This is a genomic window from Rhodanobacter sp. FW102-FHT14D06 (assembly GCF_043950705.1).
GTDB lineage: Bacteria > Pseudomonadota > Gammaproteobacteria > Xanthomonadales > Rhodanobacteraceae > Rhodanobacter.
The window spans coordinates 3,571,040-3,686,382 of the sequence record NZ_CP170722.1; the positions used below are offsets into that span (position 1 = coordinate 3,571,040).

General features: G+C 64.1%; 101 protein-coding genes, 1 pseudogene and 4 riboswitches (2 of these 106 running past the window's edge). Of the genes and pseudogenes, 69 read left to right on the top strand and 33 right to left on the bottom strand.

Translation table 11 applies throughout. The features are described 5' to 3' along the window. The 4 genes from cysK to ACFCQI_RS16125 all read left to right on the top strand — a co-directional run. Positions 1–360: the final stretch of a cysteine synthase A gene (cysK, locus tag ACFCQI_RS16110; RefSeq protein ID WP_395118389.1), read on the top strand. It extends 579 nt beyond the left edge of the window; only the last 360 of its 939 coding nucleotides appear in the window; the start codon falls outside the window, past its left edge; it ends in the stop codon at positions 358–360. An 80-nt stretch (positions 361–440) separates the two neighbouring features. Further along, positions 441–1,025: a TMEM175 family protein gene (locus ACFCQI_RS16115; RefSeq protein ID WP_395118391.1), complete on the top strand. Its 585-nt coding sequence runs from the start codon at positions 441–443 to the stop codon at positions 1,023–1,025. A 155-nt stretch (positions 1,026–1,180) separates the two neighbouring features. Then, on the top strand, positions 1,181–1,729 hold the full coding sequence (locus tag ACFCQI_RS16120; protein WP_395118393.1) for an isochorismatase family protein: 549 nt from the start codon (positions 1,181–1,183) through the stop codon (positions 1,727–1,729). Beyond that, the gene (locus tag ACFCQI_RS16125) at positions 1,677–2,678 is read left to right on the top strand and encodes a GlxA family transcriptional regulator (RefSeq protein WP_395118395.1); all 1,002 of its coding nucleotides are present in this window, start codon (positions 1,677–1,679) and stop codon (positions 2,676–2,678) included. Before ACFCQI_RS16120 ends, ACFCQI_RS16125 begins: the two co-directional genes overlap by 53 nt. Before the next feature lie 6 nt (positions 2,679–2,684). Here ACFCQI_RS16125 and ACFCQI_RS16130 read toward each other — a convergent pair whose 3' ends face one another. After that, positions 2,685–4,253 (bottom strand): phospholipase D family protein, encoded by a 1,569-nt coding sequence (locus tag ACFCQI_RS16130; RefSeq protein WP_395118397.1) that lies wholly within the window; start codon positions 4,251–4,253, stop codon positions 2,685–2,687. A gap of 142 nt (positions 4,254–4,395) precedes the next feature. After that, a complete protein-coding gene (locus ACFCQI_RS16135) occupies positions 4,396–5,322 on the bottom strand; it encodes a hypothetical protein (RefSeq protein WP_395118399.1) in 927 nt (308 codons plus the stop codon). A 384-nt stretch (positions 5,323–5,706) separates the two neighbouring features. Here ACFCQI_RS16135 and ACFCQI_RS16140 point away from each other — a divergent pair, with 384 nt between their 5' ends. Beyond that, the gene (locus tag ACFCQI_RS16140; RefSeq protein ID WP_395118401.1) at positions 5,707–6,306 is read left to right on the top strand and encodes a hypothetical protein; all 600 of its coding nucleotides are present in this window, start codon (positions 5,707–5,709) and stop codon (positions 6,304–6,306) included. Positions 6,307–6,374: 68 nt separating this feature from the next. Then, entirely contained in the window at positions 6,375–8,078 is a 1,704-nt protein-coding gene (locus ACFCQI_RS16145) for an ATP-dependent endonuclease (RefSeq protein WP_395118403.1), read from the top strand. Positions 8,079–8,200: 122 nt separating this feature from the next. Here ACFCQI_RS16145 and ACFCQI_RS16150 read toward each other — a convergent pair whose 3' ends face one another. From ACFCQI_RS16150 to ACFCQI_RS16160, 3 genes are all read right to left on the bottom strand, one after another. Beyond that, entirely contained in the window at positions 8,201–9,406 is a 1,206-nt protein-coding gene (locus ACFCQI_RS16150) for an acetyl-CoA C-acyltransferase (protein WP_395118405.1), read from the bottom strand. A 104-nt stretch (positions 9,407–9,510) separates the two neighbouring features. Continuing rightward, positions 9,511–11,895 carry a 3-hydroxyacyl-CoA dehydrogenase/enoyl-CoA hydratase family protein gene (locus tag ACFCQI_RS16155; protein WP_395118407.1) on the bottom strand — a complete coding sequence of 795 codons (2,385 nt, stop codon included), beginning with the start codon at positions 11,893–11,895 and terminating at the stop codon, positions 9,511–9,513. Positions 11,896–11,961: 66 nt separating this feature from the next. Beyond that, entirely contained in the window at positions 11,962–12,573 is a 612-nt protein-coding gene (locus ACFCQI_RS16160; RefSeq protein ID WP_395118409.1) for a TetR/AcrR family transcriptional regulator, read from the bottom strand. Between the two features lie 236 nt (positions 12,574–12,809). Between ACFCQI_RS16160 and ndk the strand changes: the two genes are divergently transcribed. The 7 genes from ndk (at position 12,810) to der (ending at position 19,707) form a co-directional block, all read left to right on the top strand. Continuing rightward, positions 12,810–13,235 (top strand): nucleoside-diphosphate kinase, encoded by a 426-nt coding sequence (gene ndk, locus ACFCQI_RS16165; RefSeq protein ID WP_395118411.1) that lies wholly within the window; start codon positions 12,810–12,812, stop codon positions 13,233–13,235. Between the two features lie 139 nt (positions 13,236–13,374). After that, positions 13,375–14,505, top strand: coding sequence for a 23S rRNA (adenine(2503)-C(2))-methyltransferase RlmN (rlmN, locus tag ACFCQI_RS16170; RefSeq protein ID WP_395118413.1), 1,131 nt, complete (start codon positions 13,375–13,377; stop codon positions 14,503–14,505). 22 nt (positions 14,506–14,527) lie between these two features. After that, positions 14,528–15,283 (top strand): type IV pilus biogenesis/stability protein PilW, encoded by a 756-nt coding sequence (gene pilW, locus ACFCQI_RS16175; protein WP_395118415.1) that lies wholly within the window; start codon positions 14,528–14,530, stop codon positions 15,281–15,283. An 83-nt stretch (positions 15,284–15,366) separates the two neighbouring features. Next, entirely contained in the window at positions 15,367–16,281 is a 915-nt protein-coding gene (locus ACFCQI_RS16180) for a helix-turn-helix domain-containing protein (RefSeq protein ID WP_395118417.1), read from the top strand. Between the two features lie 145 nt (positions 16,282–16,426). Then, positions 16,427–17,077 (top strand): YfgM family protein, encoded by a 651-nt coding sequence (locus tag ACFCQI_RS16185; protein ID WP_395118419.1) that lies wholly within the window; start codon positions 16,427–16,429, stop codon positions 17,075–17,077. Positions 17,078–17,085: 8 nt separating this feature from the next. After that, entirely contained in the window at positions 17,086–18,285 is a 1,200-nt protein-coding gene (gene bamB / locus ACFCQI_RS16190) for an outer membrane protein assembly factor BamB (protein WP_395118421.1), read from the top strand. 18 nt (positions 18,286–18,303) lie between these two features. Further along, positions 18,304–19,707: a ribosome biogenesis GTPase Der gene (gene der, locus ACFCQI_RS16195; RefSeq protein WP_395118423.1), complete on the top strand. Its 1,404-nt coding sequence runs from the start codon at positions 18,304–18,306 to the stop codon at positions 19,705–19,707. Between the two features lie 10 nt (positions 19,708–19,717). Here the strand turns inward: der and ACFCQI_RS16200 are convergent, their stop codons facing one another. Beyond that, positions 19,718–20,281, bottom strand: coding sequence for a GNAT family N-acetyltransferase (locus ACFCQI_RS16200; RefSeq protein ID WP_395118425.1), 564 nt, complete (start codon positions 20,279–20,281; stop codon positions 19,718–19,720). A gap of 84 nt (positions 20,282–20,365) precedes the next feature. Here ACFCQI_RS16200 and folD point away from each other — a divergent pair, with 84 nt between their 5' ends. Continuing rightward, positions 20,366–21,235: a bifunctional methylenetetrahydrofolate dehydrogenase/methenyltetrahydrofolate cyclohydrolase FolD gene (gene folD, locus ACFCQI_RS16205; RefSeq protein WP_395118426.1), complete on the top strand. Its 870-nt coding sequence runs from the start codon at positions 20,366–20,368 to the stop codon at positions 21,233–21,235. A gap of 9 nt (positions 21,236–21,244) precedes the next feature. On the opposite strand, the gene ACFCQI_RS16210 is transcribed toward folD, so the two are convergent. Further along, a complete protein-coding gene (locus ACFCQI_RS16210) occupies positions 21,245–22,150 on the bottom strand; it encodes a cation diffusion facilitator family transporter (RefSeq protein WP_395118428.1) in 906 nt (301 codons plus the stop codon). A 246-nt stretch (positions 22,151–22,396) separates the two neighbouring features. Between ACFCQI_RS16210 and guaB the strand changes: the two genes are divergently transcribed. From guaB to tadA, 3 genes are all read left to right on the top strand, one after another. Further along, a complete protein-coding gene (gene guaB / locus ACFCQI_RS16215) occupies positions 22,397–23,854 on the top strand; it encodes an IMP dehydrogenase (protein ID WP_395118430.1) in 1,458 nt (485 codons plus the stop codon). Between the two features lie 265 nt (positions 23,855–24,119). Continuing rightward, positions 24,120–25,697: a glutamine-hydrolyzing GMP synthase gene (gene guaA / locus ACFCQI_RS16220; RefSeq protein WP_395118432.1), complete on the top strand. Its 1,578-nt coding sequence runs from the start codon at positions 24,120–24,122 to the stop codon at positions 25,695–25,697. Positions 25,698–25,833: 136 nt separating this feature from the next. Next, on the top strand, positions 25,834–26,265 hold the full coding sequence (gene tadA / locus ACFCQI_RS16225) for a tRNA adenosine(34) deaminase TadA (protein ID WP_395118434.1): 432 nt from the start codon (positions 25,834–25,836) through the stop codon (positions 26,263–26,265). Here tadA and ACFCQI_RS16230 read toward each other — a convergent pair. Together ACFCQI_RS16230 and ACFCQI_RS16235 are read right to left on the bottom strand one after the other, a co-directional pair. Then, positions 26,262–26,795 (bottom strand): VOC family protein, encoded by a 534-nt coding sequence (locus ACFCQI_RS16230; protein ID WP_395118436.1) that lies wholly within the window; start codon positions 26,793–26,795, stop codon positions 26,262–26,264. The genes tadA and ACFCQI_RS16230 overlap by 4 nt on opposite strands. Positions 26,796–27,642: 847 nt before the next feature. Then, positions 27,643–27,837, bottom strand: coding sequence for a hypothetical protein (locus tag ACFCQI_RS16235; RefSeq protein ID WP_395118438.1), 195 nt, complete (start codon positions 27,835–27,837; stop codon positions 27,643–27,645). A 224-nt stretch (positions 27,838–28,061) separates the two neighbouring features. On the opposite strand from ACFCQI_RS16235, the gene ACFCQI_RS16240 reads away from it, so the two are divergent. Both ACFCQI_RS16240 and ACFCQI_RS16245 read left to right on the top strand, forming a co-directional pair. After that, complete coding sequence (locus tag ACFCQI_RS16240; RefSeq protein ID WP_395118440.1) at positions 28,062–28,538, top strand: hemerythrin domain-containing protein; 477 nt, start codon at positions 28,062–28,064, stop codon at positions 28,536–28,538. Positions 28,539–28,650: 112 nt separating this feature from the next. Next, positions 28,651–29,025, top strand: coding sequence for a response regulator (locus tag ACFCQI_RS16245; RefSeq protein WP_395118442.1), 375 nt, complete (start codon positions 28,651–28,653; stop codon positions 29,023–29,025). Positions 29,026–29,039: 14 nt separating this feature from the next. Here the strand turns inward: ACFCQI_RS16245 and ACFCQI_RS16250 are convergent, their stop codons facing one another. Then, positions 29,040–31,838: a PAS domain S-box protein gene (locus tag ACFCQI_RS16250; RefSeq protein WP_395118444.1), complete on the bottom strand. Its 2,799-nt coding sequence runs from the start codon at positions 31,836–31,838 to the stop codon at positions 29,040–29,042. A gap of 288 nt (positions 31,839–32,126) precedes the next feature. Between ACFCQI_RS16250 and ACFCQI_RS16255 the strand changes: the two genes are divergently transcribed. Continuing rightward, complete coding sequence (locus tag ACFCQI_RS16255) at positions 32,127–33,086, top strand: cation diffusion facilitator family transporter (protein ID WP_395118446.1); 960 nt, start codon at positions 32,127–32,129, stop codon at positions 33,084–33,086. Positions 33,087–33,473: 387 nt separating this feature from the next. Here the strand turns inward: ACFCQI_RS16255 and ACFCQI_RS16260 are convergent, their stop codons facing one another. After that, the gene (locus ACFCQI_RS16260) at positions 33,474–33,677 is read right to left on the bottom strand and encodes a hypothetical protein (protein WP_395118448.1); all 204 of its coding nucleotides are present in this window, start codon (positions 33,675–33,677) and stop codon (positions 33,474–33,476) included. A 271-nt stretch (positions 33,678–33,948) separates the two neighbouring features. Here ACFCQI_RS16260 and ACFCQI_RS16265 point away from each other — a divergent pair, with 271 nt between their 5' ends. After that, positions 33,949–34,737 (top strand): mechanosensitive ion channel family protein, encoded by a 789-nt coding sequence (locus ACFCQI_RS16265; protein WP_395118450.1) that lies wholly within the window; start codon positions 33,949–33,951, stop codon positions 34,735–34,737. 32 nt (positions 34,738–34,769) lie between these two features. Here the strand turns inward: ACFCQI_RS16265 and ACFCQI_RS16270 are convergent, their stop codons facing one another. The 4 genes from ACFCQI_RS16270 to ACFCQI_RS16285 form a co-directional block, all read right to left on the bottom strand. Then, positions 34,770–35,390, bottom strand: coding sequence for an SEC-C domain-containing protein (locus ACFCQI_RS16270; protein ID WP_395118452.1), 621 nt, complete (start codon positions 35,388–35,390; stop codon positions 34,770–34,772). 167 nt (positions 35,391–35,557) lie between these two features. Beyond that, the gene (locus ACFCQI_RS16275; RefSeq protein ID WP_395118454.1) at positions 35,558–35,935 is read right to left on the bottom strand and encodes a DUF2513 domain-containing protein; all 378 of its coding nucleotides are present in this window, start codon (positions 35,933–35,935) and stop codon (positions 35,558–35,560) included. A 117-nt stretch (positions 35,936–36,052) separates the two neighbouring features. Further along, positions 36,053–36,670 (bottom strand): DUF1889 family protein, encoded by a 618-nt coding sequence (locus ACFCQI_RS16280; RefSeq protein WP_395118456.1) that lies wholly within the window; start codon positions 36,668–36,670, stop codon positions 36,053–36,055. 106 nt (positions 36,671–36,776) lie between these two features. Continuing rightward, a complete protein-coding gene (locus tag ACFCQI_RS16285) occupies positions 36,777–37,754 on the bottom strand; it encodes a DNA-binding protein (protein WP_395118458.1) in 978 nt (325 codons plus the stop codon). A 167-nt stretch (positions 37,755–37,921) separates the two neighbouring features. Here ACFCQI_RS16285 and ACFCQI_RS16290 point away from each other — a divergent pair, with 167 nt between their 5' ends. From ACFCQI_RS16290 to ACFCQI_RS16360, 15 genes are all read left to right on the top strand, one after another. After that, a complete protein-coding gene (locus ACFCQI_RS16290; protein ID WP_027485185.1) occupies positions 37,922–39,085 on the top strand; it encodes a site-specific integrase in 1,164 nt (387 codons plus the stop codon). Continuing rightward, positions 39,082–39,390, top strand: coding sequence for a hypothetical protein (locus ACFCQI_RS16295; protein WP_027485186.1), 309 nt, complete (start codon positions 39,082–39,084; stop codon positions 39,388–39,390). The genes ACFCQI_RS16290 and ACFCQI_RS16295 overlap by 4 nt, the downstream gene beginning before the upstream one ends. Before the next feature lie 112 nt (positions 39,391–39,502). Continuing rightward, the gene (locus ACFCQI_RS16300) at positions 39,503–39,832 is read left to right on the top strand and encodes a hypothetical protein (protein WP_027485187.1); all 330 of its coding nucleotides are present in this window, start codon (positions 39,503–39,505) and stop codon (positions 39,830–39,832) included. A 577-nt stretch (positions 39,833–40,409) separates the two neighbouring features. Further along, positions 40,410–42,197: a copper resistance system multicopper oxidase gene (locus ACFCQI_RS16305; protein WP_027485188.1), complete on the top strand. Its 1,788-nt coding sequence runs from the start codon at positions 40,410–40,412 to the stop codon at positions 42,195–42,197. After that, entirely contained in the window at positions 42,194–43,477 is a 1,284-nt protein-coding gene (locus ACFCQI_RS16310; RefSeq protein WP_027485189.1) for a copper resistance protein B, read from the top strand. Before ACFCQI_RS16305 ends, ACFCQI_RS16310 begins: the two co-directional genes overlap by 4 nt. Before the next feature lie 11 nt (positions 43,478–43,488). Continuing rightward, complete coding sequence (locus tag ACFCQI_RS16315; protein WP_027485190.1) at positions 43,489–44,598, top strand: c-type cytochrome; 1,110 nt, start codon at positions 43,489–43,491, stop codon at positions 44,596–44,598. A gap of 26 nt (positions 44,599–44,624) precedes the next feature. After that, positions 44,625–45,152 carry a DUF411 domain-containing protein gene (locus tag ACFCQI_RS16320; protein ID WP_395121386.1) on the top strand — a complete coding sequence of 176 codons (528 nt, stop codon included), beginning with the start codon at positions 44,625–44,627 and terminating at the stop codon, positions 45,150–45,152. Positions 45,153–45,290: 138 nt separating this feature from the next. Continuing rightward, positions 45,291–47,546 carry a heavy metal translocating P-type ATPase gene (locus tag ACFCQI_RS16325; protein ID WP_395121387.1) on the top strand — a complete coding sequence of 752 codons (2,256 nt, stop codon included), beginning with the start codon at positions 45,291–45,293 and terminating at the stop codon, positions 47,544–47,546. 245 nt (positions 47,547–47,791) lie between these two features. After that, complete coding sequence (locus tag ACFCQI_RS16330) at positions 47,792–48,205, top strand: hypothetical protein (RefSeq protein ID WP_027485193.1); 414 nt, start codon at positions 47,792–47,794, stop codon at positions 48,203–48,205. Between the two features lie 82 nt (positions 48,206–48,287). Then, entirely contained in the window at positions 48,288–49,562 is a 1,275-nt protein-coding gene (locus ACFCQI_RS16335) for a TolC family protein (RefSeq protein ID WP_027485194.1), read from the top strand. Positions 49,563–49,573: 11 nt separating this feature from the next. After that, positions 49,574–50,866, top strand: coding sequence for an efflux RND transporter periplasmic adaptor subunit (locus tag ACFCQI_RS16340; RefSeq protein WP_027485195.1), 1,293 nt, complete (start codon positions 49,574–49,576; stop codon positions 50,864–50,866). Continuing rightward, positions 50,863–54,039, top strand: coding sequence for an efflux RND transporter permease subunit (locus tag ACFCQI_RS16345; protein ID WP_027485196.1), 3,177 nt, complete (start codon positions 50,863–50,865; stop codon positions 54,037–54,039). The genes ACFCQI_RS16340 and ACFCQI_RS16345 overlap by 4 nt, the downstream gene beginning before the upstream one ends. A gap of 3 nt (positions 54,040–54,042) precedes the next feature. Then, entirely contained in the window at positions 54,043–54,393 is a 351-nt protein-coding gene (locus ACFCQI_RS16350) for a copper-binding protein (RefSeq protein ID WP_027485197.1), read from the top strand. A 126-nt stretch (positions 54,394–54,519) separates the two neighbouring features. Continuing rightward, the gene (locus ACFCQI_RS16355) at positions 54,520–54,861 is read left to right on the top strand and encodes a hypothetical protein (protein WP_168149676.1); all 342 of its coding nucleotides are present in this window, start codon (positions 54,520–54,522) and stop codon (positions 54,859–54,861) included. Continuing rightward, positions 54,795–55,745, top strand: a complete 951-nt coding sequence (locus tag ACFCQI_RS16360; RefSeq protein WP_231381789.1) for an MFS transporter — start codon at positions 54,795–54,797, stop codon at positions 55,743–55,745. Before ACFCQI_RS16355 ends, ACFCQI_RS16360 begins: the two co-directional genes overlap by 67 nt. Before the next feature lie 265 nt (positions 55,746–56,010). Here the strand turns inward: ACFCQI_RS16360 and ACFCQI_RS16365 are convergent, their stop codons facing one another. Next, positions 56,011–56,409 (bottom strand): MerR family DNA-binding protein, encoded by a 399-nt coding sequence (locus ACFCQI_RS16365; RefSeq protein WP_027485198.1) that lies wholly within the window; start codon positions 56,407–56,409, stop codon positions 56,011–56,013. Positions 56,410–56,449: 40 nt separating this feature from the next. On the opposite strand from ACFCQI_RS16365, the gene ACFCQI_RS16370 reads away from it, so the two are divergent. The 10 genes from ACFCQI_RS16370 to ACFCQI_RS16415 all read left to right on the top strand — a co-directional run bounded on the left by ACFCQI_RS16370 (position 56,450) and on the right by ACFCQI_RS16415 (position 65,413). Further along, positions 56,450–56,806: a mercuric transporter MerT family protein gene (locus ACFCQI_RS16370; RefSeq protein ID WP_027485199.1), complete on the top strand. Its 357-nt coding sequence runs from the start codon at positions 56,450–56,452 to the stop codon at positions 56,804–56,806. Between the two features lie 10 nt (positions 56,807–56,816). Next, positions 56,817–57,104, top strand: a complete 288-nt coding sequence (locus ACFCQI_RS16375; protein ID WP_027485200.1) for a heavy-metal-associated domain-containing protein — start codon at positions 56,817–56,819, stop codon at positions 57,102–57,104. Continuing rightward, entirely contained in the window at positions 57,094–57,309 is a 216-nt protein-coding gene (locus tag ACFCQI_RS16380; protein ID WP_027485201.1) for a GDCCVxC domain-containing (seleno)protein, read from the top strand. The genes ACFCQI_RS16375 and ACFCQI_RS16380 overlap by 11 nt, the downstream gene beginning before the upstream one ends. A gap of 176 nt (positions 57,310–57,485) precedes the next feature. Beyond that, the gene (locus ACFCQI_RS16385) at positions 57,486–57,809 is read left to right on the top strand and encodes a hypothetical protein (RefSeq protein WP_223250752.1); all 324 of its coding nucleotides are present in this window, start codon (positions 57,486–57,488) and stop codon (positions 57,807–57,809) included. A 212-nt stretch (positions 57,810–58,021) separates the two neighbouring features. Next, positions 58,022–59,200 (top strand): TolC family protein, encoded by a 1,179-nt coding sequence (locus ACFCQI_RS16390; protein ID WP_043795569.1) that lies wholly within the window; start codon positions 58,022–58,024, stop codon positions 59,198–59,200. After that, entirely contained in the window at positions 59,197–60,294 is a 1,098-nt protein-coding gene (locus tag ACFCQI_RS16395) for an efflux RND transporter periplasmic adaptor subunit (RefSeq protein WP_027485203.1), read from the top strand. Before ACFCQI_RS16390 ends, ACFCQI_RS16395 begins: the two co-directional genes overlap by 4 nt. Next, positions 60,294–63,428, top strand: a complete 3,135-nt coding sequence (locus ACFCQI_RS16400; protein WP_063107839.1) for an efflux RND transporter permease subunit — start codon at positions 60,294–60,296, stop codon at positions 63,426–63,428. Before ACFCQI_RS16395 ends, ACFCQI_RS16400 begins: the two co-directional genes overlap by 1 nt. Continuing rightward, the gene (locus tag ACFCQI_RS16405) at positions 63,425–63,754 is read left to right on the top strand and encodes a P-II family nitrogen regulator (RefSeq protein WP_027485205.1); all 330 of its coding nucleotides are present in this window, start codon (positions 63,425–63,427) and stop codon (positions 63,752–63,754) included. The genes ACFCQI_RS16400 and ACFCQI_RS16405 overlap by 4 nt, the downstream gene beginning before the upstream one ends. A 133-nt stretch (positions 63,755–63,887) precedes the next feature. Then, on the top strand, positions 63,888–64,508 hold the full coding sequence (locus ACFCQI_RS16410) for a cation transporter (RefSeq protein WP_027485206.1): 621 nt from the start codon (positions 63,888–63,890) through the stop codon (positions 64,506–64,508). Beyond that, on the top strand, positions 64,508–65,413 hold the full coding sequence (locus ACFCQI_RS16415; protein ID WP_043795557.1) for a cation diffusion facilitator family transporter: 906 nt from the start codon (positions 64,508–64,510) through the stop codon (positions 65,411–65,413). Before ACFCQI_RS16410 ends, ACFCQI_RS16415 begins: the two co-directional genes overlap by 1 nt. Positions 65,414–65,624: 211 nt before the next feature. Here the strand turns inward: ACFCQI_RS16415 and ACFCQI_RS16420 are convergent, their stop codons facing one another. From ACFCQI_RS16420 to ACFCQI_RS16435, 4 genes are read right to left on the bottom strand one after another with little or no spacing between them, the layout of a single operon-like run. Then, complete coding sequence (locus ACFCQI_RS16420; RefSeq protein ID WP_027485207.1) at positions 65,625–66,194, bottom strand: phosphatase PAP2 family protein; 570 nt, start codon at positions 66,192–66,194, stop codon at positions 65,625–65,627. Further along, positions 66,191–66,814: a cation transporter gene (locus ACFCQI_RS16425; protein WP_027485208.1), complete on the bottom strand. Its 624-nt coding sequence runs from the start codon at positions 66,812–66,814 to the stop codon at positions 66,191–66,193. The genes ACFCQI_RS16420 and ACFCQI_RS16425 overlap by 4 nt, the downstream gene beginning before the upstream one ends. Positions 66,815–66,826: 12 nt before the next feature. After that, positions 66,827–68,812 (bottom strand): cytochrome c/FTR1 family iron permease, encoded by a 1,986-nt coding sequence (locus ACFCQI_RS16430; RefSeq protein WP_063107818.1) that lies wholly within the window; start codon positions 68,810–68,812, stop codon positions 66,827–66,829. A gap of 43 nt (positions 68,813–68,855) precedes the next feature. Then, a complete protein-coding gene (locus ACFCQI_RS16435) occupies positions 68,856–69,485 on the bottom strand; it encodes a cation transporter (RefSeq protein ID WP_027485210.1) in 630 nt (209 codons plus the stop codon). 65 nt (positions 69,486–69,550) lie between these two features. Here ACFCQI_RS16435 and ACFCQI_RS16440 point away from each other — a divergent pair, with 65 nt between their 5' ends. After that, positions 69,551–69,937 carry a helix-turn-helix domain-containing protein gene (locus ACFCQI_RS16440; protein ID WP_027485211.1) on the top strand — a complete coding sequence of 129 codons (387 nt, stop codon included), beginning with the start codon at positions 69,551–69,553 and terminating at the stop codon, positions 69,935–69,937. Between the two features lie 18 nt (positions 69,938–69,955). Here the strand turns inward: ACFCQI_RS16440 and tnpC are convergent, their stop codons facing one another. Both tnpC and ACFCQI_RS16450 read right to left on the bottom strand, forming a co-directional pair. Continuing rightward, a complete protein-coding gene (tnpC, locus tag ACFCQI_RS16445; protein ID WP_068205447.1) occupies positions 69,956–70,324 on the bottom strand; it encodes a Tn3 family transposase post-transcriptional regulator TnpC in 369 nt (122 codons plus the stop codon). Then, the gene (locus ACFCQI_RS16450; RefSeq protein WP_063107840.1) at positions 70,305–73,325 is read right to left on the bottom strand and encodes a Tn3 family transposase; all 3,021 of its coding nucleotides are present in this window, start codon (positions 73,323–73,325) and stop codon (positions 70,305–70,307) included. The genes tnpC and ACFCQI_RS16450 overlap by 20 nt, the downstream gene beginning before the upstream one ends. 169 nt (positions 73,326–73,494) lie before the next feature. Between ACFCQI_RS16450 and ACFCQI_RS16455 the strand changes: the two genes are divergently transcribed. Both ACFCQI_RS16455 and ACFCQI_RS16460 read left to right on the top strand, forming a co-directional pair. Next, entirely contained in the window at positions 73,495–73,881 is a 387-nt protein-coding gene (locus tag ACFCQI_RS16455; protein ID WP_395118461.1) for a hypothetical protein, read from the top strand. 214 nt (positions 73,882–74,095) lie between these two features. After that, positions 74,096–75,151 (top strand): DNA-binding protein, encoded by a 1,056-nt coding sequence (locus tag ACFCQI_RS16460; protein WP_395118463.1) that lies wholly within the window; start codon positions 74,096–74,098, stop codon positions 75,149–75,151. Between the two features lie 90 nt (positions 75,152–75,241). Here the strand turns inward: ACFCQI_RS16460 and ACFCQI_RS16465 are convergent, their stop codons facing one another. Together ACFCQI_RS16465 and ACFCQI_RS16470 are read right to left on the bottom strand one after the other, a co-directional pair. Then, positions 75,242–75,751, bottom strand: a complete 510-nt coding sequence (locus ACFCQI_RS16465; protein WP_395118465.1) for a dynamin family protein — start codon at positions 75,749–75,751, stop codon at positions 75,242–75,244. A gap of 10 nt (positions 75,752–75,761) precedes the next feature. Beyond that, positions 75,762–76,658, bottom strand: a complete 897-nt coding sequence (locus ACFCQI_RS16470) for a prenyltransferase/squalene oxidase repeat-containing protein (RefSeq protein WP_235644579.1) — start codon at positions 76,656–76,658, stop codon at positions 75,762–75,764. 103 nt (positions 76,659–76,761) lie between these two features. Beyond that, positions 76,762–76,823, bottom strand: a riboswitch (Fluoride riboswitch). Positions 76,824–76,913: 90 nt separating this feature from the next. On the opposite strand from ACFCQI_RS16470, the gene ACFCQI_RS16475 reads away from it, so the two are divergent. The 13 genes and pseudogenes from ACFCQI_RS16475 to bla all read left to right on the top strand — a co-directional run bounded on the left by ACFCQI_RS16475 (position 76,914) and on the right by bla (position 93,691). Then, complete coding sequence (locus ACFCQI_RS16475; RefSeq protein WP_235644578.1) at positions 76,914–77,468, top strand: DUF2127 domain-containing protein; 555 nt, start codon at positions 76,914–76,916, stop codon at positions 77,466–77,468. A gap of 111 nt (positions 77,469–77,579) precedes the next feature. Beyond that, on the top strand, positions 77,580–78,254 hold the full coding sequence (locus tag ACFCQI_RS16480) for a heavy metal response regulator transcription factor (protein ID WP_027489479.1): 675 nt from the start codon (positions 77,580–77,582) through the stop codon (positions 78,252–78,254). A 1-nt stretch (position 78,255) separates the two neighbouring features. Next, positions 78,256–79,692 (top strand): heavy metal sensor histidine kinase, encoded by a 1,437-nt coding sequence (locus tag ACFCQI_RS16485; RefSeq protein WP_235644577.1) that lies wholly within the window; start codon positions 78,256–78,258, stop codon positions 79,690–79,692. Positions 79,693–79,830: 138 nt separating this feature from the next. Beyond that, positions 79,831–81,267, top strand: coding sequence for a TolC family protein (locus ACFCQI_RS16490; protein ID WP_395118467.1), 1,437 nt, complete (start codon positions 79,831–79,833; stop codon positions 81,265–81,267). After that, a complete protein-coding gene (locus ACFCQI_RS16495) occupies positions 81,207–82,334 on the top strand; it encodes a multidrug transporter (RefSeq protein WP_395118469.1) in 1,128 nt (375 codons plus the stop codon). Before ACFCQI_RS16490 ends, ACFCQI_RS16495 begins: the two co-directional genes overlap by 61 nt. Further along, the gene (locus tag ACFCQI_RS16500; RefSeq protein WP_235644574.1) at positions 82,334–85,507 is read left to right on the top strand and encodes an efflux RND transporter permease subunit; all 3,174 of its coding nucleotides are present in this window, start codon (positions 82,334–82,336) and stop codon (positions 85,505–85,507) included. The genes ACFCQI_RS16495 and ACFCQI_RS16500 overlap by 1 nt, the downstream gene beginning before the upstream one ends. After that, a pseudogene (locus ACFCQI_RS16505) lies at positions 85,488–85,823 on the top strand (glycosyltransferase); the annotation flags it as partial. The gene ACFCQI_RS16500 and the pseudogene ACFCQI_RS16505, both read left to right, overlap by 20 nt. Positions 85,824–85,982: 159 nt before the next feature. Further along, positions 85,983–86,052: riboswitch (Fluoride riboswitch) on the top strand. Positions 86,053–86,150: 98 nt separating this feature from the next. After that, positions 86,151–86,594, top strand: a complete 444-nt coding sequence (locus ACFCQI_RS16510; RefSeq protein WP_235644573.1) for a hypothetical protein — start codon at positions 86,151–86,153, stop codon at positions 86,592–86,594. Continuing rightward, a complete protein-coding gene (locus tag ACFCQI_RS16515) occupies positions 86,591–87,205 on the top strand; it encodes a histidine phosphatase family protein (RefSeq protein WP_235644572.1) in 615 nt (204 codons plus the stop codon). Before ACFCQI_RS16510 ends, ACFCQI_RS16515 begins: the two co-directional genes overlap by 4 nt. Before the next feature lie 12 nt (positions 87,206–87,217). Next, complete coding sequence (gene ppa / locus ACFCQI_RS16520; RefSeq protein WP_235644571.1) at positions 87,218–87,754, top strand: inorganic diphosphatase; 537 nt, start codon at positions 87,218–87,220, stop codon at positions 87,752–87,754. Positions 87,755–87,778: 24 nt separating this feature from the next. Then, on the top strand, positions 87,779–91,144 hold the full coding sequence (locus ACFCQI_RS16525; protein ID WP_235644569.1) for a DEAD/DEAH box helicase: 3,366 nt from the start codon (positions 87,779–87,781) through the stop codon (positions 91,142–91,144). Positions 91,145–91,178: 34 nt separating this feature from the next. After that, entirely contained in the window at positions 91,179–92,459 is a 1,281-nt protein-coding gene (eno, locus tag ACFCQI_RS16530; RefSeq protein ID WP_235645197.1) for a phosphopyruvate hydratase, read from the top strand. Between the two features lie 272 nt (positions 92,460–92,731). Beyond that, a complete protein-coding gene (bla, locus tag ACFCQI_RS16535) occupies positions 92,732–93,691 on the top strand; it encodes a subclass B3 metallo-beta-lactamase (RefSeq protein WP_235644568.1) in 960 nt (319 codons plus the stop codon). Between the two features lie 118 nt (positions 93,692–93,809). On the opposite strand, the gene ACFCQI_RS16540 is transcribed toward bla, so the two are convergent. Together ACFCQI_RS16540 and ACFCQI_RS16545 are read right to left on the bottom strand one after the other, a co-directional pair. Further along, positions 93,810–95,366 (bottom strand): hypothetical protein, encoded by a 1,557-nt coding sequence (locus ACFCQI_RS16540; RefSeq protein ID WP_235644567.1) that lies wholly within the window; start codon positions 95,364–95,366, stop codon positions 93,810–93,812. Next, the gene (locus ACFCQI_RS16545; protein ID WP_235644566.1) at positions 95,363–96,919 is read right to left on the bottom strand and encodes a hypothetical protein; all 1,557 of its coding nucleotides are present in this window, start codon (positions 96,917–96,919) and stop codon (positions 95,363–95,365) included. The genes ACFCQI_RS16540 and ACFCQI_RS16545 overlap by 4 nt, the downstream gene beginning before the upstream one ends. Positions 96,920–96,952: 33 nt before the next feature. Then, positions 96,953–97,029: riboswitch (Fluoride riboswitch) on the bottom strand. Between the two features lie 126 nt (positions 97,030–97,155). Next, positions 97,156–97,236: riboswitch (Fluoride riboswitch) on the top strand. 328 nt (positions 97,237–97,564) lie between these two features. Here ACFCQI_RS16545 and ACFCQI_RS16550 point away from each other — a divergent pair. The 6 genes from ACFCQI_RS16550 to ACFCQI_RS16575 are packed head-to-tail and all read left to right on the top strand — an operon-like array spanning position 97,565 to position 102,349. Next, positions 97,565–98,725: an MFS transporter gene (locus ACFCQI_RS16550; protein ID WP_221174195.1), complete on the top strand. Its 1,161-nt coding sequence runs from the start codon at positions 97,565–97,567 to the stop codon at positions 98,723–98,725. 21 nt (positions 98,726–98,746) lie between these two features. After that, a complete protein-coding gene (locus ACFCQI_RS16555; RefSeq protein WP_221174194.1) occupies positions 98,747–99,508 on the top strand; it encodes a COG4280 domain-containing protein in 762 nt (253 codons plus the stop codon). Positions 99,509–99,525: 17 nt separating this feature from the next. Then, positions 99,526–99,735: a hypothetical protein gene (locus ACFCQI_RS16560; protein ID WP_027492550.1), complete on the top strand. Its 210-nt coding sequence runs from the start codon at positions 99,526–99,528 to the stop codon at positions 99,733–99,735. Then, entirely contained in the window at positions 99,732–100,376 is a 645-nt protein-coding gene (locus ACFCQI_RS16565; protein WP_395118471.1) for an undecaprenyl-diphosphatase, read from the top strand. The genes ACFCQI_RS16560 and ACFCQI_RS16565 overlap by 4 nt, the downstream gene beginning before the upstream one ends. 3 nt (positions 100,377–100,379) lie before the next feature. Continuing rightward, a complete protein-coding gene (locus ACFCQI_RS16570) occupies positions 100,380–101,567 on the top strand; it encodes a hypothetical protein (RefSeq protein ID WP_395118473.1) in 1,188 nt (395 codons plus the stop codon). A gap of 29 nt (positions 101,568–101,596) precedes the next feature. Beyond that, positions 101,597–102,349, top strand: coding sequence for a 2,3-bisphosphoglycerate-dependent phosphoglycerate mutase (locus tag ACFCQI_RS16575; protein ID WP_395118475.1), 753 nt, complete (start codon positions 101,597–101,599; stop codon positions 102,347–102,349). 57 nt (positions 102,350–102,406) lie between these two features. Here the strand turns inward: ACFCQI_RS16575 and ACFCQI_RS16580 are convergent, their stop codons facing one another. The 7 genes from ACFCQI_RS16580 to ACFCQI_RS16610 all read right to left on the bottom strand — a co-directional run bounded on the left by ACFCQI_RS16580 (position 102,407) and on the right by ACFCQI_RS16610 (position 114,266). Then, the gene (locus tag ACFCQI_RS16580) at positions 102,407–105,364 is read right to left on the bottom strand and encodes a Tn3 family transposase (RefSeq protein WP_063107834.1); all 2,958 of its coding nucleotides are present in this window, start codon (positions 105,362–105,364) and stop codon (positions 102,407–102,409) included. 148 nt (positions 105,365–105,512) lie between these two features. Further along, positions 105,513–106,286, bottom strand: coding sequence for an isoprenylcysteine carboxylmethyltransferase family protein (locus ACFCQI_RS16585; RefSeq protein ID WP_153022929.1), 774 nt, complete (start codon positions 106,284–106,286; stop codon positions 105,513–105,515). 63 nt (positions 106,287–106,349) lie between these two features. Next, complete coding sequence (locus ACFCQI_RS16590; RefSeq protein ID WP_063107832.1) at positions 106,350–109,511, bottom strand: efflux RND transporter permease subunit; 3,162 nt, start codon at positions 109,509–109,511, stop codon at positions 106,350–106,352. Beyond that, on the bottom strand, positions 109,511–110,578 hold the full coding sequence (locus ACFCQI_RS16595; RefSeq protein WP_082827209.1) for a hypothetical protein: 1,068 nt from the start codon (positions 110,576–110,578) through the stop codon (positions 109,511–109,513). The genes ACFCQI_RS16590 and ACFCQI_RS16595 overlap by 1 nt, the downstream gene beginning before the upstream one ends. Further along, on the bottom strand, positions 110,575–112,008 hold the full coding sequence (locus ACFCQI_RS16600) for a TolC family protein (protein ID WP_082827208.1): 1,434 nt from the start codon (positions 112,006–112,008) through the stop codon (positions 110,575–110,577). The genes ACFCQI_RS16595 and ACFCQI_RS16600 overlap by 4 nt, the downstream gene beginning before the upstream one ends. A gap of 145 nt (positions 112,009–112,153) precedes the next feature. Next, complete coding sequence (locus tag ACFCQI_RS16605) at positions 112,154–113,590, bottom strand: heavy metal sensor histidine kinase (RefSeq protein WP_201029834.1); 1,437 nt, start codon at positions 113,588–113,590, stop codon at positions 112,154–112,156. Between the two features lies 1 nt (position 113,591). Continuing rightward, positions 113,592–114,266 carry a heavy metal response regulator transcription factor gene (locus tag ACFCQI_RS16610; RefSeq protein WP_063107829.1) on the bottom strand — a complete coding sequence of 225 codons (675 nt, stop codon included), beginning with the start codon at positions 114,264–114,266 and terminating at the stop codon, positions 113,592–113,594. A 155-nt stretch (positions 114,267–114,421) separates the two neighbouring features. Here ACFCQI_RS16610 and ACFCQI_RS16615 point away from each other — a divergent pair, with 155 nt between their 5' ends. Then, a protein-coding gene (locus ACFCQI_RS16615; RefSeq protein ID WP_063107828.1) for an MFS transporter crosses the window boundary here: on the top strand, positions 114,422–115,343 show its 5' portion. The gene runs 257 nt beyond the window's last position; 922 of the gene's 1,179 nt are visible here — the first part of the coding sequence; the start codon lies at positions 114,422–114,424; the stop codon falls past the right edge of the window.

Below are 115,343 nucleotides of genomic sequence, written 5' to 3' on the forward strand. Positions count from 1 at the left end.
CAGGTCAAGGTGATTGGCGCGGAGCCGGCCGGCGCCTCGCTGCTCGGCGGCAAGGAGTGGCAGCCGCACAAGATCCAGGGCTGGACGCCGGACTTCGTGCCCGCCGTGCTCAATGCCAAGGTGGTCGACCGGATCGTCACCGTCGACGACGTGGTGGCGCGCGACACCGCGAGGGAACTGGCCCGGCGCGAGGGTATCTTCACCGGGCTGTCCTCCGGCGGCACGCTGGCCGCGGCGCTTGAAGTGGCGAAGGACGCGCCGGCCGGATCGGTCCTGCTCGCGATGCTGCCCGACACCGGCGAACGCTACCTGTCGACCTTCCTGTTCGAGGGCGTCAACGAGGGTTCCGACGAGGTTTGAGCGCGGCTGCATGGCAACCGGGGCTCGCGCCCCGGGGCGCCTCGTCGGATACTCGACTTCGATCGATCCCGGGGGCGACGATGCACAAGAACCGACTCGAGGCGTTCAGCGACGGCGTGCTCGCCATCATCATCACCATCATGGTGCTGGAGATGAAGGTGCCGCACGGCGAGACGCTGGCGGCGCTGCTGCCGATGGCGCCGGTGTTTCTCAGCTACGTGCTGAGCTTCGTCTACGTGGGCATCTACTGGAACAACCACCACCACATGCTGCAACTGGCCGGCCCGGTCAGCGGCGCGGTGTTGTGGGCCAACCTGCATCTGCTGTTCTGGCTGTCGCTGCTGCCGTTCGCCACCGGCTGGATGGGCGAAAACCACTTCGCGCAGGGGCCGACGGCGCTGTACGGCGTGGTGCTGCTGATGGCGGCGCTGGCGTACTGGATGCTGCAACGCGCGCTGATCCGCGCCGAGGGCCGGGCATCCGCGCTGGCCCGCGCCGTCGGCGGCGACTGGAAGGGAAAACTCTCGCCGGTGATCTACGCCAGTGCCATCCTCGTCTCGTTCCGCGCCGCGTGGATCGCGCAACTGCTGTATGGCGTGGCCGCCCTGCTGTGGCTGGTGCCGGACCGGCGCATCGAACGGGTGGCGGGACGGGCGCCGCACTGAGGCGGGTTCTGCCGGCGAGATTGGCCGGCGAGGGTTGGCCGGCAAGTTTGGCCGGAAAGGGTTGGCCGGATCGGTCCGCTCCGGGTCCGGTGCAGGGCTCGTCGAGGACGCAGCGGCTGCCTAGAGTGACGGCTCCCCCATGATGGAGTCGCCCCATGTCCGACACCCCCGCCTTGCTGGTCATCGACGTGCAGCAATCGTTCCTGCAGGCACCGTACTGGCGCGAAGACGACCTGCCGGCGTTCCGCGAGAAGTTGTTGCAGCTGATCGACGGCGCGAGCGCCCGCGGCTGGCCGATCGTGCGCATCCTGCACGAGGAGGCCACCGGTCACTTCAGTGTGGCGTCGGGGCTGGTGCAGCCGATGGCGTGGGTGCCGCAGGTGCACGACACGGTGTTCCGCAAGCAGGTGCACAACGCGTTCACCGGCACCGGCCTGCAGGCATGGCTGCGCGAGCGCGGCATCGGCCGCGTCATCATCAGCGGCATCCGCAGCGAGCAATGCTGCGAGACGACTGCCCGGGTCGCTTCCGATCTCGGCTTCGACGTCGATTACGTCACCGAGGCGACGCTGACCTTTCCGATGGTCCATGCCCGCAGCGGCACTCGCTACGATGCGCAGGACATCAAGCAACGCACGGAACTGGTTCTGGATGGACGCTTTGCCCGCATCCGCACCGTCGATGACGTCCTCGCCGATCACTGAGGTGTGCTTCGTGCTGCCGCCGGACCTGATCCTGCTGGATCTGGCCGGTGCCGCCGACGCCTTTCGCATTGCCGCGGCGATGGGCTTGCCGGTGCGCCTGCGGCTGATGGCGCCGGTGGTGGCGGGTGAGGCGGCACCAACCGCGCTGGGCGTCAGTCTTGCCGGCGTCGAACCGCTGCCGGCGAAGTTGCCCGAGCACGTGCTGATCGTGGTGTGCGGTGCCACCGGCAGCACCGCGCGCCTGTTGTCGTCGGCGGCCGGCAAGGCGCTGGTGGCCTGGTTGCGGCGCCATGTCGTCGCTGGCCGACCGCTGGCCTGCGTCTGTTCCGGCGCGCTGCTGGCGGCGGCCGCCGACCTGCTCGACGGGCGGCGCTGCACCACGCACCACAGCCTGCTCGACGAGCTGCGCCAACTGGCGCCGGCGGCCGAGGTGCTGGACAGCCGCGTGTTCGTCGAAGACGGCGAGGTCTGCACCAGCGCCGGCATCACCGCCGGCATCGACCTCGCGCTGCACCTGATCGCCAGGCTCGGCTCGCCGCGCCTGGCCGTCGCCGTGGCGCGGGAAATGGCCGTCTACATGCGCCGCGCCGCCGGCGACCCGGCGCTGTCGCCGTGGCTGGAAGGGCGCAACCACATGAACATGGCCATCCACCGCGTGCAGGATGCACTGCTCAAGGCGCCCGCGCAGGACTGGCCGCTGGCGCGGCTGGCCGACATCGGCCACCTGAGCGTGCGCAGCCTCACGCGCCACTTCCGCGAAGCCAGCGGCATGTCGGTCAACCGCTACCACGCGCGCCTGCGGCTGGCGCTCGCGCGGCAGGCGCTGGCCAACGGCGACAACGTGGAGCGGGCGGCCGAGTGCGCGGGCCTGGGTTCGGCGCGGCAGCTGCGCCGGTTGTGGGCAGCACATGCCGACGACCGTCCGGCGTCGGTGCGGTCACGCGCTTGAGCGGGCCTAGAGCAGGCTTTCCAGCGGCAGCAGCTTGAGCATCTGCACCTCGACCCGGCGGCCGGTGGTGGCGCCGGGGTCGTGGTCGTAGGTCACCGGCTTGCCGTGTTCCGTGGCCTGCCATTGCATGGCGCCGCCATGCGCCGAGCCGTCCTGCTTCAGGATCACGCGGTAGGCCTGCTCGGGCAGCGTGGCGCTGTCGAAGAACGCGGTGACCGCCGCGGCCAGCAGCGGACAGTCGACGATGATGCCCATCTCGGTGTTGAGCAGCTTCGAGCGCGCGTCCATGTTCATCGAGCCGATGAACACCTTGCGCCGATCCACCACGATGGCCTTGGCATGCAGGCTGACGCCGGAGGAGGTGCCCCCGGTGGTGACCCGTTGCGGCGCACCCGCGGCAGGTCGCAATTCGTACAGCTGCACGCCGCTCTCCAGCAGCGGTCGGCGATAGCGCGAGTAGCCCGAGTAAACGATCGGCTCGTCGTTCGAGGCCAGCGAATTGGTCAGCACCTTGACCGTCACCCCGCGCCTGGCCAACGCATCGAGATAGGCCGTGCCGCGCTCGCCGGGGATGAAGTAGGGCGAGATCAGCAGCAACTCGTGCTGCGTGCCATCCGCCATCGCCTTGATGTCCGGGCCGATGCGCAGCTCGGGCTGGTCCTCGGTCGCCTCGATCTTGGCCGGCTGGTCGGCCACCAGCGTGGCCGGCCCCCAGAACCACTGGCCTTTGCGGTCGGCGGAGGCGCCGTAGGGCAGGGCGTCCAGCGTGGCCTGGGCGTAATCCGATTGCGCGAACGCGCGCGCATCGTGCGCCAGTTCGGTCCGCAGTTTCGCCAGGTCGACATGATCGGCATGCTTGCCATGGAATGCCTTCACCGGATAAGCCGCGTCGCAGTTCCAGTACTCGTCGAAGGCATGCGAGGCCTGTGGCACCACCGGGCCGATCGCGATCAGGTCGAGGTCGCGGAAATGGGTGTCCTCGCCCGCGTCGAAGTATGCATCGCCGATGTTGCGTCCGCCGACGATCGCCACGTTGCCGTCGGCGATGAACGACTTGTTGTGCATGCGCCGGTTCAGCCGGTGCGTGTCGAGCAGGAACTGGGCAGCCTTGGAGAATACCGACGGCTTCTTCGTGGCGAACGGGTTGAACAGGCGCACCTCGATGTTCGGGTGGGTATCCAGCGCATCGAACAGGTCGATCGCCTGGCTGGCGTTGATGTCGTCCACCAGCAGGCGCACGCGCACGCCACGGTCGGCCGCGGCCAGCAGGCGCTGCGCCATCAGTCGCCCGGTCGCGTCGTTGTCGAAGATGTAGTACTGCAGATCCAGCGAATGCTGCGCGTGGTCGGCCAACGCCACGCGGCTCATCAACGCATCGGTGCTGCGGATCAGCAGGCGAAAGCCCGACTGATCCTGGTGTTTGTCCGTCTCGGCATGCACGTAGCGCGCCGCCGGCGTGCCCACGGTCGGCGGCAACGCCTTCGACACCGGCTTGACCACGGGCGCGGGCGGCGAGCAGGCCGCCAGGGCCACGCCGAGCAACACCGCGCCAAGCACTCTGATGAGTCGCCGCATGTTCACCCGCCTTCTGCTGCGTGCCGATCACGGCTTCGCGGCAATCGTCCATCGCCAGCGGCGTACTTTGCGAAGGCGGTCGTGAAATCCATGCGACTGCGGAGCCTCGCCTGACTCGGGTACTCGGGTTTCCGCCTTTCGTTTATCCCCAGCTCGACAACGGCATGGCACCGGGCGCGAACATCCCCTGCGGTCCGAAGTGGAACATGCGGGAGCGGTCGCGTACGTAGTCGTGGCCTTTCTCGGCGAGCACGGACCGGTTCAGTTCTTCGTACCAGCGTTGCACCGTGGTGGCGTCGGTCAGCAGCAGGAAGGTCCAGTCGGGGAACACCACGGTGACGGGTTCGTCGCCGTGCCAGGCGAACTGCGCCTCCGCGCCGTGCTGCACCATGTCGGCGCCGATCAGCTGGTTCAGCGAGCTGCGGATGCGCTCGAACTCCATGTCCGGGAGCAACGGGGTGAAGTTCTTGACGCCGTGGAGTTGGCCTTCATGGCGTCGGTTGTCGGTTTCCTTGCCGCGAACGATCACATCCTTCAGATCGTAGTCGCCGTGGATGTAGACCCAGCCCTTGCCGGCGTGGTCGAGCTGCAGGCAGCCGTAGTGGCGGGATGCGGGGTCGACGTCGACGCGCCAGCGCCACTCGGCCGAGCAGGCGGCGGCGCGGCCCACGCCCCAGGCCGCCCAGCTTTCCGGGCGCTGCGGATCACCCATGGGCGGCATCTTGTTCTCGGCCGCCAAGTATTGCATGCCGTCGTGCCAGGCCTTCATCGCCTTGTCCCGCTTGGTTGGCTTGAAAGCCCCGGGGTGCATGCCCGGGTGCACCACCAGCCCGGCGATGACGTAGTCCTGTTTCACCATGCGCCCCGCCACCGAGCGCATGGGGCCCGGCGGGTTGACGTCGGCGGTCTTGGCTTTCACCAGGGCCGGTTTGGGGTAATAGCCGGGCATGCCGACGTAGCGCAGCGAATCCTCGTTGGTATGTCGCACGAGCAGGATGACCTTGCGCTCCCGCGCCACCATGAGGAACTTCTGCAGGTCGATGCCGCGCATGCCGATGCCGATACCCATGATCGTCGTCCCTGTGTCGTATGGATGGGGGGAGTGTACGAGTTTTGAAACTCGAGATCGGAGCAAAAAGCCCCGGCGACGAGGTTCCGGACTCGGCGCGCAAGGCAATCTTTGCGTCGGTGGAACGATGGAACCCCGGCGTTGGCACTTCTTCGCGCGATGCCGAAACAAAAAAATCCCGCCATCGGCGCTGTCTGCTCAGACGACGATGTCGGGAAGGCCGGCGTCAAGGCTCTTCTGCTTGGTGGCGGGGCCACGACCTCCAACCGCGACGCCGGGCATCCCGACCACGAAAGCGCGAAGCCTTCCGCCTTGCCATGAAACGTGAGCGTCTTCGCACTCCTGCGTTATGCTCGGCCGGTATTCCGGGGGGAATGGATGACCATGAAACGCTGGCCGATGGCTGCCGCCGTCATCTGCATGGCCGCTGCAGGCTGCAGCAGGACCGATGCAGACGCACCGTCAAACACCCGCCGACCGCAGCAGGCCGGCGCGACCAACCCGCTCGCCACCGCCGGCCACCTCGCCGGCATCGAAGCCGCCGGCCTGACCGGCGACCAGCGCGCCATGCAAGGCCACGTCGACGCCATGCACAAGGACATGATGCGCTCCATGCATCTGCCCGACCCGTCACGCCCGATCAACCACGAAGCCGCCCGCACCGCCGTGCGCCCGCTGCAAGGCGTGCAATCCGTAGTCTGGATCGACCGCAGCAACCTGCTGGTGATGGTCGGCGGCAACCAGTACCGCAGCATGGCCACCATCGACCGCATCTGCCTCGCCCTGGAACCACTGGGCGACACACTGGGCGTGGTGGTCAACCTGCAGGACGTGACGGCGACGACGTCGAAAGGTGCGGATACGTTGTCGCGGAATTGCCAGTTGAGGGCAGGGGAGCGGGCGATGTTGCAGCAGAAGCGGCAGGTGGATGTGCTGGATCCGGAGGTTAGGCGGGTGTTTCGGGCGCAGCAAGGCAGGCGATAAGTGGCTCTGATCCGGTTTGCTAGCCGGAGATGAGTTAGAAAAAACAGCAATGCGTAGGGGACTGCCGTATGAAACTGATACACATCTCGATACACAACTTCCGGGGCATCATCGACGCTTCGATGTACTTCCATCCCTATACGCTGGTTGTGGGTGCGAACAATTCCGGGAAGAGCACGATCATTGATTGCATCCGGGCCTTCTACGAGAAAGATGGGTTTAAATTCAAGAAGGAAGCGGATTTCCCGCTCAAGGGTGCGGCGGATCAGGAGTCATGGGTAGAACTGACGTTTGCACTCGCTGACCAAGAACACGATTCCCTGAAGGATGAATACAAGACTGCCGAGAAAACGCTGAAGGTTAGGAAGCTCTTTCAGACCGGCGAGAAACTGCATGACGGCAAGAATGCCGCTGGCTCGATCCTTGGCTACAAGTCTGATGGCACGCTGTCTAATGAACCCTTCTATGGCGCGAAGAATGTTCAGAGCGGCAAGTTTGGCGACCTGATCTACATCCCGGCAATCAGCAAGGTCGATGAACACACCAAACTCAGTGGACCGTCGGCCCTGCGCGACTTGATCACCAACATCATGTCGGATGTCGTGGAAGGGAGCGACGCTTACAAGACCTTGACGGATAGCGTTACCACCTTTGCCGCAAGCGTTCGCACAATCGAAACTGAAGATAAGCGCTCGCTGTCAAACTTCGAAAATGACTTGAATGCTCTGCTTGCACCGTGGCAGACGAATTTCAACCTCAAATTCACCGCGCCTTCCACAGCGGAAATCATTAAATCGCTGCTCGGATGGGACATCCGCGACAACCATCATGAACAGCCGCAAGGCGTTGAGTACTTTGGCTCTGGCTTCCAGCGCCACTTCGTCTATTCACTGATTCAGCTTGGCGCAAAGTACGTGCCACAGAAGGTTGCGAAGAAGGCAAAGGACTTTGTCCCTTCCTTGAATCTAGTGCTCTTTGAAGAGCCTGAGGCATTCCTGCATCCGCCTCAACAGGAAGATCTGGCCCGTAACCTGATCAAGGTAAGTGAGGCAGCTGATTGGCAAATCGTCTGCCCTACCCATTCAGCGCACTTCGTAAGTAGAAATGCCATGCGGATTCCGACCATCATTCGGACACGACGAGCGGAGGGCATCGTCTCCACCTTCCAAATTGACGAGGCGCTATGGAACAACATCGTTGACGCTAATCACGCAATCCAGCATGTTGCAGCGAAATATCCCAACGTACTGAAGACCATGCAGGCTGATGACCTAAAACCTGAGATGGAGTCCGTGAAATTCTTCTTGTGGCTCAATCCTGACCGGGCGGGAATGCTGTTTGCACAACATGTTTTGCTGGTCGAGGGACCAAGCGAGACTGCCTTGATTAACCGGTTGCTGGATGACGGCAAGCTGGCTTTGCCCCAAGGCACGTATGTCCTGGACTGTCTCGGCAAATACAACATTCACCGTTTCATGAATCTACTGAGCGGTCTCGGTGTTGTGCATGCGGTGCTGCACGATGACGACAACAATGCAAACGAGCATCAGGAACTCAATCAGCTGATTGCGGATTCGAAGGACGCCAACTTTACGCACGCGGTCATCACGATACCGAAAGATCTTGAAAACGTGCTCGGCGTTAACTCACCTGGTGCCAGCCACAGAAAGCCTCAGCACTTGTTGTATTGTTATGCCACCAATCAAATTGACAATGCGAAGCTGACCGGGTTCTGCGAGATAGTTCAGTCCTGCTTTGTGCCGCGTACATGAGCGGCAGAGCCACAAACAAGAACGGCGCCGTATTCCTGCGGCGCCGTTCTTGTTTCCAGCCTCTGGATGATCAGCTCTGTTGTTGAAAAGCGATTCCGGCCTTTGCCGGAATGACAAGCTTTTTAGAGCGCCTCGAAAATCCCCGCCGCGCCCATTCCGGTGCCGATGCACATGGTCACCATGCCGTACTTCTGCTTGCGACGGCGCATGCCGTGCACCAGCGTGGCGATGCGCACCGCGCCGGTGGCGCCGAGCGGGTGGCCGAGCGCGATCGCGCCGCCGAGCGGGTTGACCTTGGCCGGGTCGAGCTTGAGGTCGCCCATCACGGCGAGTGCCTGGGCGGCGAAGGCTTCGTTGAGTTCGATCCAGTCGAGCTGATCCTGGGTGATGCCGGTTTGCGCGAGCGCCTTGGGAATCGCTTCCTTCGGGCCGATGCCCATGACTTCGGGCGGCACGCCGGCGACGGAGAAGCCGACGAAGCGGGCAAGCGGCTGCAGGTTGTATTGCTTGATGGCCTTTTCGCTGGCCAACAGCACGGCGCCGGCGCCGTCGGACATCTGGCTGGAGTTGCCGGCGGTGACGGTACCGCCGAACTGGCCGTTGCGGAACACGGTTTTCAACTTGGCCAGCACTTCGGGCGTGGTGCCGGCGCGCGGGCCTTCGTCCTGGTCGATGACGCGGTTGTCGGTGGTGATGCCGCGGCTGGCGAGATCCGGGTAATGGTCATCGAGCTGGAACGGGGTGATCTCGTCCTTGAACTCGCCGGCGGCCTGGGCGGCCAGGGCGCGGCGGTGGCTTTCGACCGAGAACGCGTCCTGCTGCTCGCGGCTGACTTTCCATTGCTTGGCGACGTTCTCGGCGGTGATGCCCATGCCGTAGGCGATGCCGATGTTCTCGTCCTGGAAGATCGCCGGGTTCATGGCGATCTTGTGGCCCATCATCGGCACCATGCTCATGCTCTCGGTGCCGCCGGCGAGCATCAGGTCGTCCAGGCCCAGGCGGATGCGGTCGGCGGCCATCGCCACCGACTGCAGGCCGGAGGAGCAGAAGCGGTTGACGGTGACGCCGGGCACGGTGTGCGGCAGGCCGGCCAGCAGCAGGCCGATGCGCGCCACGTTCATGCCTTGCTCGGCCTCGGGCATGGCGCAGCCGATGATGACGTCGCCGATCTGGTGCGGGTCGATGCCCGGCGCCTGCGCCATCACGGCGCGGATCACGTGGGCGAGCATGTCGTCCGGGCGGGTGTTGCGGAACACGCCGCGCGGCGCCTTGCCGACCGGGGTGCGGGTGGCGGCGACGATGTAGGCGTCCTGGATTTGTTTGGTCATGACGGAACTCCAAAAGGGTGAGAAAAGAGTGGAGAGGAGTGAGAAGTGAAAGAAAGCCTGGGCTTCGACTCTCACTCTTCACTTCCGCGCGCGCAGCGCGCTCACTAGTTCCTCAAAGGTTTGCCGGTGGTCATGGTGTGGGCGATGCGGGCCTGGGTTTTCTCGGTTTTCGCCAGCTCCACGAAGTGCTTGCGTTCCAGTGCCAGCAGCCATTCCTCGTCAACGGTCGAGCCGCGCTCGATCAGGCCGCCGCACAAGGTGTCGGCGATGCGCGAGGCGATGTCGACATCGTGCTCGGAGGCGAAGTAGCCGGCTTGCAGGTTGGCCAGTTGCGCCTTGAAGGTGGCGGTGCCGACGTCGCCGGCGACGATGACCTGGGCAGGCAGGGGCGGGCGGTAGCCGGCCTCGGCCAGCGATAGCGCCACCTTCTTGGCGACGTACAGCAGTTCATAGGCGTTGAACACGACCACGTCGCTGTCGCGCAGCAGGCCCATGTTCTTCGCCTCGATGGCGCTGGGGGAAACCTTGGCCATCGCCACGGTCTCGAACACCTTCTTCAGTTCCTCGAACGGATCGGCCGGATTGGCTTTGGACGCACGCACGGCCAGTTCATGCAGGCCGCCGCCGGCGGGCAGCAGGCCGACGCCGGCCTCGACCAGGCCGATGTAGCTTTCCAGTGCCGCAACCGTCCGGGCGGAATGCATCTGGAATTCGCAGCCGCCACCGAAGGCCATGCCGCGCACGGCGGAAACCACCGGCACCAGGGCGTGCTTGATCGCCATGCTGGTGCGCTGGAAGTTGGCGACCATCTTGCCGAAGTCGTCGAACTTGCCGTCCTTCAGCAGGCCCAGTGCGCCCTTGAGATCCGCGCCGGCGGAGAAGGGCTCGCCGGTCTGCCAGATCACCACCGCCTTGAGCTTTTCCTCGGCCAGCCTGATCGCGTGCTGGATGCCGTCGAGCACGTGGTCGTTGACCGTGTTCATCTTGGTCTTGAACGAGATGATGCCGACGCCGTCGTCGCCCAGCGTCCACAGGCGGATGCCGTCGTTCTCCCACACCGTGCTGCCGGTGTCGAACTTCTCGCCCAGGATCGGATCGGGGAACAACTGGCGCTGGTACACCGGGTGCTGCGAACGCGGCTTGTCGGCGTTGGCGCTGGCCGAATACGAACCGTTCTTGCCGTGCACGCCCGTGCGGCCGTCGGTGACCCAGGCGGGCAGGGGCGCATCGCTCATCGCCTTGCCGGCCTTGATGTCTTCATTGATCCATTCGGCGACCTGCTGCCAGCCCGCGGCCTGCCAGGTCTCGAACGGCCCGAGCTTCCAGCCATAGCCCCAGCGGATGGCGAAATCCACGTCGCGCGCGGTGTCCGCGATGTCGGCCAGGTGATAGGCGGTGTAGTGGAACAGATCGCGGAAAGTGGCCCACAGGAACTGCGCCTGCGGGTCGCTGGAGGCGCGCAGCTTGCCGAACTTCTCGGCGGGGTCCTTGATCGCCAAAATCGCGGCGACTTCATCGGAGGGCCTTTGTTCGGACGGGCGGAAGTCCTGCTTGGCCACATCCAATACTTGGATGTCCTTGCCGACCTTCTTGTAGAAGCCGCCGCCGGTCTTCTGGCCCAACGCACCCTTCTCGATCAGGCCGGCCAGCCACGCCGGCGCCTTGAAGTACCGGTGCCAGGGATCGTCGGGCAGGGTATCGGCCATGGTCTTGATGACGTGGGCCATGGTGTCCAGGCCGACCACGTCGGCGGTGCGGTAGGTGGCGCTCTTGGGGCGACCCACGGCCGGGCCGGTCAGCGCGTCGACGGTGTCGAAGCCGAGCTTGAACTGCTCGGTGTGATGCATGGTGGCGAGCATCGAGAACACGCCGATGCGGTTGCCGATGAAGTTGGGCGTGTCCTTGGCGATCACCACGCCCTTGCCGACGGTGGTGACCAGGAAGGCTTCGAGGCCGTCCAGCACGTTCTGGTCGGTGAGCCGGGTCGGGATCAACTCGACCAGGTGCATGTAGCGCGGCGGATTGAAGAAGTGCACGCCGCAGAAGCGGTGGCGCATTTCCTCCGGCAGCGCCTCGGCCAGCGTGTTGATCGACAGGCCCGAGGTATTGGAGGCGATGATCGCGGTCTTCGACAGGTGGCCGGCGATCTTCTTGTACAGGTCGAGTTTCCAGTCCATGCGCTCGGCAATGGCCTCGATGACCAGGTCGACATCCTTCAGGTGATCGAGATCATCGTCGTAGTTGGCCGGGATGATCGAGGCGGCCAGGGCCTTGTCGGCCAGCGGGGCCGGCGACAGCTTGGCCAGGTTGGCGATCGCCTTCAGCGCGATGCCGCTCTTCGGACCCTCTTTCGCGGGCAGGTCGAACAGCACGGTTTCCACGCCGGCGTTGGTCAGGTGCGCGGCAATCTGCGCGCCCATGACACCGGCGCCCAGCACGGCGGCCTTGCGGATGCGCAAGCCGAGGGTGGGGGAAGATGCAGCGGTCATTGGATTCTCCGATGGTGCGATGGTGGTGACGCGATCAATGGGGCAGGCAGCGCTGGCGGGGCGAGTTCACGGGTGGCTCAGCCCGGCGGCGGCGAAGCGGATCAGGTGCTGGACGGTCTGCTCAAGATGCTCTTGTTCGCTGACGTCGCCCTTGCGCTGGATCATGCCGAAGCCCGACATGGCGTGGGTCAGCGCACCGGTCACGAGGTCGATGCGCCAGTACAGCTCGGCCTTGCCCAGGTGCGGCAGCAGCCGGGCGAATTCGGCGGTGAACTGGCGCATGACGTGGCCGTAGTTCTCCGACAGGAAGCGGCGCAAGTTGTCGTCGTGCTCCGCGAAGGCGCGCGCCAGCACGCGCATGAACAGGGCACCCTTGCCGTCGTGCGACAGCTCCAGCGCCGGGCGGATGTAGGCGGCGAGCACCTGTTCGAGCGTGGCCTCGCCGCCGGCCAGCTTGTGCAGGGCGGCCAGGCGATTGGCATTCAAGGCGTCCAGGCGCCGGCGGAATACCTCCTCGACCAGTTTCTCCTTGGAGCCGAAGTGGTAGTTGACGGCGGCCAGGTTGACCCCGGCGGCCGCGGTAAGCTGGCGCAGCGAGGCGCCATCGAAGCCGCGCTGGGCGAACATTTTTTCCGCGGTGCCGAGGATGCGATCCCGGGTGGAGCTAGTCGAGTTCACGGAAGCGGACGTCCTTTGGCAGCTGACGCGATTCAAACGATCGTTTGAGCATACGGGAAGCGCTTCCCGGGCGTCAAACGAGCGTATGGATCAGGCCTGCGCGATCCTTGCCAATGAGCTAGAATCTGTCAGACTTTAGTGGGCTAAATCCTCATTCCTTGTCGGAATTGGCTACCTTTGCCGGTAGTTGCCCGCTCAATCACTTTTCCCGAAATCCGTCAGCCGGAGCAGATCCCATGGCGCTGGAGCGCACCCTTTCCATCATCAAGCCCGATGCCGTCGCCAAGAACGTCATCGGCGAAATCTACGCCCGTTTCGAAAAGGCCGGCCTGAAAATCGTCGCCGCCCGCATGAAGCAGCTGTCGCGCGCCGAGGCCGAAGGCTTCTATGCCGTACATCGCGAGCGCCCGTTCTTCAAGGCCCTGGTCGAGTTCATGATCTCCGGCCCGGTGATGATCAGCGTGCTGGAGGGCGAAAACGCCGTGCTGGCCCATCGTGACCTGATGGGCGCCACCAACCCGAAGGAAGCTGCGCCGGGCACGATCCGCGCCGACTTCGCCGAGTCGATCGACGCCAACGCCGTGCATGGCTCCGACGCCGTGGAAACCGCCAAGGTGGAGATCGCCTATTTCTTTGCGGCGACGGATGTGGTTTCGCGTTAATTTCGTGCGTTCATCCTTGAACGCGAAGATCAGACAGCGGCCACTCGTGGCCACACAGTAGAAACAAGTGCGTTCGTCCCTGAACGCGAAGATCAAACAGCGGCCATCCGTGGCCGCACTCTTCAATAAGAGCCACTCTTTGAACTCAGTTGTCGCCAGCTCGAACAAGGTCAACCTGCTCGATTTCGATCGCCAGGGTCTGCGTGATTTCTTCACGCAGATCGGCGAGAAGCCGTATCGTGCCGAGCAGGTGATGAAGTGGATCTACCACGACCTGGAAGACAACTTCGAAAACATGACCGACGTGGGCAAGGCGCTGCGCGCCAAGCTCACCGAGGCTTGCTACATCGGCGCACCCAAGACGCTGCTGGACAAGGTCGCCACCGACGGCACGCACAAGTGGCTGCTGGGCATGGATTCGGGCAATGCGATCGAGACGGTCTACATCCCCGAGCCGACCCGCGGCACCTTGTGCGTGTCCTCGCAGATCGGCTGTGCGCTGAACTGCCAGTTCTGCTCCACCGGCGCGCAGGGCTTCAACCGCAACCTGTCCACCGCCGAGATCATCGGCCAGGTGTGGGTGGCGGCGAAGTACCTGGGCAACGTCACCCACCAGAACCGGCGCATCACCAACGTGGTGATGATGGGCATGGGCGAGCCGCTGGCCAATTTCGACAACGTGCTGAAGGCGATGAAGCTGATGCGCGACGACCTGGGCTTCGGCCTGGCATCGAAGCGCGTCACCTTGTCCACTGCCGGCCTGGTGCCGCTGATCGACCAGTTGTCCGATGCCATCGACGTGTCGCTGGCGGTGTCGCTGCACGCGGCCAACGACGAGCTGCGCACCGAACTGATGCCGATCAACAAGCGCTACCCGATCGCCGAGCTGCTGGCGGCCTGCCAGCGCTGGGTCGCGCGCAAGCCGCGCACCTCGATCACCTTCGAATACACCTTGATGAAAGGCGTCAACGACCAGCCCGAGCACGCCCGCCAGCTCATCAAGCTGATGCGCAAGCTGCCCACGTGCAAGGTCAACCTGATTCCGTTCAACCCTTTCCCGGGTACGCAGTTCGCGCGCTCGGACGCGGCTGCGATCCACGATTTCCAGAGTCAGCTGCTCAATGCCGGCGTGCTGACCATGCTGCGCCGAACCCGCGGCGACGACATCGACGCGGCCTGCGGCCAGTTGGCGGGGCAGGTCGCCGACCGTACCCGGCGCAGCGCCGAACTTCGCAAACGGCAGAACCAGGGGGCTTTGCATGCGCTTTGACCGGGTGGTGATTCCCTGCTTGTTGTTCGCCCTGGCCGGCTGCGTCACCACGCATACCAACACCGGTGCGCTGGGCAAGCCGCTGCCGCAGGAGAGCAAGGCCGAGCAGGCCACGGACGCGGCGCGCATCCACACCGAACTGGGCCAGCATTACCTTGCCACCGGCGACCTGCAGACGGCGCTGAGCAAGGTGCAGATGGCGCTCCAGTTCGACCCGAACTACGCTCCCGCCCATACCGTCCTCGCCTACATCGACGCGCGGATCGGCAAGCTGGCCGAAGCGGAGCGGCACTACCGCAAGGCGGTGGCGCTGGAGCCGACCAAGGGTGCCTGGAACAACAACCTCGGCCAGTTCCTGTGTTCGCGGGGCAACTATGCCGAGGGCGAAACCTATTTTCGCAAGGCAGTGGCCGATCCGTTCTACGCCACCCCTTCGGAGGCCCTGGCCAACGCCGGCGTCTGCCAACTGATGGCAGGCGACAAAACCAAGGCAGAAGCGGATTTTCGTGACGCCATCGCGCGAAATCCGCAGAATGGCGAGGCACTCTTCCAGCTCGCAAACCTTCTTTACCAGGGGAAAGATGCGTTTCGCGCAAGGGCATTCCTGCAGCGTTTCGACGCGCTGGGCAAACCGACTGCCGCCGCGCTGAAACTGGGGTACGACATCGAATCAAGCATGGGCAACCCGGAGGGGGCCCGCAATTATCTCAAGCGACTGCGCAGCCAGTTCCCGGACTCGGAACAGGCGCACGCCCTTGACTCCATCGACAACCCATGACGTCCATGCAGCAGTCTCCCATGTTCGACCACGCGCCTGACGGCACCCATTCTTCCCTCGCCCATGGAGCGGGGCAGGGAGCGATGGCCGGTGAATCGGCCCAGCCGAGTTTCGGCAGCCGGCTGCGCGCGGCGCGCGAGGCACGCGGGCTCGATCTCGAGGCCTGCGCCAACGCGCTGCGGTTGCCGGTGCGGGTGTTGCGCAAGCTGGAACTGGATCAGTACGACGGCACCGACTCCAAGGTCTACCTGGGCAGCTACATCGCCAAGTACGGGCGCCACCTGGGCATCAACGACGCCTCCATCCGGCTCGAAGTGGACCGCATCCGCCAGGTCGACGCGCCGCTGGTGACCAGTGGTGGCATCTCCCATTCGCGCTTCCTGTTCGACCGCTACGCCACTGCGGCCACCTACGTGGTGCTGACGCTGGTGATCGCCGTGCCCACGCTCTGGTTCGGCGTGAAAAGCACGCTGGATCGGGACATCACCCATTTGGCCCCGCTGGACGCCGCCCCGGTGGCACAGCAGGAGCAAGCCGGCACCAGCACCCCGGCGATGGTTGCCGCCGACCGCGCCCGCCAGCCGGCGGCGCCGGTGCAGGCCGCGGCCGCCGACACGGCATCAGAGCAGCCGTTGCTGGCCTCGATGGCGCCGTTCCCGAGCCTCGCCAGCGACACTCGTCCGGCCGTGCCTGCGCCGCCGGCAGCGATGGTCGCCGCCGGCAGCGGTGGCCATCAGCTGGAGCTGACGCTCAGCGCGCCGAGCTGGGTCGAGGTGACCCGTGCCGACGGCACGCGTCTCGAATACGGTTTGCTGCCGGCGGGCAGTCACGCCGTCTATCACAGCGACCAGCCGCTGAACGTGAGCATCGGCAACGTCGGCGGCGCCCAGGTCGCGATCGACGGGCAGGCGGTGGGAATGGATGATTTCCGCCGCGCCAACGTCGCGCATTTCCGCGTGCAAGTGCAGGACGGCAAGGCCTCCGCCACTGCCCTCTGATCGGCATCGCCGCCGCTGCCGGCGACCCAATTCGGTTATGCTTGCGCACTGCCCGCCTGCGACCAGGCGGGTCTGATCCACCCATTACCTGTGTTTACGCGCTGGACTGCGCCAAGCGGTGCGCGGCCTATTGAACGGTGATTGCATGGCATTTGAAGAGTACGACAAGTACGAACAGAGCGAGTTGGTACAGAAGTGGCTGCGCGAGAACGGCGTTTCGATCGTTGTCGGTGTTCTTATCGGACTGGTCGGCATCTTCGGATGGCAGCAATGGCGCAACCACCAGGCCCGCAACGAGAGCGCGGCCTCGCAGCTCTACCAGCAGGCCAAGGTGGCGCAGCTGTCGGGCAAGCCCGACGTGGCCGCCCAGTTGACCGACCAGTTGATGAAGGATTACGCCAAATCGCCGTATGCGCTGTTCGCGGTCAGCGACCGCGCCCGCCAGCAAGTGCAGGACAAGCAACTGGACAAGGCCCAGGTCTCGCTGGAGTGGGCCGAAAGCCACACCACCGAAGAGCCGCTGAAGTCGCTGACCCTGGTGCGCATCGCGCGGGTCGAATTGGCGCGCGACCAGGCCCAGGCCTCGCTGGCCACGCTCGACCGCGTGCCGCCCGGCAGCTTCCAGGGCATGGTGCAGGAACTCCGCGGCGATGCGATGGTCAAGCTTGGACGCATGGACGATGCACGCAAGGCCTACCAGGCGGCCATGTCGGCACTGAGCGAGGACGCCCCGCAACGCGGCGCCTTGCAGATGAAACTCGATGACCTGGCCGTGGCCGGGAAGCAGGGTGCATGAAAGTTCACATGATCAAACGCGCCATGCTGGTTTCGCTGGTTTCGCTGCTGACGCTCGCCGGCTGCCACTCCTTCAAGAAGGAGAACGTGCAGCCGCCGACGCCGCTGGCCAAGGATTTCAAGCCGACGGTGCAGGTGACGCGACTGTGGCACGAACGAGTGGGCGACGGCGCGGGCGACAGTGGCGTGCGGCTGCGTCCGACCGTGGTCGATGGCGTGCTCTACGCCGACAGCACCGACGGCAAGCTGGCCGCCTTCGACGCGGCGACCGGCAAGACGCTGTGGTCGAAGAGTTCGCGCACGCACGGCTGGTTCGGCTGGGGCGACAAGAAGCGCAAGGACGCCCAATATGCGGGCGGTCCGGCGGTAGGCGGCGACCTGCTCGCGGTGGGCACGCTGGACGGCCACGTCTACGGCGTCAACGCAAAGGACGGCAGCCCGCGCTGGGAAGCCGAACTCAATACCCAGGTGCTGGCCTCGCCGGTGATCATCGGCAACCAGGTCATCGTGCGCGGCAGCAACGGCCGGGTTTATTCCCTTGACGCGGCCACCGGCGAGCGCCAGTGGGTGAACGACCAGGGCAACGTGCCGCTGCTGAGCGTGCGCGGCAACGGCGGCTTGCTGGTCGCCAACGGCGTGGTGTTCTTCGGCAGCGACGACGGCCTGCTGGTCGCGCTGCGCCTGGACAACGGCAGCAAGCTGTGGGAGCAGCGCCTGGCCAGCGGCGAGGGCCGCACCGAGATCGACCGTCTGAACGATGCCGACGGCGCGATCCTGCTCGACGGCAGCACCCTCTACGGCACCGCCTACCACGGCAACGTGGTGGCCATCGACGGCCCCAGTGGCCGCCCGCTGTGGTCGCATCCGTTCTCCAGCTATACCTCGCTGGCGGTGAAATACAATGCCATCTTCGGCGTCGACGATCAGTCGCGCGTGTGGGCCTTCGACAAGTCCGGCGGCGCCGACATGTGGAAGAACGACGCGCTCCGCTACCGCTGGCTGACCGGGCCGGCCGTGCAGGGCAACTACGTGGTGGTCGGCGATGCCGAAGGCTATGTGCACTGGCTGCAGACCGGCGACGGCGCGTTGGCCGCGCGCGAGCGGCTTTCCAAGAAGGCGATCCGCGCGCAGCCGCTGGTGGTGGGCGATGTCGTGTACGTCCAGGACGTGAAGGGCCACATCGGCGCCTACCGCCTGTCCTCGCCCTGATCGCGGGACGAAGTTTCCATGCTGCCCGTCGTCGCCCTGGTCGGTCGCCCCAATGTCGGCAAATCGACCCTGTTCAACGTGCTCACGCGCAGCCGCGACGCGCTGGTGGCCGACATGCCCGGGGTCACCCGCGATCGCCACTACGGTGCGTGCCATCTGGGTGAGCGCCCGTTTCTCGCGGTCGATACCGGTGGTCTGTCGGGTGTCGAGGAGGCGATCGACGTCCTTACCGCGCGGCAAGTGCGACTGGCGATCGAGGAGGCCCAGGTGCTGGTCTTCGTGGTCGATGCGCGCGACGGCCTGCTGCCGCAGGATCACGTGATCCTTGGCGAGTTGCGCCGCAGCGGCAAGCCGATCATCGCCGCCGTGAACAAGATCGACGGCCTGGATGAACAGGCCGCCCTGGCGGAATTCGCTGCCTTCGGCATGGCCACCACCTTGCCGATTTCCGCTGCGCATGGTCGCGGCACCGACGAGTTGATCCGCGCCGTGCTGCCGCTGTTGCCGCCGGACGAGGATGCCGCGAACGAGCCGGCCACGGAGGACGGCAGTATCCGCGTGGCGATCGTTGGCCGCCCGAACGCCGGCAAGTCCACGCTGATCAACCGCCTGCTGGGCGAAGAACGGCTGATCGTCTCCGACGTCGCGGGCACCACGCGCGACCCGATCCGCGTGCCGCTGGAGCGCGACGGCAAGCGTTACACCCTGATCGACACCGCCGGCATCCGACGCAAGGCGCGGGTCGAGGAGGCGGTGGAGAAGTTCAGCGTGATCAAGACGCTGCAGTCGATCGCCGCCGCCCAGGTGGTGGTGATGATGGTCGACGCGCGCGAGAACCTGGCCGACCAGGACCTTACCCTGATCGGCTACGCCATCGACGAGGGCAGGGCGCTGGTGATCGCGCTCAACAAGTGGGATGGCCTGGACGCCTATCAGCGCGAGGAATGCCTGCGCGCGCTGGATCGTCGGCTGGTGTTCGTCGACTGGGCCAAGCGCGTGCACATATCGGCGCTGCACGGTTCCGGGCTGCGCGAGCTGATGCGCGCGGTGGTGCGCGCGCACGCGTCGGCGACCAGGGAGCTGAGCTCCTCCGACCTGACCCGCACGCTGGAAAAGGCGTACGAAAGCTACCAGCCGCCGCTGGTCAACGGCCATGCGCCGAAGCTGCGCTTTGCGCATCCGGGCGGCACCAATCCGCCGACCATCGTCATCCACGGCACGCGCACCAAGCACATCGCGCCGGCCTACCAGCGCTACCTGGAAAACTTCTTCCGCAAACGCTACAAGCTCGAAGGCACGCCGGTCCGCATTGCCTTCCGCGAGGGCGAAAACCCCTACGCCGGACGCAAGAAGGTGCTGACCAAGGAGCAACAGCACAAGGCCCGCCGCCGGCTCAGCGAACTGATCAAGCGCACGCGCTGATCGTCGACGCTCAGGGAAGATCCGACGGCAGCAGCCCGTACACCGCCGCGTCCCGCGGTTGCCCCTCCACCAGCAAGCGCTGGCGCGCGATCGACTCGAATCGTGCGCCGATGCGCAGCGCCGTGGCGCGGCTGGCTGCGTTGTCCGGCAGCGCCACGATCTCGATGCGGATCAGCCCCAACTGCTCGAACCCGAAGCGCGCGACGCGCTGCGCCGCCGCCGTCGCCAGCCCGCGCCGCTGGCAGCCCTGGCGCATCCAGTAACCGAGATTGGCGCGGCGGTGGATCGGCTCGAACTGGTTGAGCCCCACGCCGCCCAGCAGCGAGCCGTCGGCCGCACTGCGCACCGCGAAGGCGAAATGGTTGCCGGCCTGCCAGCCGTCCTGGCAATGCGCGATCCATGCATGGGCGGCATCGTGGCCGTAGTCGGCGCGACACCACGGCAGCCAGCGCCCGACGCTGTCCACAGAGTCGCGCACGGCATCCACCAGGGCGTCGGCGTCAGCGCGGTTCCAAGGGCGCAACCGCACGCGCGCGTCGCCCAGCTCGATCGTGTATTGCGGGTCGTGTCCCATCAGCCTGCCTGGTTGCCGGCGCGCTGCCGTTTGTGCGCATGTCGTCCAGCCCGGATAATGCATCCTTTACGGCCAGGGATCAGCATGAGCGCACGCATACTCGACGGCAAACGCATCGCCCGGGAACTGCTGGAACAGCTGCACCTGCGCGTGGCCGAACGGGTCGGTCGGGGCCTGCCCGCACCGGGGCTGGCCGTGGTGCTGGTCGGCAGCGACGCGGCCTCGACGGTGTACGTGCGCAACAAGCGCAAGGCCTGCCACCAGGTGGGCTTCCGTTCCTTCGATCACGACCTTCCGGCCGAGACCACGCAGGCCGAGTTGTTCGCGCTGATCGACCGCCTCAACGCCGACCCGCAGGTGCACGGCATCCTGGTGCAGTCGCCGCTGCCGGCACACATCGACGAAGACGCGCTGGTCGACCGCATCGACCCGGACAAGGACGTGGACGGGTTCCAGGCAGTCAACGTGGGGCGGCTGGCGCTGCGCCGGTTCGGCCTGCGGCCGTGCACCCCGCGCGGCGTGATGACCCTGCTCGGCCACACCGATCGGCCGGTGCGCGGGCAGCATGCGGTGGTGGTGGGCGTGTCCAACCACGTCGGCCGGCCGCTGGTGCTGGAGCTGATGATCGCCGGTTGCACCACCACCTCGTGCCATCGCTTCACGCGGGAGCTGGAAAGTTTCGTGCGCCAGGCCGACATCGTGATCGTCGCGGTCGGCAAGCCCGGCCTGGTGCGGGGCGACTGGATCAAGCCCGGCGCGGTGGTGATCGACGTCGGCATCAATCGGCTGGAGGACGGCCGGCTGGTCGGCGACGTGGAGTTCGCCCCGGCCGCCGAGCGCGCCAGCTGGATCACGCCGGTGCCGGGCGGGGTGGGGCCGATGACCGTCGCCACCTTGATGGAGAACACGCTGGAAGCGGCCGAGGCACAGGCTGCCCGCGGCAGCGCCGGCTAGGTCGTTCGCTCAGCTGCGGTGGCCGGTGTCGTGCGCCTCGAGCGAACAGGGCGTCGCGACCACCTGGCCGCTGGCCGCATGGTCGGTCTGGATGGTCGTATGCGTGATCGCGAATCGATCGCGCAACATGGCTTCCAGTTCGCGGCGCACGTCGTGGCAGTCGACGTCGAGCTCGACGAAGACGTGTGCCGACAGCGCCGGCATGCCCGAGGTCACTTCCCACACGTGCAGGTCGTCCACCCGCGTGACCGCGGGCAGGGCGTGCATGGCCTGGCCGATCGCGTCCGGTTCCAGTCCGCGCGGCGCCGCCTCCAGGAAAACCCGGCCGGCATCGCGCACCAGCCCGATGCCGGCCTTGAGCATCAGCGCCGCAACCACCAGCGCCGCCAGGGAATCGAACTGGTTCCACCCCGTCCACCAGACCAGCACGCCGGCCACCGCCGTGGCGATGAATGCATACAGGTCGGTGAGCACGTGCTGGTAACTGCCCTGGATGTTGAGGCTTTCCCGGTTGGCCTTGTGCATCGCCCACACCGCCAGCAGGTTCACGCCGATGCCCGCCACCGCCACGAAGGTGACCAGCAGGCCGTGCACGGCGGGCGGGTGGATCAGCCGGCGCACGGCCTCGACCACGAACCACGCCGAGAGCAACAGCAAGGTCACGCCATTGGCCTGCGCGCTGAGAATTTCCACCCGCTTGAGCCCGAACGTGTAGCTGCCGCGCGCCGGTCGGCTGGCCAGCCGCATCGCCACCAGCGCCAGGGCGATCGCGCCGACGTCGGTCAGCATGTGGCCGGCATCGGAGATCAGCGCCAGCGATTGAGCCAGCATGCCGACCACCACCTCGACGATCATGAAACCCAGCAGCAACAGCAGGGCGATCGTCAGATAACGCCGATCGGCATCACGGGCCACGCCGTGGGCATGCGGATGACCGGCCGCATGGGGATGGGCATGGTCGTGTCCCTGCGCGTGATCGCGAGGGTGATCGTGGGGGTGATCGTGAGAGGAATGGGCGTGCACGGCGGCTCCTGCGAAGGTCGCCAAGATACATGCCGGGTGCGGTGCTATGTCATCACATTGGCCGCGCCGCGCGGGTCCGGCGCTGGCGAGGGCAGTGAAGGGAACGTATAATTCCCTCTTTGCAGCGGGACATTTCGCATGCGCATCCTCGCCGAGGCCCTGACCTACGACGACGTCTACCTGGTTCCGGGCCATTCCATCGTCCTGCCGCGCGACGTGAACACCTCGACGCGCTTCACCCGCGGCCTGCGGCTGAACATCCCGATCGTTTCCGCCGCGATGGATACCGTCACCGAGGCGCGCCTGGCCATCACCATGGCGCAGAACGGCGGCATCGGCATCATCCACAAGAACATGACCGCCGAGCAGCAGGCCGCCGAAGTGCGGCTGGTGAAGAAGTTCGAGGCCGGCGTGATCCGCAGCCCGATCACGGTCGGCCCGGAGACCTCGATCCGCGAGGTGCTGCGGCTCACCCACGCGCACAACATCTCCGGCGTGCCGGTGGTCGAGGGCAATCGCCTGGTCGGCATCGTCACCAGCCGTGACATGCGTTTCGAACGCAAGCCGGACGATCCGGTGCGCAACATCATGACCCGCCAGGACAAGCTGGTCACCGTAAAGGAAGGCGCCAGCCAGGACGAGGTGATGCTGTTGCTGCACAAGCATCGCATCGAGAAAGTGCTGGTGGTCAACGACGACTTCCAGTTGCGCGGCCTGATCACCGTGAAGGACATCCAGAAGGCGCGCGACAACCCGCATGCCGCCAAGGACAGTCACGAGGCGCTGCTGGTGGGTGCTGCCGTCGGCGTGAGCGGCGACACCGAGCAACGCGTGGCGGCGCTGGTCGATGCCGGCGTCGACGTGTTGGTCGTGGATACCGCACACGGCCATTCGCAGGGCGTGATCGACCGGGTGGCCTGGGTCAAGAAGCACTATCCGCAGGTGCAGGTGGTGGCCGGCAACATCGTCACCGGCGAGGCGGCGCGGGCACTGCTCGACGTGGGCGTGGACGCGGTCAAGGTGGGCGTGGGCCCCGGCTCGATCTGCACCACTCGCGTGGTTGCCGGTGTCGGCGTGCCACAGATCACCGCGATCGACCTGGTCGCCACCGCGCTGAAGGACGAGATTCCGCTGATTGCCGATGGTGGCATCCGCTACTCCGGCGACATCCCCAAGGCCCTGGCGGCCGGTGCATCCAGCGTGATGCTGGGCTCGATGTTCGCCGGCACCGAGGAATCCCCGGGCGAGGTCGAGCTGTTCCAGGGCCGCTCGTACAAGAGCTACCGCGGCATGGGCTCGATCGGCGCGATGCAGCTCGGCTCCAAGGATCGCTACTTCCAGGACGAGGCCGACGCCGACAAGCTGGTACCCGAGGGCATCGAGGGCCGCGTGCCGTACCGCGGGCCGCTGCGCAACATCATCCACCAGTTGATCGGCGGCCTGCGCGCGTCGATGGGCTACCTGGGCGCGGCCACCGTCGAGGATGTGCGCAGCAAGGCGCAGTTCGTCAAGGTCACCTCCGCCGGCGTCACCGAAGCGCACCCGCACGATATCCAGATCACCAAGGAAGCGCCGAATTACCGCTTGAACTCGTGATCCGGCCGGGAAGGGTGGTCATTACCATGCCCGCCCCTCCCGCCACACGCCGTACCACACCGCCGTCATCCCGGCGAAAGCCGGGGTCCAGCGCTTTCCCAAGCGTCGCGGCACAAGTCACCGGGTCCCGGCTTTCGCCGGGATGACGGGCATGGGGAATCGTCGCCTCGCGTAGCTTCCTGCTTTCGCCGCGGCGACCGGCATGCAGCTTCCGTCACCCGTCGCACTCGTTGGCCCATCCTTTCCTGATATCCGTCCGCCGCCCATGACCAACATCCACTCCCACAAAATACTCATCCTCGACTTCGGTGCGCAGTACACGCAGTTGATCGCCCGGCGCGTGCGCGAGCTGGGCGTGTATTGCGAGATCTGGGCCTGGGACCACGATCCGGGCGAGATCGCCGCGTTCGGCGCCAAGGGCATCATCCTGTCCGGCGGGCCGGAATCGACCACGCTCCCGGGCGCGCCCAAGGCGCCGCAACAAGTGTTCGATGCGGGCGTGCCGATCCTCGGCATCTGCTACGGCATGCAGACCCTGGCCGCGCAGCTGGGCGGCGCCACCGAGGCGGCCGACCAGCGCGAGTTCGGCCATGCCCAAGTGGACATTGCGGGCACCAGCCGACTGTTCGAGGGCTTCACCGACCACGCGGACGCGCACCGGCTGGACGTGTGGATGAGCCACGGCGACCACGTGTCGCGCGTGCCGCCGGGCTTCGTGGTCACCGGCACCACCGCGCGCATTCCGGCGGCGGTGATGGAGAACCACGACAAGCGCTGGTACGGCGTGCAGTTCCACCCGGAAGTGACCCACACGAAGCAGGGCGGGGCGCTGCTCAAGCGCTTCATCACCGAGATATGCGGTTGCGCCACGCTGTGGACGCCGGCCAACATCATCGACGACCAGATCGCCCGCGTGCGCGAGCAGGTCGGCGACGACCACGTGCTGCTCGGCCTCTCCGGCGGCGTCGATTCCTCGGTGGTGGCCGCGCTGCTGCACAAGGCGATCGGCGCGAGGCTTACCTGCGTGTTCGTCGACACCGGCCTGCTGCGCTGGAAAGAGGGCGACCAGGTGATGGCCACCATGGCCGAGCACATGGGCGTCAAGGTGATCCGCGTCAACGCGGCCGACCGCTACTTCGAGGCACTCGAAGGCGTCTCCGATCCGGAAGCCAAGCGCAAGATCATCGGCGGCCTGTTCGTGGAGATCTTCGACGAGGAGTCGGGCAAGATCACCGCCGACGGCAGCAAGGTGAAGTGGCTGGCGCAGGGCACGATCTACCCCGACGTGATCGAGTCGGCCGGCAGCAAGACCGGCAAGGCCCACGTCATCAAGAGCCACCACAACGTCGGCGGCCTGCCGGCGCACATGAAGCTGAAACTGGTCGAACCGCTGCGCGAGCTGTTCAAGGACGAAGTGCGCCGCATCGGCGTGGAGCTCGGCCTGCCGCGCGAAATGGTCTATCGCCACCCGTTCCCGGGGCCGGGCCTGGGCGTGCGCATCCTCGGCGAGGTGAAGCGCGAATATGCCGAGTTGCTGGCGCGCGCCGACGCGATCTTCATCGAGGAGTTGCGCAAGGCCGACCTGTACGACCGGACCAGCCAGGCGTTCGCGGTGTTCCTGCCGGTGAAGTCGGTGGGCGTGGTCGGCGACGCGCGCGCCTACGAATGGGTGATCGCCTTGCGCGCGGTGGAAACCATCGACTTCATGACCGCTCACTGGGCGCACCTCCCGCACGAGTTTCTTGGCAGGGTTTCAAATAGAATAATCAATGAGTTGCGTGGTGTTTCTCGCGTTGTTTACGACATCAGCGGCAAGCCACCCGCCACGATCGAGTGGGAATAGGCAAATCAATGGCTTGCGTATGTCGGGAAAGGCCAGCTTGGCTCCAATCTTTCCCAGATAAAGTCGACAACTTATTGAGATGAAAGACGAAAAATCGGAAACCTCAAGTGGTTTCTCACCCGCCGATGTGCGCCACATGCAGCGTGCGCTGCAACTGGCCGCGCACGCCCGCGACAGCGAGAACGAGGTGCCGGTGGGGGCAGTGCTGGTGTTGAACGGCGAAGTCGTGGGGCTGGGCTGGAACCGCAACATCACCCTGCACGACCCGACCGCCCACGCCGAGGTGATGGCCATGCGCGCCGCCGGCGAGCAGCTCGCCAACCACCGGTTGTCCGGCGCCACGCTGTACGTGACGCTGGAACCGTGCTCGATGTGCGCGATGGCGCTGATCCACGCACGCATCAGCCGCGTGGTCTACGCCGCCGCCGATCCCAAGACCGGCGCGGCCGGCAGCGTGTTCGATACCTTGATCGACGCGCGGCACAACCATCGCATCGAGGTGGCCGGCGGGCTGTTGGCCGAGGAATCGGCCCGCATGCTGCGCGACTTCTTCCGCGCCAGGCGCTAGTGGCCGCGCGGCGCCGCCGCCACGGTGTCGATATCACCGTAGGCGGTATCCGGCGGCTTGCTGCCGAGCAGCCGTATCCGCATGCCCCAGGGCGCCACGAAGTCCAGCGCCATGCGGCCAGCCCACGGACCGGAAGTCAGCCGGTGTGGTGCGCCACTGACGATGACGCCGCGCTGCCGAAGCCAGGCATCGGTGCGCAGGGTGCCATCTGCGAGGAACTGCAAGGTCTCGCCGGTGGCGGCCGAGCCGCGGGCAGGGGAGTCGCCACGCTCGACGAACAATTCCAGCATCGAACCGCTGCCGCAGGAAAGCAGGCGGGAGCCTGATGCCCCCGCCGCGATTGGCGCGGGGTCGCCAACCGGGCGGCAATTCAGTACGTCGTGGAAAAACGCCGAGGCCTGCCGCAGATCCGGCACGCCGATCCTGGCGTAGTCGCCATCGCCCAGAGTCGCTGCGCGCGCGCCTGCCGGCAGGGTCGCCAGCAGGCCGGCGGCGACGAGCCACAGGAAGAACACGATCTTGTTGTTCATGGCGGGGATTTCCGAAGAACTCGGCAGCCAGATGGTGCCGATCCCCCTCGGCAAAACCCGTGACTGATGACCGGTGTGTTTCCCCGGGCGAACAGTCCGCCAGCCCACCGCTGTCTCTTGCCGGGAACGGTGCGATCACCGCAGCGCCATTGATCCCGGGCCATTCCGGCCTGATTCCCTGGTCACGCCCGGACCGGTGTGCTCGTTGACCGGTCATTGCCTCGTCCACAGGACTCAACACCATGACACGCGACAACAGACAGAAACCGCGGCAGCCATACCAGCACCATCAGCGCGGCGTCTCCGGCCGTGCCAGTCGCGACGCCTCCCGTCAGGACACCGCGAGCATGGGCGGACTGAGTTCCGATGACGGTTACGACTGGTTGCAGCGGGTCGGCCGCACGAGAGCGACCCGGACAATGGGCAGCGCCTGAGGGTTGCCTCTCGCCAACGCCGCAAGGTCGGCGAGGGTGAAGGTCCGCCAGCCACATTGGGCGCCCGGCGCTAGATGCCGTTCTTTCGCGAGCGTGTGCCCGGCACAGAGTCGACCGAGATCGACAAGAGCACGTGCCGATAGCGTGTGGAGGTCGATGCCTCGATGATGTATTCTATATTTTACATAATATACATTATGCGAAATTAAAGATAGCAGGCGACAGCCTCCACGGCAACCGTCCTCCAGCGGCGCATCGACCCTCTCCGCCACTGCCTCGCCAGGTGCCAATCAGCTTCTTCCGGACGTTGGAAGAGCCATCGTCTTCAAAGGACATCGTTCTTGCCTGGTCCAGGTGTTCGACTTGGGCCATGCGCAGTTGTGCGCGTACTCCGTTGTCGGCGATGTTCTCGCTCAATCCGGTTCCGGCGGTTTGGACGGGATGAACGGCGAGACAGGATCGCTGGCCGGAAAGGTTTCCTCCAGTGCCTCGTCCTGGTTCTCGCTTTCCTTCTTCTTGCGTTGCCGCCGCGTTTCGGGAGTCTCCGGTGGCTCCCTGTCGTTCTTGCGCCCGGGATGTTGCCGGTCTTTGCGGTCGTGGGTTGCCATGCCTGCTGCTCGTGTGTGGAGGGAACGATGGCAGCCTGCGTTTTGCCGGGTGAAGCCTCGGTGTGGCCGGCGTGCACGTGCGGTCGCTGGCCCCGCTGCCGATGGCCGGACCAGGCCCGATTCGCTGCGATGGCGTGATGATGGCCGGGCCTTCGCGGGACACCGGATTCACGCCTGGGATGGAATGCTCGCCACTCCCTCCCCCGCCAGAACCGGAGCGCCCCGTGGATGCCATCCAACTGCTGAAAGCCGATCACAAGAAGGTCAAGGAACTGCTCGCCGAGCTTGCGAAAACGACCACCCGCGCCGCGAAGACGCGCAGCGAGCTGCTCGCACAAATCCGCGTCGACCTGGAGGTCCATACCACGATCGAGGAAGAGATCTTCTATCCCGCCTTCAGGAAGGCCGGTACGAAGGACGATGCAAAGATGTACTTCGAGGCGCTGGAGGAGCATCGCGCCGCCGGCGATCTGGTGCTCCCGGACCTGCTCGACACCGACGTCGGCAGCGAGCAGTTCTCCGGCCGCGCCAAGGTGTTGCGCGAACTGGTCGAACACCACGTCAAGGAGGAAGAGGAGGAGATGTTCAAGGAGGCGAAGAAGCTGCTTTCGGCCGCCGAGCTCAAGGCACTGGGCGCACGCATGGAACAGCGCAAGGTCGAACTGGCCAAGCAAGTCGGTGGCTCGCGCGGCAAGGCTTGAACCGCGAACGCAACGGGGAAAGTCGGACACCCCGGACGGCGATCCCAAACCGCCGTCGGCGGCCTACAATGCGACTTTGACGGGCGCCAGGGTCACGGAAATGGAAGCGGAAATGGAAGACTGCAAGCGCGTGCTGGTGGTCGAAGACGACCCCGTGGTGGCCATGGTGATGGAAGACACGCTGCGGGCGATGGGCCTGGAGGTGCTGGTCGACCTCAATCTGGTCGACGCACTCAACGACGTCGAGGCCAGCCGGCTCGATGCGGCGATGATCGACGTGGGCTTGCGCGGCGAGAATGCGTGGCCGGTGATGGCCGCCTTGCAGAAGCGCAACGTCCCGTTTGCGGTGATGTCCGGTGGCGACCTCAGCGGGTTGGCGCAGGAGTTTCCTCGGGTTCGCATGGTGAACAAGCCGGTGTCGGTGGATACGCTGCAGCAGATCGTGCGCGAGCTGCTGGCTTCGCCGCCCGCTTCGGCAGGCGGTTGAACAACCCGACCGGCTCAGTTCGCGTCGTCGCCGTCCGTGACATCGCCCAGCATCCGCCGCAACCGTTCGGCCAGCGCGCTCACCGTGAACGGCTTGGTGATCAGCTCCATGCCGGCGGCGAATCCCTTGCTTGACGCCGTGTCGGCGGCATAGCCGGTCATCAGCAGCACTTTCAGTTCGGGCTGGCGCGCGCGCAGCGTGTCGGCCAGCGAGCGGCCGCTCATGCCCGGCAGGCTGATGTCGGAGATCAGCATGTGCAAGTGGCCGTGCGATTCCAACGCGGCGAGGGCGGCATCGGCGTCCGGCGCCTCCAGCACCGCGTAGCCCAGCTGGTGCAGTACCTCTACCACCACCTGGCGCACCACCTGTTCGTCTTCCACCACCAGCACCACTTCGCCGTTCGACGGGCGCGGGGTGGCCTCGGCCTGATCGTGCCCTGGGCGCGCCAGCTCGACATGGCGCGGCAGATAGAGCTTGATCGAGGTGCCCTCTCCCGCCGCGCTGCGGATGTCGCAATAGCCGTTCGACTGCCGTGCGAAACCATAGACCATCGACAGGCCCAGGCCGGTGCCCCGCCCCGTCGGCTTGGTGGTGAAGAACGGCTCGAAGGCATGCTCCAGCACCTCCGGGGCCATGCCGGTGCCGTTGTCGACGACCTCGATGCAGATGTATTGCCCGCTGTCCGCCTCCAGCCAGTTGCCGCTCTCGATCGAGCCCGCGTCCAGGTTGCTCGAACGGATCAGCAGGTCGCCGCCGTCGGGCATCGCGTCGCGCGCGTTGATGGTCAGGTTCAGCAAGGCGCTTTCCAGCTGGTTCGGATCGCACAGGGTCAACCACAAGTCGTCCGCCAGCTCGAAGCGCAGCGTCACCGCCTCGCCGAGCGTGCGCTGCAGCAGTTCTTCCATCGACGCGATCAACGGGTTGGCCGCCACCGGACGCGGGTCCAGCGGCTGGCGGCGAGAGAAGGCCAGCAGGCGATGCGTCGTCGCCGCAGCGCGATTGGCCGAGTTGAGCGCGCCCTGGACGAAACGCTGCAACGTGGCGGCGTCGCCCGAGCTGGCGTGCAGCTGGATCAGATCCAGTGAACCGATGATGCCTTGCAGCAGGTTGTTGAAGTCGTGGGCCAGGCCGCCGGTGAGCTGGCCGACGGCTTCCATCTTCTGCGCCTGGCGCAGTTGCGCTTCGATCCGGATCTTTTCGCTGAGGTCGCGGATGAATACGTTGGTACGCGATTCGCCGTGCAAGGACAGGCTGCTGACGCTCAGTTCCACCGGGATCGTTTCGCCCACGCGGTTGACCATCTCGCTCTGCCGTGTCGCCCCGCGCCTGGCGCCCCGCGCCGGGCTGGGTTCGAGGTCGGCCAACAGTCGCTCGGGATGACCGGGCGGACCGACCAGGGTCGCCAGCGGCTTGCCGCGGGCCTCCGCGCGCGACCAGCCGAACATTGCCTCGGCCTGCGGGTTCCAGCGCACGATGCGGCCGGCGCCATCGAGCTGGGCAAAACCGTCCAGCGCGGAGTCGATGATGCCGCGTGCCAGTTGGTCGCTCTCGGCCAGCGCCGTCTCGGCCTGCCGGCGCCGCGAGATGTCGCGGGTGATCTTGGCGTAGCCGACCAGCACGCCATCGTCGTATATCGGGTCGATCACCACGCTGGCCCAGAAGCGGCTGCCGTCCTTGCGCACCCGCCATCCCTCGGCCACGTAATGGCCTTCCCGCCTGGCCGTTTCCAGCGCCGTCTGTGGCGTGCCGCGACTGCGTTCTTCCGGCGGATAGAAGCACGAGAAATGCTGGCCGATGATCTCCTCGGCGCGGTAGCCCTTGATGCGCTCCGCGCCGGTGTTCCAGTTGGTGATGATGCCGCGCGGGTCCAGCATGAAGATCGCGTAGTCGGTCACGTTGGACACCAGCAGCTGGAAATACCGTTCGCTGCGGCTCACGCCCGCCATGCCGGCTTCCGCGACGCGGGTGCGCTCGGCCATCCGTCGCTTCAGGTGGTTGTTCAGATCCTTGCTGGCCTGCCCTGCCTCACGCGGATCGGGGATGTCCACCAGCATGTTCACCGCGCCGGTCAGCACGCCCCCGTCGAACAACGGCGTGGAATAGGCGGCGAACGCGATCCGCCGGCCATCGGCCCGTTGTGCCAAGGCGATGTCGCCATGAATCGCCCGCGCTTCGCGCACCGCCCGCGCCATCGCGCACTGCTCGTGCGGCAGCGGCGCGCCATCGGCCTGGAACAATCGCGCAAACAGACACCATTTCTCGCCCGGCATCGGGCGCCGCCCGGCCAGCTCCACGGCCGCTTCATTGAAGAAGGTGATGGCGCCTCCGGCATCGGTGCCATGCACGGCGATCGGCAAGGCCTGCAGCAACTGCTGCGAGAGGCGACCGCGCTCCGCCGTGGCGCGCTGGCGCGAGTTCTGTTCCTTGACGTCGATGGTGATGCAGCGCGAGTGCACGAACTGGCCGCGCTCGAAGCGTCCACTGGAGCTGATCTGCACCTGGCGCACCCGGCCGTCACCGCCGATCAGCCGCGCCGGCCGCTTGTCCACCGATTCGCCGGCGCGCACCCGCGCGAGCAGCGCGCACAGATTGTCGTCGTCGGCATCGAAATCGGCCAGGTTGTGGCCCACATACTCGTCGCGGCGATAGCCCAGCAGGTCCAGCTCGGCCTGGTTGGCACGCAGGATCGTGCCGTCAGCCGCGACCAGCCGCATGCCCACCGCGGCATGTTCGAAAAAATCCTCCGCGTCGCTCATCCCCTTCCTGTCGCCGCCGTGCCCGGCCGCATGGGGTGGTGAGGTGGAATCTGCCATGCAACGCATCCCGTCCCGATTCGAAAGCAGCCTGTCCCGTCAGGAAGAAACCCCGCGTGCGGCGGCATGGTTCACGACCGTCTCACGGCGCCATCCCCAGTCTGTGGCGCGATCACTATGCACCGCCCCCGCGGGCGTTGCCAGCCACGCCAGTCAAGCCGACCGCCCGCACAGCCCACGCCAATGTCAGAACAACGCACCATCGTCACCACGCACCGGCACGCATCCGTGCTCGCCACGCGCCTGGCTGGCCACCGCAACCGCGTATCGGGCATGGCGGGCTGAGTCATGGCCTTCGCTTCGCACAAGGTGGTCTACGTCGCGCTGGGCGGCAACCTGATGATCGTGATCGCCAAGTTCGTGGCGGCCGGGCTGTCCGGCAGCTCGGCAATGCTGAGCGAGGGCGTGCACTCGCTGGTGGACACGGTGAACGAGGTGCTGCTGTTGTACGGCTTGCATCGCGCCGGCAAGCCGCCGGATCGCAGCCATCCGTTCGGCTATGGCCGCGAGCTGTATTTCTGGAGTTTCATCGTGGCGCTGCTGGTGCTGGCGGCAGGCGCAGGCGTGTCGTTCTACGAAGGCGTGATGCACATCCGCGAACCGGAGGCGATCGAGCGGTCGTGGATCAACTACGCGGTGCTCGGCGTGTCGTTCCTGTTCGAAGGCACTTCGTGGCTGGTGGCGCTGCGCGAGTTCCGCGCGCGCAAGGGCAAGCTGGGCTACTTCGAGGCGTTCCGGCTGAGCAAGGACCCCAGCACCTTCACCGTCCTGCTGGAAGACAGCGCGGCCCTGCTGGGCCTGCTGATCGCGCTGGCCGGCGTGGTGGGTGCGCAGGCCTTCGACGAGCCTGCACTCGATGGCGTCGCCTCGCTCGGTATCGCCGGTGTGCTGGCCTCGTTTGCCCTGCTGCTGGCGCGCGAGACCAAGGGCCTGCTGATCGGCGAACCGGCGCACCCGAGGGTGAGCGGTTCGATCCTCGCGATCGCTGCCGCGGACCCCGGCGTGCATGCCGCCAACGGCGTGCTGACCGTGCAGATGGGACCGAACCAGGTGGTGGCCACGCTGAGCGCCGAGTTCGAGGATGCACTGACCACGCCGCAGATCGAGGCGTGCATCAACCGCATCGAGGCGCAGGCCAAGACGATCCATCCCGAACTGCTGTCGCTGTTCATCAAACCGCAGACAGCCGAAACCTGGCGTGAGCGGCGGCGGTACGTCGACGCGGCGGGTGACCAGCTGACCTCGTGAGCTGCCGCACGCGACTGCCCGAAGCGGCGGGCGAACGGGCGCTGCACGCGGCCGGCCTGGAGGATGAATCCACCGTGGTCACCGCGCGGCTCGAACCCAGCTGATCCGCGGCGGGAGGCCGTGAGCGCCGCGCCGCGCCCAGTTCGACCACGTTGACCAGATTGCCCGCCTCGTCCCACAGCGCCTGGTCGTCCTGCCAGACCAGCCAGCCCAGCTCGCACGCGGCGCAGCCGCAATCGCCGTGGCACTCGCCGCAACGTTCGGTGCAGGTGCAAGCGGCCCGCCGGCGCACGTCGACCGCGCCATTCAATCGCAGGTAGCCATCCGGCGGCCAGCGACGGATGCCCTCGCGCGTCGGCAGCTCCGGTGGCGGGGATGGGGCGGCGTTCACCTGCACGGCCTTGCCGCCGACGGCCGGTCGCGCCCGGGGGGCGGCTGCGACGGCGGCAGCTCGGGTTCGTTCGGCGTGGGCTGCGGTTCCGTGGGATCGGGGAACGGCGGCGGCGCGGGATCGGGCGGCTGGTATTCGGGATCGCCGACGGATGATGGCGGGACGCTGGACAGCATGATCGGCAGGGAGTGCGATGGCATGAGCGGTCTCCTCGGGACGTGGCTCGATCCTCGCCGTTTCCGCGCCGATTTTCCGTGAGATTCGCGCGACGCGATCGTGAGCAAGTTTCACCGAAGAAGTGGCGCTTGCTGTTGACTCGCCAGGAGCGATCCCACCCCAGCCCTCCCCTGCGCGCAAGGGTACGAGCGCTGCATCAAGGGCCTTCGCCGGGGCGCCATTGCTGGAAGCTCGACGGCATGGCCCGGCCGCATGCCCACGCGATGTCGACACCGCGCCGTGCAGGCTGGGTGCATGGCCGATATCTTCACCGTGTGGTGGCAGTTGTGGCAGCAGCATGTCGCGGTGCGGCTGGGCGTGACCGTGGTGGCCGGTTTGTTGCTGGCGCTGGTGCTGCGTGTCGCGATCCACGCCGTGCTGCGGCGGCTCGCGGGCGATCGCCCGGTGATCGCCGACCTGATGCAGCGCGCCCACGCGCCGCTGCAGTGGCTGCTGCCCTTGCTCTCGCTTTTGCTGATGCTGCGCTATGGCCCCGCACTGGACTCGGCACCGATGGCACTGGTCGAGCATCTGTTGCTGATCGGTTTGCTGGCCGCCGGCACCTGGCTGGTGGTGCGTTGCGTCGGCGCGTTCGAGGGCGCCGCGGTGCGGCGCTATCCGATGGATGCCGCGGACAACCTGCAGGCTCGTCGCGTGGTCACCCAGGTGCGCGTGCTGGCGCGCACCGCCGACGTGGTGGTGATCGTGCTGGGCACGGCGATCATCCTGCTCACCATTCCCGGCGTGCGCCAGCTCGGCGCCAGCCTGCTCGCCTCCGCCGGCGTGGCCGGGCTGGCGATAGGACTGGCGGCGCGGCCGGTGCTGAGCAACCTGATCGCCGGCCTGCAGATTGCGCTGACCCAGCCCATCCGTCTCGACGACGTGGTGATCATCGAAGGCGAATGGGGCCGCATCGAGGAGATCGCCGGAAGTTACGTGGTGGTGCGCATCTGGGACGAGCGCCGGCTGGTGGTGCCGCTCAACTGGAGGTACGGCCGGCATTCTGGAAATTTTCGCAGAAACACAGCTAAGTGGCTGTATTAACGCCTGTATAGAGAAAATGATTCACGCCAAGCCTACTTGCTAAAGAGGGCTTCAAACCCAGGGCCATGACACCGCTTGTATTTGCCGCCTCGTCCGCATGGACATGGATCGTGGTCGCGCAGGCCAGATGAAATGGACTGACCGAGAAAGCTCTGCGCCATCAGCAGCGGCTCGATTTCATGTGCCGGAACGCTGACATGCCCGTACTTGGCGGCGCGCTCGCCACGATTCATCACCCGGACAATGGCTTCGGACGCCTTGATGAAATGGCGAACGAGCAAGTCGTCTCGCACCGGCAACCTGACGTTATCTGTGACCACACCGCTAAAGGTGCGTCGTGCATCGGGCACAAACAAGATCTTAGCCTCTCCGTGCAGCTTGGGCGTGATGTCGACGTGCTCACCTTCAGGCGAAACCCACACCGCATGAAACTCCGCCTCGACCATGACATGCGGCCATTCCCAGATCTGCCACCCGCACAACATACGTCCACCGGCTCGGGTTATCTTGGCCGCCACATTGGGGAAGCACTCGTTGACCTTCGCGTCGGCTTCAGGGCAAATCGTCATATAGACAGGCTTGCCACCCGGGACGACTTTCGCGATGAGCTGTCGGATGTGCCGGGTGACGTTCGGCGGTGTCGTGCTTTTCAAGCCAGTAGACCTCAATTTCGACCACTATCGCGCCATTTGGATTATTGAGAAATTCTGCAGATAGCTTCAAAGGGACGTCACCGAGGTGCGTAGCCGGATGAGCTGCACGATTTGGCTTACGCGGCTTACGTACGATACAGGCGACTGAGTCAATAACGGATACTGTCTCAAGCGAGCCCCAACACCTGCTTTATGACCGCGCCACCGATCTGACCGAGCAGATCCAGGCTGACCGAGCCACCGATCTTGGCGACACGCTCTTTTACTTTGATCCACACCGCCTCATCGCGTAGGTTGGCAATGAAATCATGCCCTGCCGGAGTGAGCCGCCTCACGATTACCGTGGCAGGAATGGTTGGATCACTGCCTGTCGAGGTATACCGAACGTCTGGACCTTCGGCCAAGCCGGACTTCAAGATGATCGCTAAATGATAGGCCACTTGGTCCCGTGTAAAGTTTGTCACCGTGTGTCGGTCGGTGACAAAGTCGCTGGCCTGTTCCAGATCGAGCATCAACAGGCGGATCAGATCATCGTCACGACGCATCGGGATATTCCTTACGAAGAGGGATTACTGCCGATCGGCCCGGGCGCGAATGTCACGACTCGAAGCTCCCGCGTGTTTCATGCTGTCTCTCCGCTTCAACTTTCCGGCAACCCACCGCTACGAGGAAGCTGAGAGCAATTCGCCAACGATGCCCTCACCCCATCCGCGGGGAAAGGCAATAGGAACCGCAGCACCTTCGCCGATGCATTCTGCCAGTTCGCCGAGTTTTTGCGCATGACGAGCCGGCCAGCCACAGGCCTCAGCCTGCAGACGGACATCGTCCTGGGAAAGTGGAACGCCATGATCCCTCAGCGCAATGAAGAGTTCTTTGGCGCGTGCCTCATCCAAGGGGTGCGCAAGCCCCGTGGATACGTTGCTCACCCTGCTTAGTTTCTCCATGGCCTTCTGAACGATCTCACGCATGGTCATCTCTTTCCCGGGGGTGATGTCGGACTTTTCGCGGCTCGTCCACTGGCCAATGAGTATGGCCGCCCGGTCAGACTCACTTGCCCAATCACTATGCCCAGGTTCAAAGTAAGGCAGCCCGCGAAACCACTGGGCAACGCGTCGTTCCAGCAGCGGTTGCTCCGTCATTGGAAACTCCTCGACTCGGGAGTCTTCGCCTTGTCCGGCCATCACCGTGACGCGAATGTCTCCCTCTGCCGTGTGTTCCGCCTGAATCTCAAACACCGGACGTGGCAAGGCGGGCAAGGTTCGGCCATTGATTCGTAGCATGGGCAACTCCTTCGATGGTGCAAGCTCACGTAGCGTCCCGTACGGATGTCTCATTGCCTGAGACAGAAAGGTATCGCCAGAAGAACCGTGGCCGAAACTCGCCGATTCACTCGGTCCGACGGCGCTTCCGTGTCTGCGCCAGCTGGGTTTCTGCCGTCACGGCGCGGGCCTCCATGGATTGAATCGCCGCCGCCATGCCCGCGACTTGGCCTCGCACCGTGGCCAGTTCAAGGGCGAGTTGGTCGCGATCGGCGGTAACACTGGCCAACCCGGCGAGCCGTGTAGCTGCATCGGTGAGTTCACGGCGATGCCGGGCGACCTCCAGGCGCAACTCGGTGACTCGGGTTTGCTGCTCTTCGCCTCGCTGCCGCAGCTTGATCATTTCCTTCTCTACTTGCCGCAACCCTTTACGCGCCGCGTCAGTTTCCTGCAGCATGCGAGCTTGGGTGGCCTCGACGCGCTCGTTGGCTTTATCCCGCTCCGCTTGAAAGGCGGCATCACGGGTCGCGATGGTGGCCTGGAATTCGGTGGTCAATCGGTCGTGGTTATGCCGCGCAGCTTCCAACTGCAGAGCCATGTCGGCACGCACGGCCACCACTTCGTGCTGCAGGGACTGGACCAGGCCAAGTGCATCGCGCTTGGCCTCGATTTCCTGGGTGAGCTGCTGCTGCGTCTGGGCACTTTGCTCCCGAAGTTGGACAGCCTCGTGCTGCAGCTGTTGCACAACAACCTGCGCGGCGTCCCGTTCGGCAACCAGGTCATCATGCGCACGCTGCAGCGCCGTCAGCTCGGACTCCAGCGCGTGGCGATGCTCGCCGAAGACCTGCTCCCCCTGTTCCACGGCGGCCACCCAGAGCGAGCGCATCGCTTCCGCGATCGACGGCGGTAGGTCGGCACCGAGCGCGTCGGCCTTGGCGCGCTCGTCTTTCCACAGCTTCAGTTCGTCGTTGATGGTGGTGCGACTGCCTTGCTGGATGGCGGCATAAATCAGGTCGACTGTGAGTTCGTGCGGACGTTTGCCACCGGTTACCAGGGCTGCTGCTGCTTCGCGGGTACGTTGACGGGTATCGCTGACACGGCTCATGGCTGCTCCAGTCGCTGGGATGGCAGAAAATTTCCTCAACTCAGTATGTATATTATTGTATTACGTTATATGCATAACGATTTATCCAATAAATTTACGATAACTCCCATAATCGAAAGTCTTTTGGCAGTACGCTGTGTTTTCCGTGGCGTCGGACATCGGAAAGCATGACTGAGCCTGCAGTGACCCTTTTGGCGTTGCCCCAAGCCTTGCCGCCCGCCCTGTCGGGAGGTGTCGGCACCAACCGCGCACCGGCCAGTGTGGCGCGGCAGATCGCCGCCAACGACGACGTGGCCGCGATCGGCCTGTGGCTGGCGGAATATCACGACTCGCCGCATACCTTCCGCAGCTACCGCAAGGAGGCCGAGCGATTGCTGCTTTGGGCCACCCAAGTGCGTGGCAAGCCGGTGTCCAGTCTCACCCGCGAGGATGTCATCGCCTATGAGGCGTTTCTTGCCCAGCCACCGGCGACCTGGTGCGACGCCGGTCTCGCCCGTCGCGGTGAGCATCGGCGACTGTTCATCGGGCCGCTGGCCGAGCGCAGTCGCCGGCAGGCCTTGGGCATCCTGGCGGGGCTGTTCAATTACCTCGTGCGCGCTGGCTATCTCGCGGGCAGTCCGTTTGTGCTGCAGCGCCGACGGGCACGCCGCGGCCCCCGCCGCACGATCGAACGCTACCTGGACCGTGCCCTCTGGGACCAGGTGCTACGCGTCGTCGACGGCTGGCCACAGACAACTGCGCGGGAACGGCAGCGCTACGAACGCGTTCGCTGGATCCTTCGCTTTCTCTATGAAACCGCCTTGCGGGCCGCCGAAGCCGCGGCCGCCAGCGAGGGCGATTTTCAGCCTATTCGTGGCCGGTGGTGGCTGCATACCGTGGGGAAAGGCGGCGTCGAGGGCACGATTCCCCTAAGCGACGGTCTCATGGAAGACTTTGCACGCTATCGGCGCTTCCATGGACTGCCGGCGTTGCCTTCGGGCGACGGCACAGCCCCGGCCATTCTGGGCATCGCCGGACGGTCTTCCCCGCTGACACCCACGGCGGTCTACCAGATCGTCAAGGACACCTTCCGGCGCGTGGCCGACGAGCTGCAAAAGCACGATGGTGCCCAAGCCGCGCGGGTGCGGCGGGCCTCGACCCATTGGCTGCGGCATACGGCCGCCACGCACCAGGCCGAGGACGGCACCCCGATCCACCACATCCAGCAGAATCTGCGTCACAGCTCCATTGGTACGACCTCGATCTATATTCATGCGGAAGAGGATGCGCGACATGCCAGCACCACGAAGCCACGCATCGAGCCATCGGTGTCCCACGGAGACGTGCCATGACTGACCCCGACGACCGCTTTGGCATGCCAGACAGTGCGTTCAAGGCCGCCCGGAAAAGCCACGGCGTGAATAGCCCGGTTTTTCGGGCGGGCATGTATGTCCCGACTCGGCAGGAAGTAGCTACCCTTTCTGCCGCCAAACTCCTCCCGATCGTGGTCGACTGGATGTGGGAAAGCCCGTCGGAGTTGATCCCGAACAACGACCAGATTTCGCAGCTTCGCGCGATACTTCTGGCGCGTACCGATGCCGGCGAACCCGAGGTACGCGAACTCATTGTGGCCTGTGAGGATTATTTAAAGGTGTAACCACATTGCCCGTAGCAAAGTGGACAATCGGCCGGAATTTCAACTTGCGTACACACAAATGGGCACACGCTCGACACTGTTGCGTTTGGCAACTCATCGTTGGGACAGCCATATGACTACTTCACGCAAATCACTACTTTCGACGCTTGGCTCTCTGGCGCTCGCATTGGCCCTCAGTGGCGTCGCCGTGGCCCAAGACAGCACGCCCACAAGCGGCATGGACAAGATGGGTGCGATGCACTCGGACATGAAGGGCATGCACGACAACATGATGGGCATGCACATGATGCCGGCGACGGTGACGGCGGCCGATACGAAGACCGGCGTGGTTGATGTGACGACTGAGGGCATGGCCTTGAAGGTGCATTTCCCACCGTCCGCCATGGCCAGCCTGAAGGCCGGCGACAAAATCACCTTGCATATGGGTTTCAGCAAGCCGTGAATCCCCTGAACCCACCTCCAGAGTTGAGGGTGTCAGGTCACACGGGTAAGCTCCCCCTATGACCTTCTCGCTACGTCTGCTTGCTCGTTCACGTCGCCTTCGGGCGATGGGCGTGTTGGCGTGGCTGATGCTGGTCATCAACTCATTGGCCGCTGCACCGATGGGCATGACGGGAGGTCCTCACTCCCATCCCATGCACGCAACGGTCGCGGCGGTCAGTGAACACTGTCACCACCATGTGGCCGTCAAGGCATCCCGATCCTGTTGCGACGATCAGGCCGGTTGCTGCGGTGGCATGACGGGACACACCTGCAATTGTGCCGCGATGTGCAGTACCACGTTGCCACCCGGACCAGCAGTTGCCCTGATCTCGACTGCGATCACCGCCCGCTACGCCTTGCCGCTGCCCAGCAGCGCGCCTTCGTTGAATACCGCCCCTCCGTTGCGACCACCGGCGGTCTGACTCTCCCTCGTTGCTAATGAGCTTTGCGTTCGATCGTCGCGTGTCGGCGATCGCAAGCAATCGGCTGTGATCGGTATCGGTAATGTTCGATATCACCTGCCTTGGAGAGATCCCATGAACTTGTTTTCCCCGCCCCCGGCGGATCTGTCGCGGCGTCGTTTCGTGCAAGGCGTGGCCATCGGCGGTGCCGTAGCCGGCCTGGGCCTGCTGCGTCCTTCGAATGCCTGGGCGCTGACCAGCCCCGGCCAGCCCACCGTGCTGAGCGGCACCGATTTCGCACTCGATATTGCCGAAACACCGGTCAACTACACCGGCGCCACGCGTCTGGCGACCACCGTCAATGGCGGCATCCCGGGTCCAATTCTGCGCTGGAAGGAAGGCACTACGGTGAACCTTCGAGTGACCAACCGGTTACGCGTGCCGACCTCGATCCATTGGCACGGCATCATCCTGCCGTTCCAGGAAGATGGGGTGCCGGGTATCAGCTTCGACGGCATCGCTCCCGGCGAAACCTTTCTCTACCAGTTCAAGGTGCGCCAGAGCGGTACCTATTGGTACCACTCGCACTCGGGCTTCCAGGAACAGACGGGTTTGTATGGCCCGTTGGTGATCGAACCGGCCAGCCCGGATCGCCATCCGACCGATCGCGATTACGTGGTGATGCTCAACGACTGGACCGATGAAAATCCCGAGCGCATCTACGCCAAGCTAAAGAAGCAGAGCGACTACTACAACTTCGCCCAGCCCACGGTGCCGGATTTCTTTCGCGATGTGCGCGAGAAGGGGCTGGGCCAGGCCTTGGCCATGCGCAAGATGTGGAACGAGATGCGCATGAACCCGACCGATTTCGGCGACGTCTCCGGCTACACCTACACCTACCTGATGAACGGTGCGGCGCCGGCGGGCAACTGGACCGGCATCTTCAAACCCGGCGAGAAGATCCGGTTGCGCTTCATCAACGGATCGGCGCAGACGATCTTCGACGTGCGCATTCCGGGCCTGAAGATGACGGTGATCTCGGCCGATGGCCAGGACGTCGAGCCGGTGTCGGTCGACGAATTTCGCATCTCGGTGGCCGAAACCTACGACGTGATGGTCGAGCCGCAGGACGAGCGCGCGTACACGCTGTTCGCCCAGTCGATCGATCGCAGCGGCTACGCTCGCGGCACGCTGGCGCCGCGCGCCGGCATGGAAGCAGACGTGCCCAAGCCCGATCCCATTCAGTGGCTGGCCATGCAGGACATGATGGGTGCGATGGCGATGGGTGATGCCGGTCACGGGAACATGCAAGGCATGTCGGGCATGAGCGGCATGCAGGGCATGCAGGGCATGGCCGGCATGGATCACGGTGCGATGCCGGGCATGGCACCTGCGCCAGCGCCTGTGGTGCGCCACGCCCGCACCGAATACGGCCCCGGCGTGGACATGCATGTGGACATGCCGCGTACCAACCTCGACGACCCGGGCATCGGCCTGCGCGACAACGGTCGACGCGTGCTGACCTACGCCGACCTGCACACCATCGGCGGACCGATCGACGCGCGCGAACCCAGCCGGGAGATCGAGCTGCACTTGACCGGCAATATGGATCGCTTCATCTGGTCGTTCGATGGCGTGAAGTTTTCCGACGCCAAGCCGGTGCATTTCAACAGCGGCGAACGGCTGCGCATCGTGCTGGTCAACGACACCATGATGAACCATCCGATCCACCTGCACGGCATGTGGAGCGAGCTGGAGAATCCCGAAGGCCAGTTCCAGGTACGCAAGCACACCATCAACGTGCAGCCGGCGCAGCGCATCACCTATGCGGTGTCGGCCGACAACCCCGGTCGGTGGGCCTACCACTGCCACCTGCTGTATCACATGGAAGCGGGCATGTTCCGCGAAGTGGTGGTGTCATGAAAATGAATCGCCGCAGCACCTCAGTCGTCCCGCTGCGTTCCGCGTTGCTGGCCGCAATATTGCTGGCGTTGCCACCGGTGGTCACGGCGCAGAGTGCACCCGCGTCCAGCAGCACATCGTCGATGGACATGAGCTCCATGCCAGGCATGGATCACGGCAGCATGTCCGGTATGGCCATGCCGGCTGCTGCGAGCAGCACGGCGAAGCCGGCAACGAAACCGCCTGCCAAGAAAGCCAGGAAGAAACCCGTCGCAGCCCCGCCGACGCCGGCTTCCCACAACATGGATGGCATGAAGGGCATGGATCACAGCAGCATGCCTGGCATGGATCACCGCGCGATGTCGGACATGCCCACGCCCGCCAAACCTGCCGCATCGGCAGCACCCGCCGGCGACATGTCGGGGATGGATCACTCGTCGATGCCCGGCATGAGCCCGGAAGCGATGCAGGGGATGGACCACAGCGGCATGGCCGGTATGGATCACGGCGCGATGCCGAAGAAGGATCAAGGCGACATGACCGGCATGGGTGCGATGCCGGGCATGACGATGGGCCCGATGCAGGGCGGGAGTCCGCCAGCGAATGCGCGCAGCTCCGACTACTCCGACGGCGTCGGCTACGGCTCCATGAAAGGCATGGACATGGCCGACAACGCACCGCTGGGCAGGCTGTTGATCGACCAGTTGGAAGCCTTCCACGGCCGCGATGCCAACGGCCAGAGTTGGGAAGCCGAAGGCTGGTACGGCAACGACGAGAACAAGCTGTGGGTACGCACTGAAGGCGAGCGCAGCCGCGGCAAGCTGGAAGACGGCGACCTCGAAGCGTTTTGGAACCACAACATCGCCACGTTCTGGAGCACTCAGCTCGGCGGTCGCCAGGACGTGGGCGAAGGCCCCAAGCGCACGTGGGCGGCCTTTGGCGTGCAGGGCCTGGCACCGTACTGGTTCGAGGTGGAAGCGACGGGTTACGTCGGGGCTTCCGGTCGTACAGCCGCGCGTCTGCGCGCCGAATACGAAATGCTCTTCACCCAGCGCCTGATCCTGCAGCCGGAAGCGGAGATCAACCTGTACGGCAAGAACGATCCGCAACGCCGGATCGGTAGCGGCGTGTCCGACATTCAGTTCGGCTTGCGTCTGCGCTACGAGATCCGTCGTCAGTTCGCGCCGTACATCGGCGTGAACTGGGTGCGTCGCATCGGCACCACCGCCGACTACGCGCGGCAGGATCATCAACCCGTTCTCGACCGGCAGATCGTGGCCGGCGTTCGCATCTGGTTTTAAGGGGAAACATCATGAAACAGCACATCAAGCATCACAGCATCACCGTCGCCGTTGTTCTTGGCGTCCTTGCCATCGGTGCAGGCGCGTTCGTGTACTCCGGCATCTACAACATCGGCGCCGACGACCATCACACCAAGCCGGTGTTCGCGGTCATGCAGACCCTGCGCGAGCGCTCCATTCATGTCCGCTCGGAAGACCTCACGGTTCCGGATCTCAACGATCCCCAGCTGATCCTGAAAGGGGCCGGCCAGTACGCGGCTATGTGTACCCAGTGCCACCTCAAGCCGGGCATGAAGGACTCGGAGCTTCGCCCCGGACTGTACCCGCAGCCACCGAATCTGTCACAGACGCGGGTCGATCCGAAGGACGCGTTCTGGATCATCAAGCACGGCATCAAGATGAGCGCGATGCCGGCATGGGGTGGCAGTCACGACGATCCCACCATCTGGAGCATGGTCGCGTTCCTGCAGAAGCTGCCGGCCATGACGCCGGAGCAATACAAGGACATGGTGGCGAAGGCGCCGCCGGATGAAGACATGGACATGGGCGACGAAGGCGGCCATAGCCACGGTGGGGCTGCTGACGAGGACGCTCACGGTGCTGCCGACATGAAAGACATGGTCATGTCCGGCGAGGCCGGTCACAGCCATGGCGCCGCTCCAGAGGATAGCCATGATCATGCGTCGACCACCGCGCCTGCAGCCGAAACCCCGCTGTCGCTGGATGGAATGAAGCCAAAGGCGGCACCAGAGGCCGAAGCTGTGGCACAGGCGTTCCACACGGCCTTGCAGCATGGCGATCGAACGGCGGTGCTTGCCCTGCTGGCACCTGATGTCACCATCAGCGAAGGCGGGCATACCCAGACGCGTGACGACTACGCGAACGGCCATCTCGGCGAGGACATCGCGTTCCTGAAGAGCGCGAGGATCACACCCGTCTCGCTCGGTTCGATGCCGATGGGCGACACCGCGATGGTCGGCAGCGAGAGCGACATCCAAGCCATGGTCAAGGGCAAGCCGACCATGTTGCGCAGCCGCGAACTGCTCAATCTCAAGAAGGACGGCAAAGACTGGAAGATCGTCTCGATCCAGTGGCAATCCGCACCGGTATCGGGAGAATGACCGTGAAGCGAATGAGCATCTCAGCCATGAATGCAAGAAACGTTTTGTTCGCAGCCATCTCCGTTGTTTCCTTCAGCGCGCTTGGTGCCTGCACCTACCCCGTCGATGCGCAGTCCAGCCAGCCATCCTCCGCGACAATCCATGCCGCAACAGCAAGCTCACCGGCCGCATCGCTTCCAGTCATGCTGGTGCACAAAAGCGCTACGTGTGGATGTTGCGGCGCGTGGGTCGACCATATGCGTGCCGCGGGCTTCAACGTCGACGTGCGCGATGTCGACGACCTCGATTCGGTGAAGAGTCAGGTCGGCATTCCGTTCGGCAAAGGGTCATGCCATACCGCCGAAGTGGGCGGCTATTTTGTCGAAGGCCATGTGCCGGCGCCGGACATCAAGCGGCTCCTGGCTGAAAAGCCCGATGCCAAGGGCCTCGTCGTGCCGGGCATGCCGGCCGGTTCGCCGGGCATGGAGATGCCCGATGGCCGCGTCCAGCCTTACGTGGTTGAGCTGGTCGGCCGCGACGGCACGACGTCCGACTTCGCCCGCCACGGACACTGACACGTCGATCAACGTCAAGCCATTGCCATCGTCATGGGAGGATGCATGAACACCCATCATCACCACACGGGCGCCGACAACCACGGACGTCACACCCAACCCGGCGCAGTGACAACCGCGATCGATCCGGTTTGTGGCATGCAGGTCGATCCACACCAGACCGCCCATCACGCCGAACATGATGGAGTAACGCATCATTTTTGTTCGGCGCGCTGCCTGGAAAGTTTCACGAGGGATCCGGCCAAATATCTGACCCGGCGACCCGATGGTGCCCCCGTGCAGGCACCGACGGGAACGATGTATGTCTGTCCGATGCATCCGCAAGTGCGCCAGGACGGTCCCGGCATCTGCCCGATCTGCGGCATGGCACTGGAGCCGGAAATGCCAGGACTGAACGATGAGGACCATCCCGAACTGCGTGATTTCAGCCACCGCTTCTGGTGGACCTTGCCGGCAACGCTGGTGGTGCTCGTACTGGCGATGTTCGGCCACCACTTCCCCCGATTGCCGGTGGACGCCCGGACCTGGATCGAGCTGGTACTGACCACGCCGGTGGTGTTGTGGGCAGGCTGGCCCTTCTTCGTTCGATGCGTGCAGTCGGTCCGCAACCTCAGTCCCAACATGTGGACCCTGATCGGCATCGGCGTCGGCGCGGCGTTCGGCTACAGCATCGTCGCCACCCTTGTACCGGACCTGTTCCCGGAGTCATTCCACGAACACGGCCGCGTGGGCGTCTACTTCGAAGCCGCCGCGGTGATCGTCTCGCTGACCTTGCTCGGCCAGCTACTCGAACTGCGTGCCCGCTCGAAGACCTCGACTGCCCTGAAAGCCCTGCTAGGGCTGGCCCCCAAAACCGCACGCCGCCTGCGCGACGATGGCGGCGAGGAGGATGTCGAACTCAGCCGCGTTCACGTCGGTGATCGCCTGCGCGTACGCCCCGGCGAAAAGGTGCCGGTGGACGGCGAAGTCATCGAGGGACACTCCCATGTCGACGAGTCGATGCTGACCGGGGAGCCCGTCCCGGTCGAAAAGGCCATCGGCTCCAGCGTGATCGGCGCGACCCTCAACGGCACCGGCAGCCTGGTGATCCGGGCGGAGAAAGTCGGCTCGGCGACCGTGCTGTCGCAGATCGTGCAACTGGTCGCACAGGCGCAACGCTCGCGCGCACCGATGCAGCGCATGGCCGACAAGGTAGCTTTCTGGTTCGTGCTCGCGGTCCTCGCGATCGCCGTCGCGACCTTCTTCGTGTGGGGACTGTTCGGCCCGGACCCGTCGTGGACGTTCGCAGTGCTCAACGCGATCTCGGTCTTGATCATTGCCTGCCCTTGCGCGCTGGGATTGGCCACGCCGATGTCGATCATGGTGGCGACCGGCCGCGCCGCCGGGGAAGGCGTGTTGTTCCGTGATGCCGAGGCGATCGAGAACCTGCGCAAGATTGACACCCTGATCGTGGACAAGACGGGAACCTTGACCGAGGGACGTCCGGCGTTCCACACCGCGCTCGCGGCCGAAGGGTTCACCGAGCAGGAGGTGCTGCGCCTGGCGGCCAGCCTCGATCAGGGCAGCGAGCACCCACTGGCCGACGCGATCGTCGCGGAAGCCCGCCATCGTAACCTGACGCTAGAAACGCCGGAGAGCTTCGAGTCGTCCACCGGCATCGGGGTACGCGGCAAAGTGGGAGGCGCCATCCTGGCGATCGGCAATACCGCGCTGATGCACGAGGTCGGGGTCGATGCCTCCGTTCTTTCCATCCCGTCCGAAGAGCTGCGCCGGGCCGGTGCCAGCGTGATGTATCTGGCGGTCGATGGCGTCCTGGCCGGCCTGCTCGCGGTGGCCGATCCGATCAAGGCCACCACCGAAGATGCCATCGTGGCACTGCACGATGCGGGCCTGAACATCGTGATGGCCACCGGTGACGGCGTCACCACCGCCCATGCGGTCGCGCGTACCCTGGGCATCGACGAAGTACATGGCGAGGTCCGCCCGAAGGACAAAATCGAACTTGTACAACAGCTGCAAGCCGAGGGACACCGGGTCGCGATGGCTGGCGACGGGATCAACGACGCACCCGCGCTTGCCGGCGCCGATGTCGGCATCGCCATGGGCACCGGCACCGACGTGGCAATGTCGAGCGCGCAGGTGACGCTGGTGAAGGGCGACTTGCGCGGCATCGTGCGGGCACGGTCGATTTCCAACGACACCGTCGCCAACATGAAGCAGAACCTGGGCTTTGCGTTCCTCTACAACGCGCTGGGTGTACCGATTGCGGCCGGCGTGCTGTACCCCGTGACGGGCCTGTTGCTCAGCCCGATGATCGCCGCTTTGGCGATGAGCCTGAGCTCCGTGTCGGTGGTTGCCAACGCATTGCGACTGGGCCGAAAACGGCATGGCTGAGATGACCAACGCCGGCGAATGAAGCGAAGCGAATCCAGCGCGATGCCTTCGCCGGCACGCGGGAGTACGCCACCATGTGTTTCCTTCCTCACGCCCAGCACACCTTGGTATCGGGCTTGGCGACCACCCCGTTCTCCAGGAGGGCCGGGGTTGGCCGGCAAGAACAGCGAAGGAGACCGGGCCGACAATCTGTAGTTGATTCAGGTCAATGAAATTCTTGGTATTTTGGAGATATAGTGTTGCCTATGGCCCGTCCTTTCCGCATGCATCGCGCCACACGTCGCCGCCTTATCTGGCTGGTGACGCTGCTGCTGCTTTGGCAGCAGACGGCACTGGCTGCCTACGTTTGTCCGACGGTCCCCGAAGCGACACCGGCGGCTGCGCTGATGACTTCGATGTCGGGCATGGACGGCGGCTGTGCGCAGAATCAGGATGCCCCCGCCAGCCCGCTGTGCCAAAAGCATTGCACGCCCGATCACGCGACGCAGGTTGAAGCGCATACGACGGCGGTGCCATTAAGCGTGTTGCCGGCAATGCCATCGATGCTGATGGCGCCCGCCGTCGTTGCGCTGCCATCGAATCGCGCGCTCCAACGGGCCGGGCATCTGCGCGCGCCGCCACCTCCGCCCATGTTGTTGTTCTGCTCACTCCTGATCTGATCTGACACGTTGCGGCATTGACGTATGTGGCGTCGCGCCTGCATGGCGCGACGCAGATCGCAGACCAGCGGAGTATTCACCCATGTTGTCCCATCACTTTGCCCGGCGCCTGATGGTGCCGGGTCTGGCCGCGCTCCTGTGGGGAGCCTTGGCCACGGCGGCCGGTGCCATCGAGCCACCGCTGACGCTTGAGGCGGCCGTTCGGCAAGGCCTGGCGCGGGCGCCGCAACTTGAAGCGCGTACCGCCGATACGGCGGCAGCCCGCGAGGAAGGTGCGCGCGCCGGACAGTTGCCGGATCCCACCCTGACGCTCGGACTTTCCAATTTCCCCGTCACCAGCCCAGGGGCTTTCAGCCTGCGCTCGGACAGTATGACCATGCGCACCGTCGGCGTGATGCAGACGATTCCATCGCGAGCGGCGCGCGACGCCGAGCGCGGTTTGGCCGCTGCGCAGATTGACGCAGCCGAAGCCGATTACGTCGGCGCCGCGCAAACGGTGCGCGAACGCATTGCCGATGCGTGGATCGAGGTATGGGCCACACAACAGAAACGTGCGCTGCTGGGCGAGTTGCGCGGCGAAAGCGCATTAGCCGTGCTGATTGCGCAGGCGCGGCTGCGCGGTGGCGACGGCAGCGCCACCGACGCGCTGGCGGCGCGCACGGATGCGGCCACACTGGACAACCGACTGGAGGCCGTTGACGCCGATCTCGCCGCAGCACATACGGGGTTGCAGCGTTGGCTTGGTGAGGACGCGGCCACCGTGGCCGACACGCCTGATTTCCAGGTGCTGCCGGTAGCGCCTGCTCGACTTGAGCAAGCCATTGATCAGCAGGCACCCATGCAGGCGTGGCAAGCACGCGAACAGGTAGCTGAGGCCGCACTCGCCCAGGCACGGGCTGCCAAACACCCGGATTGGAACGTGTCGGTGGAGTATGGCCGGCGCGCGCCGTATCTCTCGGACATGGTGACCTTGCAGGTGGGTGTGAGCCTGCCGCTGTTCACCCGCAACCGGCAGGATCGGGGAATCAGCGCCAAGCAGGCGCAATGGGATGCAGTGCAGGCCGATCACGAAGATGCGCGTCGCGCCCAGCGCGAAGCGGTGGCGCGTGCGGTGGTGAATTGGCAGGGTTGGGGACGACAAGTCCAGCGCTATCAGGACACGTTGCTGCCACTCGCACGGGATCGTGCACGCACGGCGCTGGCCAGCTACCGCGGTGGTGGTGCGCTGCAGCCATGGCTCGATGCTCGTCGCGATGAAATCGAACAGCGGCTGGCCTACGCCGAGGCACTGGCGACCCATGCGCGCCTGTGGGCCGCGCTGGCCTATCTGCTACCCAATTCGGAGACGACGCCATGAAGCGCGCACACTTGAAACCTGCCCTGATGATTTTCGCCGGCGTCTTGCTCGCGGCGGTACTGCTGGTGGTTGGCTATCTCGGCGGTCGCCGGCATGCACCGTCGGCATCGGCGTCGACTGGCAACGCGGCATCAGCAACGGATGCCGGTGAGCGAAAAGTCCTGTACTGGTACGACACGATGGTGCCGCAGCAGCATTTCGACAAGCCGGGCCTGTCGCCGATGGGCATGCAGATGGTGCCCAAGTATGCCGATGATGGTGGACCCAAGGATGTCATCCAAATCGATCCCACCACCGTGCAAAACCTCGGCGTGCGCACGGCACTAGTCGAGCGGCGGGTGCTGGCTTCGGCCATCAGGGTGCCCGGTACGATTACCTGGGACTTGCGCCAGGCCAGCACGATCAGCGCGCGGGTTGATGCGGTAATCAGCAAGCTTGATGTGCGCGCGCCGTATACCGTGGTCGCTGCCGGCGCACCGCTGGCGCAGTTGCTGGCGCCGCAATGGAACAGTGCGTTGGCGGAATATCGCGCGCTGGAGCAGGCGCGGTCCGCCGACGCGCGCGAGCTGCGCTCCGCAGCGCGGCAACGGCTGCAGGTGTTGGGGCTGACAGCGGCGGATATTCAGTCGTCGCGTCATGGCGCGGATGCGGCGATCACACTGCACGCCCCGCAAGCGGGCGTCGTCACGACACTGGATGTGCGTGAAGGCCAGCGCGTCACTGCAGGCCAGACCCTGATGACCTTGAACGGTCTGTCCACCGTGTGGGTCGAGGCGGCACTCCCGCAGGCGGTGGCCGGCACGGTGCGCAGCGGCACGCCGGTGGGGGTCACGGTCGATGCCCTGCCGGGTCGGTCGTTCCACGGCACCGTGGAAACCTTGCTGTCGGACGTGGATGCGGTGACGCGCACCCAGCGCGCCCGCATCGTGCTCGACAATCCCGACGGTGCCTTGAGTCCGGGCATGTTCGCTACCGTGCAACTCAACCCGACTCCGGACGTGGCCGTACCGGTGGTACCGGACGACGCGCTGATCGCGACGGGCACCCACACGCGAGTCATTCTCGCCGAGGGAGATGGCCACTTTCGTGCCGTATCGGTGCGCATCGGGCGGGCGGCCGGCGGCTATACGGAAATTCTCGATGGCCTCGCGGGTGGTGAGAAAGTCGTGGTCTCCGGCCAGTTTCTGATCGATTCCGAAGCGAGCCTGTCCGGTGCGCTGGAGCGTCTGAATGACGCCCCCACCAAACCGGCGCCGGCCACGAGCGTGCCCATGCCGGGCATGCCGATGGGAGACCGACCATGATCGCCGCCCTGATTCGCGCGGCGATTGCGCATCGCGTGTTCGTGCTGTTGGCTGCACTGGCCTTGGCCCTGATGGGCATGTTCTCGGTGACGCGCACGCCGGTCGACGCGCTGCCCGACCTGTCTGACACCCAGGTGATCATCCGCACCAGTTACCCGGGCCAATCGCCGCAGGTGGTCGAGGATCAGGTCACCTATCCATTGGCCACCACCATGCTCTCGGTACCTGGCGCGACGACGGTGCGCGCCTTTTCGTTCTTCGGCGACTCCTACGTCGATGTGTTGTTCGATGACAGCACTGACTTGTACTGGGCACGTTCGCGTGTGCTGGAGTACCTGAGCCAGGCGCGGGATCGCCTGCCGGCCGGAGTCACGCCTGCCCTCGGCCCTGATGCCACGGGACTCGGCTGGATCTACGAATACGCGCTGGTGGATCGTACCGGTCAGCACGATCTTGGCCAGTTGCGTGCGCTACAGGACTGGTTCCTGCGCTATCAGCTCAAAACCGTGCCGAATGTCGCCGAGGTCGCCACTTTGGGCGGCATGGAGCGCGCCTGGCAGATCGTGCCCGATCCGCAGGCGCTGGCGGCGCGCGGCGTCACCGTGGCGCAGCTGGTCGATGCGGTACGCAGCGCGAACGGCGCCAACGGTGGCTCGGTGATCGAACAGGGCGAAGCGGAACTGATGGTACGCAGCGAAGGCTATCTGAAGAGCCGCGCGGACTTCGAGAACGTGCCGATCACCACCAACGCCGGCGGTGTGCCGGTGCTGCTGCGCGATGTGGCGACGGTGCGGCGGGGCCCGACGTTTCGCCGTGGCATTGCCGAGCTGGACGGGCAAGGTGAAGTGGTCGGCGGCATTATCGTGATGCGCACGGGCAAGAACGCGAAGGCCACCATTGCCGCCGTGAAAGCACGGCTAGCGGAACTGCAGCGCAGCCTGCCGGCCGGCGTCGAGATCGTGCCTACCTACGACCGCTCGCAGCTGATCGACGCCGCGGTGGAGAACCTGTGGAGCAAGTTGTTCGAAGAATTCCTGGTGGTGACGCTGGTCTGCGTGTTGTTTCTGGGGCACCTGCGCTCGGCGCTGGTGGCCGTGATCACGCTGCCGCTGGGCGTGTTGGTCGCCTTCATTGCACTGCATCTGCAAGGCGTCACGGCGAACCTGATGTCGCTCAGCGGTATCGCCATTGCGATCGGCGCGATGGTGGATGCGGCGATCGTGATGATCGAGAACGCGCACAAACATCTGGAACATTGGCGTGACGCGAACGACGGACGTGAACCGCAAGGTGCGCAGCGGTGGTCGCTGATTGCCGAGGCCGCCGCCGAGGTGGGGCCCGCGTTGTTCGTCAGCCTGTTGATCATCGCGCTGTCGTTCGTGCCGGTCTTCGCGCTGCAGGGGCAAGAAGGCAAGCTGTTCAAGCCGCTGGCCTTCACCAAGACCTACGCGATGGCGGCAGCGGCTGGGCTGGCGGTGACGCTGGTGCCGGTGCTGATGGGTTATTTGATCCGCGGGCGCATCCGTGCCGAGCGCGACAATCCGCTCAACCGGGGTTTGATCCATGGCTATCGGCCTCTCCTCGAAGCCGTGCTGCGCTATCCGAAAGCAACCCTGGTGCTGGCCGGTGTGCTGCTGCTCACCGCGGTCATTCCGATGACCAAGCTCGGCAGCGAGTTCATGCCCGCGATGGACGAAGGCACATTGCTGTACATGCCCACTGCACTGCCGGGGCTGTCCGCCGGCAAGGCCTCGCAGTTGCTGCAGTTGACCGATCGCATGATCAAGACCGTGCCCGAGGTTGATCATGTGTTTGGCAAGGCCGGGCGCGCCGAAACGGCCACCGATCCGGCGCCGCTGGAAATGTTCGAGACCGCGATCACCTTCAAGCCGAAGGACCAGTGGCGGCCCGGCATGACGATGGACAAGATCAAGGCGGAACTGGACAAGGCGGTGCACGTGCCGGGGCTGACCAACCTGTTCGTGCCGCCGATCCGCAACCGCATCGACATGCTCTCCACCGGCATCAAGAGCCCAATCGGCATCAAGGTGCTGGGTACCGACCTGGCTACGCTGCAGACTGTGGCCGATCGGATCGAGACGGTGGCGAAGACCGTGCCCGGTGTCAGCTCAGCGATTGCCGAGCGCCCGACCAGCGGCCGCTACGTCGACGTGCACATCCGCCGTGATGTCGCCGCGCGCTACGGGTTGACCCAGGAGCGCGTGCAGCAACTGATCGCAACCGTGGTCGGTGGCGATCCAATCGGTCAGACCGTCGAAGGGCGCGAACGTTATCCCATCGTGGTGCGCTACCCGCGTGCCGAGCGCGATTCCATTGGAGCGCTGCGGCAGTTGCCGATCGTCGCAGCCAACGGTGCGCAGATTACACTTGGCCAGATCGCTGACATTGCCGTTGAAGCAGGACCGTCCATGCTGAAAAGCGAGGGCGGGCAGCTGGCCACGTATGTCTACGTCGATACGGCCGGCAGCGATTTGGGCACGGTGGTGGCCAACCTGCAACGCGCGGTGGCGCAGCAAGTCAAATTGCCGCCGGGTACGACCGTGGCGTGGTCCGGTCAGTTCGAATACCTGGCCAGTGCCATGGAAAGACTCAAGGTGGTGGTGCCGATTGCGCTGGTGATCATTTTTCTATTGATCTATGCCGTTTTCCGACGCGTGAGCGAAGCGGCGCTGATCATGGCCAGCGTGCCGCTGGCACTGGTCGGCGGTCTGTGGTTGATCTGGTTGCTTGGTCATGCGGTGTCGGTGGCCACGATCATCGGCTTCATCGCGCTGGCCGGAGTCGCCGCTGAATTCGGCGTGGTGATGCTGCTGTATCTGCACCATGCCTGGGAGCACCAACTTGCGCTCGATCCCCACGCCGGCCCAGAAGCGCTGGACGAAGCGATTCGCGAGGGTGCCGTGCAGCGCGTGCGCCCGAAGGCAATGACTGTCGCGGTCATTCTCGCCGGTCTGTTTCCCATCCTGCTCGGCCATGGCGCCGGCTCGGAAGTGATGCAGCGCATAGCCGCCCCGATGATCGGCGGCATGGTCACGGCACCCTTGCTATCCATGCTCGTTATACCCGCGGCGTACCGCCTGCTGGTTCGTTATCGGCTGCGTAAAGCCAGCAAGACAAACGCCACACTTCACTCCAACCCACAAGGAAACTGACCCATGAAAAAGCCATGCATTACCCTCGCGATCACCGCTGCGCTGTTCACGGCTCCGGTGTTTGCCAACCCTCAGCAGATGGATCCCAACATGCCGGGCATGGCTGGGATGCATGAAGCCACACCCGCCGATGTGCAGGGCGTGGGCGTGGTCAAGGCGGTCGACACCACCAAGGGCACCCTCACGCTGCAGCATGAGGCGATTGCCGCCATCGGCTGGCCGGCCATGACGATGCCGTTCAAGGTGGCTTCGCCGGAGCTGCTGACGCACGTGAAGGTGGGCGATAAGGTGCAATTCACCTTCCATCAGGCCAGCACGGGTAGCACGGTGACGGCGATCCGTCCGGCACGTTGACAGACCACGTCGCCGGCTGGCCCCAACTGTCGAGGGTCAGCCGGCGGTCGTGAAAGCAGTACCGCCACGCACGTTATGCGTGCGCCTGGCGGTGTTTGTTGTGGTTGTCATTTTTGGAGAACGACCATGAAATCGTTTACTGCTTGTCTCAGCCTCCCGCTGCTGCTCGCGGGCCTTACCATTGGCCGCATCGCGTACGCGACCGATTCCTACACTGATGGCTGGGTTGGCCATGTGGATGGCCCGCGTTTGGATGTCTGTTATCGAGTCACGCCACTGCCAGCGGTTGGTGCGCGACTGGAGGTCCTGCGGACATCCTTCGTGGTTCCAAACAAAGGGCAGCCCCGCCAACAGTTCGCGGTGGCGGGGTATGCCACGGTAACGTCGATCATCGACGCGCATTGCGTACGTGCCGAGCTGACCCAGGGCACGGCGAAGCGGACCGATCACGCGCGGCGCGCGGACTGAGCGGACGCGACGACAAGGCCGCCAAGGCATGCTCCGCGACGGCCCAAAGCGGCATCGGCAGCCTGTATCCGTACGAACAACGTGGACGGCCCCTCGGCTGGCTGTTCGGAGCAATGGCCGGTGGCATGGCTTTCGGCTCGACTTTCGGTGCCGTGCTGGAGCCTCTGCTTGGTTGGCGCGGCCTCTTTGTTTTGGTCGCCTTGGCCGCCGTGGGTGTGTTCGTGGTGCTGCTGCTCCGCCGTTCACTTATTTCGTCGAGGAGGAAGGCTGTTCCCGAGACGATGGGAGAGCTATTCCTCGGATATCGCGATCTCATCGGCACTCCGCGGGGGCAGCGCACTTATGGCTATGTTTTCGTCAATTCGATTTTTCACTCTGGCGTCTTCACGTGGCTCGGTGTCTATTTCGAGCAGCGTTACGGTCTTGGCCCGGTAGGGATTGGTGTAGCCCTGCTCGGCTACGGGATTCCTGGTTTCTTGTTCGGCCCGCTGATCGGCCGGGCCGCCGACCGCTGGGGGCGCGCCAGGTTGTTGCCCATCGGGCTTGGGTTGGGTGCCCTAGGTGCAGCTACCCTGATTTTCAACGGTCCCCTGATACTCGCGATTGTGGCCGTGACCGTCCTTTCTCTCGGCTACGACATGACGCAGCCCCTCTTCGGGGGCATCGTCACCGCGCTTGGAGGAAAGCGCCCGGGACAGGCGATGGGCTTGAACGTCTTCGCACTATTCGCTGGATTCGGCGTGGGTAGCCTCCTGTTCGGCGAGGCGCTTCGGCTTGGGTTCGGGATGGCGCTTGGCATCTTCGTCATGGTTCAAGCGCTGGCGACCGCGCTGTCCATCGGATGGTTCAGCGCGGAGGTTCCAGTCAACAGAGTCAACAGCTAGCCCGCCAGCGCAAAACCCACGGATATGGATCGAATACATATCCTTGATCACTGGTCTGTTGGCGGGGCCGCGTCGCTTAAACGGCTGCTCCAGCGGGGGAGTAGAGATTGGGAAGCCACGGTTCGGTGCCATCTGGCTCGTAACAGAGTGCCAAGATACTTTCTTCTTCGCTTTTCTATTCCTCATCGGCCCACTGGCACGTGTCCGAAGTTTCATTTCAGAGGTTCGCACCACGCCGTACGCAGACGTCACAGGCCGATAAGCGCTACGTCTGATGCAAAAAATTCAAGGTCGGGCAATGCTCCCCACGCGGCGCATGCGCGCAGTCGTCGGCGAGCTGCATAAGTTCCGTTTCCAGCCGCTTCAGATCCTCCAGCTTGCGGCGCACATCGAGGAGTTTGTGTTCGGTCATTCGACGCGTCTGCTCGCAGGCTCGTTTGCCCTTGAGGTGGAGAAGTCCGGCAATCTCGTCCAGCGTGAAACCCATGGTCTTGGCGCGTCGAATGAACTGAAGACGCGCCAGATCCTGGTGTTCATAGCGACGCACACCGCCCAACGGGCGCTCGGGCTCACGCAGCAGGCCCACCCGCTGGTAGTAGCGCACGGTCTCGATGTGGACGTCGGCGGCCAGGGCCAGCCGGCCGATGGTGAGGGCGGAAGTCATGCTTGACTCCGTAGTTGGGTACGGAAGTTAGTATGCGCTCATGAATACGTTACCAGCCAAATCGTCGCTACCCGCCGTGATCGTCGCGCTGCTCGCGGCGATCGGGGCATCCGTGTGTTGCGTGGTACCGCTGGTGCTGGTGTTGCTGGGCATCAGCGGGGCGTGGATCGCCTATCTCACGGCGCTCGATCCCTGGCGTCCATGGTTCATCGCGGCCACTTTGCTTAGCCTTGGTCTCGCGTTCTGGACGCTGTATGGGCCATGGTCGCGTTGCCGCACCGAGGGCACCTGCGTCGAGCCGACGGTCTTGCGGCGGCGGCGGTTTTGGCTGTGGACAGCCACCGTGCTGACCGTGCCGTTGTTGCTGTTTCCCTATTTCATTGGCTGGTTTTTGTAGGAGACGAACGATGCGTCAGTGGCTATTCGTAATGGTCGCCATCTTGGGGCTGGGCATGGCTCATGCGGCAACACCCACCACGGCCGTGCTGCATGCGGCGAACATGACGTGCCCGAGCTGCAGTGTGACGATCAAGAAAGCCTTGAGCCGCATAGCGGGTGTCACGAGCTCGAAGGTCGATCTCAAGGCCGAGACTGTCACTGTGACGTTCGATGCCGATCGCACGACGGAGTCGACACTGGCGCGCACGGTTACCGAGGCGGGTTTTCCGGCTACGGCGCAAAACCATGGCGGTTGAGCCCATCCTGCAGAGCACGCTGACGTGCCCGCATTGCGACCATCAGGCCACCGAGACCATGCCGACCGACGCCTGCCAGTTCTTCTACGACTGTGAGGGCTGCGGCGAATTGCTCCGGCCCAAGGCGGGCGACTGCTGCGTGTTCTGCTCGTACGGCAGCGTGCCGTGTCCGCCGATCCAGCAACAGAAGTCGTGCTGCGGGTAGACCATCCTTCATAGGGGTCAAACGGTGCCGGTAGGGGGTTGTCTGAATTCATCACGACCGGCGCCCAAGTGAAATTGTCTAACAGCGTGGCTGTCGTATAGGATCATGGGATGTATCGGTCTGCGCCATCACTGCTGACTCGCCTGCGCCGCCACCGCGGATTGTGGGTGTTGGCCGTGGCCGTGTTGCTGATCAAACTGGTCAGCGGATCGATCTGCGTGGCCGATGGACCGGGAGCGCGATTCGCGTCGGCGACCGCTGCTGCCCCGACCACCCTGTTGGCGGACACCGCCGTCAGTTCGGTATCGGCTGACGATGCGAACTCCTGTCTTCTGGGTGAAGGGCGCAGTTGCCACTGTGCCTGTGCCCATTCGGTGACGTTCCCCGTCAGCGCATCGCTTCCCATCGCCATGATGGAAGCACGCTTCGCACCGCTCACCCTCCATTCGGGATTCACGCCGGCCACGACCGGCTCGCTGCTGCGCCCTCCGATCGCCTGAAACCGCTCCGTTACGCGACGCCACCGCCGGTGCAGTTCGTCGCTTCGTGACCGTTTTCAGGAGATCGCTTCATGTCTGTTTTTCGTTCGGTGCCCATCGGCGCCGTGTGTCTGTTGTACGCGGCGATGCTCAGTGCCGCGCCCGTATCCCCTTTCTCCCCACCGGTAGCTCCCCTGCCGACATCGTTGTCGACGTCGCCCTTGCAGGATGCGGTGCGCCGTATCTGGCAAGCCAGTCCCGAGGTGCAGGCCGCGCGCGCGGATCTGGATGCTGCCCAGGCCCGTGCGCGTGCCGCTGCGCAGCCGCTGTACAACCCCTCGCTGTCGCTTGATGCGGAGAATGCCGACGCCAATCGGCGCACGGCCGGCATCAGCCTGCCGCTGGATCTGTCCGGCAAACGCCGCGCTCGCGCCAGCCAGGGCGAGGCCGACCTGCTGGCGGCCGAAGCTGGCTACAACCTGCTGCGTCGCGATGTGGCCACCCGCTGGCTGAAAGCCTGGTCGACGGCCGCACTCGCAGCCCGACAGAGCGAACTGGGGCAACGCCGCCTGGCGCTGATGAAGCGCTTCGATGACTTGGCCGCACAGCGGTTGAAGGTGGGCGACATCAGCAGTCCGGAACGCGACTTGGCCGGCTTGGCGCTCGGTGAGGCGCAGGTGCAACAAGCCACACTCGCGGGCAATGAAGCGGCAGCTCGTGCGGCGTTGCTGGCCATCAGTGGCGATCAACTGACCGCGTTGCCACCGTTGCCCAACGGTATGTCACCGGCGGCGGGCAGTGTTACGCCGTTGCCCGTCGATGAACTGCCCGAACTGCGCCAGGCCCGCGCCCAGCAAGCGAGTGCCGAGGCCGGGGTGCAAGTCGCCCGCCGGGCACGTATCCCCGATCCCACGCTGAGCTTGACCGGCGGACAGGTACGCAGCGGGCCGCGCACCGATCAGGTGATCGGTCTGAGCGTGTCCATTCCGTTGCCGGTGCTCAACACCGGACGTGCCGAAGTGGATGCCGCCCGTGCGGAAGCCGATGCAGCGGCGGCCGGTGTGCGCTCACGCCAGTTTGTGCTGCGCGCCGGACTGCAGGAAGCGCAAGCCCGTTACGCCGCCTTGCGCAGTGCGACCGAAGCCTTTCGCAGCGGCCGGGCCGCTGCATTCGAGGATCGCACCGCGTTGCTGGAGAAGCTCTGGCGTGCCGGCGAAATCAGCACGTCCGATTACCTCGTGCAGCTCAAACAGAGCCTGGACACCGCGCTGTCCGGCCAGGAACTGGAAAGCCAAACCTGGCAGACCTGGTTCGACTACCTCACCGCTGCGGGCCGTCTGACCGACTGGCTCGATGGCCGCACTCAGGACGGTCCTACTCAGGACGGCCTTAATCAGGATATCCCCCGATGAATCTCTCTCTTTTGAAACGCAGCCTGCTGGGCATGGCGCTGCTGGCCGCGTTGGCCGGCCCTGTCATGGCGCAGGAACCCGCACCCGCCAATCCGCTCGCGCTGGATGCCAAGGCGATCAAGGACGCCGGCATCGTGCTCGACAAGGCCGCCACGCGCGCCCTGACCGATGAACTGAAAGCCCCCGGCGAAGTGAAAGCCGATGCGTATTCCACCGTGCTGGTGTCGCCGCGCGTCGAATCGCAGGTGCTGGCCCGCAAGGCCAAGCTCGGCGACGTGGTGAAAACCGGTGCGCCGTTGGTGGTGCTCTCCAGCGTGCAGGTCGCCGAGACGCAAGGCGCGTTGATCGTGGCCGAACAGGACTGGCAACGGATCGCGTCGCTGGGACCGCAGGCGGTGTCGGCACGACGCTACAACGAAGCGAAGGTGCAGCGCGATCAGGCGCGTGCCAAGCTGCGTGCCTACGGGCTATCCGACGGCCAGATCCGCGGCATGCTGCGCGCGGGTTCCGCCAAGGCGGATGGCAGCTATGCATTGCTGGCGCCGACCGCCGGGCGCATCGCCAGTGACGAGTTCCTCATCGGCGAACGCGTCGAGCCCGGCCGTACCCTGTTTACCTTGGTCAACGACGACGCGGTCTGGGTCGAGGCGCAACTCGCGCCGGGCGATGCGGCCCGCGCGCAACCCGGCATGGACGCGCGCGTGCTGGCGCACGACCAGACGCTGACGGGGAAGGTCATCCTGAGTTCGTCGCAGACGAACGAACGCACCCGCACCGTGCCGGTGCGCATCGAAGTTGCCAACCCGAACAACCTCCTGCGCCCGGGCGAATTGGTCGAAGCGCGCATCGCGGTCGGTGAGGCGGTGCCGAAGCTGGCGGTACCGGCCGAAGCGATCGTGTTGCTGCAAAACCAGCCGACCGTGTTCCTGGCCAAAGGCAACGGCACGTTCGAGCCGGCGCCGGTGATGGTCGGCGACACCCGTGATGGCTGGACGATGGTCACCCAGGGCCTCAAGGCCGGCGACACCTACGTGCGCAAGGGCGCCTTCGCCTTGAAGGCCCGTTTGCTGCGCTCGCAGTTGGGAGAAGAATGATGCTGGAACGTCTGGTTGAATTCTCCCTGCGCTACAAGGTGCTGGTGCTGATCGTTTTCGTGGTGATCGGCTTCCTTGGTTTTCAGGCGGTGCGTCAGCTGCCCATCGATGCCTTCCCGGACGTCACACCGGTGCAGGTCAATGTGTACACCGAAGCCTCGGGACTTGCGGCAGAGGACGTGGAACAACTGCTGACCACGCCGGTGGAGTCGGCACTGGCCGGCCTGCCCAAGGTGGAACAGATCCGCTCGGTCAGCCTGTTCGGCTTGTCCTACGTGTCGGTGTACTTCGACGACAGCATGGACATCTACTTCGCCCGTCAGCTGGTCAACGAACGGCTGCAGCAGGTCGGCGATCGCTTGCCGGCGGGTTACGGCAAACCGGCGATGGGACCGAACACCTCCGGCCTCGGCCAGGTGTTCTGGTACACCGTCGAGCGAGCCGACAACAAGCTCAAGGGTGCTACCGCCAGCACCGCGCCGAACGACATGGACCTGCGCACCCTGCAGGACTGGACCATCCGCCTGATCCTGCGCACCGCCCCCGGCGTCGACGACGTCACCTCCTGGGGCGGCCAGGAAAAGCAGTTCCAGGTACGCATCGACCCGATGAAGCTGATCGCGCACAAGCTCGGCTTCAAGGACGTGATCGAGGCGCTGCAGGCCAACAACGCCCAGGTCGGCGGCAACTTCGTCGATGTGGGCCGCGAGCAGTACCTGGTGCGTGGACTGGGCCTGATCCAGAACGCGAAGGATCTGGGCAACATCGTGCTCAAGACCGAGGACGGTACCCCGGTCTACGTGCGTGATGTGGCCACGATCACCGAAGCGGGCGCACCGCGCACCGGTGCGGTGACCCGCGATGGCAAGGAAGTGGTGATGGGCCAGGCGCTTGCCCGCATCGGCGAGAACGCCAAGAGCGTGGTCGATGCGGTGAAAGCCAAGCTCGACACGGTGAAGCAGGCGCTGCCGCCCGGCGTCGTGGTCAAGCCAGTGTACGAACGCACCGAGTTGGTCAATGCGGCCGTGGAAACCGCCGTGCGTGCCTTGATCGAAGGTTCGATCCTGGTCGCGATCATCCTGTTCCTGTTCCTGGGCGAGTTCCGCAGCGCCATCGTGGTGGTGGTGGCGCTCCCGCTGGCCATGCTGATCGCCTTCATCTGCATGAATCAGGTCGGCCTCTCGGCCAACCTGATGTCGCTGGCGGGCCTGGCGATCGGCATCGGCATGATGGTGGACGGCGCGGTGGTGATGGTGGAGAACGCCTACCGCATCATGGCCGAGCGCAAGGCGCATGGGCTCCCGGTGGATCGCACCGCCGCGGTGCTGGCGGCTGCCCGCGAGGTGGCCAATCCGATGGCGTTTGCGATCCTGATCATCATCGTGGTGTTCCTGCCGCTGTTCAGTTTGCAAGGACTGGAAGGCAAGATGTTCAAGCCGATGGCGTTCAACATCAGCTTCGCGATGGCGGGATCGCTGATTCTCGCCTTGACGTTGATCCCGGTACTCGCCGCGCTGGTGCTGAAACCGAAGGAAGAGAAGGACACCTGGTTGGTGGCGTTCCTGAAACGCCATTACGCCACGGTGCTCGCCTGGGCGTTGGCACGTCGCAAACTGGTGTTGGGCATCGCCGCCGGTGCCTTGCTCGGCAGCCTCGCGCTGTTCCCGTTCCTCGGCAAGGAGTTCATGCCCAACCTGAAGGAAGGCGCCATCATGTGGCGGATCACCTCGATCCCGTCGGCATCGCTCGACGAGTCGATCGCCATCTCCAAACAGGTGTCGACGCTGATCAAACAGAAGTTTCCGGAAGTGGAAACCACGCTGGCAATGATCGGTCGCGCCGAGAAAGGCGAGACAGCCGACGTGAATTACATGGAGGTGTACACCCCGCTGAAGCCTAAGGATCAATGGCGCAAGGGCGAGACGCTGGAGAGCATCGAGGAGGCCATGCAGAAAGAACTGTCGGCGGCCTTGCCCACCGCGGTGGTGAGTTACACCCAGCCGATCCAGATGCGTATCGAGGAACTGATCTCCGGTGTGCGCGCCACGTTGGCGCTGAAGATCTACGGCGATGATCTGGGCGAGCTGGATCGCCTGAGCGGCCGCATCAAAAACGCGCTGGCCGGGGTGCCCGGCGTGGCCGATCTCGCGCTGGAGGCAAACATCGGCAAGCCACAGATCCGCATCAAGGTGGATCGCGATGCACTGGCCCGCTATGGCTTGAACGCCGACGACGTGTTGACCGTGGTGAAGAACGGCATCGGTGGCGAACCGGTGACGACCCTGCTCGATGGCGTGAAACGCTTCGACATCGCGGTGCGGCTGGACGATGCGGACAAGGCGTCCTTGCCGGCGATCCAGCGCATCCCGATCCGCACGGCCAGTGGCGCGCTGGTGCAGTTGTCGCAAGTGGCCGAGGTCAGTGATGCGGAAGGCTATTCGTTCATCCGTCGGGAACAGCTGCAGCGTTATGCGGTGATCCAAATGGACGTGCGTGGTCGCGACATCGACGGCTTCGTCAAGGAGGCCAATGCCGCCATCGCGCAGCAGGTGAAGCTGCCGACCGGCTACTACAGCGAATGGGGCGGCGCATTCGAGAACCAGCAGCGGGCGTTGAAGCGGTTGTCGCTGATCGTGCCGGCGACGATTTTCTTCATCTTCGTCTTGCTCTACACCGCGTTCAACTCGGTAAAGCACGCCACGCTGATCCTGGCCAACGTGCCGTTCGCCACTATTGGCGGCATCGTCGGGCTGGCGATTACCGGGCAGTACCTGTCGGTGCCCTCGGCGATCGGCTTCATCGCGGTGTTCGGCGTGGCGATGTTGAACGGCATCGTGTTGGTGAGTTTCTTGAACGAGCAACGTGAGAAAGGCTTGCCCGTGCGCGAGGCGGTGATCCGCGGCACCGCGCTACGCATGCGCCCGGTGATGATGACCGCCAGCGTGGCGATCCTGGGCCTGGTGCCGATGCTGTTGTCCAGCGGCGTCGGTGCCGAAACCCAGCGTCCGCTCGCCACCGTGGTGGTGGGCGGGCTGATCACCTCGACGTTGCTGACGCTGGTGCTGCTGCCGGTGCTCTACGACTGGATCGAAGAACGCGCCGCCCGGCGCCTCGCCAAGGAGAACACCCCATGAAAGAAGTAAAGGCATTCATCCATCGCGGCCGCGTGGTCGACGTCATCCATGCCCTGGAGGACGGTGGGTTCCGCTATCTCTCGGTGAGCGACGTCAAAGGGTTGTTGACCGCGCTCAGTGCCCAGGAACAGATCTATTCGATGGAACTGGGCGAACGGGTGACCAAGCAGATCAAGCTCGAAGTGTTTTGCGAGGACGACCAAGCCGAACGGGCCGTGCAGCTGATCCGTTTGCACGGACGCACCGGCCAGAGTGTTGCGGGCTGGGTCTACCAGAGCACGGTGGATCGGGCGTGGCCGATCGACGGGCGTGTGGATAACGACTAATCGGGGCAGCGGGAGTACTCACGTCGCTGCATCGGTGTCATTTCATAACACGGCGGCGGCCGCGTAGAGTGGTCGCCGCCATGAGGGATTCCAATACCTGAAGCATGCATCCAATCCATCGGGTTACCGGCTCATGTCTGATACGTGTTGTGCCACCACCATCGATATTGCCGCGTTGCAGGCGCGGCAGCGTCGGGTGTTGATGATCGTTCTGGCGATCAACCTCGCTACTTTCACGATGATGCTGGCCGCGGCGATCTACAGCGGTTCGTCGTCGCTGCTGTCCGGCGGGTTGGACAATCTTGGGGATGCGCTCACCTACCTCTTGAGCCTTGCGGTTGTTGGTGCCAGTGACCGCGCGAAGGCCCGGGTGGCGCTGTTCAAGGGCGCACTGATTCTTGGTGCGGCGCTTGCAGTCGCCATCCAGATTGGCTGGCGTCTCCTGCATCCTGGCGTGCCGATCTTCGAGGCGATCGGTATCGCCGCCTTGCTGAACCTGGTCGCCAATGCCGCATGCCTGCGCCTGCTGCTGCCTTACCGCAAAGGCGACGTCAACATGGCCTCGGCCTGGGAATGCTCGCGCAATGACGTGTTCGAAGGTGTCGCCGTGCTGGCAGCGGCCGCCGGCGTCGGCTTCTTCGGCGCCGGCTGGCCCGATCTGCTGGTTGCGTCGGCGTTGTTGTTGATGTTTCTGCGCTCGGCATGGCGGGTGTTCCGCATGGCGTGGCGAAGCTACGTGAGTGGAGACAACTGATGAATGCCGGGCACGATCATGTGGGTACGGAGATCAGGCACGAGACGCCGCTGTGGTGGGCACTCGGCCTGACCAGTATGTTTCTTGTCGCCGAGATCATCGGCGGTCTGCTTACCAACAGCTTGGCCTTGTTGTCGGACGCGGCACACATGGCGACCGATGTGATCGCGCTGACGATCTCGCTGACCGCCGTGCGCCTGGCACGACGTCCCCCCGATGCGAAACGCACCTATGGTTACGCGCGCATGGAAGCCATCGGCGCACTCGTCAATGGTGGCTTGCTGTTCCTCGTCGCCGGCTACATCTTGTGGGAGGCGGTGCGGCGTTTCAGCGAACCGCCGTCGGTGGCCTCCACCGGCATGCTGGTGATCGCGGTGCTCGGGCTGGTGATCAACCTCATCTCGATGCGATTGCTCAAGGCCGGCAGCGGTGAAAACCTCAACGTGAAAGGCGCCTATCTGGAAGTTTGGGCCGACATGATCGGTTCGGTCGGCGTAATCATCGGCGCGTTGATCATCAAGTTCACCGGCTTTTACATTGCCGATCCAATCATCGCCGTGTTGATTGGTCTGTGGGTGCTGCCGCGGACATGGACATTGCTGCGAGAGGCCGGGAATGTCCTGATGGAGGGGACGCCTCGTGGCGTCGATACTGAACGGGTCCGCGCCGAAATGCTGGCCACTCCGGGCGTGGCTGCGCTGCACGATGTGCACGTATGGGCGCTCAGCAGCACGCGTTCGGCGATGGCGGCGCATGTGATCATGGATGGCGACGCATCAGACGCAGAAGCGCTGCGGCTCCGGCTGGCGCAGATGCTGGAGGCGCGCTTTGACATCCATCACGTGACGCTGCAGGTCGAAACAACGTCGTGCGGGCTGGGGTGCGAGGAGCCGCAAAAGGTTTGACCTCACACAGTCGCTTTGCCAAACCGCGAGCCCGGTGCCGCTTCCACGCGATGACTCCCCGTCGGCGTGGCGTGGCTGCGACGGGAACCGTCGTCCTGTCTCAAGCCTGCGCACGTCATTGTGCGTGCGATGCCGATGAACCTGGGCGATCGCGTGCGCCGCTGGCGACGCTGGCCACGGTGGAAGGCCGACAGTATGCGCGGCTACGTGGTCACCGCCGTTGGACGGCGTGGGGCTGGCTCGCAACCCCAGCCCAGCCACTCAGCATGGCCAGCCCACCTATCGCGAGGGCTCCCAGCATATCGCCGGGATAATGCACGCCCAGGTAGATGCGTGCCCATGCCATGAGCAGACCAAGCAGTGCGATCCCGATGCCCCAAACTCGGCTGCGTTGATTCAGCAACAGTATGCCGGCGACGACCCACTGCACGGTCAGGTGGTCGCTGGGAAAGCTGCCGGTCGCCGCATGGGAGACCCATGCTTGGCCGACACCGGCCACGAAGGGGCGCGCTCGATCCCAGACAGCGCCGATGACCAGATTCAGGAGTAGTGCCACGGCAGCGACACCCACCGCTTTCAGGGCGATCGAGCGCATCGACCACCGAGGAAACATCAGCATCGTCCCAAGGAGAGCAGCGGTCAGGATCAACGGCCCATCGGCCAGACCGCGCGCCAGATGCAGCATCGCGGGCGACGGCGGTGTAGACGGATGGATGGCGTGGAACAGTCGAAGGTCAACGGCATACACCACCGGGCCAAGCCCCAATGCCGGAGCGGTCATGGTTTGACGATCGATTCGCTGGCGGCAACCCGCGCTTCCTTCGCTTCGCGCAGAATGCCCAGCGCCTCCTTCAGTACATAGCAGGCGATGGCCGTACCGATCACCAGATCAGGCACCGCGCTGTGCCATAGAAGCACCAGCACACCGGAGACGATGACCGCCAAGTTCGCGAGGACATCGACCCGGGTAAATAGCCAAGTCGCTCGCAAATGCACCTCACCATGACGAAAGCGTTCCAGCAAGCGCAGCACCGTGGTGTTGACGACGAGAGCCACCAAGGCGATGCCCGTCATCCATAAGCCCTCGGGGTGGCTTCCCATCACAAGGCGCCACACGACACCGAGCAAGACGCCTAGCCCCAGCACCAAAAGCAGTGTTCCGCTCAGTTGTGCCGCCGAGGCCTTGAAGCTCGCGCTGCGCGCCCACGCCAGCAGGGCGATGCCGTAGGCACTCGCATCGGCCAGCATATCCAGCGAGTCGGCGATCAATCCCATCGACTGGGCGATCAGCCCCGCGACGATGCCGACCACGAACATCGTGGCATTGAGCCCCAAGGCGACGCGCAGAATTCGGCGTTCCGCTTCATTGGTCGCTTGCACGTGGCAGCCGCAGTCGCTCATGTCTTGTCGCCTTCAGTCTGCATCGGGGAGCACTTCCCGAGTCGTTGGAGGTGACGGGAGTCGTTGACGGCCACGACGGATATTGAACACGAATCCGACAGCCAGCAGCACCAAAATCGCCAACTGGGCCAACAAGGATTGCCAGGTCGGATAGATGCCCAGCAATTCGATATGCGGCACTGGCGCCACGCTCACCGCGACCCAGCCGGCCTCCTGCAGGGCGGCGATACCTTTGCCAGTCAGCGCGATGGCGAGCACGGCGATCAGCGCCGAACTGGCGGAGAAGAATGTGCCGATCGGCAGCCGCCGGCTGGTGCGCAGCAGCACCCAGGCGATTAGCCCCAGCACCGCGGCACCGGCGGCGATGCCGCTGAGCAGCCACACTTCCTGGCCGTCGTTCCACAACGCAGCGTAGAACAGGATGCTCTCGAACACCTCGCGGTACACCGAGATGAAGGCCAGTCCGAACAGGAACCACGCCGAACGTCGGTTGAGCGCGGCCGCCATCTTTTCCTTTAGATACGCCTGCCAGCGACCACCGATGCTCTTCTGGTGCATCCACAGACCGACCCCGAGCAACACGAACGCCGCAAACAGCGACGACAGTCCCTCGGTCAATTCACGACCGGCACCGCTGATGGAGATCGCATAGCTGGCGATCGCCCAGGTGATGCCACCGGCCACGAGCGCAAGGATCCAGCCCGCATGCACGTAGCGCAGCGCTTCGGGTCGCGCGGCCTTGCGTAGAAAAGCGAGCAGTGCGACCACGACCAGCAGGGCTTCCAGACCCTCGCGAACCAGGATGGTGAAGGCACCCAAGAAGATGGCGGCCGCATCGCTCGCCGCATCGGCGGTGACTTCCTGTGCGCGTACCAACAGACCATCAATGGCATCGGCCTGTTTCACCACCGACTCCACGGGAGTGTTACCCGACAATGCGCTGCGATAGGCACCCATCGACGTTTCGAGCTGGGCGCGCAGCGCGCTGTCACGTGCATTGAGTTGCGGTTCGACCGGTTCCACGCCATCGAGGTAGGCGGATAGCGCCAGCTGGGTGGCTTGCGTCTTCGCACCAGCACGGTAAGCCGTCAGGCTCGCCGCCAGTCGCGCCCGTGCCAGGGGGATGCCGGCCAAGGCCTGCTGCTGGATGACGTCAGGGTGAGCTCGCAAGTAACCCACGATCGTCCGAGCACGCTCTGCACCAAGAGTAGGTGTCAGCTGCGCAACACGCGCACGCGACAGCTCCTTCAGATCCGCGATCTGCGCTCGCGCGGCAGTGTCGTGTTGCCAGGTATCGGCACCGGCGACCGCTTCCTTGGCGTAAGCCAGCGAACCCACGTAGTACGCCAGCGCCCAGCGGTCATCGGAAGAGAGTTGCTGCGCGTAGCTCGCCATCGGCGTGCCTGCCACGCCCTGGCTGATCACCTCATACAACGACAGCGCGCTGCGTTGATCGGCCCGCGTCTGATCGGTGAAGTTCACCGGTCGGGGCGATAGCAGCAGGCCAGCGGGCCCGTCACCGTGTCCGGTGGCGCCATGACAAGCGGCGCACTGGTTTTGATAGAGCGTTGCCCCGCGCGCCAGATCGGGAGCGCGTTCCGGTGCGGTCGGCACCGGGTACGCCTGCAGCAACGCATCGGCCAGTGCATGCGCCTGCGTCGCCACCTGCGCGGGTGTCGCCTTGGCCTCGACCGAGGCCACCAACGTATCGGCTTGTTGCAATAGTGCCGGTGTGGCGACGGTCGGTGGCAACGCGGCGATACGCGATCGCGCTGTCGCCGTGAACTCCCGCATCTCGGCGTACTCGGACGTGCTGATCACAGCGCCATCCTTCACCGCGCCCGCGTAATCGGTCGCCAGGTAGTCGAGCATCTGCCAGGTCTGCGGGACGGCGGAAGGGATGTCCTCGGCCTGTGCCGGCAGCGCGCCTATGCCCCACACCAGAAGGGCGGCCACGGCGACGTGGTGCAAGATATTGCGAATGCGTGTCGTTATCATTGTTGAAGTATAGCCAGAGAGGGATTCGGTGGCAGCATGGCGTTCACTGGACGTGCGAGGGGTGCAAACGAAACTGCGGCCACGCGGATCTCAGGACCTCGACACCGGTTCGCGCGAAAAGCAACGCCAGCAAGGCGCCAAAAGCCAGATCGAGCCATGTCCAGCCGCTCCAGGCCATGAGTGCCGTGGTCAGCAAAACGCCGGCATTGCCGATGACGTCATTGCGCGAGCACAGCCAGACCGAGCGCATGTTGATGTCGTGCGAACGAAATCGGGTCAGCAACGCGAGGCAGGTGAGATTGGCGATGAGCGCGACACCGGCGGCGATCGCCATCACACCCGTCAAGGGCTCGGCACCCGTCACCAGCTTGCGGCCGACTTCGGCGATCACGATCCCCGCGAACAGCAGCTGGATGCCGCCTTTCACCAGAGCGGACCCCGCCCGCCACCGCAGGGCCTGTCCCACGGCCCAGAGACTGAGCGCATACACCAACGCATCGCCGAGACTGTCCAGGGAGTCTCCCTGCAGCGCGGTCGAATCAGCCCAAAGCCCCGCGCCGAATTCGCCCACGAAGATCGCCACGTTGATGAATAAGACCGTCCATAACACGCGACGCTGGGCCGCAGAGCGAGCCAACGCTTGACCGGTTGATTCACAGTCGCAACATGCCATCACTTGAACTCTTATGCGGTGTGCGGCGTAGACTAAAGTCCGTAGCTACTACGGAGTCAACCACCGTGCGCATTAGCGATCTGGCGAAAGCCACCGGCTGTCATCTGGAAACCGTACGCTACTACGAGCGCATCGGGTTGCTGCCGCCGCCGGAGCGGTCGACTGCGGGATACCGCAACTATCGCGATAGCGACGTCGAGCGTTTGCAGTTCATTGTGCGCAGCCGCGCGCTGGGTTTTAGCCTCGAAGAAATCCGTAGCCTACTCACGCTTGCCTCACGCACGGAACTGTCGTGCAAGCAGGTCGATGGCGTGGCACGAACGCATCTGGCACAGGTGGAAGCCAAGCAGCGCGAATTGGCGGCGCTGGCCGCCGAGCTGCGGGGCATGATCGAAACGTGCCATCACGACACGCGAGCAACCTGCACCATCTTGCAATCGCTGGCAGGGTAGATGGTCTGCATTCCTCCATTAGCCATCGTCAGGGGTCAGCGTCAGAAGTGGCCGTATCCGTTGTCGGATGGTCAGGAGCAAGGCGCTCATGCTCTCCAGCTCGGCCTCAATGTCTGCCGCCAACTCGGTGATGGTTTCATCGACGCTCGTCGCGGATAAGGCTCCCCCGTTGATCAGGGTGTGCGCCATCCCATGCAACCGGAGAAGATCGGCGCGTAATTCGTCCGGATCGACCAGGACCGCGCGAACGGTGTCGAGATCATCGACCGCACGCAACAGGTGAGTCGTATCAAAGGTCGCGCGCAATTTTTGAAGTCCTATGACGTCGACACCCCCGCGGGGCGACGCGGCGTCGATCCGCCCCGTGCTATTCGATCGCTGGGTCATTCGCTTGCTCCGTTGCTAGGGTCGTCGCCCGCGCGGCTTTGGCGGCATCCTTGAACAGGCGGTCACGAATCCACGGTTCGGGCGGTCGCTTCAAGTCAAGGCGATAGTCACCAAACCGTTTGACGCCGCCGGTCAGATAGGGTGAGAAAAAGGCCACGTCGTGTCCCGACACCGCGAGACCTTCATCAGCAAGCTTTTGAAGGGCGCGCATCATGTCCACGGTGTTCTGCAAGATCACGGCCGAGGCGATCAGATCGTTATACCGAAGACGCTTCTGTTGCTCGTCTGGATCGTTCTCGGCGATCACGTCGCCGCCGAACGAAAAGAACTTCGCGAAGCCGTTGTACGACTCGATCTTATTGGTCTCGGCCGTGACCTCTTGGCGCAAGGGCAAACTACCGATCCAGTTCAACAAAAAGACGGTGCGGTGGGCGCGCCCGAGCTCCTGCGCCGCCAGAAAAAGGCGGTTGCGTTGGCTGCTCGCACCGAGCCGGCGCAGAAGCATCGGGGAGGCGATCCTGCCCGCCTGGATCGAGATAGCAATCTGCAGGAGATCCTTCCAGTGGGTCTCGATCAACGTCCAGTCGATTGCGCCATGAAAGAGCGAGTCGATGTGCTTGTAGTGGGTCTGCTTGTCGGCACGGAAGAAATCGAGATCCTTCCAGTTGCGTATCCGCGGCAACAGATTGATACCGAGCAGGTACGTGAACGCAAACACGGTGGCCGACTGGCCCTGCGTGTCCGAGTACACGGTGTCGGGTTCGACCGACAGCTTGGCTTGCATCAGGCCTTCGATGACGTAGACGGCCTCCCAGATACCCGGCGGGATAAAGTGCCGAAAGGTCGCGATGTAGTTATTCGCGACATGACGATAGGCCACCGCACCCATCTTGCGGTACCGAAAGTGATAGCCCGCCAACAAGTTCTGATCGTAGAAGTCATATTGCGTGCCATCGGCCGCGACGCTCTTGCCGTCACCCCAGAGCCGCGGAAGATCGAGGCGCAGATAGAGCTCAGCCAGTTCGCGAGTGGCGGCTTCGAGCTTTTCGACGGTGACGTGCCGGCGGTTGACCCGCGAAATCATATGCGGGCTGACCTCGCCGACGAAATGGCGCGCGGCTTGGTTGGGCCCCAGGTTGCACCCCATAGCGAAGACCGTTTGCAGATAACGCTCGGTGGCCTGTTTGATCTTCGGCTCGTGCCCCGATATCGGGCCAAAATGCCGCGTGAAGTGCGTCCAGTGCTCGATGTTGGCCAGAATATCCAGGAGGTTCCGCGTGGGGAGTTCACGGCCGAGTGCACTCTGCAGGGCAATCACCGACGCCGGGATATCCCGCGCCTGGACGCGACGCAGCACCGGCTCGCCATCGGCACCGATCGCCACATCTCCCTTGAGTTCGGGAAACGCGGCGTCGATGCGTGCCGCCGTGTCGGTCAACCGTTGTTTCAGCTCGCTGACGCATGCCGCCGCTGAGGGTGGAATATCGACCTTGGCGCAAAAATCGGCGAGGCGCGCTTCGCACTCCGCCCATGGCAGCAAGTGCTCTCGGACGTCGGCGAAGGCCTCCGATCCCACCACACAGGTATCACCGGATTTGAGCTCGCTGGCCAGGTGCGAGAAAACACACATTTCGAGGTAGCGACGATTGACGGACGGGCCATCGTCAGAGCGCATGATGAGCTTGCGCCACCGTTCCGAGCAAAATTGCAGATTCACCGCGTCGGAAACCCATTCGGCTTTGCGACCTTCGTTGGCCAGCACGATGGCCAACGCTTCCATGAGCGATTGGTTCTGCGTCGACGAGACGAAATCAAGCGTGCGCGCAAGCCGCATCAACACTGCACGATGACTGCTGAAGAAACGCCAGAGCAATGGCAGGTGATTGCTACCGCCCGATAGACGAATCGCCGCACAGTCTTCGCGTAACCCCTCCAAATTGCCGTCCGGCGTCAGCAGTGCGCGGATGCGACGTCCGGCAGCAGGGTCTTCCTTTTCCTCCGCGAGGATCGCCAGGACATCGTCCAGTTTCGCGACGAGCTGTTCGGCCATCGCACGTTGGTGCATCTGAATCGCGGTGAGTTCTTCCTTGGCGCGTTTGTGCAGCGTACTCACGCGGCGAATGAACATTTCCGCGAGATCGTCGCGTGCGCGAACCCGCATGCGGTGAATCAGTGCGAGCATCAGGGCGTATCGCCGGCTAGGTACTGTGCGTTTGAGGTCATCCGCATCGAGCAAAGCGGCTTGGTGGGCGAGGTGCCGGATCTTGTTCACGGGGGCATCGCGGAGTGAATCATCCACGTCGCCCAGTGTCTTCAGCCACGCCAACTGATCGAGAACGGCTTCGAGGTGCTTTTTGGTCGCCCGCTTGGGGATGGCCTTGATCGCCTGGAAAGCCGACTGCCGCTGGGCGAAGTCGGTGGCCAACAGACTGTCCAAAAAATCCCGACGTTCGGTCGTCAGACCCGCGCTGACGCTGTCATACAGGCGCTCTTGCGCAGTCACGGCCGCGGCTTCGGCGATCCTGTCCAGCGTGGAGAACGCCGGCAGCTCGTACCGGCGATAGATCAGCTCTTCGATCGTTGCATTGATGACGTCAACACGCTGGTCCATGACTTCGGACGCTTCATACGCTGCACGCACGGCAATGCGTTGTGCTTCCTTGCCGTAGTAGCGTTGGATGTCGAGATAGGTACGGACGGCCGCGAAATGCCGATAGAGGGTCTTGGAGCCCCGATAGTCAGCCGCCGTGGCTGGCTTCAGGTTCAACACCGTCCGAATGTGGCCGATGATCTCAGCCGGCACGCTCTCCAAGGCAAGAAAGTAATGCAACTGCTGAAACGTCTTGAGCAGCACGATCAAGCCCAAGCGGCCCGCATCGCTACGAGCAAAGCCCGAAGCCCATTCCACTTCGTCCGCATCGGGGGTGTAATACCGGAGCAGGTCGCGTGTCGTGATCACACGAGGAAACCGCGGGTACGCGGTGCGCTCAAGATTCGCCATGGCCACCATCCGAGAGAGAGGGTGGCTTTGAGCTTAACGAACGATGGTGACCAAGACCAACCGCGAACACGATTTTGTTGCAGTGTCACACAGTTGCAGCACGCTATGACCCAATTTTACCCGTATCCGGGCACGACCCCTGACACCCGTATCGAGCCACGACGCCCACGTGGTGGCGGCCAATCTCCTCAAAGGCAATCATCGACAACCTGATTATCGAGGTGTGCCGAGCGTCGTCTTCACGATCCCGCCCATGGCGACCGTGGGGCTGAGCGAAGCCAAAGCCCGCGAACAAGGGCTGAAGTTCAAGATGAAATCGCAAAGGGCCTCGGACTGGTTCACCGCGCGCCAAGCGGCCGAGCCCGTCTACGGATTCAAGGTGTTGGTGGACGAGGCCAGTGATCGCATTTTGGGTGCCCATCTCGTGGGTCCGCATGCCGAGGAAGTCATCAATCTCTTCGCACTCGCGATCCGCCACGATCTCACCGCGGCGGACCTGAAGAACACGATCTTCGCCTATCCAACCGGCGCCTCCGACATTGGTTACATGGTCTGAGCGCTCGACTAATGCCGAACCGTACTGGCTAGACGCTCCATGTCTGGCATCTGTACGGGAGTCGGGCGCTTTTTTCGCGTCTGAGCGCCATCAGGCGGGATAATCCAACATTATCCCGCCTGAGAAATGGCGTTCAGTTCTCGCATTTTTCGTCGTTGATTGGTATGTAATTACATGGTATGTAATACATTACGAAATCCATCGAGAGACCGACATGGCACGTGGCGGCTTGTACAAGACCGAGGTCCAGAAGGCGCGAGACAGTCTGTTGGCGCAAGGAAAGCATCCGTCGGTCGACGCGCTACGGGTGGCCTTGGGTAATACCGGTTCCAAGACCACCATCCACCGCTATCTGAAGGAGCTGGAAGCCGAGGATGGACCGCGCGCCGGCGCGGCGGTGGCGATCAGTGACGCCTTACAGGATCTGGTTGGACGGCTGGCCGAACGCCTGCACGAGGAGGCCGAAGTCCGGATCACCGCGGCACAGGAGCGCTTCGCTGCGGAACGCCAAACACTAACGGCGACCATAGAGCAGCACCGTCAAGAGGCCACGGCGCTCAGTACGCAGCTGCAGCGCACCGATGTCGCCCTGCACGACGAAAAGACTGCCCACGAGCAGGCCCAGCAGGGGCTTCGCGATCGCGCGTTGCTCGTCCAACAGCTGGAGGAGCGGGTCGCCGGCATGACCGCGCGATTGACGGAGCACGAAGCGCACATTCAGTCGCTGGAAGACAAACACCAGCATGCCCGCGAGGCCTTGGAGCATTATCGGACGGCCGTCAAGGAGCAGCGCGACCAGGAGCAGCGCCGGCACGAACACCAGGTGCAGGGGCTACAGGTCGAGCTTCGACAAGCCAACGACACCATCACGAGCAAGAGTCACGAGCTACTGCAGCTCAACCGCGACAATGCCCGGATGACCGAGCATATCAATCAGCTCGACAAGGAGTTTCGGCAGTTCCGCACCGAGCATCAGAAACTGCAGCACGCCTACGACGCGAATCTGCCGCTGGCCAAGGAACATCCGACTTTGCAGATGCGGCTGGCCCAGGCCGAACAAGGGCAGGTGCACCTGCAAGCCCAGCTCGCGGCGGCCGAAACTCAACTGACCACTGAACGGGATCATCGGCGACAGGCAGAGACCCAGTGCGCCGCCAGCCAAGCACGGTTGGACGTGCTGGAAGAAACATATGCTCGACTGCGCGACGTCAGTACCTCCGATACGCGCGACGAGGTTGAAAAAGGGTCTCGCCGAGACCCGGTATCTTGATACTGCTGTTGCGAAGTACGCGCCAGCTTTGGCGTCAATAGGTTCTTGGGCTAACTTCTTGGATTGAAATTGTTTTTTGGCCGGAGTGTCCTATTTTTGCGCGTATCTCGGCCGTACCCCATAACGGGAGGTGACCGCGCTGTTGTGGCTATGCACCGAGCCGACACCGGGCGTATCCACCAAGCGGATGCCGCCCTTGAGCCATGCCGCCGGAAAGGCCACGGCGACCTCGCGAACGCGCTTGATGTTGTCGGGGTTCCCCCGCTCGGTGACGTAATCCGCCAACGCCTCAAGCGGGATACCGCGGATCTCGCCGCTCTCGAAGGTCACGTTGGCGCTGGCGACATCGCCGTAGTGCAACAGCGTGACCACGGAAGTGAGTGGTACCACGCCGGTCGGCAACAGGTCCGCGCCGAGCAAGGCATTGATCAGCGTGCTCTTGCCGCGCTTGAACTCCCCTACCACCACCAGGTGGAAGGCATGCTCGGAAAACTTCGTGCGAATAGCGTCTAGCGCAGGCGCGCTGATCGATGGAACGCCGGCCGCGTCCGCTATCACCGCTGCGAGCGTGACATGGGACGATTCGAACGCGACGCTCATCGGCAAGCCCTCATGCGTCGCTGCGCGGCGGGACCATGTCGCGCAGCAACCGCGGCGCCATCTGCCTGGCCAGGGTCGTCAGCGCCAGATAGGTCAACGTGATATCCGGCAACGCGCCGGCCGCGCGGGCGAAGCCGCCATTGCCGGTCTGGCAGCTGAGCATGAACGCGACGGCGTCCTGGGCATGCGGAACGGACAATCCCAATCGGCAAAAGCTGCGCATGCCGGCGCATACCGTTTCCAGATTGGGCGATAGGGAGCCCGCGGTCAGGCGAAAGCCGAACCCCGGTACCGCCATGCGATTCACGAAGTCGCCGGTGCGCGAGGAAGCGGCGTGACCGCACAGCATCAGCACAGCGATAGCTGCCTCGGTATCGAGCAGGTTCGCAGGCGTACCATACCCGCCGTCGTCATGTTCTCCCTGCAGCAACGTCCGCGCCAAGTCATCAACGGCCATCGGCAGACCGAAGCGCCGTTTCAGCCACACGGTACATTTGATTCGCTGCAACGCGGCGGAAAGGGACGCATGCGTTGCGATGTCTGGAAAATGCGTCTGAAGCGCCATCACGGCCGATGCCACTTCTGCTGACTCCGGATCACCAACCTCCAAGGCAAGCAACGCGCGTACCCGGTAATAGAGCGCGAGCGGCTGCGGCTCCACCGGTTGCCCGATGATGAAGCTGGCGTGGCTGCTCTTCTCCGGCAAGACAACGCCCAGCAACTCGGTCAACACCGCGATGGCGTGCCAGGTGTCGGAGAGATTGGGCTCCTCCACGTAGTAGCCGCGGTAGAAGCAGAACCCTCCATTGGGCGACTGTCGCTCCAGCAGGTAAGTGCGCACCCGATCCAGCGCTGATACCAGCGGGTTTTTCCGGGAATCGATGGAGATGGCAGAGTCGGATGACATTAATGCTCCCTAATACGCCGTTGCGTAACAAGGAACACTGACGATGCAACGAACGATCGCGCACTACAGGACACGGTGGGACTCCTTGCGGATGGCCTTCGAGTTGCCTGTAGGAGTCATCAGCCCTGGGGGCGGTCGCAGGTGAACTCCATCACCTGACTGACAACTTAGCACGTCATGGCAGCGCGCAGAATCTCCCGGCACGTCGTGATGCACAATGGTTCAGAACGGCTGGATCACGGGACGAAAATAACGATGATGCGCACCGAACCGGAGCCCCCCGCATCACTTCGCGCCGCTGAGCGCACGGCATGGAAGTCGATGGTCAGACGCAAGCTGGCGCGCCTCTCTCATCGAGCCTTCCAAGTGGGCGTCGTGCTCAAAGGGGTGGATGGTGTGCTGGAATTGCTCGGTAGCGCGGCGTTGCTCCTGACCACGCAAACGACGATTCGACGGGCAGTTTCCCTCCTGACGAATGAAGAGTTGGCTGAGGATCCGCGCGATTACCTCGCGAATCACGTTGTCCACATGGCGCAACAGTTGTCCCTGAGCACACAGCATTTTGCGGCGATCTACCTCTTCGCTCATGGAGCGATAAAAATAGTCCTGGTGGTCGGGTTGCTTCGCGGATTGCGCTGGTCGTATCCAGCCGCGCTGCTGGTGCTGACGGCTTTCGTTGGCTATCAACTCTATCGGCTGGCGTACCTGCCCTCGCTGGGGCTGTATGTGCTCACCGCCCTCGATCTTGCGGTGGTGCTCCTGATATGGCGCGAATGGCGACATGCCCGCGCCTGGCACGACAAGCCGTGAACCCGACCCGGTTGGCGGCCAGGCTTTGCGCGGTGCGTACGGATGCCCTACTTTGCTGGAAGCGCTCACCCCACCGCTTCATCCGTACGTCGTTGTCCAGGTAGCCACGCCATGAAGATCCTGATTGTCGAGGACGAGCCCAAGGCTGCCGCCTATCTGAAGCGCGGCCTGGAGGAGAGCGGCTTCGTCATCGACTGCGCCGACAACGGCGAGGATGGCAGTCATCTCGCCCAAACCGGCAGCTATGACCTGATCATCCTCGATGTGATGCTGCCGATCCGCGACGGCTGGTCGGTGCTGACGGAGTTGCGGCGCGGCGGCATGACGACGCCGGTGCTGTTCCTGACCGCACGCGACGCTGTGCACGATCGCGTGAAAGGACTGGAGCTGGGCGCCGACGATTACCTGGTCAAGCCGTTCGCATTTTCCGAACTGCTCGCACGGGTCCGCACGCTGTTGCGGCGCGGACCGGCGCGACAAGCGACTGTGCTCGCCGTTGCCGATCTGGAAATCGATCTGCTGCGACATCGGGCCACCCGCGCGGGCGTCGTGCTGGAACTCACGCCCAAGGAATTCCTGCTGCTCGCCTTTCTGATGCGCCGGGCGGGCGACGCACTGTCGCGCACGCTGATCGCCGAGCAGGTGTGGGACATCAATTTCGAGAGCGACTCGAACGTGCTGGACGTCCATTTGCGGCGCCTGCGGTCCAAGGTGGACGACCCCTTCGAAAAGAAGCTCATCCACACCTTGCGCGGCGTCGGTTACGTACTGGAAGAGCGTCCATAGCATGGACTTGCATTTCCGCCGCCACTGGTCCCTGTCCATCGCGGGACGGATGACGATCTGGTACACGCTGTCGGCGTTCGCGCTGATTCTGGTCGCCACCGGCGTACTGTATTGGGGGCTGGTGACCAGCCTGGCACAGGAAGACGCACGCACGCTTGATGACAATCTCAACAACATGCGGCTGCTGCTGGCGGGCTCTCCGGCGTCAGATGTCGAACTGATCCGCAGAAGCCAGGACGCCGTCTGGAAGACTGGACGAACGCCGCAGTTCTATTTCCGCATCCTGGATGGGGACGCCCATACCCTCGTTGAAACGCCAGGCATGCCCGCCATGCTGCCGGCGCCGACAGCTACCGAGCTGGCGAGGTTCCCGCTGCTGGCGACTTCCGACAGCCGCGCCGTGCTGTCTCGCTCCAGCGATCAATTCGAGGTGCTCAGCGCGCGACTGGTTGGCGCCACGCCGGACGCCCCGGCGCGTTTCATCGAAGTGGCGATGATGCGCGACAACGACGAAGATCTGCTGGCGCGCTACCGCGAGCGGTTGGGATTGGTGCTGGGCTTGTCGCTGATCCTCTGCTCGCTCGCCGGCTACGTCATCGCGCGATTCGGCATGCGTCCGATCCAGCGGATCAGCCGCGCCGCCGAACACATACGCTCGGCCACCCTGCACGAACGCATCGACACGGCCGGGCTGCCGGCGGAACTGCTGGGCATGGCGCAGACCTTCAACAGCATGCTCGACCGTCTGCAGGAAGCGTTCGCGCGGGTCTCGCAGTTTTCCGACGACGTGGCGCATGAGCTGCGCACGCCGATCAACAACCTGCGCGGCGAGATCGAGGTGGCGCTGAGCAAGGCTCGCTCCGACGACGAATACCGCGAAACGCTGGGCTCGGGGTTGGAGGAATGCGCGCGTATTTCGCGGGTAATCCAGAGCTTGTTGTTTCTGGCCCGCACCGAAAACACGGTCGAACCGCTGCCGCGCGAGTCGGTCGACGTTGGTCGTGCCTTGGTCGCCGTGCAGGAGTTCTACGAAGCGGCCGCTTCCGAGGCGGGCCTCGCGCTGCGGGTCGACGCCGCGCCGGGTAGCTGGGCACCGCTAAATCGGACGCTGTTCCAGCAGGCCATTGGCAATCTGGTGTCCAATGCGATCGCGCATACACCGCGAGGCGGATCGGTGCAAATGACGACTCGCGTGGAAGCGGATTGGCTGCAAGTGATCGTGGCTGATACCGGCAGCGGCATCGCGAGCGAACACTTGCCGCATGTGTTCGAACGGTTCTATCGCGCCGATACCGCGCGCTCGGGCGCCGAACAGCGGGTCGGGCTGGGTCTGGCGGTAGTCAAACGTATCGTCGAGCGCCACAACGGACGGATCGAGATCGAAAGCCCGCCGCTGCGGGGAACGCAGGTCAGGATTCGGCTGCCCCGTTTCGGTTGATCGCCCCAGCCCCCAGCGCACGTCGTCGAGATGACGATTTCGTCATGCGCGCTTCATGGCTGCGTTAGTTGCGACCTTTAACCTTCTCCTTTTGCCATATAGGCCGGTGCGCATTGCCACGGCCGAAGGGATCGTTGAATGCCGCGAAGACATCGATCGCTGCTGCTGGGCGGCTCCATCGCCGTGCTGCTGGCGGGTTGCGCAAGCTACCAGGCGCGCCCGCTTTCACCGGCAACCCAGGCGGCCGCGCTGGATCAACGCACACTCGATGCGCCCCGGCTCCGGCATTTCCTCGCCGCCAGCGTGCCGGCGACCACAGCCGCGCATCCGACGGGCGCATGGGACCTCACCGCGCTCACCTTCGCTGCGCTCTATTACCAACCCGATCTGGATCTGGCGCGCGCGAAACTCGCCACCGCCAGAGCGGGCATCACCACCGCAAAACAACGGCCTAACCCGACGCTGGATTTCTCGCTCAACTACGACGCCAGCTCGCCGATCGCCGTGCCGTTCACCGTCGGTCCGGTCGTCAACTTCATCATCGAAACCTTTGGCAAACGCGGTTACCGCACCGCTCAGGCGCAACATGCACTGGCGGCGGCGCGCTGGGATCTAGCCACCACCGGATGGCAGGTGCGCAGCCATGTCCGCACCGCGCTGCTGGACCTGTGGGCGGCCCGGCAACGCCTGCAACTGGCGTGTCGGCGCCTGACCTTGCAACAGCAGCTGGTGAGCCTGATCGATAAACGGCTGGCCGTGGGCGAGGCCTCGTCGCTGGACAGCACACGCGAGCACATCAACCGCGCGCAGCTGGACCTCGCCGTGCAGGATCTCGAACGCGCGATGGGCGAAGCACGGGTGCAACTGGCGACCGCGATCGGCGTTCCGGTCCAGGCGCTCGATGGCGTATCGCTGTCGTTTCAAGCCTTCGAGCAGCCGCCATCATCGGCGCAGACACCAGCCAGCGGCGCCTTGCGCGAACGTGCGCTGACCCAGCGCACCGACGTGCAGGCCAGCCTGGCCGACTACGAGGCCAGCCAGTCGGCCCTGCAACTGCAGATCGCCCATCAGTATCCGAACCTGACCCTGGGGCCGGGATACAACTACGACCTTGGCGACAACCGGTATCTGCTGGGTTTCGGTGGCGAGCTGCCAATCTTCAACCAGAACCAGGGCCCGATCGCCGACGCCGTCGCCCGGCGCGCACAAGCCGCTGCTACGTTCGAGGCATTGCAGGCCAGAATCATCGGCGCGATCGATCAAGGCACGGTGGCGTACCGCGGCACCATGCAGAGTCTGGCGCACGCTGATGCGTTGCTGGCCGATGCACGGCGTCGCCGGCAGCAGATCGAAAGCGCGTTCCAGGCCGGACAGGCCGACCGGCCCACTTTGGTGACCGCTGAACTGGAACTGGCGTCGATCGAGGCCTCGCGCTTCGACGCGCTGGTCGCGCAACGGCAGGCGCTGGCCGCGCTCGAAGACGCCTTGCAGCAGCCGCTGTTCGATCCCGGCCTGTGGCCCAAGATCCCCGAACAAAATCCCCGCACCATCACCGACACGGAGCCGTCGTCATGATCGGCCAACAACGCCCTCACTCCCGACGCACGCTGGTGCGCGTACTTCTCGTTATCGTGGCCATCGCACTGATCGCCCTGGTGATCTGGGGCTTCATCGCCGGGCGCAAGGAGGCGGCCACCGAAGCCCAGCGCGAGAGTCCGGTGGAGGCACCCTTGCGCGTGTCGACGCAGAACGGCGCGTCGGTCGTGACGCTCGACGCGAAAACGGAGCAAAGCAACGCCATCGCGACCGCCGCGCTCGCGAGAGCGCCGTACCAGGCGCAGTTGCACGCGTACGCCTCGGTGCTCGATCTGACGCGGCTGACCGATCTCAGCAACAGCTACCTCGGCGCCAGGGCGCAGCGCGATACGGCGCAGGCTAAATTGGCCGCATCGAAGATGGCCTATGCGCGCGCGCAAGGTCTCTACAACGACGAGCAGAACGTCTCGTTGGCGCAGCTGCAGCTGGCCGAAGCCGCTTTTCGCACCGACCAGGCCGCACTCGCCGCCGCGCAGTCGCAACTGCGCACGCTCAGCGACACCGCGCAGCAGGAATGGGGCAGCGTGCTCGCGCAATCCATCGTCGACGGCTCGCCGCTGATCCGCCACTTGATCGAACGCCAACAGGTGCTGGTGCAGGTTACCTTGCCGCCCGGCAAGACCCTGCCAACGCCGCCGACCACCGCGTCGCTGCAATTGGATGGCAATGCGCGCACCACGATCACCTTCGTGTCGATCGCGACGCGTACCGACCCCAGGATTCAGGGTGTCAGCTTTTTCTACGTCGCGCCGGCATCCAGCGCGCTGCTGACCGGCATGAACGTGCAGGCGCTGCTGCCGTCCGGCCCGACGGCCGAGGGTGTCGCCGTGCCGGGAAGCGCCGTGGTGTGGTGGCAGGATCGCGCATGGGTTTATCTCAATGCGGCGCCGCACGCGTTCGTGCGCACCGAGATTCCGACTGACCAACTCGCGCCCGGCGGCGGCTTCATCGTGAAGAACCTGCCCAGGCAGTCGCGCATCGTCGTCCGCGGCGCACAACTGCTGCTGTCCGAAGAGTTCCGCGCCCAGATCCAGGTGGGCGACTGATGCCGAGCGCAAATCATCAAGCCGGCCATTACGGCGGTCCGCAAGCCGCGCTCATTCGTTTTGCGATCCGTTTTCGCGGCATCGTCATCGCGCTCGCGTGCGCGTTGCTGGTCTATGGCGTCTATGCGCTGGGACACGCCAAATACGACGTCTTCCCGGAATTCGCCCCACCGCAAGTAGGCATCCAGACCGAAGCCGCCGGCCTGACGCCGGAGCAAGTGGAAATCCTGGTCACACGGCCGATCGAGAATGCGGTCAATGGCGTGTCGGGCGTGAGTACGCTGCGCTCGACCTCGATCCAGGGCCTGTCGGTGGTCACCGTGTTCTTCGACCCGGCCAGCGACATCTATCGCGATCGCCAGGTGGTCGCCGAGCGGCTGGCGGTCGCGGCCCAGCAGCTTCCGCAGGGCGTGCAACCGCCGGCCATGACGCCGCTCACGTCATCGACCGGCATCGTGCTGGTCGCCGGCCTGACCTCGAACACACGCTCGCTGATGGACGTGCGCACCGCCGCGGAGTGGACGCTGCGACCGCGCCTGCTGGCCGTGCCGGGCGTGGCCGACGTCACCGTGTTCGGCGGCGACGTGCGCTCGCTGCAGATCCAGGTGCATCCGGATCGGTTGATTCGCTATGGGTTGACGTTGAACGATGTGGCAGCGGCCGCCGGCCACGCCACCGGTGTGCGCGGCGCGGGGTTCATCGATACGCCCAACCAGCGCATCGTGTTCCAGAGCGAAGGTCAATCGCTCACCGCTGACGAGATGGCGCGCACCGTGCTGGTGAGTCAGGGCACCGCCCATGTCAGCCTGGGCGACGTGGCCAACGTGGTCGAAGCGCCGGAGCCGCCGATCGGCGGCGCGACGATTCAGGGCAAGCCGGGCGTGGTGCTGGATATCTCCGAGCAGTACGGCGCCAACACGGTCGACGTGACCCAAGCGGTAGAAGCGGCGCTGAAGGATTTGCAGCCGAGCCTGCAGGCCGATGGGCTGATCCTGCAGAGCGATCTGTTCCGTCCGGCGAATTTCATCCATATCGCGACCAGCAACGTGCGCAGTTCGCTGCTGCTCGGCAGCGTGCTGGTCATCGTGGTGCTGTTTTTGTTTCTGTTCAATTTGCGCACGGCGGCGATCTCCTGCACCGCCATTCCGCTGTCGCTGCTGGCCGGCGCAATCGTGCTCGGTTTGTTCGGCGTAACGCTCAACACGATGACCCTGGGCGGCCTGGCGATCGCCATCGGCGTGGTGGTGGACGACGCGGTGATCGACGTCGAGAACATCATTCGGCGGCTGCGCGAAAATGATCGCCTGGAACAACCGCGTCCGGTGGCGCGGGTGGTGCTTGATGCGTGCCTGGAAGTACGCAGCGCGGTGGTCTACGCCACCTTCGCGGTGATCCTCGTGGTGCTGCCGATCATGGCCTTGTCCGGCATCGCCGGCCGGCTGTTCGGACCGCTGGGTCTGGCTTACATCCTGGCCGTGCTGGCTTCGCTCATCGTGGCACTGACGGTGACGCCGGCGTTGTCGATGGCGCTGCTGGCCAATCACAAGGCGCCGGAACAAGACCCGCCGGTGATGCGCTGGAGCCGCAGCCGCTACGAACACCTGCTGAGCAACACCGCCCGGCGTCCGCGCCTGCTGATCGCGGTGGCGGTGATCTTCACCGTCCTCGGCTGCGCCGCGTTGCCGTTCTTCGGCGGCAGCTTCATTCCCGAACTGAAGGAAGGCCATTTCATCGTCCACATGTCGGCGGTGCCCGGCACCTCGATCGACGAATCCATGCGAATTGGCACGCGGGTTACCGCGGCGCTGCGGCAACTGCCGACGGTGCGCTCGGTGGCGCAACGGGTGGGCCGGGCGGAAAAGGCCACCGACACCTACGGCACGCATTACAGCGAAATCGAGGTCGACCTGAAGCCCGGGTTGTCCGGCGATGAGGCCGAAGCGGCGCAGGCGGATATTCGCAAGGCGCTGTCCGGCTTCGTCGGCCTGAATTTCTCGGTGAAAACATTCCTGACCGAGCGCGTCGAGGAGACCCTTTCCGGCTACACCGCCGCGGTGGCCGTCAATATCTTCGGCAACGACCTGGACGTGCTCGATCAGAAGGCGCAGGACGTCGCCAAGGTTCTGGGCACGGTGCCGGGTGCCACCGAGGTGCAGGTGCAGTCGCCGCCCGGACTACCGCAATTGACCATCCATCTGCGCAAGGCGGATCTGGCCCGTTGGGGGTTCGATGCGGTGGACGTGCTCGACCTCGTGCGCACAGCCTATCAAGGCGACGTGGTCGGGCAGGCCTACCAGGGCGATCAGGTGTTCAACGTCATCACCGTGCTCGACCAGGCCAGCCGCGACAACCTGACCCAGATCGGCAATCTGCCGCTGCGCAGTCCCAGTGGCGCCTATGTACTGCTCAAGCAGATCGCGGATGTCTACGAGGCGTCGGGCCGCTATCAGATATTGCACGAGGGCGCCCGACGCTTGCAGACGGTCACGGTGAACGTCGCCGGCACCGATGTTGCGTCGTTCGTGCAGGCGGCCAGGAGCGCCATCGCCAGCAAGGTCACATTGCCGGCCGGCACCTATATCCAGTTCGCCGGCGCCGCCGAGGCGCAAGCGCAATCGCAACACGATCTTCTCGTCAATTCATTGCTTGCTGGGCTGGGCATCATTCTGCTGCTCTCGGTCGTGGCCCGCACCTGGCGCAACCGCCTGCTGATTTTGGCCAACCTGCCGTTCGCGCTGGTCGGTGGCGTGCTGGCCGTGTTCGCGACCGGCGGATCGTTGTCGCTCGGCAGCATGGTCGGCTTCGTGACGCTGTTTGGCATCACGCTGCGCAACTCGATCCTCATGATCGCCCACTACGAGCATCTGGTCGAAGTGGAAGGCATGCATTGGGAATTGGACACCGCCATTCGCGGTGCCGCCGATCGACTGACGCCGATCCTGATGACGTCGATCGTCACGGGCCTCGGCGTGTTGCCCTTGGCGATCGGCATGAACGCGCCCGGCCGCGAAATCGAGGGGCCGATGGCGCTGGTGATCCTCGGCGGCCTGCTGACCTCGATGGTGCTGAACCTGCTGGTGCTGCCGACGCTCGCGCTGCGCTATGGAAGTTTCGAGCCCTACCACGACGAGCTGGATGTGGAAGCGCTTGCGCATGACGGTACGGATCGCTGACCCATGCATACGCCCTGTCCCGACACGATTTCCTGCGACGCGATGGATCGCCCCAGTGCGGACTTGCCATGACCACGACGCACCTAACATCGTGGTACCGGCCTACAACGAAGCCGACGTCCTGCCGTTGTTTCATGCGCGCCTCACGGCGGTGCTCGATCGCATGCCGATACGGGGCACCATCATCTATGTTGATGACGGCAGCCAGGATGCGACGTGGTCGTTGCTGGATCGGCTGGCCGCCGCCGACGATCGTATCCATGCGCTTCGCCTGAGCCGCAACTTCGGCAAGGAGGCGGCGCTCACGGCCGGCATCGACGCGGTATCGACGCCGTCAAATGCCGACGTGGCGAGTCCCCGTAAACCGGGATTGCCGCATCGAGTCGGCGCGGGCACAGCCAGGCAAGCCGCGGCATTGCAGCGCATCGCAAGTCCCCCGTCCGCGCTTGAAGCAACGCCCGCGGGTACGGTATTGTCCAGCTTGGGAGATGGCATGCCTCCTCGCACGACCCAACCGCCGCAAGGCTAATGATGCCTACCAACGACGCGCCATCAGGCTCGCGATGCTTTGGTAGGTATGGCTTTCCTCCAAGAAGTCCGATCCGGAGCGCGTCTTTGACAAGAAGCGGCTTCGGAGGTTGTCATGTGCGCGTACGACTGGATCGACACGTCCCTTCCCTATTCGGGGTACCAGAGAGCCTGTAACGGACTCGCGTACAGCCGCTCTCACGCCGACTGTCGGATCGCCACCGTGGTGTCAGCGATGCTTGCCTCTTGGGTCTTTATGGGCGAGTTGACCTGGTTCGCCGTGGGCATGCTGCTCTGGGGAATGGGGTTCGGCACCCATGAATCCACCCTGCGGATTGCAGTAGCCCGGCAATTTCCGCCTGCGCGTCGCGCGTCGATCTTTGGCGTGTTCGACGCCGCATTCGGTGTGGCCTGGTTCCTTGGAAACCTGGCGCTGGGCGCTGCGCATGCCTACGCGATGTGTGCCGTCGTCCTGGTATCCGTTGTCCTGCAGGGGCTGGGTTTGCCATGTCTTGCGGCTGTCCGATCCACGACCACCACGAAGGAGACCTTCGCATGACCACCTTGATCCTCGTTCGCCACGGTGAGGTCGAGGGCCTCGATCCACCCACCTTTCACGGCCGCATCGTTCTCCCGTTGACCGACAAGGGCGCAAAGCAAGCCGCGCTGACCCAGGAAATCATGCACGCCCGATGGGCGGTCGAGGCCATCTATTGCAGCCCGCTGACGCGTTGCGTTCGCACGGCCGACATCATCAACGAAGCCTTTCGATTGAATACGGTGCCGCATCAAGGGCTGACCGACATTGACTATGGCGCCTGGACCAACATCCCCGCCGACGAGGTGGGGAAGCGCTGGCCGCGTGAACTCGGGCGGTGGAAAAGCCAGCCGCATGGTTGCCGCGTCCCCGGTGGGGAATCCTTGCAGGAAGTGGCCGCGCGGGTCATCGCCACTTTCAACACCCTTCTCGATGCGCATGCGCGAGGAACCGTCGCGATCGTCACCCACGACAGCGTCCTGCGCGTGTTGCTCTGCCATGTGATGGGGCTTCCCCTCTCCAGTTACTGGCTGTTCAACCCGACGCCTTGCGGGATCAGCGTCGTGTCGCATGACGAAAACCGTTTCACCGTCCATTCGATCAATGAAACCCAACACCTGCTCAATGCATAAGCGAGGCGTTACATGGCTCTTCACGACATAAGCCCAGGCAAGAACATCCCGTACGAAATACACGCCATCATCGAGATCCCGATGGACTCGAATCCGATCAAGTACGAGGTGGACAAAGCCTCCGGCGCGATCTTCGTGGATCGCGTGCTGTCCACGCCGATGCGCTATCCGTGCAACTACGGCTACATGCCGCAAACCCTGTGCGGCGATGGCGATCCCATCGATGTGCTCATCGTCATGCCGATTCCGCTGATTCCCGGCTCCGTGATCGAGTGCCGCCCGGTCGGGGTGATGGCGATGACGGACGAGCACGGCGAGGATGCCAAGATCATCGCGGTGCCGGTTCCCAAGGTCTTTCCTGCCTACCAGGACATCTGCTCGGTCTTTGAACTGCCAGAGTCGACGCGCGACCGCATCCAGCATTTCTTCGAGCACTACAAGGATCTGGAAAAAGGCAAATGGGTGCGCATGGACGGCTGGCTCGACGCGGATGCGGCCCGCGAGGAGATCAATCGTTCGATTGCCGCCTATCACGCCTCGCAGACGTAGTGTTCTTGCTTAACTGGAGTCGTCATGGCTTCTCGATCGGACATCAAGGCACCGAACCGCATGGATGACGCGCGGTGCACGCTGATGGACACGGTTCGGCAGCTTGCGCTGGAGCAGCACTTCAGCCGCACGGTACTGAAGGCGGCCGAACCGCTGGCCGCGCGTAGCCAGGACTGGTGCAAGCCGTTGGCCTGGTTCCGGCCGGAGGGTGGGCATGCCGACGCCCTCCAGTGTGGGGTGATCGATGCGGATGGCGCGAACCAGCGTGTCACCACCTACCTGTATCCCCTGTTCGGCCAGATCAAGGTCGAATCGAATTGCACTTGCGGTCAGACGCAGTGCCTGCATGCCGCGGCCATGCTGATCCGGTTGCAGCAACTGGTCGATTGGCCACGTGCCATGACGCCGCTGCAGCGCTGGCAGCAGAGCATCGAAACGACTCGCGAACCTTTGCCACTTGCCGAATCGATCGACCGCGATGAAGTGTGGCCAACGGTGTGCCTGTTGCAACCCGATGGCGATCGTCAGCCGGCAGCGCTGATTGCGCACCTGATCTTGCTGCCTGACGCCGATGCGCTGCCGCGCATCGAGGAGTGGGTTTCCGCCGAAAAACCGCGCGCGCAGCCGCACCTGTCACGTCAGGCCTTGATGTGGCAGGCCCAGCTGGACCGGACACAGAAACGCCATGCATCGAACAAGTCCGGATACGTGCTGCGGGGGCATAGTGGCGCCGACTTGTTGAGCGAATTTCTGCAGGCCGGCATTTGTCACGACGCGCGGACCCTGCAGGAGATACGCTCCGGTGCCGTGCGGCTGCCTCGCTGGCAGTGGTCGCACGATGGTCAAGGCTGCGCTTCGATCGAACTTGCCTGGTCGACATCGCACGAGGTGCATGTGATCGACCTCTCCGGATTGCATTATCTCGATGGGGCGAGCGGCGAATTCGGCGCGTTGCACCTGTCCCCTACCGCGTGGGAGATGCTCGCACAGATGCCGCCGATACCGCCGGCGGAAGCCGCCGTACTCGCGGCGGAATGGCCGCCACATCCCCTGCTTGCGTCGGTTCCACCCCCTCCTCTCCCGCCGTCCGTGCGCGAGCTGGGTGCGTCGCTGCGGCTCATCGTGATGCTCGGTGCATCGCGCCATACGCAGACAGGCGATCATGTCTTTCATGTGCAGGCTTTCGCCGACTACGGTGGCTGCCGCCTGCCATTGGCCAGCGAACCCTACGCGCAGGACGTGATTCGCAAAGTGAGTGGCGAGTACGTTCGGATCCGGCGCGAAATCGACCGGGAGACAAGCGCCTGGAAGGCCGTCGAAGACGCTGGCTTTGTCGGCTTGAACACGTTGCTGCCCGATAGCCGCCGCATGCTCGCACCAATACCCGATGCGCAGGCGCTGGGGCACCGCGTGCATTATCGCGGCGGTGCGGAGACGTTCATCGCCCTTGAAGCGCAACTGCAGACGCTCGTCGCGGCTGGCATCGTGCTGGACTACGATCCCGAACTTTCGTTTATCGCGCTGCCACCGGAAACGAAACTGCAGGCCACGCTGGAGCATGGCCAGCGTCCCGGCTGGACGCAGTTCGAGCTGGCCGCCACCATCGACGGTGAGGAGATTGACGTGCTGCCGATCATCCTCAGCGGTCTGGCGCGACAAGCCTTCTCGCTCACGCCTTCGCCCGGCGAACCCCGCGATGCCCACTGGTTGGCACCTATCGGATTCCAGCGCTGGTTGCCGCTGCCACTGGCCCAATTGCGGGAGTGGATATCGCCGTTGGTGGAATGTCTGGATCAGCCTTCCGGCAACACCGGCACCCATCTCCTTCTGTCGCGCTCGCAGGCGATGGCCCTGAGCGATTGCCTGCAGACGCAAGGCATCGCCGTGGAAGGCGCACAGGCGGCGAACATTGCCGACACGCTGGCTTCGCTGCGCGCCGCCCTCGCCTCGGCACAAACGGCGGTGTTGCCGGCATCCTTCCAGGGCAGCCTTCGCGCCTACCAGCAAGAAGGCCTGCAATGGTTGCAGGCGTTGCGGCAAAGCCGGCTTGGCGGTGTGCTGGCCGATGACATGGGCCTGGGCAAGACCGTCCAGATCATCGCGCATCTGCTGGTTGAACTGGAATCCGGGCGACTGGACCGGCCGGCGCTGATCGTGGCGCCGACCAGCCTGATCTTCAATTGGCTCGATGAAATGGCGCGGTTCGCACCGGCGCTGCAATGCCTGAATTTCACCGGCTCCGCCCGGGCGTCGCTGTACGATCGCCTGGCACAGGCGCACGTCATCATCACCAGTTATGCGTTGCTGGCCAATGACCTGCCCCAGCTTGAAGGCATCGACTATGCCATGCTCGTGCTGGATGAGGCACAGTGGATCAAGAATCCGCGGACCCAGACCGCTCGCGCTGTGCGTTCCCTGCGCGCCGACCACCGGCTCGTGGTTACTGGCACGCCGCTCGAAAACCATCTGGGCGAACTGTGGGCGCACTTCGATGCCGTGCTGCCGGGTTATCTGGGCGACTACCGCTCGTTCAACCGCAGCTTCCGTGTCCCCATCGAGCGGCGCGAGGACGATGCCCGTCGCGCGATCCTGCGCCAGCGCATTGCGCCGTTCCTGCTACGGCGCAGCAAGGCAAAGGTCGCGCCGGAGCTGCCACCGAAGACCGAAACCGTGCTGCGCGTGGCGATGGGCGAACGCCAGCGTCGCCTCTACGAATCCCTGCGTCTGGCGCAAAGCGAATTGGTGCGCGAGGCACTGGCCCGCTACCGCCCTGATCAGTCGCGGATTGTCGTGCTGTCCGCGCTACTACGGCTGCGCCAGGTGTGCTGCGACCCGCGTCTGGTGGATGCGACGAATGATCCCCCCGAATCGGCCAAGCTCGACGCGTTGCTGGAACTGATCCGCGCGCTGCGCGACGAAGACCGCCAGATTCTGGTCTTCAGCCAGTTCACCTCGATGCTTGCCTTGATCACCGAAGCGCTGGATGCCGCCGGGTTCGCGCATGAGGTGCTCACCGGCGAAACCACCGATCGTGCCGCGCCTGTGCGCAAGTTCCAGAGTGGTGCCTCGCCCATTCTGCTGGCCAGCCTCAAGGCCGGCGGGGTCGGCCTCAATCTCACGGCAGCCGACGCGGTGATCCACTACGACCCGTGGTGGAACCCGGCGGTCGAGTTGCAGGCGGTCGATCGTGCCCATCGGCTGGGACGCGAAGACCCCATCTTCGTCTACAAGTTGTTGTGCGACGACACCATCGAGGAAAAGATCGAAGCCATGAAATTCCACAAGAGCGACTTGGCCGACGCCATGCTCAGCGGGGCCGCTGTTCCGTGGACGCGACTCAGCGAGCTCGACGTGCAAAAACTGTTCGACCTTCCCTCATCACCACGGTGATCGACACCGTAACCGTTCCCACACCGGAGTAACCATCATGCGCATCACCCGACTTGACGCGATCGAAGTCCTCGACTCCCGCGGCAACCCCACGGTCGAGGCATGGCTGCAATTGGAGGACGGTTCCGAAGGTTCCGCCATCACGCCCGCCGGCGCTTCCACCGGCGCGAACGAGGCCGCCGAACTGCGTGACGAAGACCCTACCCGGTATGGCGGCAGGGGTGTGCAGAAAGCGGTAGCGCAGGTGCGCGGCGAGATGGCCGGCGCGTTGGTCGGCAAGGACCCCGGCGACCAGTCCACGCTGGATCTCCTGCTGTGCGAGCTGGATGGCACCCCGAACAAGGCACGCCTCGGTGCCAACGCGATCCTCGCGGTCTCCATCGCCTACGCCCGCGCTTGCGCCCACTCGCTGCAGGTGCCGTTGTATCGCCATCTGGGTGGCGACGATGCGGTAGTGCTGCCAGTACCCTGCCTCAACGTCATCAACGGCGGCCGGCACGCCGACAACACCGTGGACTTTCAGGAGTACAAGATCGTTCCGCACCATGCGACGAGCTTTGCCGAGTCCATCCGGATGGGTGAGGAAGTGTTCCATGCGCTGAAGAAACTGCTGCAGGCCCACGGGCTGTCGACCGGTGTGGGCGACGAAGGCGGTTTTGCGCCGAACCTGCACAGCAACGAGCAGGCCATCGAACTGATCCTGGAGGCGATCACGGCAGCCGGTTACGGCCCGGGTGACGACGTGTCACTGGCGCTGGATCCGGCCACCAGCGAGATGTGGCATCACGGCCGTTACCGCTTCTTCAAGTCCAATCAGTCCGAACGCACCAGCGCGGCGATGATCGATCTGTGGGACGACTGGCTGCAACGCTACCCGATCGTGCTGCTGGAAGACCCGCTGGCCGAGAACGACTGGGAAGGCTGGGCTCAGATCACACAGCAACTCGGCGGCCAGGTGGAACTGGTCGGCGACGACATCTTCTGCACCAATCCGGATTTGCTTCAGCGCGGTATCCGCGAAGGCGTGGCCAATGCCATCCTGATCAAGCCCAACCAGATCGGCACGGTGACGGAGACCATGGAGTGCGCCGCGCAAGCGAAGGCCGCCGGCTACGGCTGCTATGTCTCCCACCGCTCCGGCGAGACGGAAGACACGTTCATCGCCGATCTCGCCGTCGCGCTGGGATGCGGCCACATCAAGACCGGCTCGGGTTGCCGCGGTGAACGTACCGCCAAGTTCAACCGGCTGCTGCGTATCGAACACGAGCTGGGCGAGCGGGCGCGTTTTGCCGGGCGAGCCGCGTTCGTGCGTTGAGCGGCCATCAGCCCGTACCTGCTGATTCCGGTATTCGCTGACCACCATTCCGGCAACCGTTGACCGCGGCGCCGGAGTTGACCAAGAGGTGGCCTACGATGCTGGCGGAGGGTTGAGATCGGTCAAAAGCCATTCGTTACGATTCGAATAGCGCCGCTACATCCGGCGTTATCGTGGCGACCAGTTGCCTCGGCCCGCAAAATTTCATGGTTGTGCCCGCGACGGGTCATGTGGGAAGTTCACCCTACGCCTTTACCCAGTCGGGGTGACCTATGCGCTTGTTGATAGCTACGATTCTCCTTAGTGGTTTGATCGTGCAGAGCGCGTATGCGCAGGTGCCGCCATCGGGGCAAAAAAACACCCTAAACAACCCCTCGTGGACGGGTCCGCAAAAACCGTTCCGCATGCCCGCATCGGAGCGAAAGAACATTGCAAACAATCCTTCATGGACGGCTTCGCAGAAGCCGTTTCGCATCTATGGCAATACATGGTCTGTCGGGCCTCACGGCCTCGGCGTTTTCCTCATCACCGCGCGTACAGGGCATGTTCTGATTGACGGCGGCGTTCCGGGAGAGGCACAACTGATCGAAGCCAATATCCGAGATCTCGGCATCAATCTGCGCGACATAAAATGGATTCTCAATTCGCATGCGCATTCCGACCATGCCGGCGGCATGGCGCAACTCGCGCACGACACGGGCGCGCAGGTGATCGCAAATATAGCGGACACGCCGTTATTGGAGCGCGGCGGTCACGATGACCCCGAATACGGCGATAGATTTCCGTTCCCGCCAGTGCATGTGGCACGCACTGTGACTGATGGCGAGAGTTTGCACTTGGGTGATTTGGTGCTAACTGCTCACTCGACACCGGGACATACCAAAGGCAACACGACTTGGACATGGGTGTCATGTGAGGGCTCGCGCTGCTTGCATATGGTCGATGTTGGCAGCCTGTCAGCGCCCGGTTTTAAATTGGTAAAAAACTCAAAGGATCCGAGTGTCGTTAGGGACTTTGAGCACAGCTTTGCGGTGGTCGCACCTTTGCCTTGCGATATCCCGCTCGCCCCACATCCGGGCATGGTGGATTTCTGGGCGCGTGTGGACAAGCGTAAGCAAGGCGACGTGAATGCACTGCTAGATCCCATGGGATGCCGCGCTTACGCAAAAGATGCACGCGAAAGTTTCGAGGCACAACTTGAGAAGCAACGCGCGGACGCTTCAGTAAAGTAGCAGTACTGTCAGCTTAGGATCGATAGTGACGGTTGCCGCCGACGGCTTGACTGGGGCACCTTGCGGTTGCCAAGTGGTCGACACCGATACAGTGGTCAGCGATTATCGGAACGAGCGATCAATCAGACCGGATTACGCACGTGCCCGCTTGGGCGGCCGCCATCAGGTCGCCCGTTCGCACGGTGTCGTCGCCGAAAACCTCCCGATAAAGATCGACGCCATGACTGGTCTGGAGCGGTTCGCCTTCGATGATGCGGAAGGTGCGGCGACCATCGTCCAGGCGCTCCGCACGCAGGAAGATCGCGCCATCCGGGGGATGATCGAACAGTCCCCGCGCGAACGTGTACAAATGGGTCACGAAGAACACCTTGATGCCCCGCTCCAGCAAGGCACCCACGACCTGGCGAGCGATCTCCGAGCCTTCCAGCTCGTTGGTCGAGGCGAACGATTCGTTGAACAGGACCACGGCGCCGGGTCGGAGCCGGTCGACGATCGCGCTCAGCCGGCGCAGCTCCTCGTCGAACTTGCCGCTGCGCAGAGTCGCATCCTCCTCGCGCTTGGCGTGGGTGAACAGCCCGGCGCAGAGTTCGCCGGCGAACGACTCGGCGGCCACGAACATGCCGCTCTGCATCATCAGCTGGGCGAGGCCCACGCTGCGCAGGAAGCTCGACTTGCCGCCCTGGTTGGCACCGGTGACGATGGCGAGCTGTTTGTCGTCCGCGTCCAGCGCATTGCCCACCACGCTGCGGCCCATGCTGAGCGCCAAGCTGGCATCGCACAGTCCACGGAACTGCAGGCGTCGCGTACCCGCGACCTGCGGAAAGCAGTTCGTTACGCCGAGCGCGGTCAGCTTCGCATGCAGGTTGACGCAGCCGACGTAGAAGGCGAGCTCCGCCCGCAGCATCTCGAAGAAGCCGAGGATATGCTCCATCGCCTGGGCCAGCGCGTTGGCGACCTCGTTGATCCCGCGATTACGCAGATCTGACAGGGCCTGCGCACCGGCCTGGTCGCGATCGGCAATGCGGAACGTGTAGCCGGATTCTCGCTTGCTCCACAAGCGATCGAGCCAGTACGGCCGGCTGTAGGCCGCCTCGCGCAACGTGTAGCTCGTGCCTACGTTGCCCTGACTCAGTTGCGCGCTGAGCAGCACGCCCTGGTCGAGTTTCAGCTCGGTCAGGTGGGTCCGGACGCGCGCCAGGTAAGCGTCGTCGAATTCGGATCGCAGCATGGCGCATAGCGCCTTCAGCCCCCTGGACTCGAAGCCGGTACCGTGGGCGACGGTGAGCGCCCGGAGCTTCTCCAGTACGTCTATGAAGATCCCCAGCACGCTGACGGCGCCGTGCAGGATCGACGACGGATAGTTCCCGGTGAAGCTCCAATAGCTCTTGCGCTTGCCCTCGATGGCCTCGACGGCAAGCTCGTAGCACTGGCGCAACACGTCCGAATGGGCCAGCGCGTCGCGTACGATGTCCTGCCGGTAGACGACGGTGTTGGTATCGTTGCTCGGACCCAGCAGCAGCGCCTTGCGCGCCATCTCGAACAGGAACGTATCCTCGCCCGCCATCGCATCAAGCAGCACGTCCAGCGCGAGATCCTGACGCAAATCGGCCTCGTGCTCCGGCATGGGCCGCTGCAGGTCGACATCGCGATCCGGATGCATCAGCAGTGCTTTCATGGCGCGATCCTCCGCCGCAGCCATTCGCCCGTGACCCGGTACTTGCGCGCGATCGCCTGCGCATAGGCCAGCCCGTCGGCAAGGCGCCGCTCCACTCGGTAGGTGCGGATCGTCGGATCCTCCGGATCGACCAGGCCGACCATGCTCACCGTTTTCCCGTCGAACGCGGCCAGCTCGGCCAGGAAGGTGACGCACACGCTCAGCACGTCCTTGGCCGAGAGGACGGTCATGATCCGCTTGCTCAGGTACAGCGCATCCTCCAGTGTGGTCGAGGAGAAGATCTCGTTCAGAATGACGAGGCTGTCGGGTGTGGCCGCCGCCAGGACGGCGTGGATGCGTACCAGGTCGTCCTTGAGTTTGCCGCGCAGGCTGGCGATGTCCTCCTGTTTCTCGAAGTGCGTGAAGATGCGATCGCACAGGAACAGCCTCGCCCGGGTGCCCGGCACGGGACAGCCCAGGCTGGCGAGGTAGTGCAGTTGACCGACCATGCGTGCGAAGGTGGTCTTGCCGCCTTGGTTGGGCCCGGACACCACCAGCAGGCGTTCCCGTCCGCGCAGGGAGAAACTGCTGCGGACGACGGGTTGGCGCCCGTCGATGAGCTTGTCGGCCAGAGCCAGATCGCAGGCGTCGCGAACCTCGATCTCCTTTTGGGTCGCGGACAAGGCCGGGTAGCAGAAATCCAGGCCGTGCTGCCGATGCTTGTCCATGTACGCCAGGTAGGCCAGGTAGAACGGCACGTCGCGGTCGAAGCGCATGATCGTGTCGTCCTGGTACTGCGCGTGGCTGGCGCAGAAGGTTTCCAGCGTTCGGAAGCATGCCGGATTCAGTAGTGCCACACGCTCCAGGATCTGCGTTTCGACATGATTGAGGCCGATCATGCGGCGGAAGCCGGCCCGGTAATCCTTCGATACGCCACGGCGGAACTTCGCGAAAGTTGCCTCGACGGCCTCACTGTAATCGGCCTCGCCCTCGTACGGGCGAACGGTCACCCGATTGCCTCTGATGAGCAGGCCGTAGCGGATGTTCGAGAGTTCGACGACCAGCGCCCGCGCCTCTCCCGCGAGCCGGACGAACGGTGGCGATGCGCTGTAGGCCGTGAGGAATTCACGCAGTGCGCGCAAGCCGCGCGAGGCCGGTTTGCCGTGGTCCAGCGCCTGGACCAGACGATTGACCGCGTCGCAGTAGAGGGTGACGGCATCCAGCAACCAGCGCTCCTTTTCCGGTTTGCAGTAGAGCTTCTCGATTCGCGCCAGGCGCTCGCGCATCGTGCGCATGCGCTGGCCAAAGGCGGCGACGGCTTGCCGCAGTGGCGCGCCCTCAAGATCCCGCATCACCTCCTGCCGGTAGACAATCGCGTCCGGATCCCGAAGCGGGGCGTGGAAGATGGGTGCCAATTCGTCGTCGGGACAGGCTGCGACGATCGTCGCGATCACCTGGTCGAGATTCAGGTCGCGAAAGCACGGCGGTGCCTCACTCGGCCAAACGATGTCTCCCAGGCCGGGATGGAGAATGCTGGCGAAGGGTGGCGCACGCACGGCGACAGCGTCGTTCACGCTCGACTCCTGCTGGCGGAGCGCAGCGCGCTCCGGTGGGCAGGCATCATCGGTCACCGCGACGGTTTCCCCGGTTGCCGGGGCGGAGGAATGCCACCTCCTTCTGCTTCAATGTACACCGCTCCCGGTGACGGCTCCAGAGCGACGCTCAGGCACTTCTAAGGATCGTTCGATATCGTGGCCTGCAGCAGTCGGCACCCGGTCGTGTTGCAACCGGACCGTTTGCCTTACCATGCAACAACCACGGAGATGGCATTCCTCCGGCCCTGAACGCTCAGGGTGAACCGCCGCCCACGGCTGATGATGCCTGCCCACCCCGGAGTCCGGGGCGCGTGCAGGTGTTCGTCGCCCGACGAGACCTTCGCGTACCTCGTGTCTCCCGAACCGTAGGAGCTACAGCCGTGGGTCATCGAACGATCGGCAATCGACCGCGAAAGCTTTCTCGTGCGCGTCCAGGCTGCGGGCTCTCCATGTGCATCGGCGGTAAGCGCGCATGAACCGGGGTAACCTGCGCTTCTACACGTACGAGCTGGCGGAACACCCCACGCTGTTCCTGCACGAAGGGTTGCTGGCGGCGGCCGGCACATGAGGCGCGATCACCCGCGCATGCAAGGCACGCCGGCCAGCCGCATCGCCATGCGCTTCGTGCTGCTGATCGGCATCCTCAGTTTCTTCGCCGACTTCACGTACGAAGGCGCGCGCAGCGTGTTGGGGCCGTACCTGGCCTCGCTGCAGGCCTCCGCCCTGGTGGTGGGCGCGGTCACCGGCTTCGGCGAGTTGCTGGGCTACGGGCTGCGTTTCTTCTCCGGGCGGCTCGCGGATTCGACAGGCAAGTTCTGGCCGATCACGATCTTCGGCTACGTGCTGCAGATGGCTGCGGTGCCCGCGCTGGCCCTCACCGGCAGCTGGCAGACCGCCGCCGTGTGCATCATCGCCGAGCGCGTAGGTCGCGCGATCCGCAATCCGCCGCGCGACGTGATGCTCTCGCACGCGGCGAAGAATCTGGGCGGCTACGGTTGGACCTTCGGTATCCACGAGGCCTGCGATCAGTTCGGTGCCATGTTCGGCCCGCTGGTGGTGGCCGCCGTGCTTGCCCATCACGGCAGCTATCACCTGGCCTTCGCCGTCCTGCTGGTGCCGGCGCTGATCAACCTGACGTTCGTGGCGACGGCGCGCCTGCTCTATCCGAAGCCGCAGGATCTGGAGCAAGGCCTGCAGGTGGCTGCATCGGGCGCACGCTTCTCCCGCACCTTCTGGGTCTATCTCGCGGGCGCGTCGCTGGTGGCGATTGGGTTTGCGGACTTCCCGCTGATCGCCTACCACTTCACCCGCGCCGGCAGCGTCTCCCCCTTCTGGATTCCGATTTTCTATTCAGTGGCGATGGCGGTCAGTGGAAGTTCCTCGTTGTTGTTTGGACGGCTGTTTGATCGCTTTGGTTTCCGCGTGCTGATCGTGCTGACCGTGATCGCTTCGCTGTTCGCGCCGTTGGTTTTTCTTGGCGGATTCTGGGCTGCGTTGGCCGGTGCGGCGGTGTGGGGCATGGGCATGGGTGTACATGAGTCGATCATCCCCGCCGCCGTCACCCCGATGGTGCAGATGCAGCATCGGGCCTCGGCGTTCGGGTTGTTCACGGCGGGCTACGGCATTTTCTGGTTCATCGGCAGCGCGGCGATCGGCTTTCTCTATGACCGCTCATTGCCGTGGACCATTGCCTTCTGCGTCACGACCCAGCTGCTGGCGATTCCGTTCTTCGTCTGGGTGGCGCGCCATCAGAAACCACTCGCCGATTCACCCTCCCCTGCGTAATCCATCTTCCCAAGAGATCAAATGATGCTTATCAACTGGACGCATGTAGGGCCTACCGTGGTGGCGGCGTTTCTCGCGTCGCTGGTCGAATTCGTCGAGGCGCTGACAGTCGTGCTGGCCGTGGGCGTGGTGCGTGGCTGGCGCGGCGCACTGATGGGCAGTGGTGCCGCGACATTGGTGCTGCTGGCCATCATCGCGATCTTGGGTCCTGCACTGACGCGGATTCCGCTCGGCGTGGTGCAACTGGCGGTGGGTGCACTGTTGCTGTTGTTCGGCCTGCGCTGGTTGCGCAAGGCGATCCTGCGTGCCGCCGGCATAATCGCCATGCACGACGAGGCGGCGATCTATACCCGGCAAGAAGAGACGTTGCGGCACATGGGTCGCCGTGGTGGCCGCTGGGACAAGCTCGCGTTCGCCACCGCGTTCAAGATCACCATGCTCGAAGGCATCGAAGTGGTCTTCATCGTCATCGCGCTGGGCGCCGGCGGCATCGGCCTGCTGCTACCGGCCAGCTTCGGTGCGCTGGCGGCGCTGGTAGTCGTGGTGGCGCTGGGCATCGTGGTGCACCGCCCGCTGTCGCGGATCCCGGAGAACACGCTGAAGTTCGTGGTTGGCGTGCTGCTGTCGGCTTTCGGCACCTTCTGGGTCGGTGAAGGTCTCGGCCTGGCGTGGCCCGGTCAGGACTGGTCGATTTTCGGCCTGATTGTGGGCTACCTCGTGGTGGCGACGATCACCGTGCCGATGTGCCGCACACAACCCGTCGCTACCCCCTCTGTCCCTTGAGCCGCAGGAGTCATTCCATGTCGTGGTTGAAAAGCATTTTTCGGGAAATCTTCGGGCTCTTTGTCGATGACGGGAGTTTTGCGATCGCGATCCTGGTCTGGCTGGCGTTGCTCTGGCTGGCGTTACCGCATCTGCCGATTCCCGCGGTCTGGCATGGCGTGATCCTGTTTGCGGGGTTGATCGCGATCCTGATCGAGAGCGCACTGCGCCGAGCCCGGCAGCGGTGAACGCGTTGCCCGACTCGAATGCGTTGTGGGAATCATGGAACGTGGCGTTGTTCCAGCACCTTCACGCCACGTCATCGTCTCCGCATGCACTCATCGCGGTAGCGACCGTTCTCGCCGAGTGGCCGTTGTTCGTGGCGGCCGGCGTGACCGGCTGGCAGTTGCTCCGTCAGCGTGATCGTCTCGGCATGGTTCGGCTGATCGCAGCCGGTGGCATGGCGCTCCTGATCGAGGCGCTGGTGAGCGCCTTGGCCTTCCATCCCCGGCCATTCGCGGTCGGTTTCGGCCCTGCCTGGGTCACGCATACCGCGAACAACTCCATGCCGAGTACCCATGTCACCCTCACCCTGATCATGGCGATCACGCTGGCGATGCGAAGGCAGCGCTGGACGAGCTTGGTAGTGGTTGTCCTCGCCACGATGCTGGCATGGGCCCGCGTGTATGTCGGCATCCACTGGCCGGCGGACATGGTCGGTGCCGCCTTGAGCGCCATCGTGTCGGTCGCCGTGATCTACGGCTTGGAATGGGGCGTCACCGTTCTGATGCAACGACGCAAAGAAAACGCGGTCGCGCGACTTCGCCAAGAACCGGAACTCCCTGTCAACACAAAACGCTCGCCCGCCCGTCAGCCTACGGAGAGATAAGTCATGCGCGCCCTTCGATGGAATCGCTTTCAAACGCTGTCGGTGCTGATGTTGGCACTGTTCGCTGTCACCAGCCACGCAGCTTCTCAACACTCGCCGCAAAAAACCGGGACCGGTGGCTCGTGGACCTTCGCCGTCTCCGGTGATTCACGCAACTGCGGCAATATCGTGATGCCGGCGATTGCCGCCGGCGCGCGCCGCGATGGTGCCAGTTTCTACTGGCATCTGGGCGACCTGCGGGCGATCTACAAGGTCGACGAAGATTACGCGGCCGAGAAGCGGTTCAAGCACTACTCACCGCCTCCAAGCATCTCGGACTATCTCCAGACGGCGTGGAGCGACTTCAGCCAGCATCAGGTGGCACCGTTTGGCGACATGCCGTTTTTCCTCGGCATCGGCAACCACGAAGTCATTCCACCGAAATCGCGCAGCCAGTTTCGAGCCGATTTCGGTCCCCTGCTCGATCGGCCGGAACTGCGGGCGCAACGTCTGAGTGACCTGAAGACCAGCCCCGCCGTGCCAGCCACGGCGGCCGACCAGACCTACGACCACTGGGTGATGCGCGGCGTCGACTTCATCAATCTCGACAACACCGCCGATGATGCGTTCGATGCGGAGCAGTTGGCCTGGTTCGACGCGCTGCTGGATGCCGACCTGGCGAATCCGGCGATCCGCAGCATCGTGATCGGCATGCACGAACCCCTGCCGCACAGCCTGTCGGACGATCACAGCATGTGTGCCAGCAACGAGGGCATCCGCAGCGGCGAACACGTCTATACCCGGCTCGCCCAGGCACAACGCCGCAAGCCGTTATACGTCTTGGCCAGCCACGAGCACTACTACCTCGCCAACGTCTACGACACGGCGTACTGGCGCGATCCTGCCCATCGCGCGGCCGTCGTGCCCGGCTGGGTGATCGGTACCGCTGGCGCGTCGCGTTATCCGCTACCCGAAGGCGTTACATCCGGCCCCGATGCACGTGAGCACGCGTACGGCTACCTGCTCGGGCACGTCAGCAAGGACGGGCATATCGCCTTCACGTTCCGCGAACTGGACGAAGCCGCCTTGCAGCGGACGCGCGGCGACGACTATGACGACGACACGGTGAAGTTCTGCATGGCGAACAATCCCGCGCCCGAACTCATGAGCAAACCCGGCAAGAAGATCAGCTGCGAGCTGCCCCAGCGCTGATTCACATCACTGCATCGAGGAATACCATCATGGGACGATATCTCACACTTGTTCGGCACGGCCAGAGCACCTACAACGCAAGCAATCGCTTCACCGGCTGGCTCGACCCGGAGCTGACCGATCAGGGCGTTCACGAGGCGCATGCGGTCGCAGAACAGCTACGCGGCGCCGAGCTGACCTTCGATATCGCCTTCAGTTCGGCGCTGCACCGAGCGCGACGCACGGCGCGAATCATTCTGGACGACCTTCAATTGAAAGCCATGCCCGTCACGATGGATTTCGCGCTGGACGAACGCAATTACGGTGACATGACTGGTCTCGACAAGGACGAAGCACGTCGGCGTTGGGGCGTCGACCAAGTGCAACACTGGCGACGCAGCTACGCGGATGCACCCCCCGATGGTGAAAGCCTGCGCGATACCGTCGCGCGTGTGCTGCCTTTCTATATCCAACATATCCTTCCCGCCGTCATGCGTGGCCAGGCCGCGTTGGTCGTCGCGCATGGCAACAGTCTGAGAGCTTTGGTGATGGCCCTGGACGGACTGTCAACGCAAGCCGTGACACAGCTCGAAATCGCCACCGGCGAAGTGCTTGTCTACGAGCTGGCCGCCGACACCACCATCCTCAGCAAGCGCTCGCTTGCGATGGAGACGCCCGCCAAGGCTCCTCCTGCCGCCGCGACGGAAGACGCGTCCACACCACCGGCGACATCGGGGTCCAGCCGAGATACGTGTAGAACTGGGACACACTTTCTGAAAAGGAATGCTCTTTCAGTAGGTTGACTAAAAATTTAGTTTGAGGCTCGGCTCAACGTTTACTCAGGTCGAACGGAGTTCGAGCTATTCCAACGCGAGTTCCACGACAAAGGGCTCGGGAACCGCCTCGATATCGATCAGGTAGTCACCAAAACGCTTGATGTGGCCGGTCATGTACGGACTCATGAGGGCAACGTCCTCCCGTTTCGGCTTCCAACCCTCAGCCGCCAGTTCGCGAAGGATGCGTGTGAGATCGACGGCATTGCTGAAGATGATCGCGTTGGTGACCAGATCGTTGTACTTGACCGTCTTCTCCTGTTCCTCGGGGTCGTTGTCGGTAATCACCCCTTCCCCGCCGAAGAAATTCCACTTGGCAAACCCATTGTAGGCTTCGACCTTGTTGGTGGAAGCAGTGATTTTTTCGCGCAAGTCCAAGTCGGAGATGTAGCGCAGCAGGAAGGTGGTACGAACCACGCGACCCAGCTCGCGGAATGCCTGATAGAGCCGGTTCTTGCGGCTGTTATTGCCCAGCTTGCGCAGCAACGTCACCGACGAAACCTTGCCAGCGGTGATCGAGAGCACCACCCGCATCAAGTCCTTCCAGTGGGTTTCAATGAGCGCCCAGTCGATGGTGTCCTTGAACAGCGTGTCGATGTGCTCGTAGCGGGTGTCGGCGGACGGGCGAAAGAACTTCAGATCCTGCCAGTTGCGAATACGCGGCATCAGCTTGATGCCAAGCAAGTGCGACAGTGCGAAGACCGGCGCCGACTGCCCTTGGGTGTCGGCATGCACCGTATCAGGCTGGAGATCGGACTTGTTCTTCAACAGGCCCTCGATGATGTAGATCGCCTCCCACACGCCCGACGGGATAAAGTGGGAAAACAGCGCGACGTAGGTATCGGAGACATGGTGGTAGGCGATGCCGCCGTAGCCGCCATATCTAATGTGGTACTCGGCCATCAGGTTCTGATCGCGCATGTCGTATTTCGTGCCATCTGCCGCCGCGCTCTTTCCGTTCCCCCACACCTTGGGCAGGTGCAGGGTGTTGTAAGCGTTGATGATGTCCTTGATCGCCAGGTCCAACTTCTTGCCGTTGATATGCCGCCGATTGACGAAGGAGAGCATGTGCGGCGTCACGGCGCCCCGGAAGTGTCGGGCTGCCTGTACCGGACCCAGATTGCTGCCATAGGTGAACGCTGTCAGGATGTAGCGCTCGGTGGCGCGTTCGAGCTTGGGATCGGAGCCTGAGAGCGGACCAAAATGCCGCGGGAAGTTCACCCAGTGGGTCACGTTGCACAAGATGTCGAGGATATTGCGCTCAGGCATACGTTGCAGAATGGCCGTCTCCAGCGCCTTGGCCGAGTCGGTGGGTTCCTTGGCGACCACGCGCTTGAGGACTGGAACCCCACGGTCATCGATTACGATCTGATTGTTGTCCGGATACGCGGCGTCGATCTCGTCGGCGGTACGGGTGAGTTCCTCCCGTAGACGCGCAACGAACGTCGGTGCATCGGTGGCCAAGCCCAACTGACCGCAGTAATCGACCAATCGGCTTTCGCATTCGTCCCAGGTCAAAAGCTGGCCACGGTAGTCGGCATATTCCTCAGAGCCGTCGATCGCCATATCGCCGGTCTTCAATTCGTTTGCCAGGCAGGAAAAGACGCATACCTCCAAGTGCCGGCGGTGCAAACGCACGGTGCCATCCTCAGTCCGATGTGACACGACACGCCGCCATCGTTCGTTCGCAAACGCAAGATCCACCGGTTCGTCGATCCAGTCGCCGCGCCGGGATTCGTGTTCCAGCACCAACGCAAGGGCATCGACCAAGGATCGATCCTCACTGGTCGAGGACAGCTCCAGCAGCCGAACCATGCGGAAAACTGTGGCCCGATGGCTCTTGTAGAACTTCCACAGCAAGGGATAGTAGTTGTCGCCGCTGTAGGCGTTGATCGCGGCACAGTCTTCCTGCAGCGCTTCGATACCGCCCCGTTTGCTCAAAAGCTGCCGGATTTCGCGTCCCGCTTCGGTGTCGCTCGGGTGCGTATCCAGAACCTGGATGACATCCGTGAGCGTGGCGACGATGGACTCGGTCTTCTCGCGATGGCGAACCCGCAATCGTTCCAGCTCATCCTTGCCGCGGCGATGTAGATTGCTCATCCGCTTGATGTACATCATGGCCAGATCGTCGCGTGCCTGAATGCGCGCCCGGTGAATGAGGCTGAGTAGCAGCAGATGCCGTTTGGGCGGCCCGAAATCCCGCAATTCGGCGGCATCCAGCGCCTTTGCTTCCGCCGCAAAATGCTTGATTTTCGTCTCGGGAACGCCTGCCAGGAGATGGGCCTCACCGACCAGGTTCGAGAGCCGGCCGATATGCTCGATCAATCGCTGGAAATGTTGCAGCGACGAGCGCTTGGGCAATTGCTTGATCAGCTGAAGCGGGCTCTGACGGCGGCCGGACTCAACATGCAGTAGTGCATCCAACTGACCGACTTCGTCCGGTGACAGCCGCTGCTGGACCAAGTTGAACAGCCGCTGGTTGACCAAGGCACGAATACGCCGTGCCATGCGGTCCAGCGTGCTGAAGGCCGGCAACTCGATCTTGTCCTTGACCAACTGTTCGATCGACGCATTGATCAGATCCGCCGGATGGTCCATAACCTGAGCAGCCGCGCCCATGGCGCGCGTGGCGACGTGCATGCCACGGTCACGGAAGGCCGTAACGCCCAGCCAGCGACGGATGGCGGCGTGGTACCGATAGAGTGTGCGCGGCTCAAGGGCGGCCGGACGCGCATGACCGCTCAAGCGCAGGCCATCACGAACGCATCGCATGATTGCTACGGGCACATCCTCGACGACGGGAAAGTAGCCCAGCCGCTGAAACCCCTTCAACAGGAGCAGGAAGCTCAAGCGACGGGCGGACTCGCGAACCTGCTTGATGGCTAGCGAGAGTTCGTCGTCAGTGGGGGTGTAAACCTGTTCGAGTTCATCGGTCGAAGGATGACGTTTGAAGAGCGGGTATGCGGTCCGTTCGATCGATGCCATGGCGGTCTAATTGTCGATGATCATCCAGCGGTGCGAGGCGCCGGTTCCATCAGTGGATTCTTCTGACATTGCAACAGCGGGTGGCCACCGGATACCTCACCGCGTTGGCCGCCTCGCTGTCCAAGCCGGTGGATGGCATCGCCTAGGTTCATTGGCGCCCGAGGACATCCAGGCAGCGTCTTTTTTTCAATGTCCTCAAAGCCAGCCATATTACGAACCCCGCCAAAAAGAACGCGGTCCAGCCGGGGTTATGGTCGAAGACGTGTCTTCCCAACCAATCGCCGACCCATTCGATCAGCGTAAACGCCGCGACGGTGGCGAAAAAGCTCGGGTACTCGCGCTGCAATACCGTCCGGAAGGAAAACGGCATGGCTGCCGGTTGGTAGTTTCCAAAGTGCGGCACCAGGGCGGGAGTCGCGGCGGCCCAGCGCAAGTAGGGTTCGCCGTATTTCTCGCGCAGGAACGCTTCCTCGGCGAGCATGATCCGCTCGTAGTACACCCAGTAGATGAGCGTGACGGTGAGTGTCAGCCAAAGCGACTCGGTGAACAGCAGCACGCCCAGCACGCCAATGAAATTGGCCAGGTAGAGCGGGTGGCGCACCAGCGAGTAGATGCCGGTCGTGTTCAACGCATCGGCCCGTTGTTTGCTGGTATTGCGCCCCGAGGTGCCGGCCGGGACGAAGCCCACGGTCAAGGCGCGCAGCAGCAAGCCGACGAAACTCAGCGCGATGCATCCAAGCTCCCAGCCCATGCCGGCCAACCAGCCAAAGGCGTGTTCGAGCTGACCGTAGCTGCGCAACGCGAACGCAAACAACGGCAGCAGCAGCAAGGGCAGATAGCTTCGCCAGCGAAACAGCCAATAACCCTGCTGCTCGATTCGTTCACGCAGCGGCATGCTGGTTTTTTTTGGCGGTGTGTTCACGATCGTTCCGTGTGGAGTGGAAGGTTGAAAAGGAGCGTCATGGCGTCGTTGCTGGAGTAGCGGTCAGCCGTCCGTTTTGCTGATCGCCAGCAGCGGACCATCCAGCTCGTCATGGAACGGCTCGAAGCGCCCATAGCGCAGCGCGAGCGTCGGCAGCACCAGCAGGTTCAGCACCATCGAGGTGAGCAAGCCGCCGAGGATCACCAGCGCCATGGGCCCTTCGATTTCCCGCCCAGGTGCATTCATGCCGACCGCTAACGGCAGCACGCCAAGGCCCGTGACGATCGAGGTCATCAGGATCGGCGTCAGCCGGTCGGCGGCACCCCGGATGGCGGTAGCCAGTTCCCACGGCATGCCTTCCACTTCGACCAAATGTTCGTAGTGGGCGATCATCAGGATTGAGTTGCGCAGCGTGATGCCGAACAACGTCACGAAGCCGACCATGCTGCCGAGCGACAGCGATCCGCCGGTGGCGAACACGGCCAGCACGCCGCCGACCAGCGCAAACGGCAGATTGGCGAGAATCAGCAGGCGGCTGCGCCAGGTGCGTGCCACGATCGAAAGCAGCAGGATGATGCCAAGCCCCGCGAGCAACGCATTGACGAGCAGGTCGTGTTGCGACTGCGCTTGCGCTTCGGCGGCGCCAGCGAACTGAATATACGTCCCGGCCGGCAGTTTCACCTTGGCCGCGATGGCGTTCCTGGCCGCCTGCACGAACGATGCGACATCGGTGCCGGCCACGTTCACCGTGACCGTTTGCAGGCGCCGGGCGCCCTCGTGCAGGATCTGGTAGCGGCCGGAGGCTTCGTAGATGTCCGCGATCTGTTTCAGCAATACATACGCGCCACTGGGACTTCGTAAAGGCAGATTGCCGATCTGGGTCAGGTTGTCGCGGCTGGCCCCGTCGAGCAGCGTGATGACGTTGAACACCTGGTTGCCTTGGTAGGCCTGTCCGACCACATCGCCCTGATAGGCCGTGCGTACGAGGTCGAGCACGTCCACCGCATCGAAACCCCAACGCGCCAGGTCGGCCTTGCGCAGGTGGATCGTCAGCTGCGGCAGCCCCGGCGGCGACTGCACCAGCACTTCGGTCGCGCCGGGTACCTTGCCGAGCACCTTGGCCACGTCCTGCGCCTTCTGGTCCAGCACATCCAGATCGTTGCCGAAGATATTGACGGCCACCGCGGCGGTGTAGCCGGAAAGCGTTTCCTCGACGCGTTCGGTCAAAAAGGTTTTCACCGAAAAATTCAGGCCGACGAAGCCCGACAGCGCTTTGCGAATATCCGCCTGCGCCGCTTCGGCCTCATCGCCGGACAACCCCGGTTTCAGATCGACTTCGATTTCGCTGTAGTGCGTGCCGTAGGTGTCGGTCGCTTTTTCCGCCCGTCCCACCCGTTGCGCCACCGAACGCACCGTAGGCAGTTGCCGCAACGCCGCGGTGACGCGCGTGCCGATGCGCATCGATGCGTCGATCGAGGTCCCCGGCACCGCCGACATGTGGACGATGAAATGGCCTTCCTTCAGCTCGGGAATGAAACTGCCACCGAAAAACGGCAAGGCAGCGCAACCGAGGACGGTAAAGATCACCGCCACGGCGATCAGCATGCGCGGGCGGCGAGCGGTGTTCGTCAGCAAGCGCTCGTAACGGGCACGGCTCCAACGCATCACCGGTGGATCGTGTTCCGGCGCTTTGTGGTTGGCCAGCAGCGCCATCGACAAGGCCGGCGTCACCGTCAGCGCCACGATCAGCGACGCCAGCACCGCCAGAATGTAAGCGAGGCCCAGCGGCCCGAACAGTCGCCCGGCGATGCCGGACAAGCCCATGATCGGCAGCACCACGAGAATCACCGCAAAGGTGGCGTAGACCACCGCGCTGCGCACTTCCAGGCACGCATCGAGCACCACCCGCGCTACGGCACGCGGTTGTTCCAGGCGATCGTTTTCGCGCAGACGCCGAATGATGTTCTCGACGTCGATCACCGCATCGTCGACCACCACGCCGATGGCGATCGCCAGGCCGCCCAGCGTCATCGTGTTGAGCGTCACGCCGAACAACCCGAGGACGATCGCGCCGGCCAGTAGCGACAGTGGAATGGCTGTGCACGAGATCGCCGCCGTGCGCAGATTGAACAGAAACAGGAACAACACCACGATGACCAGCACGCTGCCGAGCAGCAGCGAACTGCGTACATTGCCAGTCGCGGTCTTGATGAAATTCGCTGGACGAAACAAGTCGCTGTGCAGAATCAACCCATCCGCCCGAAGGCTCGGCTGCAAATCCTTCAAGGCCGCTTCGACGGCCCGGGTCACGTCGACCGTATTGGCGCCGTACTGCTCGGAGATATCCAGCACCACGCCCGGCTTGCCTTGGATCGTCGCGCCGCCGATCGGCGGTTCGGGGGCTTCGACCACGTTGGCCACGTCACCCAGGCTGACATGGGCGGTGCCCTGACTTACCAGCACGGTGCGGGCCACCTCATCCGCGGTCAGCGATTGGCCTTCGCTCTGGAACACGATGCGCTGGTTCGGCGTATCGATGAACCCCGCACCGCGTACTCCGGTGGCATGGCCGGCGGCCGTCGCCACATCGTTCAACGTCAGGCCATAGCGGATCAACTGATCCGGATGGACCTGAATCTGCAGCGAGCGCACATCGCCGCCAAACACGGTGACATCGGCGACGCCCGGCACCGCAAGCAGGCGCGGACGCAAGGTCCAATCCGCCGCGGTACGCACATCCATCAACGAGCGCGTGGTCGAGGTAAGACCGGCGACCAGCACGATGCCGGTGGATGACGTGAGCGGTGTCATCGCCGGCGGTTGCACGCCCTGCGGGAGTTGCTGGGCGGCGGTAGCCAGCCGCTCGGCGACGACCTGCCGATCGCGATAGATATCGCTGGCCGGATCGAAGAACACCGTGACAACCGACAGGCCCTGGATCGAGGTCGAGCGCAGCGTGCTGACGCCTGCCACACCGTTGACGGCATTCTCGATCGGCCGCGTGACCAGGATTTCCACCTGCTCCGGCGTCAGGCCGGCGGCCTCGGTCTGGATGCCGACCTGCGGTGGCGCGAACTCTGGGAAGACATCGTACTTGGCGTGACCCAGCGCATACACACCATAGGCCAGCAACGCGCAGGCGAGCGCGATGACGATGCCACGAAAGCGGATCGCAAAGCGGATGAGCGCGGCTTGTGGGCCGCCGTAGTGGCCTGCGCTCAGCATCAGTCGCCCACCTGGATCTGGGCGCGGAATTCTTCCGACAATAACAGCTGCGCGCCGCGGATGACGATGGGCGATGGCGTGGGCAGACTCTTTACGACGAAGCCGCCGCCGGTCGCCGGTTGGTCGGTCGGGATCTCGGTACGCACGAACGCGTGCGGCGTGGCATTGAGATAGACCCACGCGCGATCCTGCCACCACACCACCGCCGATCCGGGTATCGTGACGCCCTCGGTGGTTGGGCCGGACGGCAGCAACGCCTGCGCGCTCATGCCGGTCAGCAGCCCGCTGGATGCTGGCGCAACGTAGAAAAAGCTGACGCCCTGGACTTTGGGGTCGGTGCGCGTCGCGGCCGACACGAAGGTGATCGTGCTGCGCGCGTTTCCGTCCAGCTGCAACGAGCCGGTCACCGGTGGTGTCGGCAAGGTTTTGCCCGGCGGCAAGGTGACCTGCACCAGCACCTGGGTGCGGTCGATCAAGTGGCGGATCAACGGCGAACCATCGACGATGGCTTGTGCAAGTACGCTGCCCCACTCCTGCTGTGCGGTATCGCTGAGCGTGCGCAATTGCGACTGCGCGGCGGCGAGCGTGGCTTGGTCGGTGCGAAAGGTGGCTTCGGTCAGCTGCAATTGGGCCAGCGAAACGTTCTGCTCGTCCTTGTACAGCCCTTGGGCGCGTGCATAAGCCATCTTCGATGCCGCCAGTTTTGCCTGGGCCGTATCGCGCTGCGCCTTGGCACCGAGGTAGCTATTGGTGAGATCGGTCAACCGCGCCAGGTCGAGCACCGTGGCATAGGCGTGCAGCTGGGCCTGATAGGGTGCGGCCGTGAGCGCGGCGGTCGTGATGGCGTTGCGTTGTTCGGTCTGGGCGTCGAGCGTCACGACCGACGCTCCGTTCTGTGTCGACACGCGCAGTGGTGCCTTCACGGGGCTCTCGCGCTGCGCTTCAGTGGCCGCTTCGTGGCGCCCGGCAATGAAGCCCCAGATCACCAGGGCGACCAGCGCGATGGCCACAACGACAATGAATGCGCGCAAGATGCGCCGAGGTATAGCGCGTGGTTGGCCGATCATGACGACGGCTCCGTGTCAGTGCGGGGGTTTTGTTCGGGCGCCTTGGGCCATTGACCGGGATCGAACAGCGGCTGCTGCAAGGCATCTTCGAATACGGCCAGCGCTTGCCGTTGCGCGACCAGCGCATCGAGGCGCGAAGCCTGGATCGATGCCAATTCCAGCTCGGCAGTCACCAAGGTCGGGCGGTCGGCGAAGCCGGCCTGAAATGCGCTTGCGACCTGCTGCCGACGGTGCTGGGCATCGGCCAGCAGCGCATCGGCGCTCGCCAGACTTTGCGTGGTACCGCGGTACGCCGCTAAGCCTTGATCGATGGCGCCGATGATCGTAGCCTGCAACGCATCGAACGTCGCGGCGGCTTGGGCGCGACGGGCGACCGCTTCGGCGATCGGCCCCTGATTCTGGTTGAAGATCGGAAGCTCGCCGCCGAAGCCCAATAGATAGCGGTTGTCGCCCACGTCGTAGTTGTAGCCCGGCCCCAAGGTCAGGTTCGGATATTGATGGGCGATCTGCAGTTGCAGCGCCGATTGGCTCGCTTCGTAGTCGGCCAAGCTGGCCTGCACGTCGGTGCGTTGCGTCAATGCACGTTCGCGCCATGCGCCACTGGCGAGTTCTTGCACGGGCGGCGGCGACTGCTCGAAGGTCTGGAACGACAGCGACACGCCATCGAGCGCATGGACCGGCACACCGATTGCGGTCGCCAATTGCACCCGTGCTTCGCCCACAGAACGTTCGAGATCTTGCGTGGCGAGTTTCAGTTGCGCACGGTTGATATGCTCGCGCGTGCTATCCAGCGACGACGCCTCGCCCACGGCGAGCCTTCGATCGATCAGGCTCACCAACTGCTGTTGGAGGGCCAATCGCTGACGGGCCAGTTGCAGCCGTTGCCGGGCCGCCCACAGGTTCAGCAGCGCGGTGCGGACACGGCCGCGCACCTGCCATCCAGTGGTCGCAAGATCCCAGCGTGCCGATGCCAGCGCGTCTCGCGCCTGGGCCGTGCGGTAGCCGCGTTTGCCGAAGGTTTCGATGACGAAATTGATGACCGGGCCGATGGTGAACGGCACGGCGATCGGTGAGTTCGCGTTGTAATTGAGCGAAAAATCCAGCGTCGGATTCGGTCGCTGTTTCGCGGTGGTAACGCCGGCCTTGGCGGCGGCAAGTTTGGCGCGCGCTAGATCCAGATCAGGCTGGTAGTAGAGCGCGGCGAAGGTGAGCGCGGTGAGGTCCCATGCGTGCCTCGGATCGGCGGCGTTGTCCACCGCCGGTACGCTGGCAGCCAGGAAATGCTGGAGCCGGGGTGCGTCGAGTGATCGCTGATCCAGCGCGGCCGCCCGTGTGGCGGGCGAGAGCGGGCGAGCTTGGTACGTCGCACAACCGGACAGCAGCGTGACCAAGGTTCCGACCAGCCACAGCGATCGATTTCTTTGCGGCATTCAACGATTCCTTGTGGAGGCCGTGGGCAGCGCGGCCGGCTTGTGCCAGAAGGAGAAGGTTAAAGATCGCGACTAACGCAGCCATGAAGCAAGAATGACGAAATCGTCATACTGCGAGGGCACGGTGAGCGAGGGGCGACAGCGGTCAGTCGGCGAAGGGCAGCCGAACCGTGACTTGCGTTCCGCGCGCTGGCAGACTTTCGATGTCGATCCGGCCGTTGTGGCGCTCGACGATACGCTTGACCACCGCCAAGCCAAGCCCGACCCGATGTTCGGCGCTGGAGCGCGCCGGATCGGCGCGATAGAACCGCTTGAACACATGCGGCAAGTGTTCGCTCGCGATGCCACCGCCGGTATCGGCCACGATCACTTGCAGCTGATCCGCCTTCATGCAGGCCGCCATCTGCACAGAACCGCCCCGTGGCGTGTGTGCGATCGCATTGGAGACCAGATTGCCGATCGCCTGTTGGAACAGGGTCCGGTTCAGTGGCGCCCACAGATCGGGCGTGGCGTCCACGCGCAGCGCAATGGCCGCCTCGGAAGCAGCTGCCTCGTAGAACTCCTGCACGGTGTGTAATGCATGACCGACGTCCACCGGCTCGCGCGGCAACGGTTCGATCGTGTTTTCCGTGCGTGCCAGAAACAACAGGCTCTGGATCACTCGCGAAATGCGCGCGCATTCCTCCAATCCCGAACCCAGCGTTTCGCGGTACTCATCGTCGGAACGCGCTTTGCTCAGCACCACCTCGATCTCGCCGCGCAAGTTGTTGATCGGAGTGCGCAGCTCGTGCGCCACGTCATCGGAAAACTGCGAGACCCTGGCGAACGCTTCCTGCAAGCGATCGAGCATGCTGTTAAAGGTCTGAGCCATGCCCAGCAGCTCGGCAGGCAACCCCACCGTGTCGATACGTTCGTGCAGCGTGGTCGAGCGGATGTGTTCGGCCGAGCGACTGATGCGGTGGATCGGCCGTGTGCCGAACCGGGCGATCACATAGCCGGCGAGCGAGCAGAGAATCAGCGACAAGCCCAGCACCAACCCCAGCCGCTCGCGATAGCGAGCCAGCAGATCCTGGTCGTTGTCACGCATCATCGCCACTTCGATGAATCGCGCCGGGGTGTTCGGTGTTGCGCTGGCCAGGCGCGCGCTGAGCACCTCGAACCGATCGCTGAAACGCGAGAGTACCGCGTGACGATCGGCGGTCGCCAGCAGCGGAAACCTTGCCAGTTGGGTTGCCGTCGGCGTCGGCAGCGCGGCAGGAATGCCTGGTGTCTCAACGAGGGTGCGAGCGTTTTCGTCCAAGATGCGGAAGTAGAACTGCGGTGTCTGCCCCGACTTCCAGGCGCTGTCTTGACTGCGTCGTATCAGTTCGATATCCGGCGACGGAGACCCGGCCAGCAGCAGCCGCATGTTGTTGAGATTGTCATCGAGCGTGCGCGCGTCTTCCTGCGCGAGGCTACTCACCAACCCCCAATACAGCACGCCCGTGGCGATCAGAATCAGTGCGAAGGCGGACAGCGTGTACCAGATCGTCATCCGGCCCGCGATGGATAGCGCCCAGTGGCGGTTGAGGCGTGAGCGCATGCTATGCGCGCTCTTCCAATACGTAGCCGATACCGCGCAGCGTGTGAATCAGTTTCTTCTCGAACGGATCGTCTACTTTCGACCGCAGGCGTCTCAAATGGACGTCCAACACGTTCGAGTCGCTCTCGAAATTGATGTCCCACACCTGTTCGGCGATCAACGTGCGCGATAGCGCATCGCCTGCGCGACGCATCAGGAACGAGAGCAGCAGGAATTCCTTGGGCGTGAGTTCCAGCGCGACCCCAGCGCGGGTGGCGCGATGCCGCAACAGATCGATTTCCAGATCGGCGACGCTAAGCATCGTCGCCTGCCGCGCCGGGCCGCGCCGCAGCAGCGTGCGAACCCTCGCCAACAGTTCGGAAAACGCGAACGGCTTGACCAGGTAGTCGTCGGCGCCCAGCTCCAGCCCCTTCACCCGATCATGCACGGCGTCGCGTGCGGTCAGGAACAGCACCGGTGTGGTCATGCCGCTGCGCCGCAACTCCGCCAGCACCGACCAGCCATCACGCACAGGCAGCATCACATCGAGAATGATCAGGTCATAGTTGCCGGTCTGGGCGAGGTGGTTGCCGTCCTCGCCGTTCCCGGCGCAATCGATAACGAAGCCGCTCTCTTCCAGCCCGCGCTTCAAATAGGCCGCGGCCTTGGGCTCGTCTTCGACGACCAGAATCTTCATGCGGTTCTCACGCCTGGCGGTATTAGGGTCGGCATCCAAGCATATCTTTTCGATTGCATACCAAATTCGCCAATCTAACCTGTCCTGCTGCCGGGCCAGCCAACGGAGAGAAACGGTGCTATGGCGCGGACAGCGCCCGTTCGCTGAGAGCAAAGATGAAGCAAGCCGTTTCCAAGACCGTCATCGTGCTCGGCTTCGTGAGTTTTCTCAACGAGCTGTCGTCGCAGATCGTGACGCCACTGATTCCGTTGTTGCTGGTTACAACGCTTGGTGCCGGTCCCATGGCGATGGGCCTCGTCGACGGTGTGGCGAACGCGGTCGCCAGCGGGTTTCGTCTCTGGGCCGGTCGCCGCTCGGACGTGCGGGGACGCCGGCGCAAGATCTACGTGGTTATTGGCTACGGTCTGTCAAGCATCGCGCGGCCGCTCATGGGATTGGCGCTCAACTGGCCGATGGTGTTGTTGCTGCGTAGCTTCGACCGCGTCGGCAAAGGGGTACGCGGCGCCCCCCGCGATGCGTTGGTGGCCGATGCCACCCCGGCGGCGTTGCGGGGGCACGCGTACGGCATCAACCGCGCCCTTGACTACGCTGGCGCCGTGGGCGGCAGTCTGATCGCTGCGGCGGCCCTGGTCTGGATCAGCCATCGCATCAGCGTGGTGATCATGCTGTCGGCCATTCCGGCGGCACTCGCGCTGGTGGTGCTGGTTACCCTCGTCAAGGATGCGCCGGCGAAAACGATCAAGCCTGGAGCGCCACCGGCGCCTTTGCGCTGGCGTGCGCTGACCGTTCCGTCGCGGCGCTTCCTTGCCGCCTTCCTGCTTTTTGCCTTCGCCAGCGCGTCGGAGAGTTTCATTCTGTTGCGCGCTCACGAAATTGGCATGAGCAACGTCCAGGTGCTTCTGCTTTGGGCCGTGTTGTGCGCTGTGCAAGCCGGAGTGGCTTGGCGTGCGGGGAGCGTTTCCGATCGTTTCAACAAGGTCACGGTCGTGACCTTCAGCTGGTTGGCCTATGGCGTGAGCTTGCTTTTGTTTGCCACGGTGGGAAGCATCCCGGCGCTGTGGATCGTCGTGGTCATCT

What these genes read in the sequence shown, in the direction of transcription:
- ACFCQI_RS16115 (WP_395118391.1), top strand. Translation starts at nt 441, where the DNA reads ATGCACAAGAACCGACTCGAGGCGTTCAGCGACGGCGTGCTCGCCATC.
- ACFCQI_RS16120 (WP_395118393.1), top strand. Translation starts at nt 1,181, where the DNA reads ATGTCCGACACCCCCGCCTTGCTGGTCATCGACGTGCAGCAATCGTTC.
- ACFCQI_RS16125 (WP_395118395.1), top strand. Translation starts at nt 1,677, where the DNA reads ATGGACGCTTTGCCCGCATCCGCACCGTCGATGACGTCCTCGCCGATC.
- ACFCQI_RS16130 (WP_395118397.1), bottom strand. Translation starts at nt 4,253, where the DNA reads ATGCGGCGACTCATCAGAGTGCTTGGCGCGGTGTTGCTCGGCGTGGCC.
- ACFCQI_RS16135 (WP_395118399.1), bottom strand. Translation starts at nt 5,322, where the DNA reads ATGGGTATCGGCATCGGCATGCGCGGCATCGACCTGCAGAAGTTCCTC.
- ACFCQI_RS16140 (WP_395118401.1), top strand. Translation starts at nt 5,707, where the DNA reads ATGAAACGCTGGCCGATGGCTGCCGCCGTCATCTGCATGGCCGCTGCA.
- ACFCQI_RS16145 (WP_395118403.1), top strand. Translation starts at nt 6,375, where the DNA reads ATGAAACTGATACACATCTCGATACACAACTTCCGGGGCATCATCGAC.
- ACFCQI_RS16150 (WP_395118405.1), bottom strand. Translation starts at nt 9,406, where the DNA reads ATGACCAAACAAATCCAGGACGCCTACATCGTCGCCGCCACCCGCACC.
- ACFCQI_RS16155 (WP_395118407.1), bottom strand. Translation starts at nt 11,895, where the DNA reads ATGACCGCTGCATCTTCCCCCACCCTCGGCTTGCGCATCCGCAAGGCC.
- ndk (WP_395118411.1), top strand. Translation starts at nt 12,810, where the DNA reads ATGGCGCTGGAGCGCACCCTTTCCATCATCAAGCCCGATGCCGTCGCC.
- ACFCQI_RS16180 (WP_395118417.1), top strand. Translation starts at nt 15,367, where the DNA reads ATGGCCGGTGAATCGGCCCAGCCGAGTTTCGGCAGCCGGCTGCGCGCG.
- ACFCQI_RS16185 (WP_395118419.1), top strand. Translation starts at nt 16,427, where the DNA reads ATGGCATTTGAAGAGTACGACAAGTACGAACAGAGCGAGTTGGTACAG.
- bamB (WP_395118421.1), top strand. Translation starts at nt 17,086, where the DNA reads ATGATCAAACGCGCCATGCTGGTTTCGCTGGTTTCGCTGCTGACGCTC.
- der (WP_395118423.1), top strand. Translation starts at nt 18,304, where the DNA reads ATGCTGCCCGTCGTCGCCCTGGTCGGTCGCCCCAATGTCGGCAAATCG.
- ACFCQI_RS16200 (WP_395118425.1), bottom strand. Translation starts at nt 20,281, where the DNA reads ATGGGACACGACCCGCAATACACGATCGAGCTGGGCGACGCGCGCGTG.
- folD (WP_395118426.1), top strand. Translation starts at nt 20,366, where the DNA reads ATGAGCGCACGCATACTCGACGGCAAACGCATCGCCCGGGAACTGCTG.
- guaB (WP_395118430.1), top strand. Translation starts at nt 22,397, where the DNA reads ATGCGCATCCTCGCCGAGGCCCTGACCTACGACGACGTCTACCTGGTT.
- guaA (WP_395118432.1), top strand. Translation starts at nt 24,120, where the DNA reads ATGACCAACATCCACTCCCACAAAATACTCATCCTCGACTTCGGTGCG.
- tadA (WP_395118434.1), top strand. Translation starts at nt 25,834, where the DNA reads ATGCAGCGTGCGCTGCAACTGGCCGCGCACGCCCGCGACAGCGAGAAC.
- ACFCQI_RS16230 (WP_395118436.1), bottom strand. Translation starts at nt 26,795, where the DNA reads ATGAACAACAAGATCGTGTTCTTCCTGTGGCTCGTCGCCGCCGGCCTG.
- ACFCQI_RS16235 (WP_395118438.1), bottom strand. Translation starts at nt 27,837, where the DNA reads ATGGCAACCCACGACCGCAAAGACCGGCAACATCCCGGGCGCAAGAAC.
- ACFCQI_RS16245 (WP_395118442.1), top strand. Translation starts at nt 28,651, where the DNA reads ATGGAAGACTGCAAGCGCGTGCTGGTGGTCGAAGACGACCCCGTGGTG.
- ACFCQI_RS16250 (WP_395118444.1), bottom strand. Translation starts at nt 31,838, where the DNA reads ATGGCAGATTCCACCTCACCACCCCATGCGGCCGGGCACGGCGGCGAC.
- ACFCQI_RS16255 (WP_395118446.1), top strand. Translation starts at nt 32,127, where the DNA reads ATGGCCTTCGCTTCGCACAAGGTGGTCTACGTCGCGCTGGGCGGCAAC.
- ACFCQI_RS16260 (WP_395118448.1), bottom strand. Translation starts at nt 33,677, where the DNA reads ATGCCATCGCACTCCCTGCCGATCATGCTGTCCAGCGTCCCGCCATCA.
- ACFCQI_RS16265 (WP_395118450.1), top strand. Translation starts at nt 33,949, where the DNA reads ATGGCCGATATCTTCACCGTGTGGTGGCAGTTGTGGCAGCAGCATGTC.
- ACFCQI_RS16275 (WP_395118454.1), bottom strand. Translation starts at nt 35,935, where the DNA reads ATGCGTCGTGACGATGATCTGATCCGCCTGTTGATGCTCGATCTGGAA.
- ACFCQI_RS16280 (WP_395118456.1), bottom strand. Translation starts at nt 36,670, where the DNA reads ATGCTACGAATCAATGGCCGAACCTTGCCCGCCTTGCCACGTCCGGTG.
- ACFCQI_RS16285 (WP_395118458.1), bottom strand. Translation starts at nt 37,754, where the DNA reads ATGAGCCGTGTCAGCGATACCCGTCAACGTACCCGCGAAGCAGCAGCA.
- ACFCQI_RS16290 (WP_027485185.1), top strand. Translation starts at nt 37,922, where the DNA reads ATGACTGAGCCTGCAGTGACCCTTTTGGCGTTGCCCCAAGCCTTGCCG.
- ACFCQI_RS16295 (WP_027485186.1), top strand. Translation starts at nt 39,082, where the DNA reads ATGACTGACCCCGACGACCGCTTTGGCATGCCAGACAGTGCGTTCAAG.
- ACFCQI_RS16300 (WP_027485187.1), top strand. Translation starts at nt 39,503, where the DNA reads ATGACTACTTCACGCAAATCACTACTTTCGACGCTTGGCTCTCTGGCG.
- ACFCQI_RS16305 (WP_027485188.1), top strand. Translation starts at nt 40,410, where the DNA reads ATGAACTTGTTTTCCCCGCCCCCGGCGGATCTGTCGCGGCGTCGTTTC.
- ACFCQI_RS16310 (WP_027485189.1), top strand. Translation starts at nt 42,194, where the DNA reads ATGAAAATGAATCGCCGCAGCACCTCAGTCGTCCCGCTGCGTTCCGCG.
- ACFCQI_RS16315 (WP_027485190.1), top strand. Translation starts at nt 43,489, where the DNA reads ATGAAACAGCACATCAAGCATCACAGCATCACCGTCGCCGTTGTTCTT.
- ACFCQI_RS16320 (WP_395121386.1), top strand. Translation starts at nt 44,625, where the DNA reads ATGAATGCAAGAAACGTTTTGTTCGCAGCCATCTCCGTTGTTTCCTTC.
- ACFCQI_RS16325 (WP_395121387.1), top strand. Translation starts at nt 45,291, where the DNA reads ATGCAGGTCGATCCACACCAGACCGCCCATCACGCCGAACATGATGGA.
- ACFCQI_RS16330 (WP_027485193.1), top strand. Translation starts at nt 47,792, where the DNA reads ATGGCCCGTCCTTTCCGCATGCATCGCGCCACACGTCGCCGCCTTATC.
- ACFCQI_RS16335 (WP_027485194.1), top strand. Translation starts at nt 48,288, where the DNA reads ATGTTGTCCCATCACTTTGCCCGGCGCCTGATGGTGCCGGGTCTGGCC.
- ACFCQI_RS16345 (WP_027485196.1), top strand. Translation starts at nt 50,863, where the DNA reads ATGATCGCCGCCCTGATTCGCGCGGCGATTGCGCATCGCGTGTTCGTG.
- ACFCQI_RS16350 (WP_027485197.1), top strand. Translation starts at nt 54,043, where the DNA reads ATGAAAAAGCCATGCATTACCCTCGCGATCACCGCTGCGCTGTTCACG.
- ACFCQI_RS16355 (WP_168149676.1), top strand. Translation starts at nt 54,520, where the DNA reads ATGAAATCGTTTACTGCTTGTCTCAGCCTCCCGCTGCTGCTCGCGGGC.
- ACFCQI_RS16365 (WP_027485198.1), bottom strand. Translation starts at nt 56,409, where the DNA reads ATGACTTCCGCCCTCACCATCGGCCGGCTGGCCCTGGCCGCCGACGTC.
- ACFCQI_RS16370 (WP_027485199.1), top strand. Translation starts at nt 56,450, where the DNA reads ATGAATACGTTACCAGCCAAATCGTCGCTACCCGCCGTGATCGTCGCG.
- ACFCQI_RS16375 (WP_027485200.1), top strand. Translation starts at nt 56,817, where the DNA reads ATGCGTCAGTGGCTATTCGTAATGGTCGCCATCTTGGGGCTGGGCATG.
- ACFCQI_RS16380 (WP_027485201.1), top strand. Translation starts at nt 57,094, where the DNA reads ATGGCGGTTGAGCCCATCCTGCAGAGCACGCTGACGTGCCCGCATTGC.
- ACFCQI_RS16395 (WP_027485203.1), top strand. Translation starts at nt 59,197, where the DNA reads ATGAATCTCTCTCTTTTGAAACGCAGCCTGCTGGGCATGGCGCTGCTG.
- ACFCQI_RS16400 (WP_063107839.1), top strand. Translation starts at nt 60,294, where the DNA reads ATGCTGGAACGTCTGGTTGAATTCTCCCTGCGCTACAAGGTGCTGGTG.
- ACFCQI_RS16405 (WP_027485205.1), top strand. Translation starts at nt 63,425, where the DNA reads ATGAAAGAAGTAAAGGCATTCATCCATCGCGGCCGCGTGGTCGACGTC.
- ACFCQI_RS16410 (WP_027485206.1), top strand. Translation starts at nt 63,888, where the DNA reads ATGTCTGATACGTGTTGTGCCACCACCATCGATATTGCCGCGTTGCAG.
- ACFCQI_RS16415 (WP_043795557.1), top strand. Translation starts at nt 64,508, where the DNA reads ATGAATGCCGGGCACGATCATGTGGGTACGGAGATCAGGCACGAGACG.
- ACFCQI_RS16420 (WP_027485207.1), bottom strand. Translation starts at nt 66,194, where the DNA reads ATGACCGCTCCGGCATTGGGGCTTGGCCCGGTGGTGTATGCCGTTGAC.
- ACFCQI_RS16425 (WP_027485208.1), bottom strand. Translation starts at nt 66,814, where the DNA reads ATGAGCGACTGCGGCTGCCACGTGCAAGCGACCAATGAAGCGGAACGC.
- ACFCQI_RS16430 (WP_063107818.1), bottom strand. Translation starts at nt 68,812, where the DNA reads ATGATAACGACACGCATTCGCAATATCTTGCACCACGTCGCCGTGGCC.
- ACFCQI_RS16435 (WP_027485210.1), bottom strand. Translation starts at nt 69,485, where the DNA reads ATGGCATGTTGCGACTGTGAATCAACCGGTCAAGCGTTGGCTCGCTCT.
- tnpC (WP_068205447.1), bottom strand. Translation starts at nt 70,324, where the DNA reads ATGACCCAGCGATCGAATAGCACGGGGCGGATCGACGCCGCGTCGCCC.
- ACFCQI_RS16450 (WP_063107840.1), bottom strand. Translation starts at nt 73,325, where the DNA reads ATGGCGAATCTTGAGCGCACCGCGTACCCGCGGTTTCCTCGTGTGATC.
- ACFCQI_RS16460 (WP_395118463.1), top strand. Translation starts at nt 74,096, where the DNA reads ATGGCACGTGGCGGCTTGTACAAGACCGAGGTCCAGAAGGCGCGAGAC.
- ACFCQI_RS16465 (WP_395118465.1), bottom strand. Translation starts at nt 75,751, where the DNA reads ATGAGCGTCGCGTTCGAATCGTCCCATGTCACGCTCGCAGCGGTGATA.
- ACFCQI_RS16470 (WP_235644579.1), bottom strand. Translation starts at nt 76,658, where the DNA reads ATGTCATCCGACTCTGCCATCTCCATCGATTCCCGGAAAAACCCGCTG.
- ACFCQI_RS16475 (WP_235644578.1), top strand. Translation starts at nt 76,914, where the DNA reads ATGATGCGCACCGAACCGGAGCCCCCCGCATCACTTCGCGCCGCTGAG.
- ACFCQI_RS16480 (WP_027489479.1), top strand. Translation starts at nt 77,580, where the DNA reads ATGAAGATCCTGATTGTCGAGGACGAGCCCAAGGCTGCCGCCTATCTG.
- ACFCQI_RS16485 (WP_235644577.1), top strand. Translation starts at nt 78,256, where the DNA reads ATGGACTTGCATTTCCGCCGCCACTGGTCCCTGTCCATCGCGGGACGG.
- ACFCQI_RS16490 (WP_395118467.1), top strand. Translation starts at nt 79,831, where the DNA reads ATGCCGCGAAGACATCGATCGCTGCTGCTGGGCGGCTCCATCGCCGTG.
- ACFCQI_RS16500 (WP_235644574.1), top strand. Translation starts at nt 82,334, where the DNA reads ATGCCGAGCGCAAATCATCAAGCCGGCCATTACGGCGGTCCGCAAGCC.
- ACFCQI_RS16510 (WP_235644573.1), top strand. Translation starts at nt 86,151, where the DNA reads ATGTGCGCGTACGACTGGATCGACACGTCCCTTCCCTATTCGGGGTAC.
- ACFCQI_RS16515 (WP_235644572.1), top strand. Translation starts at nt 86,591, where the DNA reads ATGACCACCTTGATCCTCGTTCGCCACGGTGAGGTCGAGGGCCTCGAT.
- ppa (WP_235644571.1), top strand. Translation starts at nt 87,218, where the DNA reads ATGGCTCTTCACGACATAAGCCCAGGCAAGAACATCCCGTACGAAATA.
- ACFCQI_RS16525 (WP_235644569.1), top strand. Translation starts at nt 87,779, where the DNA reads ATGGCTTCTCGATCGGACATCAAGGCACCGAACCGCATGGATGACGCG.
- bla (WP_235644568.1), top strand. Translation starts at nt 92,732, where the DNA reads ATGCGCTTGTTGATAGCTACGATTCTCCTTAGTGGTTTGATCGTGCAG.
- ACFCQI_RS16540 (WP_235644567.1), bottom strand. Translation starts at nt 95,366, where the DNA reads ATGAAAGCACTGCTGATGCATCCGGATCGCGATGTCGACCTGCAGCGG.
- ACFCQI_RS16555 (WP_221174194.1), top strand. Translation starts at nt 98,747, where the DNA reads ATGATGCTTATCAACTGGACGCATGTAGGGCCTACCGTGGTGGCGGCG.
- ACFCQI_RS16560 (WP_027492550.1), top strand. Translation starts at nt 99,526, where the DNA reads ATGTCGTGGTTGAAAAGCATTTTTCGGGAAATCTTCGGGCTCTTTGTC.
- ACFCQI_RS16570 (WP_395118473.1), top strand. Translation starts at nt 100,380, where the DNA reads ATGCGCGCCCTTCGATGGAATCGCTTTCAAACGCTGTCGGTGCTGATG.
- ACFCQI_RS16575 (WP_395118475.1), top strand. Translation starts at nt 101,597, where the DNA reads ATGGGACGATATCTCACACTTGTTCGGCACGGCCAGAGCACCTACAAC.
- ACFCQI_RS16580 (WP_063107834.1), bottom strand. Translation starts at nt 105,364, where the DNA reads ATGGCATCGATCGAACGGACCGCATACCCGCTCTTCAAACGTCATCCT.
- ACFCQI_RS16590 (WP_063107832.1), bottom strand. Translation starts at nt 109,511, where the DNA reads ATGCTGAGCGCAGGCCACTACGGCGGCCCACAAGCCGCGCTCATCCGC.
- ACFCQI_RS16595 (WP_082827209.1), bottom strand. Translation starts at nt 110,578, where the DNA reads ATGATCGGCCAACCACGCGCTATACCTCGGCGCATCTTGCGCGCATTC.
- ACFCQI_RS16600 (WP_082827208.1), bottom strand. Translation starts at nt 112,008, where the DNA reads ATGCCGCAAAGAAATCGATCGCTGTGGCTGGTCGGAACCTTGGTCACG.
- ACFCQI_RS16605 (WP_201029834.1), bottom strand. Translation starts at nt 113,590, where the DNA reads ATGCGCTCACGCCTCAACCGCCACTGGGCGCTATCCATCGCGGGCCGG.
- ACFCQI_RS16610 (WP_063107829.1), bottom strand. Translation starts at nt 114,266, where the DNA reads ATGAAGATTCTGGTCGTCGAAGACGAGCCCAAGGCCGCGGCCTATTTG.